This window comes from Paenibacillus taihuensis (assembly GCF_003386535.1).
Taxonomy (GTDB): Bacteria; Bacillota; Bacilli; order Paenibacillales; family Paenibacillaceae; genus Paenibacillus_Z; species Paenibacillus_Z taihuensis.
The window spans coordinates 57672-173014 of sequence record NZ_QTTN01000003.1 but is presented as its reverse complement, the minus strand read 5'-3'; the positions used below and the strand labels follow the sequence as shown (position 1 = coordinate 173014).

Below are 115343 nucleotides of genomic sequence, written 5' to 3'. Positions count from 1 at the left end.
TACCGTCATCGCCAACTACAAGGATAACCAGCTGCTCTTCCTCGTTATCGACGGGCGAGATGAAGCCGGCAGTTCAGGCGCTACGCTTACGGAGATGCAGTACTTGCTGGAGCGGTTTGGCGCAATGGACGGCTACAACCTCGACGGCGGCGGCTCATCGTCGCTCATCTTCAACGGCCGCGTCATCAACCATCCTTCGGACGGGACGCTGCGGCCGCTGCCGACGCATTTTTTGTTTTTTAAATGAGGATGTTGAGTGGACCGCCTTCTTCGGAAGGCGGATCTCTTTGCGCGAGAGATCCAAATCCGATCTCTCAGCTTTACGGATCGCCTTTTTTGCTGCTGAGAATGCTGATTTGGATCTCTCAGCAGAGCGGTCCGCTCTTATCGGGCGGTTCTCGGCGCGAGAGATCCAAATTCGGTCTCTCAGCTCGACGGATTGCCTTTTCCGCTGCTGAGAGTGCTGATTTGGATCTCTCAGCAGCGCGGCCCGCTCATATCCGCGATTTCTCGCCGCGAGAGATCCAAATCCGTCTCTCAGCTCGCGAAATCGCTTTTTTCATCCACTATTGCACTTATTAAAGCAACGATTGAATAATCGCCCCTAACTCCAGCGGATCCGTCGTTGTCTCGTAGCGCCCATACACCTGACCGTCTCGCGCGATTAGAAACTTGGTGAAATTCCACTTCACTCCGTCGCCAGCGTAATAATTCGAATACTTGTCACGCACGAAGCTGTCCATCTTCTGCCCTTCCGAAGTTTCAGTATCGAACCCGCGGAATGGAGCCTGCTCCGTCAAATAGACGAATAAGGGATGCGCCTCTCCACCTCTAACCTCCACCTTCTCAAACAGCGGAAACGTTACGCCAAAGTTCTGCTCGCAATATTCCCTCACTTCCAAGCTGTTCCCTGGCTCTTTGGCGTTGAATTGGTTGCACGGAAAACCAAGCACTTCCAATCCTTGCTCGCGGTAGCTTTCGTAGAGCTTCTGAAGACCTGGTAATTGACGTGAATAGCCGCACTTGCTGGCTGTGTTCACAATGAGAAGAACCTTGCCGCGGTATGCGGATAATGCAACTGGGCTGCCATTAATGTTATTCAGTTGAAAATCATAGATCGACGTCATATGCGTACTCCACCTCGATTGGGCTATTTTTAAGTAACGATAGCACAGCGAGCGCTATTGGAAAAATATATAAAACGAATAATCGCTATAGCATACAGCAATAACACTTCGGCGACAATAAAAAACTCCAGCTCCGCCTTATCCGGCAGAACTGGAGGTCTTATCTAGGTGCCCTATTACAGGCTGATTACTTTGCCAGTAGCTTGCGATTCGAACGCTGCAAGGATAACGGCCAGCGATTTGCGGCCTTCTTCGCCGGAGATGCTTGGCTTTGTTTTCGTAACGATGGAGTCGATGAACGCGTCAACAACGCCGCTCGTTTCTTGCTTGTCGTTCGTGCTGATGGCACCAACGTTGTAACGCTCAACTGTGCCGTTGCGCAGTTCAACGATGATTTGGTCTCTTGGATCCGTACCGATCTTCATAACGCCGTTCTCGCACCAGAACACTGTGCTGTTGTCTTCGCCTTTGTAGTACGTCCAGCTAGCAACAAGCGTACCGATTGCGCCGCTCTTCATGCGAAGAAGGCAAGTTGCGTTATCGTCTACGTCTGTACCTTCTTTGTCCAGCGTGCCGATGAAGCCCGTAACTTGAGCAACTTCATCGTCAAGCAGGTAGCGGATCAAGTCGGATTTATGCACGCCGAGGTCACCCATCGCGCCCATGATTGCTTCCGGCTTGCGGAAGAACCAGCTGCCTTTGCCGTCTACGCTCCAGCCTTCCGGACCTGGGTGGCCGAACGACGTACGGAATGTAAGAACGCGGCCAAGCGAACCGTTCTTAAGAATTTCTTTTGCCTTCACGTGAGGAGGCATCAGACGTTGGTTGTGGCCAACCATCAGGTATACACCGTTCTTGCTTGCAGCTTCGATCATTGCAGCTGCTTCTTCGTCTGTCGAAGCCATTGGCTTCTCAACCAGAACGTGTGCGCCCGCGTTCGCTGCAGCGATTGTTACTGGAGCATGAAGATAGTTCGGCGTGCATACGCTAACTGCGTCTGGCTTAATTTTGCTCAGCATTTCCTCATAGCTTGCAAAAGCTTCTGCGTCGTATTTCTCCGCCAGCTCTTGTGCGCGCTCGATTACTGGGTCAACGAAAGCGACGAACTGGACGTTTGGATTTACTGCATATTCAGGAATGTGACGGCGGATTGCGATCGCGCCGCAGCCTACAACGGCTACTCTTACTTTACTCATGATGGCGTATATCTCCCTTATTCAATAATAATGGTTATGCTTTGTGGCCGTTCTCACGGAGCCAGTTGATGCTTGTTTGTACCGATTCAAGCGGCGGGTTTGCACATCTGTCTTGCTCGACAACGATCCATTGCACGTTTGCTTTGTCAGCTGCAGCAATAATATCGTTCAGTGCAAGGTCGCCTTGGCCAAGCTCGACCGTGTCGATTTGCTCGCCTGGGTGGCCTTTGCGGAAGTCCTTCAAGTGAAGCAGCGGCAGACGGCCAGCATACTTCGCGATATATGCAAGTGGATCTACGCCGGAGTATTGAACCCAGCCGATATCCATTTCAACTTTGAGCAGATCAGCAGGTACTTTCGTGTACATGGCGTCAAATACGAACTCGCCATCGATCTTCAGTGCGAATTCGAAGTCGTGGTTATGATAGCAGAATTCGAGGCCTGCTTCATGGAATTTCTTGCCGAATTGCTCCAGCTTCGTGATCAGCTCACGCCAGAACGCTTCGCCGCCAGCAACCATCTCAGGGGAAACCCATGGAAGGATCGCATAAGTCGCGCCGATTGTTTTCAGATACGCGATTTCGCCTTCGATATTCGATTCAAGCTGCTGCAAGCCAATATGGCTGCCGAAAGCTTCGATACCAAGCTCATCGAGCAATGCCTTCATTTCTTCTGCAGGAATGTCGCCATAGCCAGCAAATTCAACGCCTTCATAGCCCATAGCCGCTACTTGACGAAGCGTGCCTTTGAAGTCTTTAGCCAAGTCATCACGTACTGTGAACAGTTGCAAACCGATTTTCACGTTTAATCTCTTCCTTTCGGGAGGTATGTAGCTTGCGCCCTAGTGAAACGCATAGCTTCTCAAGTTTACCAATATGACACTCATTATAGTAGAATTTGAGTGCTGACGAGATGTATTATATAACAATAACATGTACTATTTTGCTGCAAAATGAGGTGGACAGCGTGTTAACCGAAGTTATGAGCTGTAGCTACTCGTATCATACACAGCCATTCCAAATTACGAATCACGGCAGCCTGCGCGCCTATCTCTTCCGCTTGCAAACCGAGGGTACCTGCGAGGCGCTCGTGGACGGACGAATGCAGCGCATCGAAGCCGGGGACCTGCTGCTTTTCAGGCCTGGCGATGCCTATCATTTGAATGTAATCTCACCTCATAACGATGCCGATACCAATGAAGCTGAAAGCGGCGTTAAGAGCGGCGACTACTATGTCATCTGCCGCGGCAGCTGGCTCGATGAATGGTGGAGCCGTAAGGACCGTCCGCGCAAAGTAAAGGTCGTTCCCGATGAGCGCTGGCTGTCGATTTGGCAAGCTCTCATCCTGGAGAAGCGGCGCTTCGAAGCGGAAGATACGGAACTGGCCGACTATTTGCTCCGCGCGCTATGCCTCGGCCTTGACCGTGCAATATCGACGCAATCCGCCCTGCAGGGCAAGTCATTCATCGCAACCCGCATGAAGAATTTTATCGACGAACATGCCGCCGATCCCTTCACCGTCTCTGACATTGCGAATCACGTGGGCTTAAGCGTCTCGCGCACCGTCCACCTGTTCAAGGAATGCTATGCCATGACCATCATACAGTATACCCAAAATGTCCGGTTATCCATGGCCATCGAACGAATCAAGTACAGCACGATGACGCTCGAACAAATCGCCGAAACTTGCGGCTTCGGCAGCTACTCGTACTTTTACCGCGTCTTCCGGCAGAAGTATGGCGTATCCCCCGCTGTCTACCGCATCCAATAATGAGTTGAGGAACCAGGCTTGGGCAACACTATGACAAAATAGTCGGGAGGTCGGCGGAAGCGTGCGTTTTAAAGATGTGTTCTCCATCATTGGTCCATCGATGGTCGGGCCGTCCAGCTCGCATACGGCGGGAGCGGTTCGTATCGGTCTTGTAGCGCATCAGCTGCTCGGCGCTGTGCCGAAGCGGGCAGAAATCTTGTTCTACGGTTCTTTCGCGGCGACTTATCAAGGGCATGGCACGGATATCGCCATTGTGAGCGGCCTATTAGGATTCGCTACCGACGATATCCGGATCCCTAATGCACTCTCCGTCGCCGGGGAACAAGGGATGGATGTGATTTTCGGGCAAGGAAAAGGGCTGTTCTCGCACCCGAATACGGTGAAGCTGCTACTCGAGACGAGCGAGCCTGAGGCTAGAAAGCTATCGCTCGTCGGAACGTCTATCGGCGGCGGCAATATCGAAATTGTAAGCGTGAATGAGTTTAGGGTGAAGATTACCGGAGACTATCCAACTCTCGTCATACTGCACGAGGACAGGACCGGCATCATCGCGGATGTCACCTCTATGCTGAAGTCCGAGCGCGTCAACATCGGATATATGTCGGTCGACCGCAAAGGAAGAAGCGGTCAAGCGCTGACCGTGCTGGAGCTCGATGATATGCTGCCTGACTCGCTCATTCCCGCACTCCAAACGATCGATCATGTGCAGCATATATCCAAGATTGATCTATCTCAATTCTAATTAGAAGAGGAGGCGGATGCGATGAAATTTCGAACGCTGGCCGAGCTCGGCGTGCTTTGTGCGGAACGCGGCTTGTCCATCGGCAAGCTGATGCTTGAGGAGCAAAGCGCAGAATCCGGCAGATCGCAGCAGGACGAATTCAGCAAAATGGCCGCTTATTACGACGTTATGAAAGAGGCCGTGCAGCGCGGGCTGCATGAGAATACGACGTCGCGGAGCGGGTTGACCGGCCTTGATGCGCAGCGCGTCGTCGCCCACCGGCAGCAGCAGGAGGCATGCCTCGGCGAACACGCGAGCAACGCGATGGCGTATGCGCTTGCCGTCTCCGAGGTGAACGCCTCGATGGGCCGCATCATCGCGACGCCGACTGCCGGTTCCTGCGGCATCATCCCTGGCGTGTTCGTCAGCAGTCAGGAGCGATTCGGCTGGGATGACGAACACCTCGTCTACGGCTTGTTCGCAGCCGGGGCGATTGGCTTCGTCATCGCGAACAATTCCTTCGTCTCCGGCGCGGAAGGCGGCTGCCAAGCCGAAGTCGGCTCCGCCATCGGCATGGCGGCAGGCGCGCTCGTCGAGCTGCGCGGCGGTACGCCCGTCCAGGCGATTCACGCGGTAGGACTCGCGCTCAAGAACACGCTCGGCCTCATCTGCGATCCGGTCGGCGGACTCGTCGAGATTCCGTGCATCGTGCGCAATGGCTTCGGCGCAGTGTCCGCGCTGGCTGCCGCGGATATGGCACTCGCAGGGGTCCGCAGCGTCATCCCATCGGACGAAGTGATACAAGTGATGCTCGAGGTCGGCTCCGCGATGCCGGAGATCCATCGAGAAACGGCCGGTGGCGGCCTCGCAACGACGCCGACCGGACGCAAAATTATGAAGAAGCTTCGGGAGCAGAAGAAACCTCCACGAAGCTAGCTCAGCAGTTCAGGCCAGCTCATCGGAAACTTCAAGTAAGAGGGGTACGTAGTGCCCCTCTTTTGACGTTTTCGCCGAGTTTCTGAAGAAGAGAGGTAGTACGTACCTCTCTTCTGGCTTTTTTGCCAATTTTCTGCTGAAGAGAGGTAGTACGTACCTCTCTTCTGGCTTTTTTGCCAATTTTCTGCTGAAGAGGGGTACCACGTACCTTTCTTTCTTACTAACTAGTCCACCAAACCAGCTTCCTCCCCTCATCCCCCCGCTTGCCCACCAATGTAGTCCACCAAACCAACTTCTTCCCCTTTACCCGCCTTTTCACTATTACTCGACCAGTGTAGATACCTGGGGTACTCTCTTTTGCTCATTCCACCGGTTTTCCTCCAATGTAGATACCTGGGATACTCTCTTTTGCTCATTCCACCGATTTTCCGCCAATGTAGATACCTGGAGTACTCTTTTACTGTTACATCGGCATAGTCCATCACACCAGCCTCTCTGCCTAACCTCCCAGGTGCCGAAATCCCCAACCGCCACAAAAAATCCTCGAACCCGAGTTCGAGGATTTCTAGGATTTTCACACACTCACTCACTCCAGCTACTCTCTCGCCCAAGGAAACGACGCCGTCAGCCCGATACGGCTCATATCGATCGGCTCCCAGCCTAGCCCGAAAGCCGGCGATTCCGGCCGCAGCTCGATCTGGAGCGCGCCGTCGCTGTCTTTCTCGAACGAGAGCAGCGGATCCGCTTGCAGAGTATGGGAATCATAGCGCCCATCCAATTGCGCACGCCATTCCTCCCACGGGATCGGACGATGGCCACGCTTATCGTCATTATAGATGCCCGTCACAGTCGGCAAGCTCTCGCCGTTGCAGAACAGATTATAGTCCGCCTCCTGCAGCCTCCGGTCATCAAAGTTAACGAAGTGGTACAGCTGCTCCCCCGACTCGTAAGCGATATTGCGGACAAACGTAATATCGCGGTTCGCTTCGCCAGCCATCTCCTGCGTGCCGAACGCCGCATTCGCTCCATTGCGAACGAGCAAATTGTTCTCGATGCGATTGCCGATTCCTTTGGAGAATATAACGAACCACAGCGTCCCGCTCCCCGCGCTGAACAAGTCGTGAACCACGTTATGCGATACCACGTAATGATCAGAGGCATCGTCCAAATAGATACAGAAGCCGAAGGAGAAATAAATGCCGCTGTGATGGAACCGGTTATACGTAATTTGATTGCCGACGCCCGGCCCCCACGACTCGATCATGCCGCCATCCTGGCTGTCCTTCATCACATCCCACACGTTATTGCGTGTAATGACGTTGTTCCGCGTATGAGTAAAATCATAGTGATTGTCCAAAGTCACCTTCGTCCCATAATAGGACTCTTCCATTGCGCCATAACGGAGCCCTTTCAGCGAAATACCATAGCGCGGCATCCCGTGAATTTCATTATTGGAAACTTCGTTCGAGCCGCTCTGATAGAGCTGAAGCCCGCTACCGTGACCGATCAGCTCACCGCCGTAACGAATGAGATTATTCGTAATAAGATTAAACTTGCTCACATCCGCCTCAGCCGCACTTGCAAAATCACCTTCACCCGGAGCGAAGCCCAGCACATACACGCCGTTATAGCCCAGATGCTCAATCAGGTTATCCGCGATCGTATTATGCTGGCAGTATCCATTCAGCACGACTCCGCTGAAGCCGCTTTGCTGGATTCGGCAGCCGCGAACCGCATTCCCTACTGCATTCTCCATGTAGATCAGCCCGTCGCGACTCTCCTTCTGCTCACAGTTCTCGGAGGGCATGCGATACTGCTGCGCGCAGTCCGAATACGCGATGGTCAGCCCTTCCAGCCGGATGCCGCTTACCGGACGTTCCACCGATTCCCCGCATAGCTCGATCACCCGCCGGACCGTCGGCACGACAATCGACTGCTCGGCAATCGGCAGCTGCCTCGGATAATAATAGAGCATGCCCTCTGCTTCATCACAGTAGAATTCGCCTGGCTCGGTCAGCAGTTGCAGCGCTCCTTGAATCCGGTAGCGGGAGCCGCGGTCGATTCCCCACGGGGCAGGCTCAGCGAATGAGATTTCCTTCGCGTCCCTATCGATTTCCCCGATCGTCTTCGTCTCCGTGAACCAGATCCACTCACCCTCGCCGGGCCAAATATGGATCTGAGCACCGGCATCAAGCGCAAAATCAGGCAGGTCGCCTTCCCCGAACTTGAAGCCGCGCCTGTCATCGCGTTCCGCCTTTCCGGCAGCCGCATTGTATCCCACTTTCGGCCAGCGGGCTTTCACCGCGCGAACGCCATTCTCATAGAGCGTTTGAACCGCCGCCACTCCTGTATCCGCTCCGCTTCCTTCCAACCGAACCCGGTAATTCCCACCATGATACGGCTCCCACGACGCACCGTCCACCATCTTACCGCCAGCAATGCAAACCTCTTCCCCAGGTACGCTGCGATAAGTGACAGAACGTTCGACCGCTTCTGCGAACCCATCGCGCCCATCAAACCTCAGCGGCGCACTCAGCTCATATACGCCGCCGCCAATCCACACCGTGATGCTCTCCGCATATCCCTCAGCAAGCTTCGCGCGCACCAGCTCCTGCGCTCGGCCTATCGTACGCACCGCATTCGAGGCAGCAGCACCGTGATCCCCGTCGTTGCCACTTACACACGACACATAAAGCTCCATCCCTTCATTCCCTCCCCGAATGAAAAAAGAGACACAGGCGCGCTTTCCGCAACCTGTGCCTCCTTCGCATCATAAGCCTATCCCTAACTTATCACAAGCTTATTTCAGGCCTTGCTTCTTCAGCCACTCATCCCATTGCTTCTGAATCTCTTGGTCGATCTTGTCTTGGCCTGCAGCCTTCAGCTTCTCGATGTATTTCGGCATAATCTCAGCCGGATCAACCGCACCTGTCTCCAGTGCAGGACCATACTCGTTGTTGACCGCAGCCGTGTTCGCAAGCTCCGACTTGATCGGATCTTGGTTGATCGAGAAGCCGTACGAAGCGGCTACCATCGCATTGTTGTTCAGATCAATCGTCTTCTGCCATACGTCTGCCGTTTGCGGTGCTTTCAGGTAAGCGTTAAACTGGTCGCCGAATACCCAGTCCACGTTCGGTGCATAGCCGGAATCTTTGATCGGCTCGATGTAGTTCTCGTCCTTCTTCGTATAGTGCTTGCCTTCGATACCGTAGCAGATCAGGTTGTACAGATATTTATCTGTGCTCAGCAGGTTCATGAACATCAGCGCGCGCTCCGGATTTTTCGATGTTTTGCTGATGATCTGCATGGCGCTGGAGATACCTGTGAAATACGTGTCGGAGATTGGTGCGTATACAACTTCTTTGCCGCCGTTGTTGTTCATTTCGTCAAGCTCGCCGCCTGGCTTCGTCGTGAACTCGATGCCGACCGCCACATTGCCCTTCTTCTTCAGATCGCCGAAGTTTTTCAAGATCGGAGCATCTTCGTTGATGTAGCCCGCTTCGTACCATTTGTGCAGCGTATTGTAGTAGTCTTTCTTCTCGTTGATTTGCTGTTCAGCCGTCAGAATTGTATAGTTCGGATCGTCTTTCTTGTAGGAAACAGCGAGACCGTCTGTACCCACCCAGCTCGGATCTGTAAAGAATCCCCATGAGTTTTGGCCGAGACCGAACGGAACGACGCCTGGCTCATTGTCATGGATTTGTTTCAAGAACGGCTCGATGTCCTTGTACGTATGGATGGAGCTGATGTCGAGGTTGTATTTATCGGCAAAACGCTTCTGGATAACCAAGCTCTTCGTCTTCGCTGCAACTTGATACACAGGGAAGCCGTATACTTTGCCGTCGTTCGCTTTCATGTCCGGCCAGAACTTATCCGGCACATTGGCACGAGCTTCTTTGGCATACTTGTTGATCATATCGTCCGTCAGCTCAAGGAATGCGCCTTTATCGATATTCGCTTGATAGCTGAGGAGCCAGGATCTCGACGCCCATGCGATATCGAACTCTTCGCCGGAAGCCATGATCGTGTTCATTTTCGGATCGTATTCATCGAAGGAGAGCGGTTTCAAATCTACGGTTGCGTTGATTTTCTCTTTCAGATACTTGTTGACTTCATCGTTCACGGCCTGCTGATCCGGACCTGGCGGGTTGCTTGGATAGTAGAACGTCAGCTTCACTTCAGGAAGCTCTTCCTTGGCAGGCTCTGTCGTTGTGTCTGTAGCCGCATTATTGGTCGTATCTGCAGCTGCGTTCGTCGTATTCGACGTCGTGTCTGCTGTATTGTCGGCCTTATTGGCGTTGTTTGTGCCACTGTTGTTGTTGCTGGAGCAGGCTGCGATGATGCCGAAACATAACAGGACAAGACATAGTTTGTAGATAGCCCCGGATACTTTCAATTTCATGGACGACACACCTCTCATTTTAGTTAACCCCATACCTTTTATTTAATCAAGTACAAACAATCGCGGCTCGCACATCACCTCCTTTAATAATCCAGCCTGACGTCATTAGCCCTTCAGCGAACCAACCGTAATGCCCCGGACAAAATATTTCTGGAAGAACGGGAAGATGATCAGCATCGGCCCCCCGGCCAGAATCGCCATCGCCATCCGGACGGACAGCGTCGGGAAGTTCGCGTACTGCAGCTTATCTGCCGCTTCGGCTAGAGGCGAATTCGCCAGAAACTCGATTTGCGAGAGGATGCGTACGAGCAGCAGCTGCAGCGGCACATATTTGTCATTGTCGATGAACAGCAGCGCCGTGAACCAGTCATTCCAATAAGCGAAGGAGATGAACAGTCCGAGCGTGGCCAGCGCAGGCGTCGACAGCGGCAAAATCATTTGCAGGAAAATTCGTTTCTCGGTTGCTCCATCCATCTTGGCGGATTCGATGATTTCCATCGAGATTTTGTCAAGAAAGCCTTTCATGATGAGGATATTGTAAGGGCTGAGCAAGAGCGGAATGATGAGCGCGGCGAGCGTGTTCTTGAGGTGAAAATACTGGGTCATCATGATATAGAACGGGACCAGACCGCCGTTGAACAGCATCGTGAAGAACACATAGAACGTGATCGGACGCTGGTAGCGGAAGTCCCGCCGTGAAATCGGGTACGCGGTCAGCGCGGTCAGGAACATGGCAATAACCGTTCCGATCACCGTAATTAGAATGGTAACGCCATAGCCTTTAAGCATAATGCTCGGTTCTATGAATATGATCCGGAACGCCTCGAAGCTTATCGAATGGGGAATGAACCGGTATCCATATTGAACGAGGCTGTCCTCCGACGTAATCGATACGGCAATGACGAGCAAGAAAGGCAATGTGATGAGCGCGCATACGATGATGAAGAAGGCGTTAATGAAGTAGTTGGCGCTTCGATCCAGCTTAGTCAGCGGCATAGCTTGCATTCCTCCTAGAATAGAGAGCTTTCCTTATCGACTCTGCGCACCAGATAGTTCGCCGAGACGATCGTCACGAGGCCGACTACGGATTGCAGGAATCCGACAGCTGCGGCGGAGTTGATGTCGCCAAGCTTCGTCAGTGCACGGTAGACATAGGTGTCGATAATGTCTGTCGTCGCAAAGTTCATCCCTACATTGTTCGGCACAAAATAATGGAGACCGAAGTCGCCTCTGAAGATACCGCCAAGTCCCAGGATAAACAGGATAATGACGAGCGGCTTGAGCAGCGGCAGCGTGATTCGCATCATCATCTGCGGCCGGGACGCTCCGTCCAGCTTTGCAGCTTCGTAATACTCGCTGTTAATGCCAAGGATGCCGGCGTAGTAGACCAGTGTTGAGAAGCCGACGCCTTTCCATATCGAAACTAATGGCAAGATGAAGATCCAAGGCTTCGTCTCGAAATACCATTTATGCGGCTCGAAGCCGAAGTTTTGAAGAACATTGTTCAGATAACCGCTCTTATGCTCAAGGAAGGCGTACGTGATATACCCCACGAGCACGAGCGAGATGAAATACGGCAGAAACATCGTCGTCTGGTAGATCTTCACCATGCGGCCCGACAATTCATTAAGAAGCAGGGCGAAGACAAGCGCTACAACGGTGCCCAATGTGATGTAAGCGAAGTTGTAGAGCAGTGTGTTGCGTATGATGCGCAGCGCATCCTGAGATTTAAATAGAAACGTGAAATTGTCGAACCCCACCCAGCGGCTTCCGAAGATGCCTTGGTCGTACCTGAAAAACTTGAATGCGAGAATTAAGCCGACCATCGGGAAGTAGCTGATAACGAGCTTGTACAGAATTCCCGGGAGCGCCAGCACGAGCAGTTCTCGATTTTTGCGAAAATAGATCCATTCCCTCTTAAACCATCTCCCGGTCCGAGACCCTAATTTCATAACAGATGACCGCCTCCTTCTGATTCACATCTTGCCACGGCCTCGCCAAACCCGGCTACAATACGATTTTCGAAAAGCTGCAGCAATCGCATGTAAAATGTTCGAATTAGTGTATATAAATGCAAAAAAACCGCCGTCCCCACTGGATAATGTGAGAATCGGCGGCCCCTTAAACCTTTAAGTGCCCCGTTATGAGATGGATTTCTTCATCCGATATTCCTTCGGCGTGCTTCCGAACTTCCCTTTGAACAAGCGGAAGAAGTAGCTCGGATTCCCGTAGCCGCACTTCTCCATCACCTCGATGACGGTATAATCGTCATTCTCGAGCAGCTCTTGCGCATGCCGGAGGCGCACATCGTTCATATATTCCGTAATCGAGACGCCTGTGCTGTCCTTGAACAGCTTGCCAATATATGCGGAGGTGAGCTTGACCGTTGAAGCGATCGACTGCTGGCTCAAATTAATGTCTGCATACTTCTGTTCAATGAGCTCTTTGATCGTCTCCAGAATCATATCGTTGCGTTCCATGCTGGCTGGCCGCTGCCCTTCACAGATCTTCGCGCATAGCGAGAGCAGCGTAATATACATCTCTTCGAGCGACTCTTTCTCCTGCGTCATATGGGTCGCATATTCCAGATCGACATCGAGCTTAATGACGCGATTGTTCGCAATTTCGGCTGCCGCATTCTTCATCGCCCAAGCGAGGTTGGACACCGCACGAAGCATATCGTCATACTGAAAATTGGCTAGGACGCTGAACGCCTTCTCCAGCTCGCTGCCCGCCTCGGACATCTGGCCCTTCTTCAGCGCCTCGGTCAGCCTCCGCTCGATCAGATCGGGAATAGCCGTCTGCTTGTTCGTCAAGTTCGGCTGCACTTGATCCGAGGTGATGATCGCTTTGTTGCCGACGATGATTTTGTACATACAGAGCTGCAATGCCTGATTATATGCCGTCGAGATATACGGGAACTGCAGGAACGGATCGCTGACGCCACAGGAGAGCGACACGCTGTAGTAGTGCTCAATCGTCTGCTGAATTTCGCTAATAAGCGGCACGACCTGCTCGAAGATGACATGCTCATCTTCGGCGCCTCTCGAGACGATCAGAACGACATGATCGCCGCGCACCTCTACCACCTCGCAAGGATAGGCTCGCGACATAATCTCCTGAGCAATATTGACGATCGCGAAGCTGTACATCTTCTTCGCCGTGCCGGTCGTATTGCGGTCGAATGACGCGTAATTATCGATCCTCAGCACGCACACGACAATTTCATCCGACACGGATATATGCAGCCCATGCTTCTGAATAAGCTCCAACATATCATGATGCGTAAATAAGCTGCTATCCGTCAGAAACTTGCGCAAATAATACTTGTTCACGATCTGCTCCGAGCTAATCTCCTGCAGCTTATGGCTCAGACGCATATAGTTATCGCTCATGAGATGGAATTCATCGCCCTCATATGCCGCTTGGACCCCGCCCCCGCCTTGCTTATCAGGCTGCTGAAGCCGAATGCGCCGCAGCATCCGCTCGATGGGCGTATAGAGCTTGTAAGACAGCCAGATCGAGATGCCGATGGCGATCAGCAAGAAGACGACTGCGATGACGATCGACTTCATACGCGTCGCTCTGACATCCTTCATCATCTTGTCATACGACTGGACGTAGATGATTGTCCAGTTGCGGACGCCGTCATCCATATAGGACACGAGCTTCTTCTGGCCATCGATCTGTCCGACGGTGAAGCCGGATGTCTTGTTACTCGCGGTTTTATCTTCGGCGACAAGCTGCTTGATCTGCTCCTTCTCCGCCGCGTTCGCAGACGCTTGATTCAGATCCGAGGAATAGAGCTGGCCGTTTTGATCGGCAATATAGATCTCTCCGCCCTCCTTGCTGCTGACCGCATCCATCTTCTTCAAGCTGTTGAACACCCAGTCGGACTTGATGTAGAGAATGATGGCGGATTCCGACCTTGAGAACGGTTTCAAAGAATTCGTGACGAGGTAAGCAAAGACGTCGATCTGCCCGTCATCTCGTTCCAGACTGACAGGAATTAATCGTGATGTGGAGTGGGGCTCGTTCGGATCGAATAGCCAATTGCGGATTTTTGCTTTTGTTTTCCCGTCGTCGAGTAGAAATGCAGTCGATGTGGCGTAAATTTCATTTTGCGTGTGGTTGTATACAGCGATGGAATGCAGGAAGGATGAACTGTCCATGTAGCTCGACAGTCGATTGTAGCCGCGAATCCAGTCCATTTTCGGCAGCTTCTGGTCAAACAGCATGGCAGCGATCTGATTGTCCTTGTTCACATAGTTGGATAAATGGCTGATGATTTCGTTCATGTAAGAGAGATTATATTGAATTTGCGACAGCACCTTCAGGTTGGACTGCTCCTGATTGCGCCGGACCGATTGCTCCAGCACGTAGGTGTTGACGAGGGTAAGCGCGATGAGAACGATAACCATCGATAACATAATAGAGATGAGTACGCGCTGCAAGTACTTCTTTGACTTGTAAATGCCAAATCCTTTCATGCAAGCTCCCCTTTCCCAAAGCTCTAGCGGCATAGCTTTATTATGGCAAAAGTGAGACAAGACTTCTATATCCTAACCGTGCTCGTTTCTTTACGTAGCCCTTTTTTTTCTCTATAATGGACCATTAAAGAGGTGTAGTATGATTATTATCAAAACTAAAGAAGAAATCGAAAATATGCGCAAAGCAGGCGAGATTCTAGCCGCTTGCCACCGCGAAATCGCGGGCATGATCAAACCGGGCATTACAACGAATGAAATTGACCAATTCGTCGAGAAGTTTCTCGCCAAGCATGGCGCGACGCCTGAGCAGAAAGGCTACAAAGGCTACGCGTACGCAACATGCGCTTCCGTCAACGACGTGATCTGCCACGGCTTCCCGTCGGCGACGCCGCTGAAGGATGGCGACATTGTTACGATCGATATGGTCGTCAATTTGAACGGCTGGCTGGCTGACTCCGCATGGTCCTATCCGGTCGGCAACGTCTCCGAGCAAGCGAGCAAGCTGCTGAAGGTGACCGAGGAATCGATGTATAAAGGCATCGAGCAAGCCGTCGTCGGCAACCGGATGGGCGATGTGTCGAACGCGATTCAGAAGTATGCGGAAGCGCAAGGCTTCTCGGTCGTCCGCGAATTCATCGGCCACGGCATCGGTCGCGACATGCACGAAGAGCCGCAAGTGCCGCACTACGGCCCAGCTGGCCGCGGCATTCGTCTGAAGGCCGGCATGGTTATGACCATCGAGCCAATGCTGAACACCGGCGCATGGCAGAGCAAGATCGACAGCGACGGCTGGACCGCGCGCACGATCGACGGCGGGCTCTCCGCTCAGTATGAGCATACGATTGCGATTACGGAAGACGGCCCGATTGTACTGACGAAGCAATAAGAAAAAAAAAGCCTCAGGCTCTAACAACCAGCTAATGCCGGTTGGAAGCCTGAGGCTTTTTCATATCCACTTCTACGTGAAGCACTTCTCAATCAGCGCCATCCGAATATACAGCCCATTCACGGCTTGACGGAAATACGCCGCCCGCGGATCCTGGTCCACATCAGGGTGAATTTCGCCGGCACGCGGCAGCGGATGAAGAATCATCGCCTTGTCCTTCATCGCATCCAGCAGATTACGGTCAATAATATATTTGCCCTCTGCCTTCGCATACTCCTCTGGCGATGGGAAGCGCTCCTTCTGAATCCGCGTCTGGTAGAACACGTCAGCCGTCTTCGCAATACCCGCAAGATCCGTCGTCTCCTCGTATGAGACGCTTTTCTCATCCAAGTACTGCTTCACATATGTCGGTATCCGTACATTGTCCGGCGAGATGAAGGATATATGTACATTTCGGTAGTTCGCAAGCAGATAGCTTAACGAGTGTACCGTCCGGCCGTAGGTCAGGTCACCGATCATCGCGATGTGCGCACCGTCGATGCCGCCGAACTCCTTCTCGATCGTGTACAGATCGAGCAGCGCTTGCGTCGGATGCTCTCCGGAGCCGTCCCCTGCGTTAATGACAGGCACTGTTGATACCGCTGCCGCCCGTTTCGCTGCGCCGATATCCGTATGCCGCATAACGATCAGATCGCTATAACCGGAAATAATCCGGATCATGTCTTCAAGCGTCTCGCCTTTAATGGCAGACGAGAATTGGCTTGCATTCTCGGTGCCGATTACACGCCCGCCGAGCCGGTGCATCGCCGATTCGAATGAGAACCGCGTACGGGTGCTCGCTTCGAAGAACAGCGTGCTCATAATTTTGTTCGGGAAGCGCTGCGTTCCGCCCTCGCCTGCAACAACCTCCATCGCCTTCGCCGAACTGAACAGCTGCTCAAGCTCCTCCCGGTCAAACTGCTTCGCGCCAAGTACATGATACAATGATTTCACGCCAAGTCCATCCCTTCATGATAGTGACAACACATACTCTTAGCGTATTATAAGCGAGTTCCTTCGCCCTTACAAACTACATTCGACAAGCGTTTCAGCCAATGATGAGCTTCTCCTCCGGATAGCGGATATCCGGCTTCCTCTTGCCAGTGCTGAACAGCGAGATGAACAGAAACATGCCGATGCGGCCGATGAACATCAGGATGATCAGCGTGATTTTGCTGCCCAGATGGAGCGAGCCGGTAATGCCGGTCGACAGTCCGCATGTGCCGAAAGCCGACGTCACCTCGAACAGAACCGCCGTCAAATCAAACTGATGCGCCTCCGATAGGAACACGGCAAAAATACCGATGAGCACGAGCAGCACGGCAAGCGAGAAGAACACGAAGCTCTTGATCACATCCTCCATGCTGATGGAACGGTTATACGCCCGCGGCACCCGCTCGCCCCTGGCAAAAGCAATGATGACCAGCGCGATAATAGCGATCGTCGTTGTCCGAATCCCACCGCCCATGCTGGAAGGGCTCGCGCCGAGGAACATCAGACCCGAGATAAGCAGCAGCGAAGCATGATGGAGCGACGATACATCGACGATGGTCAGTCCTGCGCTGCGGGATGTGACGGATGTGAAGAGAGAACTCATCAACTGCCGATGGAATGACATATGAGCGAACGAATGCCCCGCTTCAGTTAGCCATATGATGATTGCGCCAAGGAGCAGCAGAATGCCGTGCGCAGACAGCGTTACCTTCGTAAAAAGCGAGAACCGGAACCGCTTGTTCTTCATCCGGCGGCTGCGTACGAATTCCCACAGTTCCGCCATGACCGGAAACCCAATCGCACCAAGAATAATTAACAGCATCGTGAAACTTTGGACAAAATAATCCTTCGAATAGCGCAGCAGCGAGTCGCCGAATAGATCGAAGCCCGCATTCGTGAACGCAGACACCGTGTGGAACATCCCATTGAACAGCGCATACGGCAGCGAATCCGTATATCCGATCGCGTAGAAATAGAAGCCGAATAGCAACGTGCCCATAAGCTCAATCGTTAGTGTCAGCACAAGGACCACCTTCATCAGACTTACAAGCCCGGCAAGCTGGTTCCGGTTCTGGTCGATCATGATCAGCTTTCGCTCGAGCAAGCCGATGTTCTGCCCCATCATTAACCAATAGAAGCTGCCTAGCGTCATAATGCCAACGCCGCCGAATTGGAAGGCGGCCATCAGCATGAAGATTCCGAATACGCTGAACGTATCGCTTGTCCCAATCGTCGTCAGCCCCGTGACGCTTACGGCGCTAGCGGCGGTGAACAGCGCATCAATTAGCGGAAGCTTCACGCCCGGCTTCAAACTGATGGGCAGCTTAAGCAGCAGCGTAAAGACGATAATCCCAAGCACATAAGCAAGAATAATGATTCTGCCCGGGGATAGCTTTCTAATGACATTTCTAAGCATCGCGAGTCGATAATTCCTTTCTGGATCAGGACGTATGGATGTTGTTTGCCCATATTTGACATAAAAAATCCTCTCTGCACTAGAGAGGATTTTCACTCACTTCTATTGCTTACTAATGATACGGGACAAAATGATACCGGTTCCCTTCGACCTCTAGATAAGCCTTCACGAATCGTTCGCGCATCAAGTCCATGAAGTAAAGCGGATCGGCGATATAGACCGCCCCAGGCGTTGCCGCTAGCGCATTGATCTGCGATTTAATATCCCGCATCGCCTGCTCCGGAATGTAATAGTCGCCATACTGATCGTCCAGCGCCCATTCCATCACTTCCTTGCAGCATCCCGACTGCTGCTTCGTTTGCTCCTGCAAACATTGAATCGCGTGAAAATTACGTTTCTCCAAATAGAAGTCAATCAGCGCATTGTTGAGTATCGTAGTTGCAACATCATCCAGCACCAGCATTCGACCATCCTTCTTCGAATCCTCTGGCATTTCGACAATCCCCCGATTAACATATGGAAGCTCTTCCAGATAGTACCTAAGGCTTATGTATTATATATATCACATACCGTGTCAACTTGCTACAAAATATTACTACGCTTTCAGTAGCTGCGCCACGAGGCAGATTGACGCCTTTACCAGCATCCGAAACTTCTGAACATAATAAAAAACCCGAAATCCCTTTACTAAGGAATTTCAGGTTCTTGACTTCAGGAATGCGGTCGGAGGGATTTGAACCCTCACGCCCATAAGGCGCCACCCCCTCAAGATGGTGTGTCTGCCGTTCCACCACGACCGCGAAGTGATATGTGATTGTCCATATCAAGAAGATGAAAGTGAGCCATGTAGGACTCGAACCTACGACACCCTGATTAAAAGTCAGGTGCTCTACCAACTGAGCTAATGGCTCATAATAATGAGGTAAATGGTGACCCGTAGGGGACTCGAACCCCTGTTACCTCCGTGAAAGGGAGGTGTCTTAACCACTTGACCAACGGGCCTAACTTCGACTTATTTCGACAGCTTGTTTGAAGCAACGAAAATTATTATATCCCGCCCAGAAACAAAATGCAAGCACTTTTTATAATTAAAATTAAATACGGATCAATCATGCGAAGTACAAGGAAAGCCGCGCGATATGCGCGGCCATAATGCTTCCCATACTAGTTATTCGCTCCGCCGAGATAAATCGGGTTCGTCAAGCAGGTCATGACGGAAACATTCACCCCATCCACATACCGGCGTGCCTCCAGCCGGTAAAACAACCGATCGGCCGATCCTTGGAACGAAATACGGACATGCCCGTTCTCCGCATCCACAGGCAGCGGAACCGGAACTGGAACCGCGTTACCCGCAATCGCACTAGCCGCAACCTCTTGCCCTCCGCATGCGCTTTGCTCCTCGGCTTCGATGGCGAGGAGAGCGGCGATTTCCCGCTGGATTGTCCATTCGCCATCTTCGCCCGCGAAACGCTCCCATTCCCGCTGTTCGCCAGACTCCGTTATGCCGATGCCGATATCCCAGACCGCTTCGATGCCGCGATCCGACCATAAAGCGACTCGATCGCCTCTTGCGCCGTAAATGTCTATCGTCAGAGGTACTCCTGAGACTGCTTCAAGCTCATCAGACGGAATGAAGTCGCCGATGCCATACTTGCCTGACGTCATATTCATGCATGTCTCATCAGGATCGAATGACAAGACGACACGGCCGAGGCGAATACCTTCCAAGAGTCCGGATACCGAGTCAGATTCCGTCCATACGGAAGCGGTCGGACGGCCGTGTTTGACAAAGCGGTCGATGCGGTGTGTATCGCTTCCGCCCAGCGCGACGATGCGACGGCCGTGCTCCAACTGCCCCTGCCACCAAGCAACGGCTTGTTCATTCAACGCGCGCCACGGACCATTCCACACTTCAATGGCGTCGTACTGCTCGCCGAAACCGAGCTCCCACGGACAAGCCGGACAGAACGGATGGTTCAAGGACACAAAGCCGCCACGCTCGCGTGTATCCGCAAGCACCTCAGCGGCCTGATCAGCCGATACAATACGGAAATCGCGCAGCGTCTCCGGTGCACCGAAAACGTTCGCGTGACCGTAATAGCTTGTCAGCTCAACGCCCGGAATAATGAGCAGCTGCTCGTCAGGCGCAAGCGCCGCCTGGTTCTGCGAAATCGTGTTATGATCGGTCAGCGCCATAAATTCAAGACCGCGCTCCCTGCATGATTGCTTAGCCTGTTCGATCGTGTAACTTCCGTCGCTGTGCACGCTGTGCATATGAAGGTCGCCTTTCATCCAGCGTCCTCTTCTTAGCGATAGCTCCACTTCAACGACAACCTCTAATCCACTCGAAGGGATTTTGTATGCTCCGAGCAGTACCGACCATTCGCCATTCACAATTGATCCGCACAGATAACCTGGAGTCGCCTTCTCCTTCCCGAGGAAGAAAGTATCGCGGGCACCTCCGCTCCAGCCGACGATCCGATCAGGCGATCGCAGGCCGATGTCAACAACAGCCGCTTCCTCGCCTCCTCTCTCATATCGGTACGAAATATCAATGCGCTCCACTTCGCCATCGATTAAGAAGGGAACCTCCAGATACGTACGCTCTTCTTCCTTGCCGATCCAGCGCCGCAGCACCAGTCTGTGCTTGCAACCTTCTTCGTGAGTTTCCGTTTCCATATTGTTTCCCCTCCTACTATTCTTTGCTTGCTCCAAGCAGGATGCCTTTCATAAAATACTTCTGGACAAACGGGTAAACCGCCATCAGCGGAATGATACTAATAATGATGCCTGCCATGCGCACATTCGTCGTAATCATGTACGTACCGGAATTGCTGTTCGTATCGATAATCATCGCTTTCAGCGCAACTTGAAGCGTATATTTCATGGTGTCGTTGATAAACATGACCGGCGCCGTGAACATATTCCATCGTCCGACGAATTCGAACAGGACAACGGTCGCCAAGCCCGCGGCAGCAAGCCGCATATACATCGTCAGAAAAATGCGAAATTCACCTGCACCGTCAATTTTGGCCGATTCCGCCATTTCATAAGGCACGTTCAAGAAGAAGCTGCGCATGAGCAATATCGAGAAGCCGGACACCAGACCGGACAGCACGAGCGCTGTCAGCGTGTTGATGAGATGCAGATCTTTATTGACCACATAGAGCGGAATCATGATCGCCTCCTGCGGCACCATCATCGTGATTAATACAAACGTCAGCATAATTTTTCTCCCCGGCAGTCGGGGATAGATAAACACGTAACCTGCAAGACTCGAAAGCATAACATGAAGCGCCGTGCCGATCACGGTCACAATAACGCTGTTCATGAGCGGCCGCCAAATATCGAGGCTTTTCCATACGATGGAATATCCCTCGGCACTGAATGCTTTCGGCCACAGCACGATGTCGGGCTGCATGGAAGCGACGCCGGATGAGAAGGAAAGCGCAAGCACATTAATAAATGGGATCAACATAGTCAGCATAAGCGCGAGCAAGAACAAGGCGTTCAGCGTGTCGAACGTTTTATTCTTCCAGCCGAGCCGTTCGAATCGATCGGACATATCGTTACACCTCGTCAAATCGCGTCACTCGCCGTACAACGAGCGTCAGCGCAAGAGTTAATAGCAGTACGAAGAAACTGGCCGCCGATGCCGGCCCAAGCTTAATGTCGAGAATGCCTTTCTGAAACGTGTACATCATGAGCACGTCCACCTTAGTGGCAATCGTCGGGTTGCGCAGCACGAATACTTCGTCGAATATCCGTAAAATTCCGAGCGTATTGAGCAGAAAGACGACTTTCATCGTGTTGCCGAGCTGCGGCAAGGTAACGCGAATCAGCTGCTGCCAGCGCGTCGCCCCGTCCATGCGCGCCGCTTCGTACAACGAAGGATTGATCGATACAATACCGGCAAGGAACAGAATGCAGGTGTAGCCCATCTCCTTCCACGTCGCGAGCAAAATCATAATCCATCGCGCCCAGGAGGCGTCCGCCAAGAAATTAAACGGTGTCCGATGGAAGACATGGACAAGCACCATATTTACAAGCCCGCTGTCCGGCGATAATAAGAAAATCCAGATGCCGCCGACGACTACCCAGGAGAGCAGATGCGGCACGTACAGAATCATCTGCGCGATCTTCTTATACCATGTCCTCAGCACTTCATTCAGCGATAAGGCGATCACGAGCGGTGCGGCAAAGCTGAACAAGAGAATGCCTCCGCCGATTACGAGCGTGTTGACCATGGCATCCCAGAACGTCGAATCATGCAGCACATCGCTGTAATTCGTAAAGCCGACATAAGGGCGGTCGCCCATCAGCCTGTAATTCTGAAAGCTGGTCTGCAATCCTTTCACGAGCGGGTAGTAAGCGAAAACTAGAAAATACGCAATGACCGGCGCCATCATAACGTAGAGCGCGCCATAACGTTTCAACACTTTCATGCCTGTTAACACGTCCTTCTATGTTAGAAATCGCTGCTTCTCGGTAAAAAAAGGGCAAGCAGGGGAAGTAAGCTCCCCTGCTTATCCGATTCCCCAGCCTGTTCTATTCGTCGATCAAATTTTTGCTCATCAGCTCGTCATGCATCTTCTTGACAGCTTCAGCGGCGTCCATTTGACCAGACATCGCTTTAAGCGCATAGTTCTTGACAATTTTCTCTGCATCTTCCCAGCCTGGCAGCGAAAGCTCGAGCGTTGCATTCTGCTTGACGATGTCCTGCGCAGCCTGAACGCCTGGCAGTTTGCCGAATGGCGCCTTCACATTCTCGTTGTACCAGAATGGCACGCCATGGTCGCTGTTGTGCTCCTTACCCATATCCGTCAGCATGTATGTGTCGCCGGATTTCGAGTAATCCACCTTCTCGATACCAAGGCTGCCAAGCGTGATGCCCGGCTCTGTATGCCAGAACTCGAGGAATTTCTTCGCGGCGTCCGGATGCTCGGCATTAGCTGGAATGATCCAGAAGTCTGGATCTCCGCGGCGAAGGAGCACCTTGCCGTCCGCACCTGCAATGCCATTCAATGCTTCCGCTTGGAATTTCGTATTCGGATCCTCTTGTGTGCGCATGTTATTGAACATGCCTACCCATGCATCCCAATAGGTCACCATGCCGACGCGGTCAGTAAGGAACAAATTGCGCATTTTTCCTGTATCGTTCGTGACAAAGTTCGGATCCATGATTCCTTCCTTCACCAGCTTCGCGAACCACTCGTACATCGGAACAGCCGCTTCAGTCGCGTATGGAATCGTGCGTTTGCCATCCTTCATGACGTAGCGGTATTTAAGGCCTGCCGAGCTCATGAAGCCCTGGATGTCATAAAGATCCGAGGTGCTAAGGCCGTACGTGTCATTCTTGCCGTTGCCGTCCGGATCCTTCTCCTTGAACGCCTTCAGCACGTTGTAATAGTCGTCGAGCGTCTTCGGCTCCTTAAGATTGAGCTTGTCTAGCCAGTCCTTGCGCACAATCGGCATTGTTCCGCCCTGGAATTTGCTGAACACCGCTACGATCTTGCCGTCCTTGTCCTTCAACTGATCCCATTCCTTCGTCGGGATGACTGTCGGATCGGAAAGTACGGATGATTTCGTCACGAAATCAGTCAGATCCGTCAACACGCCTTGATCCACGAACGTAGCCAGCGTGCCCAGATCACTGAGCTCAATCAGGTCGTATTTCTCGCCGGAGCTGAGCGCTGTCAGCACCTTCTGGTCATAATCGCTCGCTGGCTTCTCAAGCGTTGCTTCTATGCCTGTCAGACGCTTGATCTCCGCTTCGAATTGCGTATTCTCTTCCGGCGTCTTGCCGCCGACATTTGCATCGAGGATACGCAGCTTCATATCCCCTGCCGGTGCGTTCGCTGTCTCGTTCGAAGAGCTGCCTGTGCTTGTATTCGCTGCAGCATTGTTCGATTGCGTATTAGTCGGCGTATTCGCCGCATCATTGCCTTTGGTCTCCGAGCCGCAGCCCGTCAAAATCATTGTTCCTGCAACGGCAATTGTAGACATGGTTAGCAGAACTTTTTTCATGAATGAATACCCTCCTGAAATGAACATGAATTTGGCAAAGAATCAGTTAACTAAAACAATAAGGCTCATGAGAACAACTTGCTTTATTTATGCATAATCATCGGTACGGCGCAGGATCCGCGAATGACGAGCTCTGCCGGGATCAGCACTCGCTTGGCGCTTTTCTCAGAGGCGTTCATCTGCTCCAGCAGAAGCTGGATTGCTTCAGTTCCGAGCCGATCTGCGTTCAGCCTGACACCGCTCAGCGGCGGCGTAAATTCCGGGGAGAGCACCGAATTGTCGCTGAAGGCAATAACCGATAACTGCTCTGGTATGCTCAAACCGAGCTGCTCCGCCGCCTTGTAGACGCCGAGCGCCATCATGTCGGTATCGACGATAATGGCCGTTATCTGCGGTGATGCCGTCAGCATCTCCAGAGCCGATCGATAACCGAAGCTATGCGAAGGCGCTTCTTGCTGCGGCTTGCACACCAGCAGCTCCTTCTTCGGCACGAGCCCCGCTTTCTCGTACGGCTCCGGCGGCCGACCGATGATCACGATCGGTATGCCGCTTCGAAGCCGATCCTCTATGCGGGCATCCCCTTCCATAGGATCGAGAAGAATTTCACCGTCAATCGGATCCGATGCGATATTTTCGACTTGATTGAGATAAGAGGGAGACAGCGTATTGACGAGCAGCCTATAGCCATGCTCATAGCAAATACGCAGGACACCATTCAGCAGCGAAAGATGAAACTGACCAAACTTGAATGATTCGCCGCGAATATTCAAGCCTAGAATACGAGTAGAACGGTTAGCCAAGCTTCTCGCCCAGTAATTCGGCCTGTAATTCAACGAACGAGCCGCCGCGAGCACCCGCTCGGTGACCTCCTTGCTGATTGACCGCTTCTTGCTGAACACACTTGAAACCGTGCCTTTGGATACGCCAGATGCCTTCGCGACATCGTCGATGGTTGCCAAATTGCCATTGCCTCTCTTTCTGTTTGCGTTATTGGTTCAATGGAGAGCGAGCAATTGAAGCTTGTCCGATCCCAAAACAACAATAAACGGGTTATGTAAAAATGGTTTTATCGCGTTCCATAGAAATTGTAAATTTCGCAAAAAACGATGAAATCACGACATTTCTCACAGAGATTTGCCCGAATTTTCCCGGCATTTGGGTACATGGAATCATTAAACCGCTTTAACAAAAATAAAAGAAATGGTCTAAATACAAAAACGGCAGACCGACGCAGCCGTGCACGAAGCACAAACTACGGCGGTCCGCCGTTCATTCATTAAGAAGTAAATGAGATGAGATGATCACTAGCTGGAAACACAAATAAAAAACCCTTGCATTTGCAAGGATTGTCATTGATAAGTATGGTGCGGTCGGAGGGATTTGAACCCTCACGCCTTGTGGGCGCCACCCCCTCAAGATGGTGTGTCTGCCGTTCCACCACGACCGCGGAGTGATATGTGTATCCATATCAAGTCATTAAACTGGTGACCCGTAGGGGACTCGAACCCCTGTTACCTCCGTGAAAGGGAGGTGTCTTAACCACTTGACCAACGGGCCTTGCTGCCTCTTGCAATCTCGCAGCTTAGTCAAGATTGAAGAATAAATAATTGCTAAGTGCCACTTCATAAAAATGGCGGAGAAGGAGGGATTCGAACCCTCGCACCACTTACGCAGTCTAACCCCTTAGCAGAGGGTCCCCTTGAGCCACTTGGGTACTTCTCCAAGAGAATGGCTCCCCGAACAGGACTCGAACCTGTGACAACTCGATTAACAGTCGAGTGCTCTACCAACTGAGCTATCAGGGAATATTGTTACGTTTTGTTTGAGTGACAAGAAATAATTTATCACGTCTTAGATTTGAAGTCAAGCATATAAAGCAATAATTGTCCGCGGCATCTTCCGCACGCGTATCTTCTCGGATCCGTCTTCCGTTTGCGCAAGTATTCCATACCGCAGCTGCGGCAAACAAGCTTGAATCGATACGGCTCCGTCTTCCGTTTCTCCCCTTCAGGAAGCGACTTGCAATAGCGTGTTCCGCCTACCTTGGCGAGCAGCTGCTTGAAATCCGCATCGCGGTGCTGGTATCCCCGCTTCAATATATGCAAATGATAATGGCATAGCTCATGCTTGATGATTTTCTCCGTTTCCTCTTCCCCATAATTACGAAGCTGATGCGGACTAATCTCGATATTATGCGACTTTGTAAAATACCGGCCGCCGGTCGATTTCAATCTTCCGTTAAACGTAGCTTTGTGGCGAAAAGGTATGCCGAAGGATTGCAGCGATACCCGCTCTACCCATTCCTGCAACTGATGATCCTGCATTGGATGATTCTCCTTGATTAAAGTTACCGCGTAATACTTGAATTTTAAAGGACGAATACGCTACACTGTCAAGAGGTATTAGGAATTCATCGGTAACGCTAATTGGTTTGAGGAAACAATAGTTGACTCACCATTTAGCAATTGCAGATTATAGGGGGAAATAATCATATGCCAGCAATGCGTTATATCGTGATGAAGAATGGACAAGACGTCTCCTTCATTGAGATGCCTGCCTCGCACGCCTATCAACTAAGCGCGCTTAATTTGCGCCTTCATAAAGAGATCGACAAGCTGACAGCCGCTCATGTGCCTGTCCTTCCTTACGCAATCGCAGAATGCGCGGATGTAGAGCTGCACGACAAGTCGATCACGATTCATTCCGGGCTTGATTACATGAACGAGCTGGAGAAAGACTTCTCCTCCATCGAAGAGAAATCATACCCGCTTATCTCGCTGCTTACAGAAATTCGCGCGCTGCAAGCGCAATTAGAGCAATGGTACGAGGAAGAACTCGACAACTAATCGTCGCTTTTTGCAAGAAATGCATGTTTTTGTAATTGGGACCTGCACGGACATTCGCCCGCTCTCATAAGCTAGTTAACACAACGAGTGATAGCTGGAAGGAGGGCGAAGCTATGCCGCAATGGCTGTGCAACCAACTTATGCGCGCTTTTCTGAAGAAGGACCGCAGGCAAATTCGTCTCTTGAACGATTGCTGGTACTTCTACCGTACAAGTAATCGTCCTGATGATGACTCTGCAACTCTATAAGAATGCAATCGAAAAAAGGGTGCTATCTCTTTGCAGTGACTTTGCTTTACAAGTGACTGCTCGAAGATAACACCCTTTTTATATGCTTAATGCTCGGAAAGGCTATTCCGGCTTGCGCATCGTTAGGCTGACGCGTCCCTTCTTCAGATCAACGCTCAGCACCCATACGGTAACGGTATCGCCAACGGATACGACGTCCATCGGATGCTTCACGAATTTGTTGCTTAGCTGCGAGATATGGACAAGCCCATCGTTCTTGATGCCGATATCGACGAAAGCGCCGAAATCGATTACGTTGCGCACCGTTCCGTGCAGCTCCATGCCCGGCGTCAAATCCTCGATGCTCAGCACATCGGTATGGAAGATCGGAGCAGGCAGCTCTTCACGCGGGTCTCTGCCCGGGCGCAGCAGGCTATCGGTGATGTCGCGCAGCGTCGGGACGCCAACGCCAAGCTGAGCGGCGATCTGCTCGGTCTGGATCGACTCCAGCGCGGAGCGGAAGGCGTCCGTGCCGAGCGCTGTCAGCTTGAGGCCGATCAAGCTGCAGAGCTTGTCGACGACCGAATACGATTCCGGGTGAATCGGCGTCCGGTCAAGCGGGTTGCTGCTCTCCGGAATCCGGATGAAGCCGATGCACTGCTCATACGTCTTCGCGCCGAGACGGGGCACCTTCTGCAGCATCTTCCGATCGCTGAATTTGCCATTCTCGTCGCGGAATTTCACAATATTCTTCGCCGTCGTCGCGTTGATGCCAGCTACGTACGAGAGCAGTGACGGAGATGCCGTATTCACGTCCACGCCGACGTGGTTAACGGCGGACTCAACGACGCCCCCAAGCGTTTCCTCGAGCCGCTTCTGGCTGACGTCATGCTGGTACTGGCCGACGCCAATCGCCTTCGGCTCTATCTTCACGAGCTCGGCAAGCGGGTCCTGCAGCCGGCGGGCAATCGACACAGCGCTGCGCTCTGCAACGTCGAGCTTCGGAAACTCCTCGGCTGCAAGCTTGGAAGCCGAATACACGCTCGCTCCCGCTTCGTTGACGATAATATATTTCAGCTCAGCAGCGCCTTGTGCGCCTCTCGATTTGCGGCCCTTAATCAGCTCGGCGATGAATTGCTCCGTCTCGCGAGAAGCTGTGCCGTTACCAATGACGATCAGTTCAACTTTATAGCGATCGATAAGGCCGTTGATCAGCTTCTCCGCTTCCGCAACCTTATTGTTCGGCGGCGTCGGGTAGGATACAGCTACTTCGAGCAGTTTGCCCGTCTCATCGACGACTGCCAGCTTACAGCCTGTACGGAAGGCCGGGTCAACGCCTAGAACGACATTGCCGCGAACCGGCGGCTGCAGCAGCAGGTTGCGCAAATTCGCCGAGAAGATGCCGATCGCATGCTCCTCTGCCTTCTCCGTCAGCTCACCGCGCACCTCGCGGTCAATGGAAGGCGCGAGCAGTCTTTTATAAGCATCCTCGATCGTCTGCAGCAGCAGCGACTTAATTCCTTGCGCTGTCCCCGGACGGATCAATGAGCGATCCATGTAATCGTGGATCTTCTCAGATGCGATGTCTAGCGACACGCGCAGTACTTCCTCCCGCTCGCCGCGGTTGATCGCAAGCGTACGGTGCGGCGGCAGCTTCTTCAGCGGCTCTTGGTAGGAGTAGTACATCTCGTATACCGATTCCTGCGCCGCATCCTTCGCCTCCGTACGTACGAGCCCTTGGTCGAACGTATAACGGCGCACCCACGCGCGGATCTTCGCATCGTCCGCGAGCTGCTCCGCGATAATATCCATCGCGCCTTGCAGCGCTTCTTCCGCCGAGGCTACGCCCTTCTCGGCATCTATGTAACGTGCTGCTTCTATTGCAGGATCGCCTTGACGCGGCTGCGAGAGCAGCCACTGCGCAAGCGGCTCCAGCCCGCGTTCCTTGGCGACGCTGGCACGGGTCTTGCGCTTCTGGCGGTAAGGCCGATATAAATCTTCGACTTCCTGCAATTTCACCGACGCGATAATCGCTTGGCGCAGCTCTACTGTCAGCTTCCCCTGCTCATCAATAATACGAATAACTTCACGCTTGCGAGTTTCGAGATTGCGCATATAATTCAGCTTCTCTTCGATGTTCCGCAGCTCATTCTCATCCAGTTCCCCTGTCATTTCCTTCCGATAACGGGCAATGAACGGAATCGTATTGCCTTCGTCTAGCAGCGACACCGCAGCTTTCACTTTGCCAAGCGGCAGGCTCAGTTCCGTGGATACACGTTTTATGATGCGTTCCTGCTCAGCTGCTTGCTCCTCTGGAGTCAGCTCTGCTTTGGAACCGGGACCGGCTTCTAATTCCTCTACTTGAACTTTCGTCTTTGTATCTGACACGCGATTGATTCCTCCATCAGCTCATGGAATAAGTAAGGCCGGCTTATTAAGCCGGCACAAAAGGATTGTTTGCCATTTCATAACCGATTGTCGTCTGCGGACCATGTCCGGGATAGACACGAACGCCAGGGTCAAGCTTGTAAAGCTTCGTACGAATCGAATCGTACAGATCGCGTTCTTTGCCGCCTGGCAGGTCGGTACGCCCAACCGACTGACGGAACAGGACGTCACCGCTCAGCAGATGCTCTCCGCATAGCAAGCTCACGCTGCCCGGCGAATGTCCCGGCGTGTGCATAACGCGGAATGTATGGCCGATTAGCTGGAGCTGCTGACCTTCGGACAGCGCATATTCAGCTGGCTCCGTCGTCAGCGGCGGCGTTACATCCTCCCAGCGTGCAGAGCCGTTCTTGCGGGCATCCGTCAGCCAGTCCGCTTCCGCATCATGCAAATAGACGGGACAGCCGAAATTGCGACGAACCTCGTCGACGCCTGCCATATGGTCAAAATGCGCATGCGTCAGCACGATCGCCTCAATCGTCAAGCCGCGCTCTTTGATCCGCTCAACGAGACGCTTCGGTCCCATTCCCGGATCCACTATAAATGCACGCTGGCCGGTTTCCTCGGTGAGAAGGTAGCAGTTCGTTTGCAAGGGGCCGAGCGTGAACGATTCTATCTTGAACATGTCAGGATTAGACCGAAGCGATCAGCTTGCGCAGCTCTTCGATAATTACTTGCTGATACGCCGTACCTTCACCATAACGACGACCCATTTCTTGACGCGCAACAGTAATATTCTCTTGGTAATCCGCTGCTTCGCGGTCCGGATTCGCTTGTTTGAACGCGATCATAACCTCTTGTACATGTGCAGGACGCGGTCCCCACTGGCCAAGCACGTGACCGCCGGTGTCAGCGAGAATGACGACAGGAACAGAACGGCCGCCCATCGTTAGAAACTCGTCCATCGTATCCAAATGCTCTTCCATAATAAGAACATCAACAGGCATCTGAGTCAGCTCAAGCGCTTTGAACACGACCGGGATGTTGCGGACAACATCGCCGCACCAGTCTGCCATCAGAATCAGGCAGCGCAGGTCGTCGCGGTTAGCGATCGACTCGAAAAACTCGCGGTCATCTGCATTCGTCCACTCGAAACGGTTGCCCCAGTCGAGAAAATTTTCTTGATTCTTTGTCATCGTATCGATGAATTGCTGCGGGCTAATACCCTTACCCAATTTATTCGCCACATTCTTCGCCATCGTTATCCCCCTCTTTTCTAAATGGATGGATTGCTTATAATATCCAATTGTATCAAACGGCTTGCCCTCTGCACAAATACCGCCGATTCCCCGTTAGATCCCGTTAGATCGTCTTGCCCTTGCGTTTTATCACTTTGTACAGTACGTAAACGATCAGCAGTGCAATTGCGATCAAAATCGCAGGCTGAATGTACGGCGCCGCCTTCTCGTCGATATTCTCCCAGTTCTCGCCTGCTGTTTTGCCCAAGTATACGAAGAGCAGCACCCACGGAATTGACGCCAGCGTCGTCAGCAGCGTAAACAAGCTGAACGACATTTTGGCCATGCCTGCTGGTATCGAGATAACTTGACGCATAACCGGAACGAACCGCGCTGTAAACACGATGCCTGCTCCATAGCGGAGGAACCATTGCTCGGCGATGTCGAGATGCTTCGGTTTGATTTTGATAAACTTGCCGTATTTCTCGAAGAACGGACGGCCTGCGAAGCGGCCAATCGCGTACAAAATCCATTGCTGCGCCACCGCGCCAATCGTGCCGAATAGGAATGCGCCCAGATATGTAATTTTGCCCTCATACACCAAGTAGCCGGCGTACCCCAGCACAATCTCGCTCGGAATAACTTCAACCATGAGGCCGATCATAATGCCAAAATAGCCAAGTCCCTCAATCCAATGCAGCAGCTTGTCTACGATTTCATGAAATAAGCTCAGGCAATCCAACTCCAATCCAACTAAAAATTTGTAATGGCTTCTTACGGTATTCTAGCACACTTGCAAACCTGCTTTAAAGCAAAGTCATTGCTGCCTAAACCTATGCATAGACTAGCTATCATATTCTGTGAAAGCTGGTGGGCGGTTATGTCAAATATTTTTGTCATTAGCAGAAAACAGCTGTGGCTGTTTTTCCTCGTGGTGATGGTGATGATCACGGCCGCTTTTGCGCTGAGATGGAACCAATCGAGGGCCACGCTTGCAGATGCACAAGGGACAAGGGTCATTCAGCTTGTAACCGGCGAGTTCAAGACGAAGACCGACGATGGCAAAGAGCTTGAGGTGTACAGATTCGATCCGGGCACGATTGTCGTGAACAAAGGCGAGCATGTCGAGCTGCGGATTACGGGGGTGAACGGGAAATCGCATCCTTTTGTCATCCACGAGCTTGGGGTTAAAGGTGAGATCAATAAAGGCCAAACGACGACGGTGCACTTCACTGCGGAGCAAAAAGGGACATACCCTATCCTCTGTCTTACGCATACCTCCCTCGCTAACGGCGGTCCGATGATCGGGTATATCGTGGTGCAGTAGGGGGACTTGTGACCAGTCCGACTCGGGACGCATATATAGGGGTAAGAGAGGAGTCGGTGACGATGAAATCCGCTGCCCCGAAGCATAATTCGGCTTATCCGAGCGCACGCAAGGTTAGACGCGCCTGCCAGAATGAGCTGTACCGTACGGTGAAAAGACTCGGTGTCTATATCCCGAAAGAGAAGATTGAGCAAGCTGAGAAGCTGTACTTGGAGAAAGTGACGTTCAGTCTCCACTTCATTCATGAGAACGCCAGCAACCGGAAGCTGCTGTCCGACTGGTGGGACGAGAATGTGAGCGCCGAAATCGCCGCATTATGGGAAGTCGATCAAGCGAAGCTGTGCGCAGCGTTCCGCGATGCTTTTGGCGGATGAGGCTGCGGGATACGGTCATCGAAAAAAGGAACAGCAGCACAAGCTCTCCCAAAGAGCCGTGCTGCTGTTGTCATAAATGAGGGATATGCTGTCTGTTAGCCAATGATGGCATACGCTGCGACCCCGCGCGGGATCGTGCGAGTACGGAATAATACTCCGTTTGCATTGAAGGTACGGATAGTGTAGGAGACATTAGTCGGCGTTCCGATATTGTTGAAACGTACAACGCCGAAGCTGTCGAAGGAAGCTGTCGAGACCAACACGCCGTTCCGGAATAACCGTGCGAAGAAGCCCGTCGTATCGAACGGAACGCCGTTCCGGTTAACCCATACAACTGTAAGGCGGTTAAATGTTGGATTGGAGCTGGAGCCGCCGCTTGGAGTATTGCAGCAGCTTTTTTGTACCGACTTGCGAATGACTCGACCCGTACTTGCTGGATTGTAAAGTAATGGTTTTACGCGTTTAGTAGCCATAAATGATCACTCCTTTCGGGTTTTGCTATCATCATATGCTAGAGCCCCTTTAATAGAGTGGACAAACCATGGAGGTGATTAGCCTATTTTTGGTGTGGGGGGTGGTGGGAGATCCTTTAAGGGAACCCTTAAACCCAAGCCGTCTGCCTTTGCTGCGCTTCCAACACCATTCCTCTACTTTGCTACCTTCTAAGCTTTATTTCAAAACCACTCAACTGATTGGCCACCCAAAACCCGAAACTCCCAGACTCCCGGCCTTCTGAACCTCCCATCCCACCCTCCGGCCATCCAACCCTCTAAACCTCCCATCCCACCCTCCGGCCATCCAACCCTCTAAACCTCCCGCCTACCGAAGCTATAATGGATAAATCCACTCATTTCAGCCCAAAAACGAGAAAATGCGGGGCTATGTTGGATAAATCCACTCATTTTTCGGCAAACGTGCTGAAATGGGTGATCTTCAGACAAAATGAATGGAAATATCCAATATAGATCGCTGTTTTGCCCGAAAATGGCTTTCTATGGTGGAAAAATCCATTACACGTGAGAAGTGGGAGTCCCAGCTGGCTATTAGTTAGTCGACGATTTATCCAACGATATGCTCGAGCGCCCCTTGCTTCAGAGTAAATTTCCGTATCACGCGTCCTCGGGAGGCGGGTTCGAGAAACTGTTTCTCCATCAATGAGGCAAGATGCTTCCTTATTGTCCGGTAATCGAAGCCGAACTCATCTCGAACATCCTTCGGCCGAAGCGAACGGCCAAGCTTCCAAGCAAGGCGAAGGATATCTTTTTCTATTCGGGTTGTAGATTGAATGCTGTCACTTCTCAACAAATACGGACTAATCGCCAACTGCAGTAACGTTCGGCAAATCTCGGGGCGACTTTGGATGTCGTCGAAAGAGAAATGGAGCATTTTCCAGCCTAGTCCTGTGAGAAAGGTGTCGCGATTCAAGGCATAGCTGAATTTCTCTCTATCCATTTCTTTGACATGGCTTTGATAGCCATCGACTTCGATCCCGAATCGGCAGATTGATGTTACAAAAGCAAAATCAAGAAACATTGACTTGCGGTTCCAATCATACACCTCGAACTCCGGATGCAATTGCTCGAAGGAACCAAACACCGGCCACCATACATTTTGCAAAAATAACTTCTCTGCAAATTGATGTCCTCTCAGCAACCTGCCTTTTCTCTCACCGAAGCGGTCTGCTGCATGCTGTTCCATAAACAAGCTATGCCGCTGTTCAAATGTACTCATTGCTTCTCATCCTCCTTTTGAAAATAAAAAAAAGAACGTCCGACTGCCATCGCTGGCTTTCGGACGTTCTTCGTCTTAATTTCCACTTTATCACAAAGTGGATGAGTGAGCTATGGGGTGAAAATTGCTGCTTGCGTAGCACTCGAGTCAGCGATAGGCTCCTCGACCGGCGCTTTCCCCGCCGGAGAGCCGAATTGGAGCAGCAGCCGGCGGCTTTGCTCCGCTGCTGCTTGCGCTGCTGGCGTGACCGCAAATTTGCGGCTGTTCACGCCGAGCGCTTGTTGCTCTTGCGCCTCGTACGCTGCGAAGAAGGTGACGGCCGAATCCGCGGCCACCCTCGCGTCATCGAGGCGCCCCGCAGCTCGCATCCCGACGGCGAGCTGCGACATCGTCACGACCGCTTCAGTCTGATGCTCCAGACTGAAGCGGTCGTAGCGCAGTGCAAGGCACATATAGTGCGCTGCGCCTTGCACATCACTCCGCTCGGCCGCCAATTGGCCGAGCGCCCACAGCAGCGGCACGGACTGCGGCTCATACCGCAGCCCGGCCGCGAGCAGCACCGCCCGTTCCGGCGGCGGTGCCAGCTCTGCCAGCTCGATGCGAATCCGCGTCCAATACGGATTCGCATCGAGCCCCGCGCGTAGCGCGGCTAATGCTGCTTGCGCACTACCCGAGGCTGCAGAGGCGGCCTCGCGGTACTGCACGGCGCGATCGAACCGCACGCCGAGCACGGCGGCGGCGGCAAGCCAAGCCGCGGCGGCCAGCAAACCTAGCCGCCGCCACAATCTCGCTATCGCAACCCGCTCGCGCTCGCTCCCCATCCCATACACCACAAAACCAACCAGCAGCAGCCAATAATAGCCGAACGACATGTCGAAGTCGACCGCCGCATGAAGCAGCAGCACGCCAATCGGGACGAGCACGATTCGATCCGCCTGCCACACTCGCTTTAAGAGAACAATCCCAATCACGGCAAATACGATCAAACCAAGGATGCCTAGATCCAGCGCAAGCTCCAAGTACCCGCTATGCACCTCATTGCCGACATAAGGCTGCGACTGCACCTGAGTAAACAGCATGCGCCAGCTCTCTCCGCCTCTCCCCAGCAGCGGGGCACGCCGAATAAGTGTCCACGCATCGTGATAGAACAGCCCCCGCGCTCCAGCTGTCTCATACCCTCCGCTCAATCGGCCACGAAGCATAGAGGGCAGAAGCAGCGCCACACAAGACAGCCCTACCAACAAACCACCCCATGCGCCAGTTCTAAGGTACTTCGCCGGGGCATGCATCAATAATGATCGCCAGGCAACAAACCCGCCGACCGCAGCTGCGGAGATTACAACGAGCCACGCAATCTCCCCAATCCTAGCCGTCGCATGCTCACCGCGCATACCGCTCCCAACGATCAACCGATATGCAAACACCGCACAAACCAACATCCAACCGCTGCAGAGCAGCCAAGCCATCCGGTTAACAACAAGTCTCGATACGGTCCATGCAGTTATGTCCGCCGTACTCCCATTCTCTCCCGCTCCCATTGCCTGTGCTGTCTCCCTTACGTTCGCCCTTCCTATCTCTCCCCCTCCTCCAACCAACCACCATCCCACCAGCCACCCCGCCACCGTCACAAGCCAAGCCCCGCGGGACTCCGTGAGCAGCAGTACGAGTGCAGCGGGAACAATACCTGCCGAAGCGACGACCAACGTCATGACCCGGCGGGTCCGTACAGTGTGGATGAGGAACCATAACAAGTAGGCTCCCGCAACCGCTCCCAGAAAGTTCGGGTATTGCATGAAGCCCGCGAGCCTGCTGCCGACTGCAGATAGCCGTGAGTCGCTTGTAATCAGCACAATATCGGGAAATGTGACAAGTCCCATCCAGCCGGCCAGAGCGCCAATAATAACAAACAAACCAGAGGCATGTAAGGCCGCCGCCAGATAGACACGAAGCCGCTCACTACCGAACCAGCACAATAATGCACTCATGAAAGCTCCATATGCCGTCCAGCGAAGCGCTTGTTCCATACTGCTAAGAACGGAAGCGGGATGGTGCACCAACGCCAGCACATATAGAAGCGCGATGAACAGCAGCCCATATGCCGGAGTAAGCGTCCGTTCAGTCTTCGGCATCCATATCCAATGAACAACGACATCGAGAGAGCTGCCGGCAATAATAAGCCATTCCCAGCGGAAGAAATCCGTATCGAAAAACATTCCATATCGGTACGCGCAGCCAGACAGGACGCAGGCCGCAAGCAACGCCATTAGCACCGGTAAGCCAACATTTCTCATAGCCACACTCCCCCTGATTGGTCCGCCAATTTCTTCCTTTATTAACCAATTGTAGCACTTTCCTCGAGATAAAAAAAAAGACACCCCGGATGCCAAACATCCGACCTGCGTCTTCTCATTCATTCCATCTATCATTTAATCATTCATTGAATCATTCTTTCAATCATTCAATGATTCAATGCATCACCTAGGCATATCATCAACGCTTCTTGGAAGCCTTATCCGCCTTATCTTGCTTAAGCCTGAAATAAGCCTCGACCTGCGCTCGGAGCAAATAGGCTCTTAACGCCCGCCGCTGCTGCTCATTCAAAGCATGGAATCGTGCACCGTAGAATTTCCCGTCTCCCTGATCCTCTACCCGGATAATGTCCAGGCCGCATTCGAAGTTGAAGCCGAGCTGCAGGGATACTTTTAAAGCCTCGCCCCTCTTAAGATCCGCGCTGCCGCCCGAAAAAACAAAACCGATACCCGAGTCGCTAATATTGCGGACCGAAATATCGAGACGATCCTCAGCTTCCACCAACGCTTCGCCTTCACTCGTCTTTACCATTCTCGAGAGTGTCCGCACGATGTTCCCGTTCGCCATTACAGCGATACGGGGCGATTCGCGCTTCTCATCCAGCCCTTCAAGCGAACGTACGGGGAAAATAACTGCGAGCGAACCCTCTGCCTTCGCGATTACGGTCGACTGCAGCCGGTGAATGCCCACGGGAGAGTATATGGTCATGCTAACCGGATCGCCGAGTTCAAAGTTTTTGAACTCCGTCATTTCGATTTCCATCATGTCGCCTTCCGCATGAGCGAGTATGCCTGTCGATACATACCCTTCTTTCTCAACGACTGTACGACTATGAAGGAGCGCTTTGGTGGAAAAGGTTGGTTTACCCGTGTTGAAGTGATCTTTGGCTCGATGGTTTAAGCTTGCCATTATTGATGTTCCCCCTTCCCCGTTACAGCTCCTTTGTAATCATCAAATTCTGTTCGTTCTTCAAATCGATCTCATAAGCTTCAGCAGGCGCCGAGCCGTTCGCTTCCCGAATCACTCTTACGACCGGACGACTTACCGCGAGCTGATCATTGCGAACGACAACTGCAATTTGTCCTGTGCTGAGCATGACGGTTGTCGCTACCGGATAGATCGAAATATGTTTGCAGAACAGTTTAATCAGATCGATGTTGAAGTACGTATTGCCTGCTGCAAACAGAAACTCGATCGCCTCTGAGGGCGTATGGCGTTTCCGGTGTGGCCTTGGCGAAGTTAGCGCGTCGTATACGTCCGCAATCGCAACAATCTGAGCATATTCATGAATGCCGTCACCCTTCAGCTTGCGCGGATAACCGGAACCGTCATAACGCTCGTGATGCTGAAGTGCGCAGTGCGCTGACAGCAGAGAAATATCATGGTTGACACGAATCAGATTGAAGCCGTCTTCCGTATGCTTTTCCATGAGCAGACGTTCTTTGTCGGTAAGGGCACCCGACTTCATCACAATTTCTTTCGGCACTTGCGTCATCCCGATATCAAACAGCAGAGCGCCCATGCCAAGCTCTTCAAGCTGATTGCGATTGTAGCCTTTCGCAAGCCCCATGATGCCCGCCAGAATAGCTACGTTCAGCGAGTGCTGGAACAAGTAGCTGTCCGCCACATGGATGTTCGTTAAGCTGACCATTATATCTTCGCGGCGAACGAGGTCCTGCATGATGTCGCCGAAAACTTTGCGGAAATTCCGTCCAAGGTCCGGGGCAATCGCCCGGCCTTTTATAACTGGCTGGTCCATGAGTGAAGTCATCGTTTTGTAAATCGTATCCGATGCGGATTTCTGCGTTGCGTCTCGGATTGCCGTCGTTGGCTCTAATCCTTCTGTGAGCGGGTCATCGATAAAAAGCATGTCGATCCCAAGTCCAGCCAGCCGATCAATAAAGCGCTGACTTAGCTCTACCCCGACTCCAAGCAAAATGTTCCCGTTCTCTTGGTGAATTGGGCGGGCAAGCTTTTCCCCGGGTTTAACCGAGTTAATGTGAACTTTTCTCATCGTTGTTCCCGCCTTTTATCGCTTACTGCATATTACGCTTGCAACGCTGTCGGCTCGGTCGCTTGCTTCTTGCGCAAATATTTGTCGGCATACATCCGTTTATCTGCGCTTTGCGTAAGCTGGCATAGATCTGTGCCGTGTTCCGGATACGCAGCATGTCCGACTGAAACCGACAACCGTAGGCTAGTCTTGAGCGAAATGCTTTGAAGCTGTTCATGAATTTGATTCAATAGTCTTTCCACATGTTTCTCATCGGCATAAGGGCAAATCATAATAAATTCATCGCCGCCCCAACGTCCGGTAATCTCGCCTCGATCACCGCATTGCTTCAGCCCCTCTGCAATAGCAGCAAGAACCTTGTCACCTTGCATATGACCGTAGCGATCATTAACTTCCTTGAAATCATTCACATCGAGCATCATCACGGTCATTCTTTTCCGTTTGCGCTCGGCCTGCCGCAGCAGCATCTTGAAGTTGGCCTCTATAAAGCGACGATTATACACATCCGTCACACTATCCATTGTCGCCTCAAACTTGAGGCGGTCATACTTGGTTCCAAGAAACAATCCGAAAGAAAATATCGCCGTCGCAAAAGCAGAGACGCCAATAACGACAGGGAGCAGCATATGTGCATGACTTGCCAGTACACTTAAGCCGCCTGCTGCGGCAGTTAATCCTGTAGCAATGGCCAGCGCGGTATTCCGTCCATGATGCGACACTTGCTTGCCCCCTCGTTCGTTACAGATTGACAACCCGGTTACGTCCGTCATCCTTCGCGCGATATAGCGCTGAATCTGCTTTCAAGAACAATTCCTTCAAATATTCCTTAATGTCATCATACTGCTGATGGAACGGTTCTTCCACTGCTATCATACCCATACTGACCGTGACCGAAATAGGAGAACGGCCTCGTCCGAGCTGAATGAAATTCCCCTCTACCGCTTCACGGACGCGCTGCGCAAGCATCTCCGCATGTTCCCTTGTCGTGTGCGGCATGTAGAGCGTAAACTCTTCGCCGCCGTAACGTGCCAATATATCGGTTCGCCGCAGCGATGAACGAACCGCTTCAGCCGTGCGTCGAATGACTTCGTCGCCGACAATATGCCCATACGTATCATTCACTTGCTTGAATAAATCGATATCAAAGAGGATGAGTGCAAAAGGAATCTTGTATCTTAAATTCGTTAATACCTCATGTTCGAGCTGCTGCATGAGATATCTGCGGTTAAAACAGCCAGTTAAGCTGTCCGTAATCGCCATCTGCTCCAGCTTGCGATTCGCTTGGAACAGCTCGTCCTGCATGTAAATGAGGGCACGGTTCCGCTCCTGAAGCGAGGAATTATGCTCCTGCGATTTCAAGATAAGCGACTTCAGCTCCGTAATGTCCTGGAACGTTATCACTCTGCCGATTCGGCGCCCGCCCACGATAACCGGAGCAACATGCAGGGAGAAGAATTTCGTCTGCAGCTTGTCATGTTCGATGACAATTTCCGTCTGAATCCGTTTTGAAGGCTGATGCTGATACATGTGCAAGAACGATTCTTCACTTGCTGCGTCAGTCGAATAGCCTGCAAGCAGCTTCGCCATATTCAGCTTCTCGCCGACGCGAATACGAAAGAATGGACTCATAATCCGGTTCATCTCGATGACCTGATCGTGCTCGTCCAGTACAATGACGCCGACAGAGAGCGTATCGACAACGTCCTGGTGCGCGATTTTGACGAGGTCGAGCGTACGGTTCCGCTGCAGCGCAAATACAAAATAGAGATTCGACGTGACGATGCCAAGCGAAGTAAGTCCCGGTATAACCGGCAGCCATGGATCAAGCACGACATTCACGACCATGTCCAGCAAAGACAGCGATACGAGGATAATGATGCCGATCAGCGCGTTGACGATGCTGACCCGGTCTTCCTGCTGCGCTTTACGTAAACGGTAAGTTCCCAGCAGCATTCGGACAGAAATCACATAATAAGAGATTAGCAGCGCAGCGAGCACCCAAAAGATCGGGCCATAAATTCGCTCGGTGTAACTCCCGTCAACCGGCCGCATGAATAGCTCTGCCGGATTCCATACGACAAAAACCGACATGATCAAAGAAGGCAAAACCATGTACGCTAAAAACTTACGGCTTGGCCGATAGGCAGCGTTCACTAAAAACTTAGTAAACAGAAGCCACCCAAAGCCAAGCATCGATAAACAGACAAAGGAAGTATTAATGAATATAATCTGGAGGTTTGGATTATCTGTTGTGTGGACACCGACTTGGCAAATCGGCCAGAACATCATGAAGAAGTGGAACAGCAAATAAACCTTATGCTGCGTCGTTATGACGTTGAATGTAAAGACATAGATGAAAGTTACCAACAAAAATATGAATAGGCTAATATCAAACCCGGTCATCAGTCCCATATTCTCCACCCAAATCAGAAAAAAAATGTTTTCTATGTAAAAAGGCTCGGGACAAATAGCATAGATGCAGATTTATTCTATCATACCCATTATTTGTTCGACAATAACTTCATTACTGCGGCAAGCGCTCACCTAGCGCCCGCTCTAAATATGGCGATACTCTCAGCATATCCCGGAACACGACATATTCCTGCCATTTACGGGTTTGATCGGCTGTCGCAATCCCCCCCCTTGTCCGAACAGCTCGAATGAGCATATTTTTCGGCGTATGCTCCGGATCGATAAATTCAAGCAGCTGTGTTCGGTATCCGAGCACTTCGAGCAGCTGTGAGCGGATTGCATCCGTTGCAAGCGCGGAGAAACGCTCCTTCAGCAAGCCGTGCGACAGGAGCGGCGACATCGCTTCATTCTCGATTTGGCGGAACAGCTCATGCTGGCAGCAAGGGACCGACAGGATGACGGAAGCACCCCACTCCACTGCTTTCACAAGCGCTGCGTCCGTAGCCGTATCGCAAGCATGGAGCGTCACGACCATATCGACTTCCGACTGATCCTTATACTGCGCGATATCGCCCACCTGGAAGCGAAGACGGTCATAGCCGAGCTTGTTCGCAAGCTCCTGGCAGAAGGCAATTACGTCCGCTTTCAGATCAAGCCCAACGACGGAGATTTTCCGCTGCTGTTTCACCGCAAGCAAATGATAGAGGGCAAACGTCAAATACGATTTGCCGCAGCCAAAATCGACGATCGTAATTTCACGGTCCTCCGGCAAATAGGGCAGCACATCGGTCACCATTTCGAGGAAGCGATTGATTTGGCGGAATTTATCCTGCTTCTTCGCTGCTACATTGCCATCCTTCGTCATAATGCCAAGCTCAACAAGGAACGGGGCTGCTTCGCCTTCTTGTACGACGCGCTGCTTCTGCCGGTTATGAGCAAGCGATTCCGGCTCCGCCTTCACGGTTGAAGGCTTCGTCAGCACAGTTGCTTTGCCCTTCTTGGAGAACAGCAGCTGCACATCCGCCGCATTCGTCTTAATGAGCGCTTGACGGTAATTCTGCTCAAGCCACGTAATCATACGGTCAGCCGCATCCGTCTGCGGCACATTCTCATGCGTCACTTTATTGCCGACATAATATTGAAACTGATAGTGCAGCTCGCCTCTCAGCTCAATCGGCCTGATCACAGTCTTGGCAGGGACATCCCCGTCCTTGCGCCGCTGCTGGCTGAAAGTCGCCTGTCGCAGCTGCCGTTCGCGCACCCATTCCGTTACATCCTGCTGCCATTGTTCCATTTGATCCATCTTCCTATGTTCAGCTCCTAGTTCACTTCGGTCTTTCTTGCAGCTTGCTCCAAGCCTTCGGCCACTTCATCGCGCGGCAGCCCGCCGGCGATTAACGATTCATCCGGCAGCAGCAGCAATCTGCGATAGAAATCAACGGCGTCCTCCGGAATCAACACACCGTCTTCAAGCAGCTCATACAGCACATTCTCGGCTTCATCATAACGCCCGTCGCCTTCATGCCACTCGTACATAAGCAGCCTCGTCGCTTCCGGAAGCTCATAAACATCGAGCTTCGCGGCCATTTCCGCCGCTTCCTCGGAAGGCGTCCGCAGCATGGCCGGCGCGTCCAGCAGCGAAAGACGCATGAACAGATGGAACGCCTTCAGCTGCAATGCAAAAACTTGATCCGTCCGGCCAAGCTCGTTCAATATTTCCGATTCTTCCTTTATTAGCAGCGCAATGGCGTGCAAATTCGCCGTTTCGACGACACCGTGCAAGGTCATAATCCGCACCAGATCGGCGTCCGACAGCTGCTTAATGACTTTGCTGTTCATCCGAAACTTGCGGTCGAGCAGCTCATCGATGACGAGAAGCGCTTCCTCCTGCTTGCGCTGCTGACGCAGACCCATCACTTGACCGGCGACTTCGCTCATTTGCTCAATCATGCGCATGAAATAATCTCTTTGAAACAACAGGACCCTCTCCTCTCCGTGGAGCTAAATCTCGTTTATAAAAGCAATCAGCGCTTCAGCCAGCTCGGCCGGCGATTCTGCCATACTCATATGGCCCGAACCTTCCAACAGTACCTGCGTTACAAGCGGGCCATCAATGGTAAACGTATTCGCTGGCGCGATGACTGCATCCTCGGAGCCTGCAACGAGCAGAATCGGCATGTCCAGCTGCTCGAGAACCGCCGTACGATCTGGCCGGGCCTTCATCCCAAGCGCAGTCGCTGCAGCTGCGGAAGCTGAAGCCTCGTAGCCAATCTCCGTGATGTGAGTCACGGCTTGCTTCATGGAATCCCGATGCGCAGGCGAGAACAGCTTCGGCACAAGTCCTTCGACGAAAGGACGAATGCCATTCTCCTGCAGCGCTCCCGCCGCCTTATCCCGATTGCCCTTCGCTTCCTCGCTGTCCGGCTTCGCTGTCGAGTGGACCAGACTGAACGATGCCAGCTTCTCAGCATGCTGCTCGGCGAACGCGAGCGAAATATAACCGCCAAGCGAATGGCCAAACAAACGGATGCGCTCGATGTTCAGTTTCTCCAGCAGTGCATGCAGATCCGCAGCAAACTCATCCATCGCATATGGCGATTCATCCGGAGCTGAGCTTCGGCCATGGCCGCGAAGATCCGGAACGAGTACACGACCGTGCTTCTCAAGCGCCGGTACGACTTCCTCCCAATATGCAGAGCTTCCGCAGAAGCCGTGCAGCAGAACGATGACTGGCTTCGCTTGCTCCCCAGCACCGGAATCATAGTAAGCTAGCTGCTGCCCATTCGGTAATTGAACCTGCTCATTCGCCAAAGAAAGCTGTTTCGTTGTCATCTGAAGACACATCCTTTTTATCATAAAATCGAACGATTACGATTCCTGCCAAGCCTCAATAATCCTATCTGCAACGGCACGTGCCATACCCATCACTTCATATAAGGATGCGTGCTGGATCGCCCAATAAGGCTTCACACTGCTCGGAGCAACAATGCCTGCAATGCTATAGTCCCCGATTGGCTGAAGCCGCTTCCCGACAGCCTGGGCTGGATAGAGCGGCCCCCTTGCAATGATGTAGCTCGGCGTCTCATCCTTCTTCCCTAAGCTCGCGTCAACCGCAACGATTGTACGTTCACGCGGGATCGCTGCCGTAAGCGCCTCATAGCGGTCTGAGTCGCACGGATGCGCCAGCGTACCGATTACATGCGGGAATCCCGCTTCCGCAAGCATCGTGCCGACCCAAGGGCCGAACGAGTCTCCTGTCGAGCAGTCCGTCCCAATGCAGACGAATGCGACGTTCTCCCGATTCGGGAACTGCGCGGCCGCTTCGCGAAGCAGACCACATACACCTTCAATCGTTACACGTTCCCGGCTGACCGGATCCGAATGCCGATATTTTCGCAGCTTAGCCCCATTGCCCATCTGTACAAAATCTCCTCTACCTGCTCTCGTTCCTCATTGTACCCGAAATCATCCGGAAGCTTCAAATAACCTTGTATGATATGCCATAGCAAACGCAGCAGCAGGCATGATACAATACGTTCAAGCTATCTAAGATACGTAAGGAGGAATACCCGAATGAGAAACTTGGCAGAACCGAATCAAGCCAACATCGAATTCATGATCGATACGATCAAGAACAAGCTGCGCATGGCATCAGGCGCTGCAATGCAAGCATCCAACTTCAGCCTGGACAGCTATGAGGATCTGAAGGATGTATACGAGATCGTAGCGAGCAAAGATAAATTCAGCATCAGCGAAGTAGAAGCCATCGTCTCCGAGCTTGGACAGCTGCGGGAGAAGTAATCATCCACGTCTATGATCATCCGTACATAAATAAAACCGAGCGCTGCTGGCGCTCGGTTTTATTTATTATGGCTATTGCTCTTCGATATCCGATTCGGAGGACGCCGCCGGCACCGCACGGGATGCGGAGATCGACATCTTAATTGTAACCGCTTTATGTTCACCTTTTAGAAAGTGAGCCAGTCGCTCCAGTTTATCTGCAAGCTCTGGTCCGTTCAGCGTTACATTCAACTCATAGCCGAATTGATCTGCAGGAACCGAACGCTCATGTAAGGCATAGCCGGCAGATGTATAGGCATCTGCGCCTAATCTTGCCGACATCAGCTGCTCCGGCGAAAATTTATCCGATTTATTCACGACACGCTCATAAATCCGAAGTTTCTTCAGCAGCATGTAATATTGAGCGGAGTGCTTAAAACCCCAAGCATCTCGGATATCTTTCAGCGTGTAATCCATCTTCCACTGCTTCAGCTTTTCAACTTGCTCATCACTCGACAGCGCTAAGAAGGCATCGATTGGAATAATAGGAATCGGCATGTGAATGTCCCCCCAGTTATCGTTATTTTGCTTTACATAATTATTTTCGACGTAACTTCTAAAGTTCCTTTTTTTTATATTAAATTATACCAATAAAAATGTGATGTATTTGTGAAATATCACGAAATGGACAAAAAAGAAGCCTTTCTCCCTATTGTTTAATTTTACTTAACAGGAGAAAAGCTTCTTATTTTACGATTATTACGCCTTTGTTAATCCGATCGATTTCAAGAATCTGAAGAAGGCTTCCTGACCTTCCGCCGTACGCTTATAGACGCCCGCGTCCTTCAGCACTTCAAGAAACTTGCCGCCGACTTCACCCGTCAACAGCGCTTCGGCTTGCTCCTTCTTCAGCGTTCCGCCATGCTCCGCAACCAACGACTCGATCCAATCCGCATGCTTGCCAAGCACGCCGCTTCGCACCGCAGTACTGTCGTACGCAGCTTCACCAGTCAGCAGTGCCGCAATCTGTTCCAGTTCGGATTTGAGCCTGCCTGGCAGCACCGCAAGACCCATCACCTCAATGAGGCCGATGTTCTCTTTCTTGATATGGTGCAGATGCGGATGCGGGTGGAAAATGCCATCCGGGAATTCATCGTTGGTACGGTTGTTGCGCAGCACCAGATCCATCTCATACTGCCCGTCGTCACGCAGACGCGCGATCGGCGTGATCGTATTGTGCGGAATACGCTCTCCGTCCTTCTCGGTGAATGCCCCAATGTTAGCATCCGCGTCGCTGTATTCGCGCCATGAGTCAAGGATATGGCCTGCTGCCTTAAGAACAGCCGCTTTGTCAGACCCGCTGAGCCGAACAACGGACATTGGCCAAGCTACCGTACTGAACGTTAAGCCTGGTACGGATGGATCAACGAACGTCTGCTCAGTTGGCGCCAGCTCCATCGGGAATACATGGCGGCCTGCCTGAAAATGATCATGGTTCAGAATCGAGCCGCCGACTATCGGCAAATCCGCATTCGAACCGATAAAATAGTGCGGGAATGCATCGACGAAATCGAGCAGACGCGCGAATGAATCCCGTGAAATCCGCATCGGCACATGCTTGCTGTGGAACACAATGCTGTGCTCGTTATAGTACACATACGGCGAGTACTGGAAATACCAAGCATCTCCTTGCAGCTCCAGCGGAACGATACGCAAGTTTTGGCGGCCGGGATGATCCGCGCGACCGGCATAACCGACGTTGTCCGGGCAAAGCAGACATTTGGGATAATGGCTCGGCGCCATCGTCTTCAGCAGCGCGATTTCCTTCGGATCCTTCTCCGGCTTGGAGAGATTGATCGTAATCTCCAGCTTGCCATAATCGGTCTCATGCTGCCAATATTGGTTCTTGGCAATCCGGTCCATCCGAATGTAGTTCGAATCAATGTTAAGCCGGTAGAAATCATCCGTCGCCTTCTTGACGCCCTCTTGCTCGGCCGTGCGCTTGAACTGTGCAGCCGTCTCGGACGGACGTGGCATGAGCAGTCCCATAATGCGCGAATCAAGCAGATCGCGGAAGGTAAGCGTATTGTCTTGGATTAATCCAATCGATGAGCCGTAATCGAGCAGCGGCTCAAGCAAGGTTCCGGCACTCTCCAGACGCTCCTCCGGTACCGGACCGCCGTACGCTTCCGTCAAACGGAATAGATCAAGCAGCGCATTGCGTGCGCCGTATTCATCAAGCGTTGAAGCGAGCATGCCGCGCTGCGCTGCAAATTGCACGAGCCGTTCGATTAGAATGAGCACATCCTCCGTGCTCGGTACTTTATTCTGTTCAGTCATCTGAAATGCTCCTCTCTTTGCAGCTTCACGCTCTATTGCTTGTTGTAGCCCGTCGGATTCGCTTGATGCCATGCCCACGCGCTGCCAATGATATCTTCAAGTTTGTTGCGGGAAGGGCTCCAGCCAAGCTCGGTACGCGCGCGATCCGAAGAAGCGACCAGCACCGCAGGGTCGCCTGCGCGGCGCGCTTCAATAGCAGCCGGGATCTCGCGGCCGGTAACCTGACGAGCAATGTCGATCACTTGCTTCACGGAGAAGCCCGTACCGTTGCCCAGATTGTAGATCGCACTGTCTCCGCCACTGCGGAGGCGATCAACCGCCAGCACGTGCGCGTCTGCCAAATCGCTGACGTGAATATAGTCGCGGACGCAAGTGCCGTCCTCCGTCGGATAATCATCCCCGAAGACGGAGATGTGGCTGCGCTGACCCAGTGCAGTTTGCAGAATAAGCGGCACAAGATGCGTCTCCGGATTGTGATCCTCGCCGATTTTGCCGCTCGCATGCGCGCCTGCCGCATTGAAATAACGGAGCGATACATACTTGATGCCGGATGCGGCGTCGAACCATTTCATCATTTTTTCCATCGCGAGCTTCGTTTCGCCATACGTGTTCGTCGGCAATGTCCGGTCATTCTCGTGAATCGGCACATTCTCCGGTTCGCCGTACGTAGCTGCCGTGGACGAGAACACAATCCTCTTCACTTCGTACTGGTTCATTTTCTCCAGCAAGCACAGCGTGCCGTACACGTTGTTGTGATAATATTTGCCCGGGTCCTTCATGCTCTCGCCAACAAGCGAATTCGCCGCAAAATGGATGACCGCGTCGATGCTGTTCTCGCCAAAAACCGTGTCCAGAAACTCGCCGTCACGCAAATCCCCGACGTACAGCTTGCCGCCAAGCACCGCATCTCTATGTCCCTGCTGCAGGTTGTCGACGATAACGATTTCTTCGCCGCGCTCCAGCAATGCCGCTACTGCATGCGAGCCGATATAGCCCGCGCCCCCTGTTACTAGAACTGCCATAGTTTCTCTCCCTCTCTATTGTTTAATTTGTATCATTAAGACAGTCGCTCTACGCCATTGCCGATCGTGCAAACGTAGAAGTCTGCTGTCAGTCCTGTTGCTGCTGTATATTGACGTCCAACTTCTGCCTTGAATGTCTCGATGCTGTCCTTGTGTACAAGCGATACTGTACAACCGCCGAAGCCTGCGCCTGTCATGCGGGAGCCGAGTACGCCTGGCACTGTGCGCGCTGCCGCTACCATCGCGTCAAGCTCGTCGCCCGTTACTTCGTACAGGTCGCGCAGCGAGTCGTGGGAAGCGTTCATGAGCTGGCCGAATGCGTCCAGATCATTCTCCTTCAGCACCTTGATCGATTGCAGAACGCGGTCGATCTCTTCAATAACGTGCTTCGCGCGCTTCAGTACCACTTCGTCCTGAATAAGATGCTGGTTTGCGTTGAACTGCTCTACAGACAGCTGACCGAGCAGCGTCACTTCAGGGAAAGCAGCCTGCAAATCTTGAACAGCCTGCTCGCATTGGCTGCGGCGTTCATTGTACTTCGAATCCACCAGTCCGCGGCGCTTGTTCGTGTTGCCGATAACGAGCTGGTAGTCACCGGACTTGAATGGAACGAGGTCGTATTCGAGCGTGTCGCACATCAGCAGAATCGCGTGATCCTTCTTGCCGTTCGCCACCGCGAACTGGTCCATGATGCCGCATTTGACGCCGTTGAACTCATTCTCCGACTTCTGCGACAGAAGCGCGATTTGAACAGTGTCTGTTGCAAGACCTGACACCGTAAGCAGCGCGTAAGCTGTTACGACTTCGATGGAAGCCGAGGACGACAATCCCGCGCCATTCGGAATTTCACCGTGATACAGCAGGTCGAAGCCGCTCGCGAACGTTACGCCGCGCTGCTGAAGCTCATTCACAATCCCTTTCGGATAGTTCATCCAATCATCCGCTTCATCATAAACAATCGGCGAAATCGGCAAATGCTTGCTCGTTGCTTCGAAGTTCGTCGATGCGAGGCCGAGTTGATTGTCTTCACGCTTGCGGATCAAGAGAGTCGTGCCGAAAGTGAGTGCAGCCGGGAAAACGTAACCGCCGTTGTAATCCGTATGCTCGCCGATCAGATTAACGCGACCCGGCGCATGGAATACAGCGATTGGCTCCGCTGACTCCCCGTATATGTTCAGAAACTGATTCGTCAATTGTTCGATGTTAGCCATGAATTCATACCACTCTCTTTCGTATTGTAGTTGAATGATTCTAGGTTCAGTATAGCGGATGAAACGGTTTTGCAAAATGGCATGATGTGCAGTAAGCATGGAATTTTGTGACTTCATGAAGCGCTAGCGCTGCGTTTTATGCTACAATTACCAGTAACATTCAGATGTCGTAAACGAAGGAGTTCAGCCTTATGGAGCTTATTCCGACCTACTCCGTGCTGTCCAATCCCGTGCCGGATGAACATGGTGATATATATGTGTTGTTCTCTGGCGAGAGCCAGACGAAGCCGAGTCACGTCATCGGACCGAAAGTATATGACTTCTATCTCATGCACCATATCTTATCCGGTACGGGGACGTTCACGTACGCCGGAGCCGTGCATGAGCTGCAGGCAGGGCAAACCTTCCTCATTCATCCCGACCAGCTGATCAGCTACGCCTCGAGCGAAGACAATCCTTGGCGATACCGCTGGATTGCGTTCGAGGGCGCGCGCGCGGCTGGACTCGTCGCCGGTGCGGGGCTGGATACCGTGGTCCCGATCATCGACACCGGGAAGAATCCGCGCATCGGCGTGCTGTTTCACAGCATCCAGCGTTCCTTCCGGATCGGCGGGCCTGCGACAAGCTTGCGCGCGACCGGCTACTTGCACCTGCTGTTCGCCGAATTCGGCTCCGCGCAGCATGGCGAGGACGCCGCGTCGCAGCAGCGCGGCTCGGACAGCGAAATGCTGACGAGCCAGGTCATCCGCTACTTGTCGACGCAGTACGCCGAGCCCATCTCGATCGAGAACATGGCGGAGACGCTTGGCTATAACCGCGCCTATCTGTCGCGCATATTCAAGCAGCAGACCGGCATTACGCCGGTGACGTTCCTGCTCAAGCTGCGCATCGACAAGGCGCATCTGCTGCTGCGCGAACGGCTGGAGCTGACGATCGAGCAGATCGCGGCGTCCGTCGGCTTCCAGGACCCGCTCTACTTCTCCAAGCAATTCCGACGCCTCTACGGGCAGTCGCCTACAGCCTATCGCGAGGCAATGAAGCTGCTGTGAATGGACACATGTAGATATGGAGATATAGAGATATAGAGATATGGCGATATGGCGAGTCCACTAGACCATCAGCTTCGCGAACCGCTCCGATATTTCGATGCCTTCCTGCCAGTTGTCCCCGCCGTCTTCAATCGTCCAGCATGCTTCGAGCACGCCGCGGGCGATGCCCCACCGCGCAATGCGGCGCGGGTCAAGACCGAGCCGCTCTGTCATGATCGCGACGCGTCGGCGCAAGACGGCGTCCGGGTCGCCGCCACGTTCTTTATGATTAAGCAAGTATTGCAGCGTCTCGAAATGAACGTCGCCAACGATCCCTTTCGGATCGATAACAGCCCACTCGTCCTCCCCTTGCCTTAAAATATTTTCATGATGCAGGTCTCCGTGAATCAGCACCGTTTCCGTAGTGGATGCGAGAAGCTCCTCCAATGTTTGTTCAGCTCCTGTAAGCCAATGCTCAGGCAACGGCCCTCCTTCGCCAGCTTGGCTGAAGCGGCTGCGATAGCGGGCTATGGCTTCGAACCATCTCCGCATCGTCATGAAATGGCTCGCTTCTCCTTCAAACGGACAACGAAGCCGCTCCGATACTTGGCAGAAAATCTCAGTCGCTTTCTTGTCGTCCTCTATTGTGGACAACCGCGTGCCGGGAATCGCACGTTCGAGCACTGCAGCGCCAAGCTCGTCCTCCCACTCGAGCACCTGGACGGCTCCTCTGCCGGCAAAAGCTTTCATCGCACGTATTTCCTGTGCGAGCTCGTCCTTCAAGAAAGCAATCTTGAGCACGATCGGCTTGCCCTCCTGAGTCGTGCCATGCGCAATATAGTTGTAAGACAAATTATCGAACGGCGCTTCCAAAGTAATGCCGAACTGCTCCTCGCAGCGGGCAATCAGATCGGAAAGCGACTGCACCCATGCTTCTACCCGCAAGCCGTACAAATCCACCATACTCGAGTTGAAATGATCCGGAACCAATGTCCTCATGCTTTTGATCGATCTCCTCTCCATAAAAGAAGCGCCAAGCTGCGGGCTATGCTATGCCTCCACTTGGCGCTTCATAATTAATCCCGCTCCAGCGTCACGCACGCTTCGCGGCAGCCGACCAGCTGCCCGGCATCGTTGCGCAGCTCCGGCGAGATCTCGCTGCGGATGCGGCTGGCGAGCTCGCCGCCGAGCTTCAGCTGCTCGAGCACGGCGCACACCGCCTCCGGCCAAGCCGCTTCGCTGCCGTCGGCGAGCTTGATGCAAGCCGCGAGGCGCTCCTTGCGCAGGGCGAAGACGAAGACGCCCTGCGCCCCGCTCTTCGCGACGACGTTCCCGTCGCCGCGGCCGAGCATGACGCTCGCCAGCCGGTCCGGCCCCTCCACGAGGGCCGGATGGCTGGCCATCGCAGCGGCGATCCGCCTGGCCGCTGCGCCGATTGCGGCGAGTTCCCCCGCCGCCTCTTCACCGCTGCCCCAGGCAGCGAAGCGCGCATAGATGAGCGCGAGGCGCCACAGCGGCAGCGCGAACACCGGCAAGCCGCAGCCGTCGATCGCCGTCTCGACGGCTTCCGGCTGCACGTCCGCGATCGCTGCGACGATGCGCAGCAGTTCCTGCTGCAGCGGATGCTCCGGCTGCGTATACGTCTCCATCGGCCAGCCGCGCAGCTTGCACAGCGCGAGCATGCCGATATGCTTGCCTGCGCACACATGGTACAGCTTGCGCGGGCTTCCTCCGCGCGCGAGCAGCGCATCGCGCGCCTGCGCATTCGCCGGCAGCGCGGCGCCGAACGCAAGCTGCTCCTCCAGCACGCCGGTTAGCGCCAGCATCCGCTCGAGCACCGCGATATGTTCAGGCGTGCCTTGATGCGAGGCACACATTAATGCGATCGCGTCATCGCAAAGTCCATAAGCTTCGAGCACGCCGCCTAATAGGCTCGGCAATGCTTGAATCGGCTTCGCCGTGGACCGCAGGAAATTAAGAATATTCGCGTCCCCGGCATGCGCGAGCAGCTTCCCGTCAGCGGAAACGACGGCTGCATGGCCGCTGTGAACATTTTCAACGAATGCGCCTCTAGTCGTCAGGACGAGCGGGACGCCCAGTACGTCGATTACCGCCGGATTTTTGTCTGTCACCGTATTACTTTTTGCAGTATTCAATCATCATCCGACCTTTTCCATCATGTATGTGCTTCGGCTATGTTACAGCCTATTCTTGCTGCTTGTCACCTGTCCATCGTTTCAATGCGGGATAAAAATGGTTATATACTTGCAAGCCGATCAAGTATGTAACAAGAAGCTTGTCTCCTCTCATACCCTAGTATACCAAGGAGTTGATGATCATGGAAAATCCGATCCCAGGCGGTGCTGGACGCAGAACGAAAGCAATAAAGGAAGTGCTGAACGGCTCAATGGTTCACGACTTCCAAGACATGCAGCAACTTGGCGCAGACATGCAAGCCATGAAGACGAACAGCCAGCTGCTGGAGGAAGGGCTTGTGCCCGATCCGATTCAAGATTAGATACATGTTAGCGGAGGAGATCCTTACGATCTCCTCTTTTTTTGTGTCAAATTGGGGCATAGTAGGCAGGAGGAGGCATGATTGTCATCATGAAACATCTGCACGAAGGGCATCTCTATTGGCCCGAAACGATGAAGCCGCAGCAGCCAGCAGTCTACCCTCAGCTAGCTGAGGCGATTACGACGGATGTTGCCATTATCGGCGGTGGTATGTCGGGGGCCATATGCGGCTACATTCTGTCCCGCAGCGGACTTACGACGGCACTGTTCGAACGAGGTCAAATTGGCTCAGGCAGCTCACTCGCGAACACGGGCTTGCTCCAATATTGCAACGATATTATGCTGTGCGACTTGGCGGATCAGATAGGCGAAGGAGCCGCGGTCCAATTCTACAAAGGCTGCAAACAAGCGGTCGAGCAGCTCGGCGAGCTGGCAGCCGAGCTAGGGACAAGCTCCGAATTCGCAAGCAGGAGCAGCCTGTACTTCGCGAGTACAGAGCAGGACGTACCTAGACTGAAGCGTGAGTATAAGCTGTTAAAACAGCATCAGTTCGAGGTCGAATACTTGGAGCCGGAAGAAATCGCTGCCCGGTTCTCGTTCCGTAAGCCCGGTGCAATTGTGACGCATGGCGATGCGTCTGTTAATCCATCTCGGTTCGTGCACAGCCTGATCGATTCAGCTGCCAAACGGTTCGGGCTAGCCGTCTTCGAGCAGACGGAGCTAAGCACCGCCAAACGTTCTAATCCAGGAAACAGAGACAGCAGCAGAGGCTGGCATATACTTAAAAGTTCGACAGGGTACGAGGTTCGGGCGAAGCATGTCATCTATGCCGTTGGTTACGAGCCGGAAGAACTGCGCGGCAAGCTCGTGAAGTCAGTGATGAATCGCACCTATGCGATTGTGACAAGCCCTCAGCCGGAGCTGTACGAGATGTTCAGTCGATACTTGTTCTGGGAAACGGCACGGCCCTATTCCTACATGCGTTTTCTGGAAGACAAGCGGATGATTGCAGGTGGAGGGGATGATGAATCGAAGGTGCTGCTGACCAGCGAGAGCGCGCTTCGAAAGGAATCCGAGAAGGTGCTCGGCTTCATTGAAGGACTATTCCCTACTATCCAAGCGTCGATCGACTACGAGTGGAATGCCACCTTCGCCTTATCGCGCGACGAGCTGCCTTTCATCGGGGCAGATCCCCATACTCCTGGCATCTACTACTGCCTCGGCTACGGAGGCAACGGTACTGTCTACAGCATGATGGGCTCGCATATTCTGCATCATCTTATAACAGGCCGCGACCATCCGCTCGCATCCATCGTTGCTCTGGATCGCGCGTCGCTGCTGAAGGTGTGAGCTTTCCGTATTGAATTGCTAAATTGCTGAATTGCTGAGAGATCCTTTCCGATCTCTCAGCCCCCCTCGTTACAACAACGGCGACAACATCCGTGCCGCAGCCTCTCCTACCTTCTGCTTCATCGGTCGTTTGCGGAACTCCGAAAGACTAACCTCAACGCAATTGGACAAATCGTCCATAAAGTCCGCCGTTAACCGCTCGATCGCCGCCTCATCAAACAGCAGCGCATTAATTTCGAAGTTACTGTAGAAGCTCCGCATATCCATGTTAGCTGTGCCGACCGAAGCGAGCAGCTTGTCGACGATCACCACCTTCGCATGCACGAATCCAGCCCTATACCGATAGATCCGTACACCTACGGCAAGCATCTCTTCCACATAGGATAGGGACGCCATCAGCACGAACTTCGTATCGGGCACATACGGAATAATGACCCGGACATCCACGCCGCCGAGCGCCGCAGTCCTTAAAGCCATCAGGATGCTCGCATCCGGTATGAAATACGGCGTTGTAATATAGATCCGCGACTTCCCGGCAGACACCGCCGCAAACACATATTCCAGAATCGCATCGTCCCGCATATTGGGACCGCTCTGCACGATTTGCACCTGCTCCATGCTCTCGCACGAATGCTCGGGCAAGTACGCAGCGCCCGTCAGCTTCTTCTTCGACGTATACCACCAATCGTACATGAACACTTCCTGCAGAAAATAAACGGCATCGCCCCGAAGCCGCAGATGCGTATCCCGCCAGAAGCCCAGCTTCGGATTGCCGCCGACATATTCCTCGCCGAAGTTGATCCCTCCGACAAAGCCGACGAGACCGTCAACGACGATGATTTTGCGATGATTGCGGAAGTTCATCCGTTTCTCGAAGAAGGCAATGCGCGGCGACAGGAAGCATTGCATCTCTACGCCTGCCCGAAGGAGCTCCTCCACATAGTTGTCGTTTAACTCCACACTGCCGATCCCGTCATAGATAACGCGCACTTCTACGCCGGCTCTTGCCCGCTCTATCAGCAGCTCCTTCAGCTGCCGTCCAATCCGGTCGTCCCTGATCGTATACGACTCGACATGCACATGATGCTTCGCCTCCGCAATCGCTTCGAACATCGCTGAATATGTCGCTTCCCCGTTCGCCAGTACGGTCGATTCGTTGCAGCCGGTAATCGGGGAAACCGAAAGATTTTGCAAAATGTGATAGAGCCTCTCTTGCTGTTCGAAGCGGTTGCCCTGCATATCGCTTTGCCGGTGAATAAGCTTGCAGCGAAGCAGCGCTCTGCGGAGCGTATCCGACATATAGATGCCTCGCTTTCGAATCCTTCTTCGCCGCTGATACTCTTGCGCGAGGAAGTAGTACATCACGAAGCCGATAATCGGCAGTACGAACAGTATGAGCAGCCAAGCAAGCGATTTTGCCGGATGGCGGTATTCCAGAATGAGTATCGTCGCGATTTGAAAAATAAAGATGAGAAGTGCGGCAAGCAGCCAAATCATTGTAGAATTCCCCCATTTCCTCCCCGATAACGTACCACTAGCTTTCACAACCCCTAAGAGGGGTATACATCTTTAGCAGGGTTAGTTGGCATGTTTCTAAGCTTCTAAGAATAAATAGCATTATGCACGTAACCGTGAGAGAAGGCGGGTGAAAAGCTGCAATGTTCAGAGAAGCAAAGCGGAGCGCATCGGCTGAAACCCTTATCGGACACGGCACTCATGTCGAAGGGAAGCTGATTTGCGAGCACAGCATAAGGATTGAAGGCGAATATCGGGGCGATATCGAATGCAAGGGCGAGGTCATTATCGGCGAATATGGCGTGGCGCGTTCGAGCATTACGGCCCAAGATCTCACAATTGCCGGCAGGGTTCATGGCGATATCGTCGTGAAGGGCCGGCTTACGATTACAGCATCCGGACAGCTGTTCGGCAATGTGCTGGCGCATACGATGCTGATCCAGGACGGCGGCATCTACAACGGCAATTGCCGGATGGAGCGCCAGACCGAGCCGCGTACGAGGCAACTGCCGGAGAACGAAGCGTCAACCGGGCAGCAGGCGCAGCAGCAAGCGAAGGAGAAAGCCCGGCAAGCGGGGTAAGCAGCACAAAAGGAGCCTCGAACCGGCTTTCCCAAATCCGGCAAGGCTCCTTTCTTATGTGCTAGGTCGCTACGTCCCGCTTATTGAAGATCAGCCACGTAACGCCAATGAAGATGATATAGTAGCCGGCTAATACAGCGAGCGAGAAACCGAGCGTCATATGGTGCGCGATTTCCGAGCTCTGCAAATATTGCTTCAAATTCAGGTGCAGGAACAGCAGGTATTCGACCCACTTATACTTGAGCGACATGAGGATGCCGCTGGCGATAAGCCCGAAGAAGTAGATGAACATGGACAGACCGATCGCAAGTCCCCCGCTGCGGAAGATCGTCGACAGCATGAAGCTGAATGTCACGATCATAATAAGTCCAATGTAATCGAGCACATACGCTTGAATCATATAGAAGAACGGATGCGCACTGTTCAACACGCCGAGCGCCTCGTTAGCTGTTGCGCTGTCGTTGTAGCCGAACAAGATGAGGTTCAGCACAAATGACGAGACGAACATCAGCAAGGTTTGCACGAGAGCAAACAGGAGCAGTGAAATGTACTTCGACAGCAGAATCTTGCTCCGACTCCACGGCCGGATGAGCAGCAGCTTAATCGTGCCGGACGAGAACTCCCCAGCCACGCTCTCCGCTGATATGACGACGGTAAAGATCGTAATCAAATAGTACATCAGCTGGTCGATGCCATTCATGACGGTCCACATCGTTTCCTTCTCGGACAGCCACCTCGTCAATGAGCTGGACACGATGACGAGCAACAGAATAATACCGAGCATAATCCAAGTGCCGATTCGGCGGTAAATCTTCATATTCTCATTACGGACAAGCTGCAAAAAATCAAACAACCTGCTCACCTCCCGTCATCTCCAGGAATTGATCCTCCAGAGATTTGTTCAGGACGCGAATGCCGTATACTTTAATGCCCGCTGCAACAAGCGATGCATTAATTTGCGCAATTGTCTCGCGGTCAGCCCGCACCAGCGCAGCGTCCTCTTCCCTCTCAGCGCCATGCTCTGCGAGCAGCAGCACCGCTTTGTCCGGCTGATCGACCTCGAACAGCACCTGGCTCGATTCTTCGCCGAGCGGCTTATCCGAACGGATGCTGCGCACGTCGATAAGCTTGCCGGCTTGAATAATGGCAACACGGTCGCACATGAGCTCCATCTCGCTCAGCAGATGGCTCGATACGAATACCGTTATGCCCTCTTCCTTCGCCAGCTTCCTCAGGTAATCTCGGAGCTCGCGAATGCCCGCAGGATCAAGCCCGTTCGTAGGCTCGTCCAGAATGAGCAGCGTCGGCTTATGCATAATCGCTTGCGCCACGCCAAGCCGCTGGCGCATGCCGAGCGAGTACGTCTTCACTTTGTCGTTGATGCGGCTCTTCAGGCCAACGAGCTCGACGACTTCATCGATGCGCTGTCTCGTAATGCCGGGCACCATCCGCGAGAAGTGAAGCAGGTTCTGGAAGCCCGTCAAATATTTGTACATTTCCGGGTTTTCTACGATGGCGCCAACGTGGCGAATCGCTTGCTCATAATCGGTCCGAATGCTATGACCTTCAATAAGAACGTCGCCCTTGGTCAGCGACATAAGTCCGACCATCATACGAATGGTGGTCGTCTTGCCCGAACCGTTGGGACCGAGGAAGCCGAACACTTCCGCACGAGGCAAATCAAGCGTTAAGCCGTCGATAATTGTACGCCTGCCAATCGTCTTCGTCACTTGCTGCAGTCTGACGATCGGCTGCTCGATCGAGTCGAATGAACTGTGCACTTCTAATACCCCCTGTTTGGCAAAGCGCTGCATGCGGGAACGGTAAACCATAGATGCCCCGCACCAACACCAGTATACCGAAGTCAGGAAGCGATTGGAAGTTTTTGCTTAGTGCTTTAGCAGATGTTTAGACATACTGCAGCAGCTGTTCATTCGACTCCAGCATTGATAGTGCGACAGTGTCCATGCGCATATTCCGCTGCTCCGGCGGCCTGCAGCAGGATTTGCACCAGCCAAGCGGGTAAATGACCCGGTAGAACCCGGTCAGAAACACTCTCTCGGCTTCATATCTTGGCAGCATGCAGCCGCAAGCTACGCAATGAAACTGATCTTTATTTAGCAAGCTTATCACTCCTCTTCTATCCTTTAACATCCAGCCGGCTGATTTCCGCTTCTTTCTTATAGGTCATCTTGCGATACAGCTCATGTATACGCACCTGTCTTGGACTCATTGTCTGAAGCTTAGCCAGTAAGGCGCACACAATCGCTTTGCGAATGCCGTCATCCGGGATGAAAGAGCAGCCATATACGTAGAAATTGTCTTCCTTCCGGCGCCATACCACATGTCCGAGCAGACAGAACTGCCATTCGTCCAGCGTAATCGAGAATTGCAGCAGATAGCTCTTGCTGACGGGAAAACGCAGATGGCTCTGGAAACGCAGCCCGGTAGGGCTCATATTGTGAAGCAGCACCACGGACGCGCCGGAATCCGCTCCCTCGCCATCCACATTACATATGGACACTTCCGCATGCGCGCCATCTCGTAGCCGAATTCGAATATGCTCGCGCGGCTGCTTCTCGCTCGACTTTTCCACGTCAATGCCTCATTTCAACTGGAATCGAATCGATCACTTGCATCCATAGCATTAATGCGTATTCTGAGAACTTCCTGCATGTGTTTGCTCATAGGACCAGAGCACCTTCCACTTGCCGGATTCATATGCCGCAAAGCAAGGCTGGTTGATAGTGAAGTTGCCATACTCGCTGTGGAAGGATTCCTCCACATGGAACTCGTAGACGAGCGGAATCGGTGCGGCATCCGCGCTCATTTTCCAATCGGCAATGCGCGTGGGGCTGCCAATATGTACATCGAACGTATTCACGCCGAAGTCCTGCATCAAGATATGAGCACGATTCTGTATGTACTCCGCCTTATTGAAGCGCTGCTGCATCTCGGGATGGAACAGCTCCCAAGCGCTGCCGTAATCCCCCTGCTGCTCATATTCATAGAACTGTTCCACCGCCGCTTGCGCCTGCTCGTCATCTCCTGACCCAAACAGCCCGGAAAAGTTCCGCCAGCTGAGCCACACGACTAGCACGATGACTGCGCCAAGCAGCAGCTTCATCCCCGGTAAACCGCCTCTTCGCTGTCTGCTCATTTATGAACCACCCCTGTCCAAAAAAGCTATTTCACTTTATGAACGGGGGGCTTGTTTTATACCTTTAATTCCTTCGATCTCACTTCCATCAGCTGCTGCCACTGCGCATGATTATGTTCAAACCAGGCAACCGTTTCTACGATCCCTAGCTCGAACGTATACTTAGGTCTCCAGCCTAGCGCGGCGAGTTTGGAAGGATCCATCGTGTTGATTCGATATGTTTGCTGTGTTTGATGTATTTGTTGTGTAGCTTCTACACTTGTCTTATTTGGTAAGCGAACTGCCGGCTTTTCGAGCAGTCCGAGGATTAGCTCAGCTACATCCGATTGGCGGCGTTCATTATAGCTTCCGATGTTATACACCTCTCCGGCCTTGCCATCATGCAGCACCAGGTCGATCGCTGACGCATGGTCCATCACATGCAGCCAATCATGGGCATGGCGGCCATCGCGAGTATCCGGAAGTGACTCATTATATATTGCGCTTGTAATGAGTCGCGGAATAAACGAATGTTCTTGATAGTGAAACGGACCATAGCAGCATGCCGAGCGTGCAACGTTTACATGGAGTCCGTGAGTAATATCACCCGCAGCTAGGACGAGCAGATCTGCCTCCGCCTTGCTCGAAGCATACAAATTGGTCGGAGCAAGCTTGCTTGCTTCTGTAAAATAGCCAGGTCCGTCAAGCGAGCCGTACACCTCGCCTGTTGAGATTTGCACGAATCGTTTTACCTGCTGCATACGGCAGGCATCAAGCAGAACTTGCGTGCCGAATACGTTTGTTCGTGCTAGAAGCTCGGTATCCTCCGCGGTTGAAGCTGCATTCGTCTCAGCAGCGAAGTTAATGACAGCGTCTATTCCGAACCACTTAATCGTCTCGCACACAAGCGCGCTATCGCATATATCACCTTGTACGAATTTATGACGGTCATGGCTGAACAGATCTGATAAGTGAATGAGCTTGTCCACGCAAGTAAGCTGGTCGTAATTCACGATCGTATAGTCTGGATAGCGATCAAGCATATACCGAATGAAGTTGCTTCCAACAAACCCTGCTCCGCCAGTCACCATCAGCCTCATGACCAATCTACTCCTATACAGTAAAATTATTTTGGACCGGTTTCAGACATTCCAATTTGGGGTAAAATTAGAAACAGTTGTATTAAACGATTCAATTCGTTTCGTATCAAATGATACAATTTGTAACTGATACACTTTATACATTAAGATACATTATGTAACATGTCAATTCTTTTATTTTTCGACTCGTGACATTTTGTATCTTTGCATGCATTTGTTTACAATTCGTATTATTATTGTTGTATATCTCGAATCAGGAGGAGAAATATGGGCATTGGTAATCGGATTTCCAAACTGAGAGACGATCGGGGCTGGACGCAGGAACAGACAGCGGGGCTGCTCGGTATATCACGCGCGGCACTATCCCATTACGAGAAAAACCGACGTGAGCCGGATACGGAAACGTTATCAAAGTTTGCCGACTTGTTTAAAGTAACTGTCGATTTCTTGGTCGGCCGGACGAACTCTCCTCATGTAACTGTCGACACGCCAGTACGTGATTTTGTGGATCAACTGGAGCTTTCCGAAGAAGATCTGCTAAGCCGCTTCGCTCTAACAATCGATGGCCAGAAGCTCTCGCCTGAAGAGGCTCGCCGCTTCATTGCCTTCGTGCGTGCGGAACGGAATATGAAATAATGGATTTGAAATAATTAAAACCATAGTCGTTAACCGACTATGGTTTTCGTTTCGTATATTTATTTTTGTAATGGCGGCAAGTCTGCAGGCCAATTCGCAAGATCGATACCAAGCTGCTCCAAAATGGTGCGTACGTCCAATTCTATGGCTGCCTGCGAGGTGTTATGTACCTCTTGTTTCTGATCTTCTATTTTTCTCATCCCGCGGTTCCTACTCCCTCTAATTATAGTGAACCTTTTGCCGAACGTCTTCCCCTAGCTTTCCCGACCACCACTCCAATCGATTGACCGAATCCTTTATTTTTTCTCTCTTCTGTACTTGTCTGTTCTCATTATATCCATTCCATTCCAAAAAGGGTGTCGAAGGATGTGCGACTAATCTCACATGGCGCTTCTATTATTGTCGATTATTGGTAAATTATAATACCGTTTCGTAAACTTTATGACACAAAAAGAAGCCGGCAGCGAAATGACTCGCTGCACGGCTTCTTTTGTCATACTAACGTATTCAGTTCCCGCCTACACGCGCGAGTTCTTTCATATTCGCTTCGAAAGCTGCGAGAAGCGCTTCATCTCCAGCCAGGCCGGATTGCTCCATCTTCTCGATTTGCTGCAGCATCCGCTTGTAGTCTTTCGGGATGACTTTGACGAATTTCTCTTTGGACGCTTCCCAATCGGACAGCAGTCGTTTGCCGATTTCACTGCCCGTGTAATCCACATGGCGCTGAATCATGGACTGTAATTCATCCGAATCACGCTGTTCCTCTACGCGCTCCAGAAGCACCATCTCGATGTTGCAATGCTTGTAGAAATCGCCTGCTTCATCAAGCACGTACGCGACGCCGCCGGACATACCTGCCGCGAAGTTACGGCCAGTGCCGCCAAGGATAGCAACGCGTCCGCCTGTCATATACTCACAGCCGTGGTCGCCAACGCCTTCGACAACGACATTCACGCCGGAGTTACGTACTGCAAAGCGCTCACCTGCGATACCGCTGATGTACGCGTCGCCGCCCGTTGCACCGTAGAATGCGGTGTTACCGATAATGACGTTCTCTTCTGGCTTGAAAGTCGCCTTCGGAGACGGAGCAACAATGATTTTACCGCCGGAGAGACCTTTACCGACATAGTCATTGGAGTCGCCTTCAAGCGAGAGCGTAATGCCCTTCGGTACGAATGCGCCGAAGCTTTGGCCGGCAGAGCCGACAAAGTGGAACGAAATCGTATCTTCAGGCAAGCCCTTCGCACCGTAAGCGCGAGTCACTTCACTGCCGACGATTGTACCGACAACGCGGTTCACATTCGTAATCGGCAATGTTGCGCGGACTTTCTCGCCGGATTCGATCGCAGGCTGTGCAAGCGGCAGCAGCTTCTGCATATCAAGCGTTTCTTCCAGCTTATGATCCTGCTCTTGCGTGCAGAAGCGCGCAGAGCCTTCCGGCAATTCCACTTGATGCAGCAATGGCGTCAGATCAACGCCTTTGAGCTTGTAATGCTCGATCAGCGATTTGGTCTTCAGGCGGTCAACGCGGCCGACCATCTCCCCAATCGTACGGAAACCAAGCTCAGCCATAATTTCACGCAGCTCTTGCGCTACGAACAGCATGTAGTTGGCTACGTGGCTTGGATCGCCCATGAACTTCTTGCGAAGATCCGGGTTCTGTGTCGCCACGCCTACCGGACAAGTATCCAATTGGCAGACACGCATCATGATACAGCCAAGCACGACAAGCGGAGCTGTCGAGAAGCCATATTCTTCTGCGCCTAGCAATGCTGCGATCGCAAGGTCGCGGCCGTTCATGATCTTGCCGTCTGTTTCAACAACGACGCGGTCACGGAGGTTGTTGAGCATCAGCGTTTGATGCGTTTCAACGAGGCCCAGCTCCCACGGCATACCCGCATGGCGGATCGATGCAAGCGGAGAAGCACCGGTACCGCCGTCATAACCGCTGACGAGGATAACGTCTGCGCGGCCCTTCGCTACACCGGCAGCGATTGTTCCGACACCGACTTCGGATACGAGCTTCACGTTGATACGAGCGCGACGGTTCGCGTTCTTGAGATCATAAATGAGCTCAGCCAAATCTTCGATCGAATAAATATCGTGATGCGGTGGAGGCGAGATGAGACCTACGCCTGGCGTCGAACCGCGAACTTCGGCAACCCAAGGGTATACTTTACGTCCTGGCAGCTGGCCGCCTTCGCCTGGCTTCGCGCCTTGCGCCATCTTGATTTGAATTTCATCGGCATTGACCAGGTAGTTGCTCGTTACGCCGAAACGGCCGGAAGCAACTTGCTTGATCGCGCTGCGGCGGGAATCGCCGTTCGCATCCGGGATGTAACGGGCCGGATCTTCGCCGCCCTCGCCTGTATTGGATCTGCCGCCGATGCGGTTCATCGCAATTGCGAGCGACTCATGCGCTTCTTTACTGATCGAGCCGTACGACATCGCGCCAGTTTTGAAGCGTTTCACGATCGATTCAACCGACTCCACTTCATCCAGTGGCACTGGCTGAGCGTCGTAGTTGAACTCGAGCAGCGAGCGAAGCGTCAGATGCTTCTTATCTTCACCCTGCACGAGTGCAGAGAATTTCTTATACAGCTTGTAGTCGTTGTTACGGGAAGCCATTTGCAGCGTATGAATCGTCTGCGGGCTGAACAAGTGATCTTCGCCGTCTTTACGCCATTGGTATTCACCGCCGGAATCAAGCTCTCTCTCGCGGCCCTCTTGCTCGGAGAATGCACGGTTGTGATGCTTGAGCGTCTCTTCGGTAATCACGTCAAGGCCGATACCGCCGATACGAGTCGCTGTCCAAGTGAAGTATTGATCAACAACCTCTTCCTTCAGACCAACCGCCTCGAAAATTTGTGCGCCGCGGTACGATTGGATCGTGGAGATACCCATCTTGGACAGGATCTTAACGACGCCCTTCGTAGCTGCTTTAATGAAGTTCTTCACCGCTTTATCATGCTTCACGCCGCGCAGCATGCCTTGGCGGATCATGTCATCAAGCGTTTCGAACGCCAAGTACGGGTTCACTGCGCTTACGCCGTAACCGAGCAATAGTGCAAAGTGATGCACTTCACGCGGCTCGCCGGATTCGAGCAGGATGCTTACTTTCGTCCGTGTGCCTTCGCGGATCAGATGGTGATGCAGGGCAGATACGGCGAGCAGCGACGGGATTGCCGCGTTCTCACGGTCTACGCCGCGGTCAGAAAGAATAAGGATATTATGACCTTTCGCAATAACGCGGTCTGCCGCTTCGCACATTTGCTTCAGGGCAAAACGCAAGCCTTCTTCGCCTTTGTCCGCTGCGAACAGCGTTGGAAGCGTGATGGACTTGTAGCCCGGACGGCGAATGTGGCGCAGCTTCGCGAACTCTTCGTTCGACAATACCGGCGTTGCCAGCTTGATATGGCGGCAGCTCTCTGGCTCTGGGTTCAGCAGGTTGCGCTCAGGTCCAAGCGTCGTGCCAGTCGCCGTAATGATCTCTTCACGAATCGCGTCAATCGGCGGGTTCGTTACTTGTGCGAACATTTGCTTAAAGTAGTTGAACAGACGCTGCGGGCGCTCCGATAGAATCGCAAGCGGCGCGTCATAACCCATGGAAGCGATCGGCTCAACGCCGCTGCCTGCCATTGGCTCAAGCACTTTGCGCAGATCCTCGAACGTATAGCCGAACGCCTGCTGGCGCTGTTCTACCGTTTCGTGGCTCGGCTCTGGCAATTCCGGTGCATCCGGAAGCTCATCCAAACCTACGAGATGCTCATCAAGCCACTCTTGGTAGGGGTGCTCCGAAGCGATTTGCGCTTTCACCTCTTCATCCGAAACGATGCGGCCAGCTTGCGTATCAACAAGCAGCATACGGCCTGGACGAAGGCGGTCTTTATATAGGATGTTCTCTGGGTCAACGTGAACGGTACCTGCTTCGGAACCGAGAATGATCACATCGTCCTTCGTTACATAGTAACGAGCTGGGCGAAGGCCGTTCCGGTCAAGAATCGCACCGATTTGAGTACCATCGGTGAACGCCATAGCGGCTGGTCCGTCCCACGGCTCCATCAAACAGCTGTGGTATTCATAGAATGCACGCTTCTCATCGCTCATGCCTTCGTGGTTAGACCAAGGCTCAGGCACCATCATCATTGCCACATGCGGCAACGAACGGCCGGAGAGATAGAGAAATTCCAGCGTGTTGTCAAACATCGCCGTGTCAGAGCCGTCTGGATTGATGATTGGCTTGATCTTCGCCAAATCTTCACCGAACAATTCCGATGCGAACAGCGTTTGACGAGCATGCATCCAGTTCACGTTACCGCGAAGCGTGTTGATCTCACCGTTGTGAATGAGATAACGGTATGGATGCGCGCGCTCCCAGCTTGGGAACGTGTTCGTGGAGAAACGGGAGTGAACGAGCGCGAGCGCCGTTTCCATCGTCTCGTCATTGAGCTCGACGTAGAAGGAACGGACTTGCTCTGTTGTAAGCATCCCTTTATACACGATTTTTTTGCTGGACATACTGGAGAAATAGAAGCTATCGGCGCCTTCAGCGCCGGAATAGCGAATCGCAATCTCCGCACGTTTACGAATGACGTAGATTTTACGTTCGAAGGAGAGCTCATCTTTCAGCTCTGCACTCTTCCCGATGAACACTTGGCGAACGAACGGTTTAACCGACTTCGCAGAATGTCCAAGCTTCTCGTCGTTCGTTGGAACGGTACGCCAGCCGAGCAATGTTTGACCTTCCTCACGGATGATCGCCTCCAGCTCGCGCTCATGCTTGCTGCGAATGCTCTCGTCCTGGGACAAGAAAAGCATACCAACTGCATAGTCGCCGTTTGCTGGCAATTCTACACCGAGCTCTTTCATTTCACGGGCAAAGAAAGCATGCGGAATTTGCAATAAGATCCCGGCTCCATCCCCTGTGTTAGGCTCGCTGCCTTGGCCACCGCGATGCTCCATGTTCTCAAGCACCGTGAGTGCCTGTTGGATGATCGTGTGTGATTTAATTCCCTTGATGTTAGCCACAAAGCCCATTCCGCAAGCGTCTTTCTCAAATTGCGGATCGTATAGACCTTGCTTCGGCGGCAATCCTAACTGGTTCTCTTTCACTTGGATGCAACCTTTCTATGAGAAATTTTTAAATAAACGGAGGAATGGATTCTTATTCATGGAATCCGGCTTCAATTCCAGCGCGCTATCGCGTAGAATGAAGGTGTACACGCGGTTACCGCATAAGGCCAAAACAAGCGTGTCTGTCGAGCAAAAACGACCTTGCCTATCTGCATAGGCAGAAGCGTTTTGTGCGCAGATCATTCAGAGATGGATAATTATGAAACTATACATTCTGATATGATTCGAAAAAAAGACGCTGAGGCGGCTGTACAGCATGCCGTGCTCTTCAGCATCCTTCTGGTGAAACAGCGGGTGTACGAATTTTGTTATTATTTGATTGTACCATCACACCATAATGAATATCAATTTAATATTTTTATGGATTCGATAAGAGTTCTTTAGCACATCACAGCAGCAATCTGAAAAATTCTCAGAAAATTGTACATCTATTCTAACGCATAAATAATCAAAAGGATGTGTTTTTATTGTTTAGTAATTATAGGAAAGTTCCGAAGTGGGCGGTCTCGATAACCGCAGCAGCTGTTCTTCTAGGTTCAGCCGGGGTCTATGGATCATATGCAGATGCGCCTGCATCCGCACCTGTACAGGCAGTTGGACCAGTAAAAGCCTCGCCGGTTCTGTACGCAGCGCCAGCGTCACCGCAAGCGAAACTCAATCAGCCGCTGCATATTGTGGCCGTTGGCGACTCGCTCACAGCAGGCTACGAGCTTGGCATGACGGTCAATTCGATCCCGTATGGCTATGTGGATCGCATCTACGAGCAAGCCCTCTATCACACTGACGCTGACCTAAATAATTATGGCATTATAGCTCTGAAATCTTCCGGGTTAAAAGAACTTCTCGATTCCGTGACAGCAGGCAAAACAGTGACGGCGGAGCAAATCCAGCCAGGCTTATCGAAGTACCCGACTACAGAAGACATCGTTGCCAAGTCTTCGACGCAACTAAGCAATGACCTGAAGAAAGCCGATCTTGTTGTCATGACGATTGGCGGCAATGACTTCCTGTCCTTATTCGATGAAATAAAAGAAGAGTCGCTGAGCGCGGATCAACTGCGGACACGACTGGACAGCCATTTGGACAGTTATATTCCTACGCTAGAGTCTTCGCTGCGTTCGATTCTGAACCTGAATCCGAAAGCGACGATTGTGTTCGCGGATCAGTATTTGCCTGTGCCAGCGCCTTCAATACTGAACAAGGCCGTTACGGAAGATCAGTATAAGGTATTGACGGACGGCGTCGACAAGCTGAAGTCAATGGACGAAGAGCTTGCAGCGAAGCTGCAGAAGGAAGGCTCCGATGTACGTCTGGTTGACGTATCTAAGCCTTTCCTTGGCAATGAATTTGCATATACCTACATACTCCGAAGAGACATTCATCCGAAGCAGTCCGGTTATGACGTGATGGGCCGCCAGTTCGCTGACGGCATCTGGGGCGAGTACCGCGATCCGGCACCGCTTCAGACTGGCGCACCGCTTCGTGTTGTGGTGAATGGCACGGATCTAGCGGGTATAAATAAGCCTGTTCTTAAGAACAACACGACGTTCCTGCCCATGCGGGACATCGCGAATGCACTCCACGCGAACCTTGCTTGGGATAACAAGACGCGCACCGCAACCGTAACGTCCGGCAGCAACAAAGTCTCCTTCACAATTGGCGCAACGACGATGAAAGTGAACGGCCAATCGATGCCGCTCGAAACACCTGCTTACTTGCAGCAGGTCGGCAGCAACTCCGTCACTTATTTGCCGCTCGCAGCGCTATCGAAGGGACTCGGGTATAAGGTCGTGTACCGGAAGCCGATCGCGACGGTGTTTATTCGGGGATAATCGTTGGCGGCAGAGAGGCAACCAATCCGCCAAACCGATTAACGGGCTAGCTGACTGGCAGGTACAGTAAACCGGACAGACAGGCCAAGGTTTCGGCTTCCCTCCACGGGCTATATTGGATAAATCCATTCATTTTTCGAGAATACGGTGATCTGACGGGGCTATATTGGATAAATCTATTCATTCTTGGCAATTTAGGCCGAATTTGCTTGTTCTACGTGAAAATGATGGGATAAATCCAACATAGGAAGCAGGAATGCGGTTTTGACCTCTCCTGTGCTGGATTTATCCCATATAGAGCTAGAGGCAAAAAATAAAGGGCAAGGCTTCGCGCAGTTTGGTTGAACTGCTTGAAAGCCTTGCCCTTATTTGTTATGCGGTCAGCTCGACTGGCGATGCTGCTTGGCGTTTCTCTTTGCGGTGCATCATGGTGAACACGAGCAGCGTGAGTGCGGCAGAGATGACTCCGAACAGCGCCACGTGGAGCGCCATATTGCCGGTGATCACAAGCTCGTTGCCTGTGACGATCTCGCGGAACGCTTTGATCGTGTAAGTCATTGGCAGCCATGCACTGACGTGCTGCAGCCACGAAGGTACAAGCTCGGACGGATACGTGCCGGCGCTGCCTGTCAGCTGCAGGATGAGCAGCATAACGGAGACGAAGCGGCCCGGATTATCCAGCAATGTAACAAGGAACTGGATAATCATCATGAATGTGAAGCTTGCGAGCAGCGACATCCCGATGAATGCGCCCATGTGGTTCACATGCAAGCCGATGCCGTAAATCAAGATGAGATCGGCAATTGTCGCTTGAACGAGGCCGACGATGGCGAAGAGTGACAGCTTGCTGACGAACCAGCTCCAGCCGGAGCTTGGCCGCGATCCTGTCTCGCGCATCGGCATTACCGTCGTAGAGAGCAATGCGCCGACGAACAGACCGAGCGACAGGAAGTACGGGGTGAAGCCGGTGCCATAGTTCGGCACTTCGGTCAGTTTCACTTCCTCGACTTGTACAGGCTTCGCGAACATGTCGTACAGGGCATCGGTTCCGATGATGCCCCCGGTTTCGCCTGCGGCGTCGCTGAGCTTCGTCGACAGCTCGGCGGAGCCGCTAGCTAGCTTCGCTGTGCCGCTCGCGAGCTCGGCGGAGCCGCTTGCCAGCTTGCCGGCTCCGCCCGACAGCTGCGCCGCACCGCGGCCTGCGGCGGCTGTGCCGTCCGCCAGCTTCGCGGCGCCTGCCGCGGCACTATGCGCGCCAGCTGCGAGCTTGGCGCCGCTGTCGCTTGCTGCAGCGAGTCCCTGCTGCAGCTGCGCAAGACCTTGCTGCAGCTGGCTCTGCCCGCGCTGCAGCTCCGTGCCGCCGGCGGCCAGCTGCGCGCTGCCGCCGGAGAGCCCGGCCGCGCCCGCGGATACCTCGCGGGCTGCGCCGACAAGTCCTTGCAGCGCCGCATCCTGCGCTGCATCGGGGTGCGCGGCGGCGTACGCTTCGAGCGCCGCCGACAGCTTCGCGGCTGCGCCGGCCAGCTGCGCGCTGCCCTGCTTCGCCGAAGCGAGCCCCTCGGCCAGCTTCGCCCCGGCCGAGGCTGCCGCATCAGCGCCGCCGCTGAGCTTCGCGCCAGCGGCGTCAAGCTTGCCAAGGCCGGCGGACAATGCCGCCGTGCCATCGCTCACCTGCGCGGTGCCCTTCGCAAGCTGCTCCGCGCCTTGGTCAAGCGTCGCTACGCCGCCTGCCAGCTGCTGCGTGCTGCTCGCCAGCTTCGCGACGTTATCGCGCAGCTGCGCAGCGCCCGAGTTCGCATCCGCAGCGCCGCTGCTCAGCTGGCTCGCGCCGCCGCTTGCTTTGGCGATGCCAGCTGTCGCATCGCCGATGTTCGCGAAGACCGCCTCCGCGTAAGCCTTCGTGACTTGCTGCGAAATTTCCGTCTGCAGCTTCGCAATCGCGCTCTGTCCAATCTTCGCAGCCAAGTAGTTCCCGCTGTCGTTGGACATGTACGTGAGCGCCGCCGGCTGCGGTTTCTCATCCAGCAGCGTCGTGGCCTGCTTCGAGAAATTATCCGGAATTTCAACGGCATAATAGTACTTGCCGTCTTGAAGCCCTTGCTTTGCATCGGTTCGATTCACAAACTCCCACTTGAACTCCTTGTTCTCCTTCAATTCCTTCACGAGGTCGCTGCCGACTGCGAGATCCTTGCCTTTGAACTGCGCGCCTGCATCCTCGTTCACGACGGCGACCGGCAGCTCGTTCAGCTTGCCGTATGGATCCCAGAACGATCCGATCAGCATGCCGCTATACATGATCGGTATGAACATGACGCCGATGATCGAAATAATCAGCTTCCGGTTGCGCATGATGCGCACAAATTCTTTGCCCGTAAACGATAAAGCCTTCACTTTCCTCACACCTTTCAATTTTATAATTTTGAACAACTGACCGAATTGGACAATTGGTCATTCAATCTCAAAAAAAGAAGCAGCAATCGCCGCTTTCTTTATTGAACATCTTGGTTTTCATGAAATTGTACTTAGACTTTTCTCGAAATTGAACTTCATGGTTTTCTTGAATGACTACCCCGCCGCAATCCCATCACGCAAAAGCGAAGTAAAATAAGCAGCGATCTGCTCGCGTGTCAGCGGCTCCCGGTGTTTGTTCCACTCCGCGCTAAGCGCAACATACATGCGGAGCATGATGAATGCAGTCAACGCAGGGTCTATTGCCCGGAGCTCGCCTTTCTTAACTGCAAGCTCGACTTCATTCTGGATGAACCCGTGAATAGCCGTTTCCATCTTCGCAATACCGTCCTTCGCCATCGGCGTGCCGATGTCGCGAACCTCCTGCGAAAGCTTCACAATCAACTCATGCTTCTCGCGGAATAACAGCAGTTCATGCAGCACGGAGGCCAGGTTGTCGAAGAAATTTCGCTCCCGGTCAATGACGCGTTCTGCAAGCACCCGAAGCTCTGCGCAAAGATGACCGATGATTTCGCTGAACAAGTCTTCCTTCGTGGCGAAAAACGTATAGATGGTGCCTTTGCCGACTGCAGCGATTTTGGATACCAGCTCCATCGTCGTCGCTTTGTAACCGAACATTGCGAACGATTTCGCCGCCGCTTCAACAATCTGCAGCCTGCGATCGACCGGCTTCTTCTGTTCCATAAATGCCCCAGCCTCCTTCATGAACTCCGATGACACTTATATTATCAAAAACTGACTAAAAATACAATATGGTCACTCGGTCAGTTTCGCAACTTATTCTGTTCCTCGTACCATTCATTTACTCGCATTCACAAGCTCATCCATTGTAAGCAGTGCATAAAGCTTCAGACCAGCAGCCTCCAGGTTAGCTCGTCCATCTGGATGACGTTCAATGACGCAAACAACATCCTGCACAATCGCCCCGGCTTCCCGCAGCTCTTTTACACTTTGGAGAATCTGGCCGCCAGTTGTTACGACGTCTTCAATGACACATACCTTCTGACCGCGCACTTCTGCGCCTTCAGCGATCTTGCGCGTTCCGTAGGCCTTCGCTTGCTTCCGGACAAAAGCAGCCGAAATGCCCGTGTGCAGTGACAGCGCCGTCGCAATCGCAATCCCGCCCATTTCAAGCCCTGCCAGCACATCGGTGCCGACCGGAATCCGCGAGGACAGCTCCGCTGCAATCGCGCTCAGCAGACGAGGATTCGCTTCAAACCTGTACTTGTCAAAATAAGTATCCGACTGCTGGCCGGACCGCAGTGTGAACTCGCCCGACAACTTCGATGCTGCGTATATCTCCCGCGCGAGTATTTGCTTATTCATGAATGGCAGCCTCCTTGGCTCATTCTACTTATAGTCCTTCGCCAGCTGCTCCAGCTGTGCAAGACTGCGTTCTGCCCAGCGCTTCAGTCGGTCAATGGCCTCGATCTCGGCTTGAACCGCTGCCTGGAGCGATTCTTTGTAGTCAGGCACTTCTCCGCGGAATGGTCTGATATCGCTGTATGGTACATTCGTTTTCTCCGTATAGCTTAGCGCTCTGCGCTCGTGGAACATTGGCACGTCCGGATTGTACGGATTGTGCAGATCGCCCTGTTCTGGATGCTTCAAGACGGCCAGCACCTTCAGAAGCGCGCGAGGACCGTTCGTTTCCATGACTTCCCCTGCATATTGACCTGTTTTATTGGTAAACGCTACAACTGTACCCAACTCCGGGATCCATTTTTCTTGCTGCTGCATGTTTCAACCACTCCTATCTCATTTCGTTTGCTTCAAGGCGCATTTCTTCTATTTTTTAGGATAGTTTAAGGCGCTGGGCAACTGCAAGTGCTAATTCCAATCTTGTGTTGTGTTCTGATGCATCGTAATATTGAGTAGGAGCCATTATTTTAGGTTGTTGATCCGGTTAGAGAAGCAGGTGAAGAAATGCGTAAAAAACGAGTGTTGCTCCTTTCCGAAGGGTTCGGATCCGGACATACCCAAGCTGCATATGCACTAGCAGTCGGGCTGCGTTCGCTTGATCCCCATATTCAAACCCGAGTGTTCGAGCTGGGCAATTTTCTCAATCCGGTTATTGGGCCATTAATTGTATCCGCCTATCGCAAAACCGTTACCAAGCAGCCGAAACTTCTCGGCACGCTTTATCGCAGACAATATAAGAAATCATTAAACCGTTTTACGCAGCTTGCACTGCACCGTTTGTTCTATAAACATACAGCCCAAGTGATTGCACAGCTGAAGCCTGACCTTATCGTCTGTACGCATCCCGTTCCGAACGCCGTTGTGGCGCGCTTGAAGCGGCTCGGTCTTAATGTTCCGCTCTATACGCTCATTACGGACTACGACGCGCACGGCACTTGGACGAGCTCTGAAGTGACCAAATACTTAGTGTCGACTGCAGACGTGAAGAAGAAGTTGACCGATCGCGGCATTCCGGCGAGCCGAATCCAGGTGACCGGCATTCCGGTGCATCCGAACTTCTGGCAAACGCATGACCGCTCGGAGCTGCAAGCGCAGTTCGATCTGAAAGCACTGCCAACCGTCCTTATTATGGGCGGCGGCTGGGGGATTATGTACAGCGACGATCTGCTCTCGTATATGACGCGCTACCGTGATTCCGTCCAGCTTATCTACTGCGTCGGCAACAACGATAAGGCGCGGGAGCGAATGCTCGCGGATCCGAACTTCCAGCACCGGAACATTAAAGTGCTCGGCTTTACGAAAGAGATTAACAAGCTGATGGATCTCTCCGATCTGCTTATTACGAAGCCTGGCGGCATGACTTGCACGGAAGGTCTGAGCAAAGGCATTCCGATGCTGTTCTACGAGCCGATTCCGGGACAAGAAGAAGTGAACTGCGAATATTTCGTCGCGAGCGGCTTCGGCGAAATGCTTGAATCCACCGAGACGATCGACAAGTGGTTTACGATCATCCAGGAGCCGTACACATCTGTGCAGCACCGGATGGACCTGATGAATAAACGCAATCAACAATACAACCCGATGGAATGTTCGCGTGCCGTCCTGCAGCTGATGCAGTGACGGCTTTTTTTTAATGTCGATGATGGAAAGTCTGTAAACTGAAACTACAAAGTCGGTTATGAAATTACTTAAAACATGAGTTTTTGTCGACGTCATTGGGGTATCAAGTGTGCGTGGACATTTTAGTCCGCCGCCGGAGCATGGCTGGCCGACGCTATACTTGCTTCACGGATACAGCGAAGGAAACAGCTTGTTCATGCGGTACACGATCATTGAGCATTTATTAAAGTGGGATGTGCCTACCCCTCTCGCCGTCGTTATGCCTGCTGCGAGCAACAGCTTTTGTACCGATTCGCTTTAAGGAAACTACTGGACCTACGTGGCTCACGAACTGCCGCAGCGCGTCGAGTCGATGTTCCGTCTATCCTCGAGACGTGAAGATCGCTTCATCGCCGGCTTCTCGATGGGCGGCTTCGGCGTTTTGAAGACTGCGCTCAATCCGCCGGACCGCTATGCCGCTGCTTTCTCCATCTCAGGCACGCTGCTCAATTTCTTCGACATGCCGCAGCAGACTCCGGACAACGATGTGCTCATCCGTATGCGAACGAGAGTTCCTGGATATTCTGCGTAGGATTAAGAGCCGGATTAGGGAGCTTCATGCTGTGAAATAGCCGTCGCCGTCACCGCCGCACGATTCTATCGGACTCAGACGCTCTTACTCACCGCATAATAGCCCTAACCAGACTCTAACGGACTCTTTGCGTCCGAAGCGTCTCTGTAGTCCGTTATGCTGCCGTTGTCCCCACAAAGACAGAAACCCATGTCTTTTACGCAGACATGGGTTTCTTTTCCTGTTCTTACCCTCAATATAAGCGAGGTCGAGGGGCTTAAGCCTCTTGTTCCGTCGCATTCCACAGCCCCCGCAAACGGTAATAGCGAAACCCGTGGAGCTCTCTAGCATCCGCGAAGCTTCGCTCAATCGTCTCTTGTCGTTTCCTCTTCTTCTCTTTGCTGCTTTCGAGCGGAATTCGCCGAATGTAGGGTACTGGGTGCTCCTCTTTGCTGTTTTCGAGCGGAATTCGCCGAATGTAGGGTACTGGGTGCTCCTCTTTGCTGTTTTCGGGCGGAATTCGCCGAATGTAGGGTACTGGGTGCTTCTCTTTGCTGTTTTCGGGCGGAATTCGCCGAATGTAGGGTACTGGGTGCTTCTCTTTCCTGTTTTCGAGCGGAATTCGGCTTATGTAGGGTATTGGGTACCATCCAGCTTGTCGAGAAAGAGGGCGATGATGGATAAATCCAACAAGGAGTACGGTTTAGGCGGAAACAGTCAAGCTATAATGGAAAAATCCAACACCCCCCCAGAAATGACCTAATACCTAGATATTTGAGTGGAGAAATCCAACATAGCACCGGTGCCCTATGCGAGTCACATGAGTGAACCACTCCGCCGCGAATCGTTGAACCAACTCACTGAGACTTTCTCGACAGCCTGAAACCCGACACCATGTCGGGTTTCTTTCTCTTACTCTCGCGCTTCTACATGCTTCTACTCTCGCGCACGTTAGTCGACTTTAACGATCCTCACCACGATATACTCGCGACCAGGAAGCTCGATCCGGAAGCTGCCTTCGAACGTTCCTTCGGCAGGCTCAATCGTCATATTCCACGTATCAATCACATCGACGGTGTAACGGACGCCAGGCTGCATGTGGAACACGCGGAAACCAGGACGGTTGAAGCCAAAGTAATAGAGCATGTATTCGCCGGCAACGCCGCCGATCGGCACATCCCAATCCATCGGACCTTTCGGCAGCGGATTGATGCCTTGCTTCGGACCTTCCTCCATGATTCGCCGCAAAAAGGCGATTCTAGCAGGGCTCGTGCCGTGAAGCTCGCCGCCTTTTGCCCACCACAAAATATCGTCCGGATGCAGGTACGTCTCGCCATGACCCACATAGCCTCCGCGAACCGCGCCTTCCCAGAAGCGTCTCGTCATTTCCTCGCCGCTAATGTTGCCCCAGCCCGTCTCTACGTTGCCCTCGTATGCGCACTCGTCGATAACGACGGGTTTGTTCCATTTCTGTCGCCATTCGTCCGTATACTCGGCCGTCCGGTAGACGTCCTGACGTTGAATGCTGCAGTGGGTAATCCAAGGCCGGGAGTAGTCGTAGAACGGATTGCAGTTATGGATGGAGATTAGATGTCCGTGCGGATCGTTCTCTGTCACGATGCTTGCGAACCTCTCCCAATCCTCCGTCTCTTTCTCCCACATCAAATCGTACTCGTTGGCGAGCGACCACCAGATATGGCGATATGCAGACAGCCTTGCCGTGATGTAGCGCAAGTAACGATCATCTGCTTCCCGTCCCATCTCCGAGAATCCCCAGCGGTCATAGGCGTGGAACAGAATGAGATCCGCTTCGATACCTAAGCTGCCGAGCTCTGCGATCCGCTTCTCAAGATGCTGGAAGAAAGCCGGATTAAACCTGGTATAGTCCCAGCCTCCCTCTTGCAAACCTTCGAACGGATAACGCTCCGGCTCATTCTGGTTATACAGATAAGCTTTCGGAAAAACGCACATCCGAATCTTGTTAAATGGCGAAGCGGCCAGCGTCTTCATAGTCAGCTCTTCCAGCTCGTCACCTTGATGCGTCCATACATAACAAGTCGTTCCAACCGGAATGTATGGCGTACCGTCCGCGTAACTGAAGTGGAAAGTATTCGTTACGGAAACTGGGCCGCGATTGCCTGCCGCTGGCGCAGTTGCCGAGAACGTCCCTTCGATGCCATCAAGGGAACGGGCATTGCTGCTCGTACGGAAGCTCCACTCCCCCTCCGTATCCGGTATGAATCGGCTCAGGTACTTACCCTCACCATCATAGAATCCAAGCGCTTCGTGTGTCCTGCCATCACAAGTGAACTGCGCGCTCAGCCTGACTTCTACGAACGGATTGCCATGGCTCGGTCCTTTCAGCGCCAGTTCAAACACGCCCCAGCGCTCGACCGTCGCCGGGGAGGAGATCGCTGCCGAACCCGTGCCAACCGTCTCGCTCTCGTAAGTCGATTGTGGTACTGGCTCAGGAGATTCAGCTATGGGCTCGATATTCTCCAGCTCGCGAAGGATCGTCTCTCTCACTTCCGCTGAGAGGGAATCGAGATAGGACCCGAACGTTCCAAGCTTGCGGAACTGAAGGAAGAAGTCTGAACCCGCAAGTGTTGGATCTAGACGAAATAACAGCGCTCGCGCTTCCGGGTGCTTCAACACATGCCCGAATTTTGATGCTGCGTCGAATATCACTTGTTCCGTTCCTCCTTAAGAAAGTGTTTGATAGACGAACCGATAGTCGCCTGATGCTGCAAGCAACTTAAGGCCTGCCGTTGTTAGTTCGATATTCTGAATGCCCTCAGCGTCAGCCAGAGCAATGCCGCTTTCTGTTATGTCCTCTATGGACGCCGATCCGGGCAACACAATTTCCGCCCGTGTGTTCGGCGGGATGACGACGGTAACTTCCATACCACCACCGCTGCCAAACTGCTCCCTGCTCCATCGTGAGATAAGCGTGCCGTACATCGTCTCGAGCTTACCTTCCGCCCATGTCAGGCCAGGTCCCGGCTGGGGCTGGATACGAATTTGCTTGTACCCTGGCTGATCTTCAACCATGTGAATACCTGCTACGTTCCGATACAGCCAATCGCCGATCGCACCATAGGCATAATGATTGAACGAGTTCATCGAATCGCTCCAGAAGCTGCCGTCTTGCTTAATGCCGTCCCAATGCTCCCAGATCGTCGTTGCGCCTTTGGTCACCTGATACAGCCATGAAGGATAATCCTGCTGAAGCAGCAGCTTGTAAGCTTCGTCATTCTGCCCATTCTCGCTTAGCGCGAAATTCAAGTAAGGCGTGCCGACGAAGCCGGTTTTCAGATGGTGGTCGCTCTCTTCGAGCAGCTCCATCAGCTTGCTTATCGCCTTCTCTCTGGCATCGCCATGCAGCAGGCCGAAATACAACCCGATCACCTGAGCGGTCTGCGTTGGTATAGTCATCTCTCCGGATGGCTGCACATATTTGGCCTCGAAGCTGCTGCGAATCGCGTCGTACAAGCTGGCGTAATCGCGAGCGTCATCCCATCGGCCAAGCAGATCTGCCGTTTTCTGTACAATTGACGTCGAGTACGAGAAGTACGCTGTCGCGACATAATGCATGTCCGTTCCGCCGATGGGACTATTCGGATCAGGACCGTCCAGAGCAAGCCAATCGGCAAAATGAAACCCCGTATCCCATAGCGACTCGGTACCGCCTTGCCCCCGTATATATTCGACCCATGCGCGCATGCTCTCATATTGATCCTCAAGAATCCGCTTATCGCCATAGCATTGATAAACCGTCCACGGGACGATGACCGCCGCATCTCCCCAAGCTGCCGAATTCACCGGCCTGCCGAAATTTTGCAAGCTCGGCTTCTTCTCCAGCATGTTCGGCACGACGAACGGCACGCCGCCATCCGGGTCCTGATCCGCGCTTAAATCACCGAGCCACTTGCCGAAGAATGGCGCCACATTCGCCAAGTATCCGGCTGTGCGCGCGAATACTTGCGCGTCTCCTGTCCAGCCAAGCCGTTCATCCCGCTGCGGGCAGTCGGTGGGAACGTCTAGGAAGTTCCCCTTCAGCCCCCATGTAATGTTGTGCTGAAGCTGGTTCACAAGCGGCTCCGAGCAGGCAAAGCTGCCAGTCATCTGCATGTCGGAATGGAGTACCACGCCGATGAAATCGTCCGGCCGGACCGATTCACCGAACCCGCTCAGCTGAACATAGCGGAAGCCTTGGAACGTGAATCGCGGCTCGAACGTCTCGGGTTCATTGCTTTTCTTCGTATACGTGATAAGCTGTTTCGCTGCACGAATGTTGCCGTTATAGAAATTGCCTTCCTTATCCAGCACTTCAGCATGGCGCAGCATAACGGTCTGTCCCTCGTCTCCGCGCACGGTGAAGCGCACCCAGCCGACCATGTTCTGTCCCATGTCGAGGACGGTATCGCCGCTTGGCGTGTGCAAAATCGCAATCGGAGCAAGCTCCTCAATCTTGCGCACAGGTACGTTCTCTTGCGGAATGAGAATCGACTTCGAGTGCTCTATGAGCTTAACAGGCAGCCAATCAGAGCCGTCAAAGCCAGCCTGGCTCCAGCCTTCCTTCTCCAAATTCGCATCGTAGGTCTCGCCATGATACAGCTCGGACATGAGGATCGGACCTGTCGCCGCCCGCCAGCTGTCATCCGAAGCAATGACGATGCTTCGTCCGTCAGCCAGCTCGATATGAAGCTGAAGCAGCAGCGCGGTCTGGCTGCCGTACAGCTCGCGATGGCCATCCCAGCCTAGGTAGCCTCTGTACCAACCGTTCGCGAGCTGTGCGCCGATCGCATTGTCGCCGCTCTGCAGCAGCTCCGTCACCTCGTAGGTTTGAACCTGCAGCCGATGATCGTAGCTCGTCCAGCCAGGCGAGAAATAACTATCGCCTACCCTTTGCCCATTCAGCTCCAACTCATAGATACCAAGTGCCGTCGCGTAGATTCGAGCTGACGTCACGATGCCGTCTATCGCGAAGTCTCTGCGAAGCATCGGCACTGCCTCAGGAAACACATCGCCGCCGATTTTCTCTGGAGCGGCGATCCAATCCGCATCCCATTTGCCCGCATCCGTCAGCCCTGTCTCCCAGAACGCCGTCTCGGACCAACCAGATCCTTCGCCCGCTTCGTTCCATGCTTCGACGCGATAGTAGTAGCGGGTGCGCGGAAGAATCGCCAGCTCCTGCGGCTCAACGTGAACCGATTGCTCGCTGCGCACGACCTCCGAATCCCACACAATGGAGTCGAACTGCTCGCCGAGCGAAACCTGAAGCCGGTATGCCGACTGTACCGTTCCTCTCCGATCCGATTGCAGCTTCCAGCTTAGCCGCGGAATTCGTGCGCCGAGCCCGATCGGATTGATCCGGTAATCGCAGCGCAATTCATAAATGCCGAACATAGCCGTCTCCCCCTCGCTTCATTAGCCTTTGACTGCACCAATCGTCAAGCCCTTAACGAAGTAGCGCTGGAAGAATGGATAGATGCAGATGATTGGCAGAATGCCGATGACCGCCATCGCCATGCGGACAGAGTTCATTGGGAGCGTAGCTGTCGCTTCGGATGCTTTGCCGCCCAGATTGTTCTGCTGCAGGAATTGGATATTGCTGAGCATCCGGTTCAGCAGGTTCTGAATGCTGTAGAGCTTCGGCTCCGTAATGTAGATCAGACCGTTGAACCAGTCGTTCCAGTACGAGATCGCGAGCATCAGACCGATCGTTGCGAGTATCGGCAGCGAGAGCGAGAGCACGATCCGATAGAAGATCTTGAACTCGCCGGCGCCGTCAATGTAAGCGGATTCGATAATCGGCACCGGAATCGAAGTCATGAAGAACGAGCGGATTAGCATGATATAGAAACCGTTCGTAAGCAATCCGGGCACGATGAGCGCCAGCAGGATGTTCTTCATGTGGAAGAGCTCTGTATAGACAAGGTATGAAGGAACCAAACCGCCGTTGAACAGCAGCGTGAAGAATACGATGAATGCGATGATGCCTCCGAGCGGCATATCTCTGCGGGACAGCGGATACGCCAGCAGCGAAGAGATCAAGAGGCCTGAGAACGTGCCGACCACGGTAATCATGATCGTGATGCCGTATGCGTGAGTCATGGCCGCTGCCTGATCCCACAAGTACGTGTAAGCAGCCATGCTGAATTGGGGAGGAATCAGATTATAGCCGTCTTTTACGATGGACGCCTCGTCCGTGAAGGAAGCTGCGACGAGCAGCAGGAACGGGAACAGACACGCAGCCGATAAAAGGATAAGCAGAATATGAACAACCGATTGGTTCATTTGATTCGTTTTCACGGATGTCGTCACTCCTTTACGTTTAGAACAATGCCTGATCGCGGTTCCGGCGTCTGACGATGTAGTTCGAGAAGATTACCAATATAAAGCCGACAATCGACTGATAGACGCCTGCTGCGGATGACATTCCGATGTCACCGAGCGTCATGAGTCCGCGGTAAACGTACGTATCGATAACGTCCGTCGTCGGCTGCAGCGGTCCGGAGTTCAGCGGTACTTGGTAGAACAAGCCGAAGTCGGAGTAGAAAATGCGGCCGATTGCCAGCAGCGTCATGACCGTAATCGTCGGAGCGATCAGCGGAATCGTGATTTGCTTGATCTGCTGCCATTTGCTCGCTCCGTCAATCGTTGCAGCTTCGTAGTACTCATGATCAATGCCAATAATCGAAGCCAGGAAGATGATGCAGAAGTAACCGATGTTCTTCCACAGGTTAACGATCGTTAGGATGTAAGGCCAATACTTCGACTCGCTATACCATTCGAGCGGATGCATGCCGAAGAACGGGAGAACATGTTTGTTCACGAAGCCATTCTCTACGTTTAGAAGCGAGAGCACGAGATAGCCGACGATAACCATGGAGATCAAGTATGGCAAGAGCACAAGGCTCTGATAGAAACGCGAAGCAAGCTTGTTGCGCACTTCGTTCAGCAGTATGGCAAGCGTGATTGCAACCGCCGTATTGATAAGAATGAAGCCCCCGTTGTACAGCAGCGTATTTCTGGTTATAACGAATGCATCATTCGTTTGGAACAAATACTTGAAGTTCTGCAGCCCGATCCAATCGCTGTAGTAGATGAGGCCGAACAACCCCTTGTGCGAGTAATCGATGTTCTTGAACGCGATTACGACCCCAACCATCGGCAAGTAGTTGTTGATGACGAGATAGGCAAGTCCAGGCAATACCATCAGAAACAGCGCACGGTACCGCATCATTCTCTTGAGCGCGACGCTCCAACCTTTCTGTGTCATGGCTAAACCTCATTTCTTATGTTGTATACCCTCATTGTAAAACGAGCGGACTTGGCCCACTCACCAAAATCACGACCTGGCAGTTTAGATATTCCGACCTCATTTGCGAGATTGCTAGAAGGCTCGGAGGGTAAAGCAAAGGCACCCCATCGGGTGCCTTCGCCATCCATAAACTGCTGCCAAGAGGCATTCGGATGTTCGGTTTATTTGCCAGCTCCAGCCGCGATGAACGCGTCCAGCTGCTTCTGTTTCTCCGCGATAATTTTGTCGAGACCAGCCGCTTTAAGCTTATCATTGAAGTCTGCAACCATAGCTGGATCAATGCTGCCGGAATCAAGACCAGCGCGGTATTGGTTAATCACGTTCGTTGCCGCAGCGATTTCCGTCTTCACGGCAGAGCTGTCGAAGGAGAAGCCAAGCGCAGGCGAAACGATGGACGATTCGTTAAACTTCTTCATTTGCTCCCAAACATCCGGAGCTGTGCCTTCCCATACTTTCGCAAGGGCGTTATTGCCCACTTCCCATTGGTTGAACACCCAGCCGCTATCAGCGCCAACCGATCTAATTTGGCCATTAGCGCCGGCAACATAATGTTTGCCTTCAACGCCGTTGTCCAGCAAGTTGACAATATCAGCGTTCGTATACATCAGATTCATCAGCTGCATCGCACGGTTCTCATCCTGCGTATTGCGCGGAATCGAAATCATGAAGATGTTCGCAGATGCAGAGCCGGATACCGGCTTCGTCAAACGGACAGCTGCCATTTCATGGCCGTCAATGCCGGACTCTTGCGCTTCAAAGCCTGGCTTCATATTGGAGAAGTAGCCGAAGCCCTTGCCTGCTTTAATAAGCGCGTTGTTGCCTTCTTGCGTCGTTGCTGCATCCTTCATGATATAGCCGGCTTGGTACCATTTTCTCGTCAATGCCAGTGAATCCTTGTACTCTTGCGTATCGAACAGATTGACCACTTTCGTGTCATTGTTGTTCAGGTTAAGCACGCCAAGGCTGTCGCCGAGGACGTCGAATTGGCTTGTAATCATTTCAGTCGCAATGCCCAGCGTGGACGAACGCTGCACGATCGGGCTTACGCCTGGCTCGCTGTCTTTAATCGTTTTGAGAATGGGCTCAAGATCCGCATACGACTTTACTGTGCTGAGGTCGATGCTGTACTTGTCCAGCAAATCTTTGCGGGCGATGAAGCCATAGTCCGCTGCCGTGTCGCGTACGCTTGGAACGCCGTAGATTTTGCCGTTGATCTTCGTACCGTTGAAGATCGCTTCAGGCATCGTATCTTTGATGCCTTGTCCATATTTCTCAAGCAAATCGTCGAGCACAACGAGCTGATTCTTCGCTGCTTGCGTGCTGTAGTTGAAAGCAGACGAAGTTACGAGCAAATCAAGCGGTTCGTTGCCCGCGAGCTGCAGGTTGATTTGCTGCTGCCATGCTGCCGGATCGATCGGCACAAGCTTTACGGTTGCATTGAGCTTCTCTTTCGTAATCTTGCTGATTGCATCTTGAACGTCCGCTACATCCTTGAATGTTCCAATACCGAGAAATGCGACTTTAAGCTCGAGTGTCTTTTCATTACCGGAGTTCGCGGAACCGGCAGCGTTATTGCTAGCAGCTGCATTGCTGCCAGACGCTGCGTTGTCCTTGTTGCTTGAACCGCCGCAAGCGCTCAATAGCAACGAGAGCACCAGAATAATGGATAAGGCAAGCATTGATGTTTGAAACCTCTTTTGCATGTCATTCCCTCCACATTCGTATTGATTACAACAGACCCCCGGTTGAATCAACTTCTACCATGTAACCGCATTCAATCCGGTAAACCTATTGTAAGAGCTATACGACCGAGCAACTCACCAAAAAACCGACTTCCTTTTTATACTTTTCCGACTTCCATTTGCGTATCTCTAGCAAGTTTTATAAAGCTTCCTATAATCGGACGGCGAACAGCCGGTTTCTTTCTTGAAAATCGTCGAGAAATACGACAAATTCGAATAACCCGCAGCCACCGCAATGTCGCTGACCGACTGCTCCGATCGCTCCAGCAGCCCTTTGGCATACTCGATACGCTGCAGCTGAAGATAGTCCGATATCGACATCTTCGTCTCCTTCTTGAACAACCGGCTTAAGTAATCCGGATTCAAGTAAACGTAGCTCGCAATGTCTTCTCGGGACAGATCCTGCTCGCCCAGCTTCTCTGCGACGAATTGCTTGACGCATTCGACGACCGTTAAGCTCCGATGCGCGGAGTGCAGCCGGCTGATCGCAACCTCAATAAAGTAAAGCGCCCACTCCGTGAATGATTCAACCGAATCGAGCACTTCCTCCGGCTTGTCCGTCAACATCTTTTCCGCGAAAACATCCTTCGCCTGCAGCCCTTTGTATTGCAGCACATAAAAAAGCATTTGCAGAAAATCTTGATAAATAAGGCGCAGGCTCGCAGCATCCAGCTGGAGCTTATTCGCCCTCAAGTCGCTCATGTAGCGCTGGAAATCAGCCGTTAGCCGATCCTTCGAGCCATTCATCAGCCATTCCCCCCATTCCTTGAGCGGCAATGGAGGGAGCGTCTGCACTTCCTTCGGAACGTCGCGGAGCACGAGCACTTCGTTGGAAATCGTAACGTTGTCCGTATCCGCCTTCCTCAGCTGAGCAAGCGAGCCAACGACTTCGTGTGTATAGGACAGATCGCCAATATAAACGCAGAGATTGCAATTGAAGTAACGGTTACAGCTTTCAATATATTCTTGACAAACGTTCTTCAGCGCCAGGAGTTGATCACGCGTCGGATCGGGCAGCAGGACGAGCAGCGCTCCGAAATCGACAGGCAGCACGCCACCCTCCGAGCTCATGCCCGCAACCTTCTCTTCCGCGGCATTACGAAGCGCATACGTCATAATTCGCTGCTCTCGCTGGGAGAGCTGCTTATGCCATTTGCGGACACGGATAAAGATCGGACAGAACTTCATCGTCTCCGTATAAGGTACATTGAGCTCTGCCGAAAGCTCATTAATCTTAGCCGGAATGGAAGGAACCGTCTGTTCAACCAATTCTCTCCAGAATCGCTCGATACGCAGCGGGCGATGCGACTCGAATTTTCGAACAACGCCTTTCAGCATCTCCTCCGAAATTTGCCGATCCTTCGAATCTTTGATTTTGCCAAGCGCCTTGACGATAACGTTCTCCATATCCTCATAATCCACCGGCTTGAGCAAATAATCGAAGCTGCTTAACTGAATCGCTCTCTTCGTATAGTAGAATTCCGAATGACAAGTGAGGAAGATCGTCTCCGTCTGCGGCCGATGCTCCCGAACCCATTCAAGCAGCTCCAGACCTGAGCCCTGCGGCATCTCAATATCGCAAACCATGAGGTCGATCGTTTCCGTTTCAAAAATATCTACCGCCTGTCGAAGGCTATGCGCCGTACGCACGTCGACGATGTCCAGCCTATCCCACCGAACGCCTGCTACTAACCCTCTCACCGCATGCGCCTCATCATCTACGATTAATGCTCGATACATCGTCCTACAACTCCTTCTCGTCTATCGGGATCTGAATGCGAACAGCGGCTCCTTGCCCCGGCTCGTTCCAGAACGAAATTTGTGATTTGCCCGGATACAGCAGCTTCAGTCTGCGTTTAATATTCCAGATGCCGATATTCTCGCCTGCATCGCTGATCATCTCTTCGTTGTTCTGCAGCTTCTGCAGCACGTCCTCGGGATAGCCGGGGCCAGAGTCCATAATGAGGATATGGAGCTGCATCGGGGATGAAGCTCTGTCCGCGGTTACCCGAACGTGAATTTCCATGACTTCTTCCATGTTAAAAGCATGCTTAATGGAGTTCTCCACAATCGTCTGAATGACCAGCGGCGGAATGCTTAGACCAAGCAACTCCTCCTCAGCTTCGACGTTGTACGTGAGGTGATCCGGAAACCGGAGCTGTTGAATGCGCAAATAGCTGCGTGTATGAGCCAATTCTTCCTGCAGCGTGACCACATACGAGTTGCTGCGGAACATGAACCGGAAGTACGCGACCAAGTTCTTGGTCATTTCCTGGATGACGGCAAAATCCTTCACCGTAGCCAGGTTATATATGATATTGAGCGTATTGAGGAAGAAATGGGGATTGATCTGCAGCTGCAGATGCATCAGCTCCGCCCGCTGGTGATTCAGCTTCTCCTCGTACACGTTGATTTTCAGATCGCGAATCTCGGTAATCATGCCATTGAACGTTTCGTTCAGGATTTGAAACTCCGATGATGTGGAATACGGCTTCAGGGAGGACTGCCAATTGCCGTCCTTCAGCTTGCGCATCGCCGAGATAATACGCCCGATCGGCTGCAAAAACACCCTTCGCATAATGAACATGAACAAGAGCAAGAAGATACAAGCCAGCGTCGTAATGACCGATGAGATTCGCTGCAAATACGGAAGCTTCTCCAAGACTTCGCTCTCCGGCAGCACGGCGATGAGATTGAAATCTCCTTGTGCCGACGGCTCTCCCATGACGAGAAACGGCTTGGAGGTGCCTGATCTGACAAAGGTGCTGTCGGTATAGCGGAGGTCTATTCCTTCGCTCGCCACCTTCTCCTCTAACTGCATCGGCGCAAGCTTGTTCGTCGCCAGAAGCGCAAACCCGTCTTTGCCAAAGTTCATGAAGTTGAACGGAATCATCAGCCTGTCCACCCGAACCCAAGCGCCGAGATAGACGGTGCCGGTCTTGATCAGATGATACAAATAATAGCCGTTCTTCGACTCCCACACATGCCACCGCTCAAAATTGACTCCGCTCAAATCGGATTTCAGAAATTGCCCAATATCGACCTGAATCGCGCTGCGATCTTCAAATGTAGCACCGTAATTGTTGCGGCCAACTGTAAGCAGGTCATCGTTGACGGTGGAGTAGATAAAGAAGACATCCGCGCTCTTGTAGTACTCGATTTCGCTAGACAGTTCGTTGTACAGTCGTATCTTCGCTAGCGAGTAGATCGAATCGTTGACTTCTTTCGGCGCTTCCAGCTGCAGCAGGTCGGTGTTCCGCTCCGACAGGTTGAACAGATAATTGTCCACATCGCTCATGCTGGAGTCGATCTGGTTCATGTACAGATTAAGCAGATTCTTGTTCGACTGCGCCACCTGATTGCGAACCACCTGCGCGGAATAGTAATCGTTAATCGTAATGATGACAATAAGCGGAACCATGAACAGCAGAATGGTCGCAAACAGCTTGACGCGCAAGGAGTTCAGCCACGTATACACCGTTCTCATGCTGCTTTCCCTCCTTGTTGAACGATTGGATTGATAAACTATAGGCGCCCCTAGCAACCGCTGCGCGTGCGGATCATTGTTCCGATCGCTGTTGTAGTTTCGATATCCTGGATTCACTCTCCGCTATACATGGGCTTTTAGTTCAGCCATTAATCCTTCTATACTACCAATTCTGTTGCAAAAAGGCACTCCGGTCAGGGAATGACCGAGTGCCTGTGCAGTTGCCAAGTGTTGGTTGTTATCCGTGAACGCGTTTGTACCGTTCCGTCCGTTCGTCGGCAATGATGCCCGACCAGTTCAAGCCGAATGCGAAGTCGTAGCCGTTGCCTTCGGAATCGACGTGCACTTCCATGTCATGCGGCACATCTTCGAGCTGTTCTTCAACGGTACGCATATTCGCCGGAAGCTGCATCGGCAGCAGACCGGAAGGCTCGGCAGCGCCAGTCAACACATCGAGCAGCGCTTGGTCGGATACGCCGAAGTTGACCACGATCGCATCTGCTAACGGCTCGAATTCGCGGCAGACAGTCGGCTTCGTCAGGCTCAGCGTGACGATGACAGGCTTGTCTCCCATTGCTGCGCGCGTATCGAGCACGAGCTGGAGATCGCCTGCGTTGTGCGCGGTTACGGTCTTGCCTTTGTAAGAGCGGTTCAGCGTATCTGTTTCCCGCGAGTCTCCGGCAAGGCTTTCCGCTCGCGCATACTCAGCCGTGTACGCGTTATATTGCAGGCTGATCGGCACGTAACCGGTGCCTCCCGCCTTCTTGTCTTCCGGATCGTAGCCGCTGCCGGAATCCGCGCCGCGAATGGCGACGATTGCGAAGTCCGCTTCCGAAGGATCATGCGTGACCTCGAAGAACTTGCCCGCTATGTCCAGATTGATCGGATATTCCGTCTTCTCCGGGAACGGGAACCCGAACCAGCTGATGCCTGCCGGCGTATGCCGCTGCGGGATATAGACCTTCTTCTGCTTCGGAAGCGGAAGCACATTGCTCTTGTTCTTAAGCATAACGAGAGATTTGACCTGAGCCTCATAGCCTGCAGTGACGAACTCAGGGCTGCCGACGATGCGCTCGCTCTCTTCAGGCTGCAAGTACGGATTCTCGAACAAACCTACCCGGAACAGGTTGCTGAGCAGCCGGACCGCCGACTGTTCGAAACGTGCCCGCATATACGATTCGCCATGCTCCGAAGCACCGATCCGGTACGCTTCCAGAATAGGAGCGATTTCGCTGTTGCCGCCGAACTGATCGACACCTGCCATGATGATTCTGTAGTGGCGCTCTGCTACTGTGAAGCCTGTCTCCATTCCCCAGCTGCGTCCGCCCGGGAAGAGGCGCTCGATCGGGTTCGGCTCGTCATCCGTAATGCCCCAGTCGGTGCAGACGACGCCTTCGTAACCATACTTTCCGCGAAGCAGGTCTGTGATCAAATAATCGCTGTATGAATTCGCGACCTCTTGTCCGTCATGCTTCGAGATCGTGTAATACGGCATCACCGCGGAAGCTTTCCCTGTTCCGCCTTTTAAGTTGAACGCACCGTGCGTGAACGGAATCAAGTGATCCTTGAAGTTGTCGCCTGGATAGACGGCATACTTCCCGTACCCGAAGTGAGCGTCGCGTCCGCCCTCGCCCGAACCGCCGCCCGGCCAGTGCTTGACCATCGCATTGACGCTGTCTGTTCCCCAGCCGTCCTCCGCCTTGTCTCCTTCCGTCGTTTGGAAGCCGTCGATATACCCTTTCGCCATATCGGCCGACAGCCACGGGTCTTCGCCGAATGTGCCGTTGAACCGGCTCCACCGCGGATCTGTCGCGATATCCACCTGCGGCGACAACGCTGTGGCGATGCCAAGTGCGCGGTATTCCTTCGCGGCAACTTCGCCGAAGCTCCCAGCAACGGCAGGGTCGAACGTCGCAGCCAGCCCAAGCGCTTCCGGCCACATCGAGATGGTACCGCCGGAGCCTGCGTTATATTCTGTGCTCGCATCCGCGCTATGGCGCGGATCGGTGCTGATATTGACCGGAATGCCCAGCGCCGATGCTTCCGCCACCGCTTGCAAATTATTGTTCCACCGCGCAGAGTCTGCCGGGCTCGATACGGCAGTAACGAGAATGTGACGGAGATGCCCTTCCGTCAGGAAAGCATGCTGCTGATCCGTCAGCTCCGCAGCGTCAGCGCCGCTTTCCGCATACGGCTTGCCGTCATACGTCGCGGGAGTGAAGCCGAATGTTCCCGGAACCGCTTGGTGCGGGCTGTACAGCATGAGGCCGGCGATTTGCTCGATGGACATTCGCGCTGCCAGATCCTTCGCCCGCTGCTCGGCTGGAAGCCGCCAATCCACATATGGATGCAGCTTGCCGTCTTTGCTCAGGTCTTTAAATTTCAAGCCATCCTCTTCAATAATCCGAACCCCGGATGCAGCCGAGAAGCCCAAAGTCGGACCATTGCCGTTCGTTACATACTGGATGTCTGCAGATGCATTTGTTTTCACAGAGTCGCTCATCGTCGGTTCACCTTCCTACGTCTATTCGATTACACGGCGGAATGCCGCGCCGATTTCTTTCATGCAATCTTCCGCTTGCGGGTAGAGCCCTGACTTGTCCATGAACGCATGGTCCACGCCATTATATTGAATGAGCGTCGTCTTCACGCCGCTTCGAGCGAGCTTTCTTGCGTACGCCTCGTCCTCCAGCCGCAGGAAGTCGTATTCCGCCGTAATGATCAGCGCTTCCGGCAAGCCGGTTACGTCGCCAAGCAGCGGTGCCAAGTATGGATTGGACGGTTCAGCCTTGCCCTGCAAGTACATGTTCAAGATAGGACTTGAAGCGTCGCCTTTCATCGCCATAAGACCTGGCATTATGAACTCATGATGCTTGCGGATATCGTAAGCTTCAACCGTCCAAGGCGGGTCTCCGCTATCCAGCGCCCCCATGTTAACGGTCGGATAGATCAGCGCTTGGAACCGGATGAATCCCGTTCCTTGATCCCGGTCCATCAATGAACAGACAGCCGCCATATTGCCACCTGCACTGTCCCCTGCCACTGCAATTTGCTCTGGATTGACGCCCAGCGCCTCTGCATTCTCGTGCACCCAGCGTACAGCTGCGAAGCAATCATTCAGCCCGGCTGGGAAAGGATGCTCAGGAGCTAATCGGTAATCAACGGAAACTACCACGGCATCTGCATAAGCGGAGAGACATTTGCATGGATTCTCGACGACATCGAGCGTACCGCCGATGAAGCCGCCGCCATGAAAGAACACAATCGCCGGCCGCTTCGCTTCCCCTTGCGGAGTATAGATGCGGATTGGAATTTGCACGCCATCCTCGCCGGATTCAATCGATCGCTGAACGGTTGCAATGGTGCCATCCGTCACATCGTCGTTGTCCCAGCCCATGAATGAGCGCATCGCGGCTGCGAAACCCAGCATATCCGTAGGATCGATCTGAAACGGAGAGCCGCCAGCGAACTTCTCCGCCGTCTTCACTTGAACCTCGTACACGCGCGGATCAAGCTCTCCGCGCGCCTCAGAGTCCGGAATCGGTTTGACGACGAAGCTGTAGCCGTCTCGCTCGCTTATCACAGCTTTCGTGCTCAGCGCTTCTACTAGTGAAAGGTACTTTTCATCCATGCCCAATGCCTCCCAGTTCTTTAACTTTGCCTTCGCCAACAAACAGCATGCATAGAGGTGCTAAAGCGTTTGCAATCTATCTTTATTGTAGTAATAGCCGCCTCGCCCAGCATACTAAAATGACGACTTTCTGCTTGCGATATTCCGACTTTACGGAAAGAAACACCAGATTCGAACGCCAACAACCTTAGACATTACATGCGACAAGTAGCAACACCGATCAGTTAAATGATATAATATAGTCAGAATAATGTTATGCAAGGAGCTGAGACGAATGAATATTAAGCCTTCCACTTCAATTCGCCAGGACTATAATGGATTTTCTAAATATTGCCATGAAATTGATGAACCTGTGGTTATAACTCGGAACGGGGAAGCTGATTTAGTCGTAATGAGTCACGAAGCCTATAGACGAATGGAGGCTCGAATAAAGCTTCAATCTAAGCTTTTAGTAGCAGAAAAGCAGATCGCAGAGGGAGAACCATTACTTGACCATGAACAGGTAATGGCGAGAGTGCGGAGGAAGATAGATGCCGCCAAAGAATAAGATTAAGTATTCACCAGCAGCAGTTGATGATATGGATGAAATATTCTCCTATATCTCTAACGATGATGTACCTGCTGCAGAAAATTTATTGCGGAACCTTGATGAGAAAATATCTGCTCTGGCAGACTTCCCTGAAATGGGAGCTGTGCTTTCTGAAGATGATTACTCCCTTGTACAACGAGGTTATCGTTTTATTGTGGTACATCCATATTTGGTTTACTACCGAATCTTTCAAGGGACTGTCTTTATTCACCGCATACTGCATGGGCGTAGAGATTACCTGCGTGAACTATTTGGAACCTTGGAATAAGACTCAAACTTTATAAAAAAAATGAACCCTGTCTCCAACTTGATATCCGTGGAGACGGGGTTCATTTTTTTCCTAGACCTTAATTCATATGACTTACAGTGCGCTGCCGCCAAACAGGAAGCGGTAATCCCACTGTGTATTTGCGATGTCGCTTGTGCGCACGCCGCCGGACTCCGTGGAGTACGTGTGCAAGATTTGGCCGTTGCCGAGGTAGATCCCAACGTGCGTGATCGTCTCCGTCGATTTGTTCACGCCGTCATACGACGAAGCTTTGGAGCCTTTGTATTCCATGAAGAACATCAGATCGCCACGCTTCAGCTGGTGCCAGTCTGTCTTCACAGGACCGTTCGCCTTTACGTAGTCGCCTTGCTTGCGGGAATCCGCTGGCAGTGTAATGCCCGCGCCCTCGCGGAATGCTTGACGAACGAAGTCCGAGCAGTCGAACGTTGCTGTTGTGTTGCGGTCGGAGCCGAACTCGTACGGTGTGCCCCAGTACTTCATGCCTGTAGCGATAATGTTCTCGATCGTCACGGATTCAGACGGTGTCGCAGGTGTCGACGGTGTCGATGGCGCGGCTGCACCTTCTGGCATCGAGAATGCCGGACCCGTCGTTATGTATTGTTCTTGCGAGCTCACGTAGCCCTTCTTGCCATTCGAATCTGTCACTGCGAACCATGCCCTGTTCGGTTGGCCCGTGATGAGCACCGACTCGCCTTTGCTCAGAAGACGGATCTTCGAACCATCAGTCGATGGCGCCGTGCGGAAGTTTACCGATGCTGCGATTGTAGCGTTATAGATAATATCGATATATTTTTCAGAGGAGGATACATAACCGATCGAGCCGTACATGTCCTGTACTTTGTACCAGTATGCGTTCACTTCTTCGAGAATGACGACGTTGTCGCCTGACTTCAGATACTTATAGACGGTGGACGATGTGGACGGCTGGCTGCGGAAGCTTACACTGGACTGGATCTCGCCGACGACCGGCGATGTTCCTACTGCGGCCATTGCGGCAGGGATGACGAGCAGAGCGGCTAAAATGAAGACAAGTAACGCTGCTGTAATCTTTTTCATGATGGTTGACTTCCTCCTCAAGTAATGGGTGCTTTTCTGTACTGTAGGCTCTTTGGCCCTGTAACAATTGTACGTACACACCCACACCTGACATATCGTCCGCTTGTCTCATTTGTCGGATGCCGCCCTAGACCGGAAGCCCCATCGTCATGCGCCAGCATAGCAAAAAAGACGCTCCCCAATCGGGACGTCTTTATACGTAAAAACGCTCATATCCTCAGGCTAAACCGTACCGTTTCATCATTTACATGCCATTTACATCCGGTCCTACAATAATGCCAAAAGTACTATTTTATGACCAAAGTATCCTCATCATGTAAATGTTTCCAATTACCTGCAAACGACAATCTTCCTGCTTAAGCTCCTGGAAGCCCGAATCCATTCACGGAATCGGTATGGCTCTTCTTCATGATCATCATTAGCGTATCGTATCGGTTCGGGGAATCAATGATAGATTGATAGTCACTCTTGCCAATCGATGAGAAAATGGCGACATCTCCAGTGTGGTAATACAAATACAGTGACGACTCGCCCTCATCATACGAACAGAACGCAATTTGCTTCGATTCCACCGGTACGAGCATTGCCATACGCCTCCCAAGTGAGCATTTTCGCTTTACAAAAAGCCATTACTATATATATCCATTTGTCAACGAATAAAGCACTTGGGAAGTGAACACTTTTTGAACGCTTACATCGTCTTAATGGCGAGCAGCGCATCGACAGGCTCGTGATCCGCGCCGAACGCGCGGACAAAAGCCGGATTGAGCCGATTATGCTGTCCCTTTAATATAATTACCTCATAGCCCAGAGCTTGAAACTCCTCCACTTCCCAGCCGCTGTGATGTGCCTGATACTGCTCACCATTAAGCCCGGAATGGTCGATACCTTCCTGGGGAAAATACCCGCGCGGGGTATAAATGATGATATGCTTTCGCGCGATATACTCTGCTTCTCTGAGCACCTTAATCCCATCGAGCTTCGAGAAATGCTCCAGCGAATCGAAGAAAGATACCGCCGAGAACGACTTCGGAACGAATAGCTGGCCAATGGAAAGCGCATTGGAAATAATCGGTATACTATGCGGCGACTTCGTCACCCGATTGAGAAGGTACGGTCTATGAATATCCAATGCGATGATCGAATTGAAAAAAATCCAGATTATCGAGCATGACGCACGGACCGCTCCCAATATCGAGCAAGCTGTCTGTTTCCTTCATATGATCCTTAATGATCTTTAAGATGCGAAAATCAAATGTTTCGTGGGCCACTCCCGATCCTCCTTCTACTCCCGATTATGCTAGTTATAGTATGAGAGGTGATTGTATTCGGTAGCGGCAGTTGTCCGCCAATAAAAAAGCAGCCCCGGGTAACGGCCGCTAACGGCTGCCCAAGACTGCTTCATGTGTAAAATGTTATTCGAACGTATTGCCCGCAGCGGATAGGCCGTTGCCGCAAGAAATACAGAACTTCGAATTGAGCTCGTTCTCCGTCTTGCAGTGGCTGCAGATGACGACGATCTCGCCGACAGTTGTCTCCGCCTTCGGAGGTTCCTCTGCAAGCGAGCTGCCGCAATCCGGACAGAATTTCGCATCAAGCGCAACAACTTTGCCGCATGTGCATGTTTTCTCGAAACGGATCGCCTTGATGCGCTCTTCGAGGACGCCGATCTCTTCATTCAGCTCGTCGACCTGATGGCAGGCATTCGCTACCTCCTGCTCCGTAATGGCAAAATCCTTCTCTTGATGGCCGCGGTATACCGCTGCACCGATAGCGGTGTACACCTTCTCAATCTCTTTCTCTTTGCCGCTGATTTGAGCTTTAAGCTTCGTAATTTCTACCGTCTGCTGCGCCTTCTTCGCCGCATCGGAAGCCCCTTGCTTCACTTTATCGAAAAATGACATCTATGATCGACTCCTTCAAAGATTTCGTCTAATTGTGTCGTTACTACCATTTTAACATAAACGGATGTGCCTGGTCACGAACCACGCGGACCACGCGATATGGCTAGCAGGCCTGCATCTTCCTGTTCTAGTTTATGAGGCCGATAGGGGCGAAAGAACCAGGGGAAACGCAAAAAAGGACCGCACTCCGTGGAGTGCAGCCCTTCATGATAAACGTGCTATGCCGATTATTCCGCTGGATACATACGCTCGCGAAGTGCTTTGACTTCAGCATTCTCAAGGTATTCATCGTACGTCATAATGCGGTCGATAACGCCGTTTGGCGTAATTTCGATAATACGGTTGGCGATCGTTTGAACGAATTGATGGTCATGCGATGTGAAGATCATCGTGCCGTCGAAGTCGATCAAGCCGTTGTTGAGCGCCGTGATGGACTCGAGGTCCAAGTGGTTCGTCGGTTCGTCCATGAGGAGAACGTTCGAGCCGGACAGCATCATCTTGGAGAGCATGCAGCGCACTTTCTCGCCACCGGACAATACGCTAGCTTTCTTCAGCGCTTCGTCGCCCGAGAACAGCATGCGGCCAAGGAAGCCGCGAATAAAGCTCTCGTCTTGATCCTTGGAGTATTGGCGCAGCCAGTCGACAAGGTTTAGCTCAACGCCATCGAAGTATTGGGCGTTGTCCTTAGGGAAGTAAGCTTGCGTCGTTGTTACGCCCCATGAGAACGTACCCGCATCCGGCTCAATCTCACCCATAAGAAGCTGCATGAAGATTGTCTTCGGCAATGTGTTTGGACCGACAAGAGCGATCTTGTCGCCTTTGTTAATGGCAAGCGTCCAGTTATCGATCAGGTTTACGCCGTCAACCGCCTTCGTCAGACCTTCCATCAGCAGCAATTGCTTGCCCGCTTCACGCTCAGGCTTGAAGTTGATGAACGGGTATTTCCGGTTGGATGGGCGAATGTCGTCCAGCGAGATCTTGTCAAGAAGCTTCTTACGGGAAGTCGCTTGCTTGGACTTGGATTTGTTGGCGCTGAAACGTTGGATGAACGCTTGCAATTCCTTGATCTTGTCTTCCTTCTTCTTGTTGGCGTCACGCATGAGCGTAAGCGCCAATTGGCTCGACTCGTACCAGAAGTCGTAGTTACCGACATACATCTGGATCTTGCCGAAGTCGATGTCCGCGATATGCGTACAAACTTGGTTCAAGAAGTGACGATCGTGAGATACGACGATAACGGTACCTTCGTAGCCGCCAAGGAAGTTCTCCAGCCACTCGATCGATTGCATGTCAAGATGGTTGGTAGGCTCATCGAGCAGAAGAATCTGCGGGTTGCCGAACAAGGCTTGCGCGAGCAACACGCGAACTTTCTCGTTACCGGACAGCTCCGACATTTGCTTGTCGTGCAGCTCCGGCGGAATGCCAAGACCGTTCAGCATGCCAGCTGCTTCGGATTCCGCTTCCCAGCCGTTCATATCTGCGAATTCCGCTTCCAGCTCGCCTGCGCGCATGCCGTCTTCGTCGGTAAATTCCGCTTTGGCATAGATCGCGTCTTTCTCTTTCATGACTTCGTAAAGCTTCTTATGGCCCATAATAACCGTCTCGAGCACGAGGAAATTATCGTATTCGTAATGGTTCTGCTTCAGGACCGCGAGACGCTCGCCCGGCGTGATGTGAACTTCGCCGTGCGATTGCTCCACTTCGCCGGAGAGGATCTTCAGAAATGTCGATTTGCCGGCGCCGTTCGCGCCGATGAGGCCGTAGCAGTTGCCTGGCGTAAACTTAATATTAACGTCTTCAAATAGCGCACGCTTACCATATCGAAGCGTGATGCCGCTTGTACTTATCATTAGACTTAATCCCGTCCTTCACTAATCATTCTTAATCATCACTCCATTATAGCATAATTCCGGGAGCGGTTGCTTAGTAGTTATTATTAAAAACGCCTAGTTTCACCATGGGGCAGGACCATCAGCGACTCGTTCGGGAGCTTCAGTCTGCGTTGTTCTGCATGAAGGCGGTCGAGTGCTTCTTGAGGCGTATCGTCAGCTAGCCGGTATGATCCGTAGTGCATCGGCACGAACAATCGTGCGCGCACATCGAGAAAAGCTTGCAACGCCTCCTCCGGCGTCACATGCTGCGGACCCATGAACCATTCCGGTTCATAAGCACCGATTGGCATGAGCGCGATATCGATCTGGAAGCGGCGGCCGATCTCCTTGAACCCTTCGAAATAACCGCTGTCTCCTGCAAAATAAAACGTTGGCTCATCCTCACGCTCGACGACGAAACCTCCCCAGTGGGACGTGTTCATATCTGTTAGCGTACGGCGCGTCCAATGCTGCGAAGGTACAAACGTAAACGTAACGCCGCCGATCGTTGCCTGTTCCCACCAATCGAGCTCGATGATGGACGAGAAGCCTTTGCGCCGCAGTTTATCTGCGAGACCGACAGGCACGATTAAGGTTTTGTTGTCGGACAGCTGCTTGAGTGATTTGATATTCAAATGATCATAATGAGAATGTGAAATAAGAACGATGTCAATTGGCGGCACATCCGTTATCGCGATGCCCGGCTTCACCATTCGCCGCTGGTATGCGAGCTGTTCGGCCCAGATCGGGTCCGTTATAATATTAAGGCCCGAGTGTTGGATCAAGAACGTCGAATGACCGATCCAGGTCAAGGACGGGACCGTTCTGTTCGCATGCAGGAACTGAAGGTCCGGCTCCACGACGGGAACGGTGTAGGAATAGTCTTTCTGTTTCATTTTGCCAGAGCGCTCGCGGCGCCATTGCCGCACTTCCTTAAACGTACGTGGCACTGCAGTTGTATCCAGGTTCTCATACCGCATCGCTATCATCTCCCAAGTGGCATAGCTGCTGATCATGAAGTTTTTTAGTTGATAATGAGCTTAATGGACCAGCAGTATCGTTCGACATTCTCTCTATGTAATGTCTCTCTATCAAAGATACCAAGCTTAATTCGTGAAAGCAAACGAGGATCAACGGTGATTCAGGCGATTTGTGGAGTGGCTGGTAGATCGTTTACACTTATACATATGAGGTACGTCAATTGGGGACAAATAGGGGGAATGCAAAATGAAACTGACAGGAATTGAGCCGACGCCAAGCCCGAACTCGATGAAGCTCAATGTCGATGTGAAGCTTCCCGCAGGCCAGCGGTTCAGCTTCGCGGTTGCGGATGCGGCTGGCGCGCCGGAACCGCTGCGCAGCCTGCTTGGCATTGATGGCGTGCGGGGTTTGTTCCGCACGGCGGATTTTATCGCGCTTGACCGGAAGCCGGGGGCGGACTGGGCGGCGATTTTGGACGCGGCTCGACGGGTGCTTGGCGAAGATGGCAGCGGCGGAGTAAGTGATTCGCTAGGCGCGGGCGAAGCGTTCGGCGAGGCGCATACGTTCGTGCAGCTGTATCGGGGGATCCCGATGCAGCTGCGCGTGCGCACGCCGGGCGGCGAATCGCGCGCCGCGATGCCCGCGGCTTTCACGGAGGCGGTGACGAAGGCCGCCGCCGCTTCGATGATCCGCGAGCGGAAGCTGGAGGAGCTCGGCGTCCGTTACGGCGAGCCCGACGAGATTGCCGCGGAGCTCGTGCGGGAATTGACAGCCGCGTATCCGCAGGAGCGGCTGGATGCCCTTGTCGCGGCAGCGCTCGCGCTTGGCGCGGAGGGCGCCGGGGAGGGCGGCGCCGCGGGAGCGGCCGCGGCGGCTGTGCGGCCGGCGCCGCTGTCCGCGGCGCAGCTCGCGGAGCGGCTTGCATCGCCGAAGTGGAGCGTGCGTTACGAGGCGCTCTCGCGCACAGCGCCGGAGCCGGCGATGCTGCCGCTGCTCGCCAAAGCACTTGAAGACGACAACGTCTCCATCCGGAGACTGGCCGTCGTCTATCTTGGCGAGCTGCGGCTGCCGGAGGCGATGCCGCTGCTGTTCGCGGCGCTCCGCGACGCGTCGGCTTCCGTGCGCCGCACCGCCGGCGACACGCTGTCCGATCTGGGCGATCCGGCAGCGATCGCGCCCATGATCGAAGCGCTAGGCGACCGCAACAAACTGGTGCGGTGGCGCGCAGCGCGCTTCTTGTACGAAGCCGGCGACGAGTCCGCCGTCGAGGCGCTTCGCGCGGCAGCGGCTGACCCGGAATTCGAGGTCAGCCTGCAAGCGCGCATCGCGCTCGAGCGCATCGAGCGCGGCGAAGAAGCTGCCGGCTCCGTCTGGCAGCAGATTACCTCGCGTAACCGCGACGGGAAAGAAGGCAACTAACATGAAGGGCAGCGAGTCCGTGACTCCGCTGCCCTTATTTGTGTCTACCAGTTTGTAGTCGATTTAATGTGTATCCCTAGGGTACACTCTTTCGCTCATTTCGCCGTTTTTTCATCAATGTGTATCCCTACAGTACTCTCTTTCTCTCATTTCACCGTTTTTCCGCCAATGTGTATCCCTACAGTACTCTCTTTCTCTCAAACCGCCACTATTCGACAGATGTAGTCCACTAAACCAGCTACCTTTCAGCGTTTCTACGGATTTTCTCCCTATGTAGTCCACCAAACCAGCTTCATTGGAGCTTTCACCGTATTTTCATTGAATGTAGTCCACTAGACCATTATTCATGACTCTCCCAGAACCCTCCGCACCTCCGCCAACAATGCCTGCCTCCCCGCTCCTGCACCCATCTCACTAACCCGCACCGCCAAAGTCGGAGCCAGCCAAGCCTCCACATCCTGCATCCCCATCACTCCGGAGCGCTCGAAGTACGCATTCGCATACGCCTCAGCAAATATCCCTCGGTGTCCTCGCGAGCTCACCCAATCCGGTGCTCCTTCGGGAACGTCGCTGCCCGCGAGCAGCATGTAAGTTCGCGCCACATCTGCCGCCGGATGCCCGACGAGAGCGTTGATCCAGTCGATAATCATTGGTCCGTCCGCCGTCAGAATGATGTTGCCAGGATGAAAATCATAGTGGCACAGCGCCGCGCCTTCTGGTAGCCTAGTCAGTCTCGAAGCCAGCTTCTCCTTCTCCGCATCACTCAGCTCACCAACCCGCCGAATGCTGTTCTCCATTTCCCGCTTCATGTTCGGAGCAGCGTCCAGCTTAACCGTATGCAGCTCAACCTGAAGGTCCGCCAGCAGCTTCGCATAGTGCTCAACACTGCTCTCGTTCGCCTCGATCTGACTCAGCATCGTCGGTCCTTCCGCCTTCTCGTAGATGAGGCACGTACTCCCCTCGTACACCGTCAAGCCCTTGAACTTAGGCGCCCGAACACCAGTCAGCCGATCTATCGCCACAGCGTTCCGAGCCTCTTTCTCCGCCTCGTAATGCGCGACACTAGCATCATGAAAAATCTTAATCACATCCGATTGTCCCCACTCATACACACTCGCCGTATTCCCCACGCCAAGCAATTGACCGCGCACAAGCATCCCCCCAATACATTCCCTATTCCATAACATACCAAAAAAACCTCCAGTCCCGCATGACAAAAACGGAAGCTAGAGGTTTTGGGTAGCCGGATACGCCGAAGCATCCCACTGGTGATCCACACGCATCTGTGCGTTACTCTTCAAATAATACGAATTACTCACCTGTCCCGCACGATCCGGCACCGGGTCGTCCCAAGTGACGTCGAGGTGGTACCATTCTGAGCCGAGCCGCACCATGTTCCAAACATGGCTGCCAGAGGAGACGGTTCCTTCGACGATGCGCACATCGATGCCGGCGTCCTCCAGCATCCGATAGGCTAGAAGCGCGTAGCCTTGGCACACTGCTGTTCCATCCTCCAGCGCTTCATACGCGGTATAGTGCTGCAGCGATTCGTCATAGCGCACGTGGGTGACGATCCAGTCGTGGATGGCACGGATCTTTTGCTCCGGCGTCATGCCTGCACTCACAATTGCAGGCAGCAGCTCTGCCACTCGCCGCTCGACTTCTTCCGTCTGAGCCGCAGATTCGCGATATTGGATATTGACGCTAATCTTCGCGGCAGCGCCCCAGCTGCGCACCCTATAGATGTAAGAGTCCACGATGTATTTCATATAGTCATCCGATGCCATGACATCGCGAGTAAGCTGATCGATCCCGCTGCTCAACTGATCACGGTCACCGGAGTAGTCCGCAGATAGCTTAGCCGAGTGCGCCTGCAGCTGTACTTCAAGCTCGCTCTGCAGCGCCGCAAATGAAGCAGGAGCCGCAGATACCGATGTGTAGCGAAAATCCGAGCCAAGCCCAACAGCCAGCAACAGCGCGACCAACCCTAATCGAGACAACAGCTGCTTTGCTCTTCCTTTTGTCTTTGCCCTAACCGCTGCCCTTGTCTCCGCCACCACTCTTCCCTTCATCCCGCGACTCCCCCTTCCCTTTTCCTCATTTTACCTATTATACCCAGTTCCATCGATCTAAAAAAGCGCCCCCAGCCGCAATTGCCTGCAGCTTAGGAGCGCCTTCCGAACTAGAGAATCAACTTGCGCATGTAGTCAATCGTGAATTGAACGCCGCGGTCGCCAAGCTCGCCCTGCCACACATGGGAGTGCGGCTCGATCGAGAGTCCGCCTTCATAGCCTTTGCCGTACAGCACAGCCATGAAAGTGCCCCAATCCGTCTGGTCCATGCCAGCCGGCGGATCGTCGAAGCGCTCGCCGTCGATGATGACCGAGCCTTTGATATGAACATGGCGGAACTTACCGCCCCAATCACGCGCTTCCTTCAAATAATCGCGGCCCGCGTAACGGGAGTGCGACGGATCGTACTTGATGCCGAGCTGCGGCAGATGGCCGTGAATGATCCGCCAAGCGCCATCGTTATCGACGAAGTTGTTCCAGCTGCAGTTGTATGTAGAGACGGCTACGCCTTTGGACGCGCCGTACTCAAGCACTGCACTCAAGAATTCGATCGCCAGCTTCACATTGTCGAAGTAGGACAGCTCTTCTACGTAGTTAATGCCGCACACGAAGTTCGGGCAGCCAAGCTCGGCAGCCGCGTCGATCAGCTTGCGCGATTTCTCCAATTCTTCCGCGTTCACGCCTTGCGCGTTGATGCGCTCGGAGCCCCAGCGGCCGATGGAAGCGACGCCCACGCCGGACTTCTCGCTTGCTTGCTTCAGTTCGGGAACGCTCGCCGCGAATGCTTCGACGTCCTTCTCCACATTGATGCAGAACTCGAGAAACTGTAACCCTTTCGCCTGCGCTTCATAGAAACGCTCCGCTAACGCGTCAGCAATAATTCCTAATTTCATTACCAAGACCTCCATCTGAATAGTAGTCTACGAGAGCATCTTCAACCTTATAAGTGCAGAGTCTTCCACATCTAAGCTATCAAAAATAATGCCGTCTTTCAATAAGACACTGCCAGCAATCTCCACTACTTTCTGCTCGTCGCCAGACAGCCATGTCAGCTCATACACTGCCTCTGCATCCAGTGCCTGCAGCCTAATCGCACGCGACGCTTCGCCGCCAGGTAAGCGAAAGACAAAGACCAAATCCGCATCCCCGCTTGGCATGCTGTACTGGAAAGCCGACCAACGGTCGCCTGTGCCGCCGCGCCCTGGCTGCCCGGTCAAACGGTACAGATCCGCCTCCAGCACAAAAGGCTTCACATCCGACTTATAAACATCTACGTGATGGGCAAGCCGCGCCTTCATCCATTCCGGCATTTCCGGCAGCTTCTGCGAAATGCCGAAGCCGCGCAGCATCGCGATGCGCGTATAGTAGTCGAACTGATGCGGCTTCACGCTGCTGTCGGCCGCCTTAAACTGCTGAAACGGATTGTCTCCGCACCACTCCGAATAGCTCCAATGCAAGCAGACGTCCGGCGCCAGCATCGTCGTCGCGCCCCAGAACGCCTGCAAGCTGTGTTCCGGATAGTCCGGATCGCTGAGGAACGTCGTATGCGTCTTCTGCATGATACCGAGGTCGATACGCAGACCGCCCGAAGAACAGTTCTCGAGAATAACTTCCGGATGCTTCTCGCGAATGTCCCGCAGCACACGGTAATAGCCGTTATAGTGCTCGAACAGTCCGTCGCCAGCGCCATGCCCGTGATCGGTGCAATTGCAGCCTGCCTGCGGATCGAGGTTGAAGTCGAGCTTAATCCACTGGCTGTTGTAGCCCGTTATCAGCCCATCCAGCATATCGAACGCCCACTGACGTACCTCGGGATTGCCAAAACAAAGATATCCGAGTGATTCACCATCTCTGCGCGCTACGTAAGTGGGGTTCTTCTCCGACAAAGCCGCGGATTTGCCTACCGCCTCGATTTCGCACCATAATCCGAACTTCAAGCCGAGGCCGTGCACATGGTCCGACACGGCGCGAATGCCGCTCGGGAACCGCTTCTCGTTCACCATCGCCCAATCGCCGCGCATCTCATACCACTCCGACGCTTCCTCAGAAGGTCCGAACCAGCCGGCATCGAGCGTGCAGATATCGAGTCCGAGCTTGGCTGCCTCATCCGCATTCGCTCGGAATACGTCTTCATTAATCGCTTTATCCTCGTAGCTCCACCAATGATTCCATTCCATCGGCATCGAGCGGGAGAACTCATTATGCGGATACCAATATTTCCTGCCGACTCTGGCAAAAGCAATCGACGTGCTGTTCAAATCCCCGCCGCTGCCTGAAGCGATGGCAACATGAACGCTCTCCATCGCCTCTCCCGGAGCGAGCGTCTTCGAAAACTCCCAATCGCTTAATCCGCCGTTCACCTCATAACCGCCATCACCATCGTTGTACTCGCAGCGCAGCTGCCAGTTCCCCGACCACATCGGCGACATCGTCAGCACTTCGCCAGCCTGTCCGAAGAGTGACATCCACGGGTGCATTCCTTTGGACGAACGGCCGAAACGCGTTTCCAGTAGGACAGATTCTCCGGCAAGAGGCTCAACGACCGGCTCAAACTCCGTGCCCCAATCGCTCGTATAATGCATTAGTTTCCATTCGCCAGTCGGGAGTTTCAGCGAGAACGAATCAATGCGTCCGATTGTTACCGGCTCAGCACCATCATTTCGAATCGTCACCCAACGCTCTACAAGTGTCGTGTCTGTATAGCGAACCTGATGGCTCTCAATGACAATCGATGCCGGCACGTAGTGGAAAGTAGCTGTCGAATGCTTCATCCCAGCATCAATCGTACGCTCCTCTGTCCGATCAAGGGCGATCCCTTGTGATGTGTTGTCCACGCCAACACCATTGATACATACAGCGAAATTATAGCTCTCGATCAAGCTGAGCAAATCCACTTCCATTCCTCCTCTGCAAACCTAACCTAGCATTCATTCGCTAGAAGCAAGGGCCGCGCTTTAAAGCAGAAATCCCACTTTACCGCGCAGCCCTTAAATGCTATTTCTTCGAAATGATCTCGTTTACCTGCTCATCCATTTTCTTCAGCGCGTCGTCCACCGAAATTTTGTTGGCGAAGATTTGGTCTGTAATCGGCGAGATCGCTTTATCTTGCGCTTCACGCCATTTCAGGTGGTACAGGTCGCCGATATTCCCGTATTTCATCCAATCGAAGCGAGCCGTTTGGTAGCCGGCCGGAGCCCATGCAGGCGTCTCCACCTTCGCGAGTGCGCTCTTATTCACCGGAATCCACGATTGCTGCTTCGCGAGCGTTTCCTGGTTATCGGTCATCGTCCACTTTATGAATTCCCATGCTTGATCCGGGTGCTTCGACTTCTCCGTCATCGCATAACCGCCAACCCAGTATGGAACGACTCGCTTATCATCCCACTTCGGCATTGGGGCTAGATCCCACTTCAGATCCTTCTTGTCCTTCAGGTTGCCGAGATCCCAGTCGCCGCCGACGTACATCGCGATCTTGCCTGTCAGGAAGTCGCCGCCGAGCGCGCTGGATTGCGCTGCATCCGGAGCTACGTGATACTTGTAGATCAAGTCTTGCAAGTATTGAAGGGCGTTCTTCGTTTCAGGCGTGTTGAACGTCAGCTTCTCCGGATCGTGAATGTTCGGAGCGAGCGCGCCGCCCTGCTCTTGGCTCAGCGCCATCCAGCCCCACCATGCGCCAAGCGACATCGTCGTGCCGAACTGCGTTGTTTTGCCGTCCTTCGTAATCGTCAGCTTCTTCGCTGCTTCCAGGTAGTCGTTCCAGTTCCAATTCTCGCTTGGATACGCGACGCCTGCTTTGTCGAACAAATCTTTATTATAGTAGAGCACGAGCGTTTGATAGTTTTCAGGCGCGACGTACATGTTGCTGCCGTCAAACTTGAACGGCTCGAACAGTTTCTCGTCGTAGTCGCTCATCTTCAGATCGCGGTCGAAGTAAGGCTGCAGGTTCTTCATAAGCCCCTTCTTGTACCATGCATACGCCGGCACGTCCCAGTAGAACAGGTCTACAGGGGAATTCGACGCCAGAGACATCTCGATCTTCTTGAACGTTTCGTCCCATGGGAGCAGCGTCATTTTGACCTGAATGTTCGGGTGTGAATCGTTAAATCGTTTCACTTTATCTTTCTCTTCATTATCGAGCGCAGGGCCGTTCGACCAGCGGATGAAGTTAAGCTCCACCTTCTCGTCCTTGCTCGCGCTGCCGCCATTATCTGAAGAACTGCTGCCGCATCCATACAATATAGAGGATAATGCCATGGTCGAAGCTAACGCCAATGCTGCTTTGCCCTTTTTAAACATACCCAATCCCTCTTTTCTGTATATTACGTTTTATGGTGGTTAACCTTTAACGCCGGTGAAAACCATTCCCTTGACGAAGATGCGCTGGCAAAGGAAGTACAGAGTTACGCATGGTGCGATCGCATACAGCGAAGCGGCCATGAGCAGGTGAAGATCCGGTGCGCTGCGTGCAGAGCCTTGGAAGTAAGAGAGCGCTAGAGCCAGCGTGCGCTTATCCTCGTCCGTCAAATAAATAAGCGGTGTCATAAAATCATTCCAAGTGCCCATGAAGGTGAACACGCCGACCGTTACGAGCACAGGCTTGCTGAGCGGAACCATGATTTTAGCCCAGATGCCGTACGTGGTACAGCCGTCGATCCGCGCGGAATCTTCAAGCTCGTACGGGATGCCCATGAAGAACTGGCGCATCATGAAGATGTAGAACGCCGTACCGAACCAGGCCGGAATGATGAGCGGTTTGAACGTGTTGACCCAGCCGAGCTTGTTGAAGAACAGGTAGATCGGCACCATCGTAACGGCGCTTGGCAGCATCATCGTTGCGAGCAGCACCATGAATATCAGGTTGCGACCCGGCGCTTGCAGCCTTGAGAAGCCGTAAGCGGAGAAGGAGCACGAGAAGAGCGTCCCTGCCATAACGAGTACGACGATGATGATCGAGTTCCACGTATAATGCGCGAATGGGAAGGTCGTGAATGCTTCCTTGTAGTTGTGCCATTGCGGCGGCGATGGAATCCACTGCGGCGGGAAGACGTACACGTCCGCCTTCTTCTTGAGCGAAGTGGAGATCATCCATGCAAAAGGAACGAGGATAACGATGGAGCCCAGGACTAGCAGTACATAGCTGAACACTTTGGACAGCAGCTCCGACTGGCTCCTCGACATCTGTCTGCGAACAGGCGCTTCGCTTCTTGTAGCCGTACTCGTATTCATTTTGCGCTCCTCCTATTCCCTTCGTAGAAGACCCACATCGGTGATGATTTAAAGACGATCAGCGTAAACGCGAGAATGATGAGGAACAGCACCCAAGCGAGTGCGGACGCGTAGCCCATGTTCAGGTAGTCGAAGGCGTTGCGGTACAGGTACAGCACGCTGAACAATGTCGCGTTGTTCGGGCCGCCTGCCGTCATGATGAAGCCTTCCGTAAACACCTGCAGCGCGCCGATAATGCCCGTGATGAGGTTGAAGAATATAACTGGCGACAGCATCGGAATCGTAATATGGCGGAACTGCTTGCGCTTGTTCGCACCGTCTATCTCTGCCGCTTCGTATAGATCCGTCGGGATTCCTTGCAAACCGGCGAGGTAGACAAGCATGCTGCCACCTACGCCCCATAGCCCCATGATGATGATTGGCGGGAGAGCCCAGTTCTCTTCGATGAACCATTTTGGCCCTTCGAAGCCGATCAGGCCGATCGCCCAGTTGATGAGACCGAAATCCGGGTTGAAAATCCACTTCCACAGCAGCGCTACCGCTACCCCCGACATAACGGCCGGCAAGTAGAAAATCGTGCGGAAGACGAAAATCCCTTTAATATTCTTGTTCAACAGTAAGGCGAGCAGCAAGGAAACGACTAAGTTGAGCGGAACACTGACGACGGAATACGTGAGCGTCACCTTCAGCGATTGCCAGAACAGCGAATCGTGGAACAGCTCGATGTAGTTGTCCAGACCGACCCATTTCGGCGAGCTCAAGATGTCATACTCCGTAAAGCTGAAGTAAGCGGATGCTGCGATGGGACCGAGCATAAAGAACAAGAGGCCGAGAATCGCAGGGCTCATAAAGACGTAACCGTCCAAAGCTTCGCGTCTAGACCTCGTCCACCACTTTTTCTTCGTATTCATACGCTTTTCACCCCCAGGTAAGATACAAGCTGACTGCTAACTTGATGCTTCCAAAACGTTTCGGATAATACATATAACAGGCTCCTCTTCGGACGGCTTCGCAGCCTAGGAAGAAAGTTCGGATTGCAGGATGATGGATGAATTGATTGGTTCCGCAGCAGTTGGCTGCTTGCTCTGCGAATGATAGCTGATGCGATGATCGCGTTGATAGCCGAAAATTGAGAGCGTTTGCGAAACTGTGCGAGAGAGACTCTCGAGTGTTGCTTGACCGCTGTTTGAGTGCTGTTTGAGCGCTGGCAGAACGTCTCTAGATCACGGATCGCGCATCGTTTCACCGATTCGCCTAAGAGGTTAAGTAACCTCACGATACAGTAATTCGGTTGTTTCGGGTCATTCCGGGTCATTTCGGGTCATTTCGGGTCTTTCCGGGTCTTTCCGGGTCATTCCGGGCCGCTTCGGGAAGGCCGCTAGACGAAGTAATCGCTGCGGAATCACCTTTAGTCGAAACGTTTCGGCGGCTTTATGAACCTCAGTATAGGCGATCATGAATGCGTTTGCAATAGAATATTGTAAAAAATATATTGTTAACAATATAAAAGTGTGGATTGACTTGGGTTGGAAAATCAGCTTGTTATGGTCTTGCGTTGGGCAAGCGGCGTTGAGTGGTCTATAGTGGATTTCTCCACTATAGACGGGGCTTTTTCGCTGATTTGGCTGGCTATATGGGATAAATCCACTGATTTTTCCGTGAAAAGGCTCATTGAAACATTTTCTCGCCAAAATGAGTGGATATTTCCACTATAGCGTCTCAAAACCGCCGAAATCCCGCTAAATGAGTGGATTTTTCCACTATAGGCAAATGGGCCACGTCTATGAAGGGTACTGGCTACCCCTCAAACTTATGCCCCATGTTGCCGCTATAGCTCCCAGAGTAGCTCCCCCTTCCCTCCCCAAGATACAGATCCCCCACGTTTAAGAATGCGTGTATACTTTTAGTACAGCATTACTAGATTGGAAATTAGGAGGGGAGCAACTTGAGCGAGCTTGAACCGATTTATGTAGATGCGTCGGAGTGTACGCTCTGCCAGCAAGCGAACCGGTGCGAAGGGAATGCATCATGCTGGTGCTACAAGGAAAAGTTTCCGAAGGAGCTCATCGATCTCGTGCCGAAGGATTTGAAGGGGAAGGCGTGCATTTGCCAGAAGTGCTTGCATGCTTTTAACAAATAAAAAAAGGCTCTACCATTCGGTAAAGCCTCCTGTCTGTCTCAACTTAGGATTCGATAACAGGAACGCCGATTCGCTCATTGCGAACGAGACGTTTCGTCCGTTCCGTGAACGCGTCGTAGGTTTCCTGCGGAATTTGGATGTCGCCCGGCCGGTGAATGGCCGCTGCGAGCGAGTAAATCATCGCAATATTCGTTCTCGGCTGATCGGAGCCGTTCGGCGTACCTCGGTGCCACATCCGATCGTCGCGGATCATGATGGAGCCTGCTGGCATGACCGCTTTGAACGAGTGCATATGCTCTGCTAAGACGGATTTGTCGTGCGCGTTCGAGCTGTACCATTTGTCCGGATGTAAATGCGTGCCGCCTGGCCATACTTCCATCGGACCGTTCTCAAGCGTGACATCGACGAGCGGATAGTTGACAATCAAGTTCGTAATCGGCAAATTCGCTTCGCACTGGTCGCCGAATCTTGCGCCCATATCGGCGTGAACCTTTTGCGGCTTCGTGCCTTTCGGCATCGAGGTGTTAGAAGCAAAATATGTAAGCAGGCAATCAGAGCCCAGAATCTGCTCGACAATTGGAAGCACGAACGGATTCGCGATAATCGATTCCTCGCAGAACGGTTTCTCGAACGGCAAATAGAGACCGATGTGGTTCGTTCCGTCATGGAAGCCTTCTTCAAGAGTGAAGTTATTCTTGGTCATAAAGTTCGCCAGCTTGTCGCTCATATGGCAGTTCAGCTGATCCACTTGCGTTCTCGGCAATACTTCTTCGAACAGCACATACCCATTAATGCGAATGAGCTGCACAGCCAGCTCGGTGGTTTCCGGCTTCAGCTTGCCGGATGCCAACTCTTCTGCACTTAATCTCACGAGATCCCATCCCATCCAATTTCAGTCATTAGTTTGCCAGACTTTTAAAATATCAAATAACGATAGATGTGAAAAGAGGTGCGAGAGAAAATTATGCCGGCAGATTATGTCAACTTACCTCCTCCTCACACAGCCTAAGACAAGTCTTCTCGCATCGATCCACGACCAGCACGCCTACACTAACCGCCCCCTCCACCTTCCACTCTCAACTCGGCTAGGCCCGTTAGCCGTGTAAGCTGGCGAGGCGAGACGGTTGTGAGAGAAGCCAAGGTGCCGAGCGAACGCAATAGTAACCAGCTGCAGTTTCTTAGCATTACCGCACAGCGCTGCACAAAAAAACCACATGCCGGTGAAAATCCCCCGGCATGTGGCCCAATTCCCTACTGCTTCACAGCAGCCGCGCCATACTTCGCTCTCGCTTGCACCGTCGCTTCGATCATGTTGCGCAGCGCGGCAATCGTTTCTTCCGCCTTGCGCGTCTTGAGGCCGCAGTCGGGGTTGATCCAGAACTGCTCCGGCGCAAGCACGCGCAGCGCCCGGTCGATCATGCCGCTCATCTCGTCCACCGTTGGCACGCGCGGACTGTGGATGTCGTACACGCCAAGGCCGATGCCTTTGTCGTACGTGCGTTCCTCGAAGCTCGAGATCAGTTCGCCGTGGCTGCGCGACGTCTCGATCGAGATAACGTCGGCGTCGAGCGCATGAATCGCCTCCATAATTTCGCCGAACTCGCTGTAGCACATATGCGTGTGAATCTGCGTCACGTCTTGCACCGTCGACGTTGCGAGACGGAATGCGCGCACAGCCCAGTTCAAGTACACCGGCCAGTTCTCGCGTTTCAAAGGCAGCCCCTCACGAATCGCCGGCTCATCGACTTGGATCATGCCGATGCCAGCCGCTTCGAGCGCTTCGACTTCCTTGCGAATCGCCAGCGCGATCTGGTACGCGACTTCCTCACGGGACAGGTCATCCCGCACGAACGACCAGTTCAGAATCGTAATCGGCCCCGTCAGCATCCCTTTCACAGGCTTCCCGGTCAACGACTGCGCATACACCGTCTCCTGCACCGTCATCTGCGCCGTGAACGCCACATCGCCGTAGATAATCGGCGGCTTCACGCAGCGCGAGCCATACGATTGCACCCATCCTCCTGCCGTGAAAGCGAACCCTGCCAGCTTCTCGCCGAAGAATTCCACCATGTCCGTACGCTCGAACTCGCCATGCACGAATACATCTAGCCCCAGCTTCGTCTGGATCTCGATCCACGACTGAATCTCAGCCTGAATGAACTGCTCGTACCGCTCGGCGCTCCATTCGCCTTTGCGCCACTTGAACCTCGCGCTGCGCACCTCCGGCGTCTGCGGGAAGCTGCCGATCGTCGTCGTCGGCAAGAGCGGCAGCTGCCAGCGCTGCTGCTGCTTCGCCAGCCGCTCCGCGAACGCGCTCGGCCTTGCGAACTGTTCCGGCCCCAAAGCTGAAACGCCCGCAGCCCCACTAGCCGCGCCGCCGCGAATGCGGCCAAGCTCTTCCCGATTCCACACCGAGGCGACGCACTCTTCGGTAATCGACTCGATGCCGTGCTTCGCCCCTCGCACGAGCAGCGCCAGCTCCTCGAGTTTCTCATTCGCGAACGCGAGCGCGCCGCGCAGCGCCGGGTCAAGCGCCGCTTCCCGCTCCGCGCTGACGGGCACATGCAGCAAGCTGTTCGACGGCTGAACGATCAGCCGCTCATCCGAGACAACCTGACGCAGACGTCCCAGCAGATCGAATCGCTCATGCAGATCCACCCGCCAAATGCCGCGCCCGTCAATAATCCCCGCACCCAGCACCTTGTCTGCAGGGAAGCCATGCGCCTCCAAAGCCTGCAAATTCCGACCGCCGCCATCGTGAACGAAGTCCAGCCCAATGCCGTCGACCGGCAGCTTCACAACCTCCGCATAATGATCGACCGCCTCAAAATACGTCTGCACCAAGATCCGAATCCCCGGCGCCAATCTTCCCAGCTCCGCGTAAATGCGTGCAATATGCACAAGGTCATCCGCCTCAAGCGTCGTCGATAGAATCGGTTCATCGATCTGCACCCAAGCCGCGCCTTCCTCGGCAAGCTCGCGAAGCACCTGCCCGTACAACGGGAGCAGCGCGTCGATCCAACCTGGCAGCTCCTCTGGCGTGTAGCCTTTGGACAGCTTCAAGAACGTATACAAACCAACGAGTACCGGCCGGCCCTTAATGCCGAGCTCCTGATTGCCTTCACGGTAGGCATCGACGAGGCGATTCCGCGTCAGCTTCGGCGTAAGTCCTTTGAGCTCAGGCACGATGTAGTGGTAGTTGGTGTTGAACCATTTGGTCATCTCGCATGCAGCAGCACCCTTGTTCCCGCGCGCCATCGCGAAGTAGAGCGGCAGATCCACATTAACTCCATCCCAGCCGAACCGCTGAGGAACGAGTCCGAACATAACCGCTGTATCAAGGATGTGATCGTAGTACGTGAAATCACCGACCGGTATCACATCAATGCCATAGGACTGCTGCACCTTCAAGTTGCCCAGTCGAATCTCGCGCAGTTCTGCGTGAAGCTCACTTTCGGTAATGCCGCCTGCCCAATATTTCTCCAATGCTTTCTTCCATTCCCGGTTCGCACCGATGCGGGGATATCCCAAACTTGCGCTTAACATGCCGCTCTCTCTCCTCTCAAACTCTCGTAACAAGTTGATAAGGAAAAGATACCACGCCGCACCAGCTATCAAGTAACGCCTAAAACCTATCCTCTGATATAGCCAAAAACTATAACCATGTCAGCACCGGTCCTGCCATATCGCGCCAGCACCCACTCACCTCGCATCAGCTACCGCAGCCTTCAATGCCTCCACGTACTCCAGCGCCAGCTTCGACAAAGCCGCATTGCGATGGCAAATCCAGCCGACCTGCAGCGTCTCTTCGCTCTCCAGCGGAACCGGAATAATCTCATTCCCGTTCAAGTCCGCGCTCAGCACGCCCGTCGAAATCGTGTACCCGTTCAAGCCGATCAACAGGTTGAACAACGTCGCGCGATCGTTGACACGAATGCTCTTCGGATGCTCGCGCGTGCTCAAGATTTCTTCCGCAAAATGGAACGAGTTATACTCCCCCTGCTCAAAGTGCAAATACGGGTAGTCCTTCAACTGCTCCAGCGACACCGACTTCTGCTTCGCCAGCGGGTTGTAGATGCTCACGAACACATGCGCCTTCGCAGTAAACAAGCTCGTAAATATCAGATTCGCATCCCGCAGCAATCGGCTCATAACCGCCCGGTTGAACTCATTTACGTACAAGATGCCAATCTCGCTGCGCTGTGTGCGGACATCCTCAATAATCTCATGCGTCTTCGTCTCTCGCAGCGCGAACTCGTACTCCGCTTGGCCGTATTCCTTTACAAGGTTTACGAACGCGTTCACTGCGAATGCATAGTGCTGTGTCGATACGGCAAAATGCTGCGGCGCCGGCTTCGCGTTCTTATACCGACTCTCCAGTAAATCCGCCTGCTCCACCACTTGGCGGGCGTAGCCGAGGAAGTCCGCGCCTGCTTTGGAGAGCGAGATGCCTTTGTTCGTCCGCTCGAATATCGTAATCTGGATCTCGGCCTCGAGCTCCTTGATCGCGTTCGATAGACTCGGCTGCGAGATAAACAGCCGCTTCGCCGCCTCATTAATCGAGCCGCGATTCGCGACTTCAATGATGTATCTCAGTTGCTGCAACGTCACAAGATCATCCTCCTGCCGCCGAATATTTTGCTACAAGTGTACACCTGATCGCGCGCGCTCAGCAACATGGCAAAGCCCCTGCACGTCACCATCATGTGCAAGGGCTCCAGTTATCCTATCCTGTTCTATTTATTTCGCCACTGCCGCCCGAATTTGCTCATTTACCCACTCGCGCTTCGCGAGCAGCCACTCTGCCTCACGCGGATATTGGCTGAACGTAATTGGTTGATCGAGCCCATCCTCCAAGCCAGCCAGTACATATTCTCTGCCATACAACTGCTCCATCAGCTGCAGCGCACGCAGATCTTGAAGCGCCTCATAGAACACCTCAAGCCGGATCGACTCCACAGGCGCATCCTCGCCCGGGTAGACCAAGAACGCATCGCCGGAGACAAAAGCATAATTCGCATCCGTGTTCCGATACGGATCAATGGGTCTGGTCGAATATTGCGCATACCAGAAATTATAGCCCCAGTGGAGAAAACCCTCGATTTGGAACTTGTAGAGCTGGATGCCGAGTATCCGGTTGCGCGCGGAAGGCATGGCGAAGAACCGGTTCGACACTTCTTTGTACTGGCCGCAGCAGTAGTACGTCCACAGCCCCTCGACCCCATTTTCAAGAAACGGCTCAATGTGATTGTTCGCCGGAATCGGCTTCTTCACGAGCCCCTTCTCATAGAACGCATAGTCCGAGAGCGCATCAATAACCGGGAACTCTTGCAAAATCTCGCTCACCATGCCGCTCGCGCTGCTATACGATTCCATATGATCAAGCGACGGTTCGTCGGAGACGTGGAAGTAGCAGCTTTGCTGCAGGTTGTTCTGCTTGATCCACGCCACGAGCTCAGACAGGAACTGTGCGATGAACGCGCGGTACGCCTCGCCTGACGCATCCGTATCCCAGCCGAAAATCTGCTTCTCTTGCCCATCTGCCGTGGTCGCGATAATCTTCGGCGCATGCTTCGCTCCCCACTGCGTGAACAGATGCGAGATTTCGAAGTACTCGACGCCTTGCCTTTTGCACAATTCCACCCAACGTCCAAGCTTATCGAACCCGAATTTGTACGTGCCGTCTCCGAGCACTTCGACCTCAACCAGCTGTACCGTCGGACGTTCGCCCCCTACCGCCGTATCGAGCGGAGGCGTAAATACAGGAGTCAGTATCATATTGATGCCATGCTTCGTCGCGGTCTGAATAAACTTCTCGATAAGCTCCCAATGCTTTTCGCTGAAAGCCGGAATTCCGTAATGTGTCGATATACAGTCGGTGTGGAACCATTCCGTATGCACCAGCGTCTGCTTCGGCAGCGACGCAGGCAGTACATCCAGCGCGAACGAAGCTGATCCCAACTGTTCTCCCCGTCCTGTCTCGAATGTCAGTTCAATGGAATGGCTGCCGATCACTTGCTCCTGCAGCTGCTTCAAATCCACAGTCACCCAGATTGCACGCCACTGATTCGGGAATGCTGTAAGGCCTTCATTGGCATCGATCTCGAAGAGAGGGTCCGGGAACAGCCCTGGCGTCGCGCGCAAAACATGCTCATCATGATCCCCGTAGACAGGCAGCTCCGAAGGAACGAGGCCTACTGATCGTATGGAGACTGCTTCATCACTCAGCTCGGATTTAACGCTGACATGAATGCCTTTCATCAGATGCTTCGAACGATATGCAACCTGGAAGGCAAACGTTTCATTCGCAAGTGCAGTCGCTCGCTCATGCGCCTGTGCGCCGAGCTCCTCATCGGAGAACACTTTGGCTAATGAGCTGATCATGCGGAGTTCAAATGCTGGATTAGAAGCTGTCATATTCGTTCAGGCTGCCCCTTTCATCAATCGAAATATAGTTTGGGGAAATGGCGTCCGCGAGCCAGATGTTATGATTGCCATGATAGAATGGAACACCTTCCGCGCTTGCTCGTGCTGCATCAATCTTGAGAAGAACCGGCTTCGCATCTCTGCGTTTGCCTACCGTTAACGCTGTTTCTTGGTCCTCAGAGCAATGGACGTATTGTCTGTTCATCGGCTTCAAGCCTTGCTTCACAATGTGTTCAAGCGTATGTCTCGCCGTCCCATGATACAGGGTTGCAGGGGGATTGCCGGCTGTCTTGTTGATTTTGTCAGGCACGGAATGGCCATAGAACGCGCGGATGCGTCCGTTTGAAATTTCAAACCGCTTCTTCTCCGCTGCCGCCAGCATACGCTCAAAATCCTGCCCCAGTAGCGACTCCCACTTGGAATCTGCCCGCAGTGCATGAAGCAGCTGATCGACGCTTACCCAGCCCTCATCGTCCATCTCCAGCTCATACTCCCACGGAGCATGCCGAAGCGCGTAAGAAACTTCCTTGCTTAATTTTGCATAATCCATATGAATCTAGAAACTCCTTTTGACGAAAATCCACGGATAGAAATCGCTTCCAAATTCATCATAGCACTCCAATCTCTGGTTGTGTATAACAAAAAAGACTGTCCGAAAGGACAGTCTCCCTGGCTCCAAGCTGCTCGCGAAACGATTAGCGCAGCGCTTCTCTAATGAATGCAACGTCTTCCTGCGTGAGCGGCTTGCCCGCTCCGGCTGCATTTGATTCCACTTGGCGTGCGTTCTTGAATCCCGGAATGACGCATGCGTTCGGGGATTGCGCCAGTGCGAACTGGAGCATGATGCGGATCAAATCTTGCGTATCTGCGCCGAAACGCGCTTTGATCGGCTGGAGTTTGCTGCGCAGCTGCAGCAGGCCTTCTCTCGTGAAGCCGCTGTTCTCCGCGCGAATGTCGCCTTCGCCGAATTGCGGCGGATTCTCCGGGTCGAACTTATCGAGCAGCAGCCCTTGCGCGAGCGGCCCGAACAGCACCATGCCGACGTTGTTCTCGTCCGCCCACTGGAA

The 115343-nt window shown here is 53.0% G+C and carries 105 protein-coding genes, 7 tRNA genes and 1 pseudogene (2 of these 113 cut by a window edge); 24 read left to right on the top strand and 89 right to left on the bottom strand.

Features of this window, described 5'->3' with window-relative positions; genetic code table 11:
- Positions 1 to 247, top strand: the 3' end of a protein-coding gene (locus tag A8990_RS04190; RefSeq protein WP_116187766.1) for a phosphodiester glycosidase family protein. Its footprint begins 821 nt before the window's first position; only the last 247 of its 1068 coding nucleotides appear in the window; its start codon lies off the left edge, out of view; the stop codon is at positions 245 to 247.
- A gap of 331 nt (positions 248 to 578) precedes the next feature.
- Here A8990_RS04190 and A8990_RS04185 read toward each other — a convergent pair whose 3' ends face one another.
- The 3 genes from A8990_RS04185 to A8990_RS04175 form a co-directional block, all read right to left on the bottom strand.
- Positions 579 to 1127 carry a glutathione peroxidase gene (locus tag A8990_RS04185; protein ID WP_116187765.1) on the bottom strand — a complete coding sequence of 183 codons (549 nt, stop codon included), beginning with the start codon at positions 1125 to 1127 and terminating at the stop codon, positions 579 to 581.
- A gap of 176 nt (positions 1128 to 1303) precedes the next feature.
- Positions 1304 to 2323 carry a Gfo/Idh/MocA family protein gene (locus A8990_RS04180; protein WP_116187764.1) on the bottom strand — a complete coding sequence of 340 codons (1020 nt, stop codon included), beginning with the start codon at positions 2321 to 2323 and terminating at the stop codon, positions 1304 to 1306.
- A gap of 34 nt (positions 2324 to 2357) precedes the next feature.
- Positions 2358 to 3125: a sugar phosphate isomerase/epimerase family protein gene (locus A8990_RS04175; protein WP_245995833.1), complete on the bottom strand. Its 768-nt coding sequence runs from the start codon at positions 3123 to 3125 to the stop codon at positions 2358 to 2360.
- A 164-nt stretch (positions 3126 to 3289) separates the two neighbouring features.
- Between A8990_RS04175 and A8990_RS04170 the strand changes: the two genes are divergently transcribed.
- From A8990_RS04170 to sdaAA, 3 genes are all read left to right on the top strand, one after another.
- Positions 3290 to 4093: an AraC family transcriptional regulator gene (locus A8990_RS04170; protein ID WP_116187762.1), complete on the top strand. Its 804-nt coding sequence runs from the start codon at positions 3290 to 3292 to the stop codon at positions 4091 to 4093.
- Between the two features lie 61 nt (positions 4094 to 4154).
- Positions 4155 to 4835: an L-serine ammonia-lyase, iron-sulfur-dependent subunit beta gene (sdaAB, locus tag A8990_RS04165; protein ID WP_116187761.1), complete on the top strand. Its 681-nt coding sequence runs from the start codon at positions 4155 to 4157 to the stop codon at positions 4833 to 4835.
- Between the two features lie 21 nt (positions 4836 to 4856).
- Positions 4857 to 5750 carry an L-serine ammonia-lyase, iron-sulfur-dependent, subunit alpha gene (sdaAA, locus tag A8990_RS04160; RefSeq protein WP_116187760.1) on the top strand — a complete coding sequence of 298 codons (894 nt, stop codon included), beginning with the start codon at positions 4857 to 4859 and terminating at the stop codon, positions 5748 to 5750.
- Positions 5751 to 5759: 9 nt separating this feature from the next.
- Here the strand turns inward: sdaAA and A8990_RS04155 are convergent, their stop codons facing one another.
- The 7 genes from A8990_RS04155 to A8990_RS04125 form a co-directional block, all read right to left on the bottom strand.
- Positions 5760 to 6005 (bottom strand): hypothetical protein, encoded by a 246-nt coding sequence (locus A8990_RS04155; protein ID WP_116187759.1) that lies wholly within the window; start codon positions 6003 to 6005, stop codon positions 5760 to 5762.
- Positions 6002 to 6328 carry a hypothetical protein gene (locus tag A8990_RS04150; RefSeq protein ID WP_116187758.1) on the bottom strand — a complete coding sequence of 109 codons (327 nt, stop codon included), beginning with the start codon at positions 6326 to 6328 and terminating at the stop codon, positions 6002 to 6004. Before A8990_RS04150 ends, A8990_RS04155 begins: the two co-directional genes overlap by 4 nt.
- Before the next feature lie 17 nt (positions 6329 to 6345).
- Positions 6346 to 8451: a right-handed parallel beta-helix repeat-containing protein gene (locus A8990_RS04145; protein WP_116187757.1), complete on the bottom strand. Its 2106-nt coding sequence runs from the start codon at positions 8449 to 8451 to the stop codon at positions 6346 to 6348.
- A 99-nt stretch (positions 8452 to 8550) separates the two neighbouring features.
- Positions 8551 to 10152: an ABC transporter substrate-binding protein gene (locus A8990_RS04140; protein WP_181909386.1), complete on the bottom strand. Its 1602-nt coding sequence runs from the start codon at positions 10150 to 10152 to the stop codon at positions 8551 to 8553.
- Positions 10153 to 10257: 105 nt separating this feature from the next.
- The gene (locus A8990_RS04135) at positions 10258 to 11148 is read right to left on the bottom strand and encodes a carbohydrate ABC transporter permease (protein ID WP_116187755.1); all 891 of its coding nucleotides are present in this window, start codon (positions 11146 to 11148) and stop codon (positions 10258 to 10260) included.
- A gap of 14 nt (positions 11149 to 11162) precedes the next feature.
- Positions 11163 to 12104, bottom strand: a complete 942-nt coding sequence (locus tag A8990_RS04130) for an ABC transporter permease (RefSeq protein WP_116187754.1) — start codon at positions 12102 to 12104, stop codon at positions 11163 to 11165.
- Positions 12105 to 12293: 189 nt separating this feature from the next.
- The gene (locus tag A8990_RS04125) at positions 12294 to 14642 is read right to left on the bottom strand and encodes an AraC family transcriptional regulator (RefSeq protein ID WP_181909385.1); all 2349 of its coding nucleotides are present in this window, start codon (positions 14640 to 14642) and stop codon (positions 12294 to 12296) included.
- A gap of 139 nt (positions 14643 to 14781) precedes the next feature.
- On the opposite strand from A8990_RS04125, the gene map reads away from it, so the two are divergent.
- Positions 14782 to 15528, top strand: a complete 747-nt coding sequence (gene map, locus A8990_RS04120) for a type I methionyl aminopeptidase (protein WP_116187752.1) — start codon at positions 14782 to 14784, stop codon at positions 15526 to 15528.
- Between the two features lie 72 nt (positions 15529 to 15600).
- On the opposite strand, the gene pyrB is transcribed toward map, so the two are convergent.
- The 16 genes from pyrB to A8990_RS04040 form a co-directional block, all read right to left on the bottom strand.
- On the bottom strand, positions 15601 to 16521 hold the full coding sequence (gene pyrB, locus A8990_RS04115; RefSeq protein ID WP_116187751.1) for an aspartate carbamoyltransferase: 921 nt from the start codon (positions 16519 to 16521) through the stop codon (positions 15601 to 15603).
- A gap of 94 nt (positions 16522 to 16615) precedes the next feature.
- Positions 16616 to 17977 (bottom strand): TrkH family potassium uptake protein, encoded by a 1362-nt coding sequence (locus tag A8990_RS04110; protein WP_116187750.1) that lies wholly within the window; start codon positions 17975 to 17977, stop codon positions 16616 to 16618.
- 112 nt (positions 17978 to 18089) lie between these two features.
- Positions 18090 to 18470, bottom strand: coding sequence for a hypothetical protein (locus tag A8990_RS04105; protein ID WP_116187749.1), 381 nt, complete (start codon positions 18468 to 18470; stop codon positions 18090 to 18092).
- Between the two features lie 225 nt (positions 18471 to 18695).
- Positions 18696 to 18777 (bottom strand) — tRNA-Leu (locus A8990_RS04100).
- 38 nt (positions 18778 to 18815) lie between these two features.
- A tRNA-Lys gene (locus tag A8990_RS04095) sits at positions 18816 to 18888 on the bottom strand.
- Positions 18889 to 18904: 16 nt separating this feature from the next.
- Positions 18905 to 18979, bottom strand: a tRNA-Glu gene (locus A8990_RS04090).
- 162 nt (positions 18980 to 19141) lie between these two features.
- Complete coding sequence (locus A8990_RS04085) at positions 19142 to 20659, bottom strand: CehA/McbA family metallohydrolase (RefSeq protein ID WP_116187748.1); 1518 nt, start codon at positions 20657 to 20659, stop codon at positions 19142 to 19144.
- 16 nt (positions 20660 to 20675) lie between these two features.
- Entirely contained in the window at positions 20676 to 21545 is an 870-nt protein-coding gene (locus tag A8990_RS04080; RefSeq protein ID WP_116187747.1) for a carbohydrate ABC transporter permease, read from the bottom strand.
- A gap of 4 nt (positions 21546 to 21549) precedes the next feature.
- Entirely contained in the window at positions 21550 to 22425 is an 876-nt protein-coding gene (locus A8990_RS04075) for a carbohydrate ABC transporter permease (protein WP_116187746.1), read from the bottom strand.
- Positions 22426 to 22528: 103 nt separating this feature from the next.
- Positions 22529 to 24007, bottom strand: coding sequence for an extracellular solute-binding protein (locus A8990_RS04070; protein ID WP_116187745.1), 1479 nt, complete (start codon positions 24005 to 24007; stop codon positions 22529 to 22531).
- Positions 24008 to 24090: 83 nt separating this feature from the next.
- The gene (locus tag A8990_RS04065) at positions 24091 to 24966 is read right to left on the bottom strand and encodes a LacI family DNA-binding transcriptional regulator (RefSeq protein ID WP_116187744.1); all 876 of its coding nucleotides are present in this window, start codon (positions 24964 to 24966) and stop codon (positions 24091 to 24093) included.
- A 403-nt stretch (positions 24967 to 25369) separates the two neighbouring features.
- Positions 25370 to 25454: transfer RNA gene (locus A8990_RS04060), tRNA-Leu, on the bottom strand.
- Positions 25455 to 25489: 35 nt separating this feature from the next.
- Positions 25490 to 25564: transfer RNA gene (locus tag A8990_RS04055), tRNA-Glu, on the bottom strand.
- A 74-nt stretch (positions 25565 to 25638) separates the two neighbouring features.
- Positions 25639 to 25729, bottom strand: a tRNA-Ser gene (locus tag A8990_RS04050).
- Positions 25730 to 25736: 7 nt separating this feature from the next.
- A tRNA-Asn gene (locus A8990_RS04045) sits at positions 25737 to 25812 on the bottom strand.
- A gap of 39 nt (positions 25813 to 25851) precedes the next feature.
- Positions 25852 to 26331 (bottom strand): SprT family protein, encoded by a 480-nt coding sequence (locus A8990_RS04040; RefSeq protein ID WP_116187743.1) that lies wholly within the window; start codon positions 26329 to 26331, stop codon positions 25852 to 25854.
- Positions 26332 to 26499: 168 nt separating this feature from the next.
- On the opposite strand from A8990_RS04040, the gene A8990_RS04035 reads away from it, so the two are divergent.
- Positions 26500 to 26853 (top strand): hydrolase/acyltransferase, encoded by a 354-nt coding sequence (locus tag A8990_RS04035; RefSeq protein ID WP_116187742.1) that lies wholly within the window; start codon positions 26500 to 26502, stop codon positions 26851 to 26853.
- A gap of 113 nt (positions 26854 to 26966) precedes the next feature.
- On the top strand, positions 26967 to 27101 hold the full coding sequence (cmpA, locus tag A8990_RS04030) for a cortex morphogenetic protein CmpA (RefSeq protein ID WP_116187741.1): 135 nt from the start codon (positions 26967 to 26969) through the stop codon (positions 27099 to 27101).
- Between the two features lie 102 nt (positions 27102 to 27203).
- Here the strand turns inward: cmpA and A8990_RS04025 are convergent, their stop codons facing one another.
- From A8990_RS04025 to uptA, 4 genes are all read right to left on the bottom strand, one after another.
- Positions 27204 to 29402 carry a Tex family protein gene (locus tag A8990_RS04025; RefSeq protein WP_281272478.1) on the bottom strand — a complete coding sequence of 733 codons (2199 nt, stop codon included), beginning with the start codon at positions 29400 to 29402 and terminating at the stop codon, positions 27204 to 27206.
- 112 nt (positions 29403 to 29514) lie between these two features.
- Positions 29515 to 30150, bottom strand: a complete 636-nt coding sequence (locus A8990_RS04020; RefSeq protein ID WP_116187739.1) for an MBL fold metallo-hydrolase — start codon at positions 30148 to 30150, stop codon at positions 29515 to 29517.
- 7 nt (positions 30151 to 30157) lie between these two features.
- Entirely contained in the window at positions 30158 to 30724 is a 567-nt protein-coding gene (locus tag A8990_RS04015; protein ID WP_116187738.1) for a thioredoxin family protein, read from the bottom strand.
- A gap of 103 nt (positions 30725 to 30827) precedes the next feature.
- A complete protein-coding gene (gene uptA, locus A8990_RS04010) occupies positions 30828 to 31436 on the bottom strand; it encodes an undecaprenyl phosphate transporter UptA (protein ID WP_116187838.1) in 609 nt (202 codons plus the stop codon).
- A 147-nt stretch (positions 31437 to 31583) separates the two neighbouring features.
- On the opposite strand from uptA, the gene A8990_RS04005 reads away from it, so the two are divergent.
- A complete protein-coding gene (locus A8990_RS04005) occupies positions 31584 to 32030 on the top strand; it encodes a cupredoxin domain-containing protein (RefSeq protein ID WP_116187737.1) in 447 nt (148 codons plus the stop codon).
- A 62-nt stretch (positions 32031 to 32092) separates the two neighbouring features.
- Positions 32093 to 32404 (top strand): dehydrogenase, encoded by a 312-nt coding sequence (locus A8990_RS04000; RefSeq protein WP_116187736.1) that lies wholly within the window; start codon positions 32093 to 32095, stop codon positions 32402 to 32404.
- A gap of 95 nt (positions 32405 to 32499) precedes the next feature.
- Here A8990_RS04000 and A8990_RS03995 read toward each other — a convergent pair whose 3' ends face one another.
- The 11 genes from A8990_RS03995 to yyaC form a co-directional block, all read right to left on the bottom strand.
- Positions 32500 to 32877: a hypothetical protein gene (locus A8990_RS03995; RefSeq protein ID WP_116187735.1), complete on the bottom strand. Its 378-nt coding sequence runs from the start codon at positions 32875 to 32877 to the stop codon at positions 32500 to 32502.
- A gap of 586 nt (positions 32878 to 33463) precedes the next feature.
- A complete protein-coding gene (locus tag A8990_RS03990; RefSeq protein ID WP_245995832.1) occupies positions 33464 to 34102 on the bottom strand; it encodes an endonuclease domain-containing protein in 639 nt (212 codons plus the stop codon).
- Between the two features lie 143 nt (positions 34103 to 34245).
- Entirely contained in the window at positions 34246 to 36426 is a 2181-nt protein-coding gene (locus A8990_RS03985; protein WP_181909384.1) for an O-antigen ligase family protein, read from the bottom strand.
- Positions 36427 to 36625: 199 nt separating this feature from the next.
- Positions 36626 to 37354: a PilZ domain-containing protein gene (locus A8990_RS03980; protein ID WP_116187732.1), complete on the bottom strand. Its 729-nt coding sequence runs from the start codon at positions 37352 to 37354 to the stop codon at positions 36626 to 36628.
- Between the two features lie 22 nt (positions 37355 to 37376).
- Positions 37377 to 38459, bottom strand: coding sequence for an HD-GYP domain-containing protein (locus A8990_RS03975; RefSeq protein WP_116187731.1), 1083 nt, complete (start codon positions 38457 to 38459; stop codon positions 37377 to 37379).
- Positions 38460 to 38491: 32 nt separating this feature from the next.
- Entirely contained in the window at positions 38492 to 39178 is a 687-nt protein-coding gene (locus tag A8990_RS03970) for a GGDEF domain-containing protein (protein ID WP_181909383.1), read from the bottom strand.
- Positions 39179 to 39197: 19 nt separating this feature from the next.
- Positions 39198 to 40862: a histidine kinase N-terminal 7TM domain-containing diguanylate cyclase gene (locus tag A8990_RS03965; protein WP_116187729.1), complete on the bottom strand. Its 1665-nt coding sequence runs from the start codon at positions 40860 to 40862 to the stop codon at positions 39198 to 39200.
- Between the two features lie 121 nt (positions 40863 to 40983).
- Positions 40984 to 42174, bottom strand: a complete 1191-nt coding sequence (locus tag A8990_RS03960; protein WP_116187728.1) for a class I SAM-dependent methyltransferase — start codon at positions 42172 to 42174, stop codon at positions 40984 to 40986.
- Positions 42175 to 42191: 17 nt separating this feature from the next.
- Entirely contained in the window at positions 42192 to 42848 is a 657-nt protein-coding gene (locus A8990_RS03955) for a DUF6483 family protein (RefSeq protein ID WP_116187727.1), read from the bottom strand.
- A gap of 24 nt (positions 42849 to 42872) precedes the next feature.
- Positions 42873 to 43703: an alpha/beta fold hydrolase gene (locus A8990_RS03950; protein WP_116187726.1), complete on the bottom strand. Its 831-nt coding sequence runs from the start codon at positions 43701 to 43703 to the stop codon at positions 42873 to 42875.
- 36 nt (positions 43704 to 43739) lie between these two features.
- A complete protein-coding gene (gene yyaC, locus A8990_RS03945; RefSeq protein ID WP_116187725.1) occupies positions 43740 to 44288 on the bottom strand; it encodes a spore protease YyaC in 549 nt (182 codons plus the stop codon).
- A gap of 156 nt (positions 44289 to 44444) precedes the next feature.
- On the opposite strand from yyaC, the gene A8990_RS03940 reads away from it, so the two are divergent.
- Positions 44445 to 44672: a DUF1128 domain-containing protein gene (locus tag A8990_RS03940; RefSeq protein WP_116187724.1), complete on the top strand. Its 228-nt coding sequence runs from the start codon at positions 44445 to 44447 to the stop codon at positions 44670 to 44672.
- Positions 44673 to 44744: 72 nt separating this feature from the next.
- Here A8990_RS03940 and A8990_RS03935 read toward each other — a convergent pair whose 3' ends face one another.
- The 4 genes from A8990_RS03935 to A8990_RS03920 all read right to left on the bottom strand — a co-directional run bounded on the left by A8990_RS03935 (position 44745) and on the right by A8990_RS03920 (position 49224).
- The gene (locus A8990_RS03935) at positions 44745 to 45209 is read right to left on the bottom strand and encodes a hypothetical protein (RefSeq protein WP_116187723.1); all 465 of its coding nucleotides are present in this window, start codon (positions 45207 to 45209) and stop codon (positions 44745 to 44747) included.
- 201 nt (positions 45210 to 45410) lie between these two features.
- Positions 45411 to 46991 carry a UDP-glucose--hexose-1-phosphate uridylyltransferase gene (locus tag A8990_RS03930; RefSeq protein WP_116187722.1) on the bottom strand — a complete coding sequence of 527 codons (1581 nt, stop codon included), beginning with the start codon at positions 46989 to 46991 and terminating at the stop codon, positions 45411 to 45413.
- Between the two features lie 32 nt (positions 46992 to 47023).
- Positions 47024 to 48013: a UDP-glucose 4-epimerase GalE gene (galE, locus tag A8990_RS03925; RefSeq protein WP_116187721.1), complete on the bottom strand. Its 990-nt coding sequence runs from the start codon at positions 48011 to 48013 to the stop codon at positions 47024 to 47026.
- A gap of 35 nt (positions 48014 to 48048) precedes the next feature.
- Positions 48049 to 49224 carry a galactokinase gene (locus A8990_RS03920; protein WP_116187720.1) on the bottom strand — a complete coding sequence of 392 codons (1176 nt, stop codon included), beginning with the start codon at positions 49222 to 49224 and terminating at the stop codon, positions 48049 to 48051.
- Between the two features lie 191 nt (positions 49225 to 49415).
- Here A8990_RS03920 and A8990_RS03915 point away from each other — a divergent pair, with 191 nt between their 5' ends.
- Positions 49416 to 50273: an AraC family transcriptional regulator gene (locus A8990_RS03915; protein WP_116187719.1), complete on the top strand. Its 858-nt coding sequence runs from the start codon at positions 49416 to 49418 to the stop codon at positions 50271 to 50273.
- Positions 50274 to 50333: 60 nt separating this feature from the next.
- Here A8990_RS03915 and A8990_RS03910 read toward each other — a convergent pair whose 3' ends face one another.
- Both A8990_RS03910 and A8990_RS03905 read right to left on the bottom strand, forming a co-directional pair.
- The gene (locus A8990_RS03910; protein WP_181909382.1) at positions 50334 to 51251 is read right to left on the bottom strand and encodes an aminoglycoside phosphotransferase family protein; all 918 of its coding nucleotides are present in this window, start codon (positions 51249 to 51251) and stop codon (positions 50334 to 50336) included.
- A 77-nt stretch (positions 51252 to 51328) separates the two neighbouring features.
- Positions 51329 to 52408, bottom strand: coding sequence for an asparaginase (locus tag A8990_RS03905; protein WP_116187717.1), 1080 nt, complete (start codon positions 52406 to 52408; stop codon positions 51329 to 51331).
- A 182-nt stretch (positions 52409 to 52590) separates the two neighbouring features.
- On the opposite strand from A8990_RS03905, the gene A8990_RS03900 reads away from it, so the two are divergent.
- Together A8990_RS03900 and A8990_RS03895 are read left to right on the top strand one after the other, a co-directional pair.
- A complete protein-coding gene (locus A8990_RS03900; protein WP_116187716.1) occupies positions 52591 to 52770 on the top strand; it encodes a hypothetical protein in 180 nt (59 codons plus the stop codon).
- Positions 52771 to 52859: 89 nt separating this feature from the next.
- A complete protein-coding gene (locus A8990_RS03895; RefSeq protein WP_116187837.1) occupies positions 52860 to 54119 on the top strand; it encodes an NAD(P)/FAD-dependent oxidoreductase in 1260 nt (419 codons plus the stop codon).
- A gap of 69 nt (positions 54120 to 54188) precedes the next feature.
- Here the strand turns inward: A8990_RS03895 and cls are convergent, their stop codons facing one another.
- Positions 54189 to 55616: a cardiolipin synthase gene (gene cls, locus A8990_RS03890; protein WP_116187715.1), complete on the bottom strand. Its 1428-nt coding sequence runs from the start codon at positions 55614 to 55616 to the stop codon at positions 54189 to 54191.
- Between the two features lie 161 nt (positions 55617 to 55777).
- Between cls and A8990_RS03885 the strand changes: the two genes are divergently transcribed.
- A complete protein-coding gene (locus tag A8990_RS03885; protein WP_116187714.1) occupies positions 55778 to 56215 on the top strand; it encodes a bactofilin family protein in 438 nt (145 codons plus the stop codon).
- Between the two features lie 61 nt (positions 56216 to 56276).
- Here A8990_RS03885 and A8990_RS03880 read toward each other — a convergent pair whose 3' ends face one another.
- The 6 genes from A8990_RS03880 to A8990_RS03855 form a co-directional block, all read right to left on the bottom strand.
- Entirely contained in the window at positions 56277 to 57077 is an 801-nt protein-coding gene (locus A8990_RS03880) for an ABC transporter permease (protein WP_245995831.1), read from the bottom strand.
- On the bottom strand, positions 57061 to 57996 hold the full coding sequence (locus tag A8990_RS03875) for an ABC transporter ATP-binding protein (protein ID WP_245995830.1): 936 nt from the start codon (positions 57994 to 57996) through the stop codon (positions 57061 to 57063). The genes A8990_RS03880 and A8990_RS03875 overlap by 17 nt, the downstream gene beginning before the upstream one ends.
- 127 nt (positions 57997 to 58123) lie before the next feature.
- Positions 58124 to 58339: a hypothetical protein gene (locus A8990_RS03870; RefSeq protein ID WP_116187712.1), complete on the bottom strand. Its 216-nt coding sequence runs from the start codon at positions 58337 to 58339 to the stop codon at positions 58124 to 58126.
- A gap of 16 nt (positions 58340 to 58355) precedes the next feature.
- Positions 58356 to 58811 carry a PilZ domain-containing protein gene (locus tag A8990_RS03865; RefSeq protein WP_116187711.1) on the bottom strand — a complete coding sequence of 152 codons (456 nt, stop codon included), beginning with the start codon at positions 58809 to 58811 and terminating at the stop codon, positions 58356 to 58358.
- Between the two features lie 51 nt (positions 58812 to 58862).
- Positions 58863 to 59375: a hypothetical protein gene (locus A8990_RS03860; RefSeq protein WP_147306765.1), complete on the bottom strand. Its 513-nt coding sequence runs from the start codon at positions 59373 to 59375 to the stop codon at positions 58863 to 58865.
- A 56-nt stretch (positions 59376 to 59431) separates the two neighbouring features.
- Positions 59432 to 60454 carry a dTDP-glucose 4,6-dehydratase gene (locus A8990_RS03855; RefSeq protein WP_116187709.1) on the bottom strand — a complete coding sequence of 341 codons (1023 nt, stop codon included), beginning with the start codon at positions 60452 to 60454 and terminating at the stop codon, positions 59432 to 59434.
- A gap of 267 nt (positions 60455 to 60721) precedes the next feature.
- On the opposite strand from A8990_RS03855, the gene A8990_RS03850 reads away from it, so the two are divergent.
- Positions 60722 to 61090: a helix-turn-helix domain-containing protein gene (locus tag A8990_RS03850; RefSeq protein WP_116187708.1), complete on the top strand. Its 369-nt coding sequence runs from the start codon at positions 60722 to 60724 to the stop codon at positions 61088 to 61090.
- A gap of 59 nt (positions 61091 to 61149) precedes the next feature.
- On the opposite strand, the gene A8990_RS31375 is transcribed toward A8990_RS03850, so the two are convergent.
- Both A8990_RS31375 and gltB read right to left on the bottom strand, forming a co-directional pair.
- Positions 61150 to 61290 carry a hypothetical protein gene (locus tag A8990_RS31375; RefSeq protein ID WP_181909381.1) on the bottom strand — a complete coding sequence of 47 codons (141 nt, stop codon included), beginning with the start codon at positions 61288 to 61290 and terminating at the stop codon, positions 61150 to 61152.
- A 307-nt stretch (positions 61291 to 61597) separates the two neighbouring features.
- A complete protein-coding gene (gene gltB / locus A8990_RS03845) occupies positions 61598 to 66202 on the bottom strand; it encodes a glutamate synthase large subunit (RefSeq protein WP_116187707.1) in 4605 nt (1534 codons plus the stop codon).
- Between the two features lie 488 nt (positions 66203 to 66690).
- Between gltB and A8990_RS03840 the strand changes: the two genes are divergently transcribed.
- Positions 66691 to 68055, top strand: a complete 1365-nt coding sequence (locus A8990_RS03840; protein ID WP_116187706.1) for an SGNH/GDSL hydrolase family protein — start codon at positions 66691 to 66693, stop codon at positions 68053 to 68055.
- Between the two features lie 372 nt (positions 68056 to 68427).
- Here A8990_RS03840 and A8990_RS03835 read toward each other — a convergent pair whose 3' ends face one another.
- The 4 genes from A8990_RS03835 to kapB form a co-directional block, all read right to left on the bottom strand.
- Positions 68428 to 70446, bottom strand: coding sequence for a YhgE/Pip domain-containing protein (locus A8990_RS03835; protein WP_116187705.1), 2019 nt, complete (start codon positions 70444 to 70446; stop codon positions 68428 to 68430).
- A 174-nt stretch (positions 70447 to 70620) separates the two neighbouring features.
- The gene (locus tag A8990_RS03830) at positions 70621 to 71208 is read right to left on the bottom strand and encodes a TetR/AcrR family transcriptional regulator (protein WP_116187704.1); all 588 of its coding nucleotides are present in this window, start codon (positions 71206 to 71208) and stop codon (positions 70621 to 70623) included.
- Positions 71209 to 71322: 114 nt separating this feature from the next.
- On the bottom strand, positions 71323 to 71850 hold the full coding sequence (gene pyrE, locus A8990_RS03825; protein WP_116187703.1) for an orotate phosphoribosyltransferase: 528 nt from the start codon (positions 71848 to 71850) through the stop codon (positions 71323 to 71325).
- Positions 71851 to 71874: 24 nt separating this feature from the next.
- Entirely contained in the window at positions 71875 to 72264 is a 390-nt protein-coding gene (kapB, locus tag A8990_RS03820) for a kinase-associated lipoprotein KapB (protein ID WP_116187702.1), read from the bottom strand.
- A gap of 186 nt (positions 72265 to 72450) precedes the next feature.
- On the opposite strand from kapB, the gene A8990_RS03815 reads away from it, so the two are divergent.
- The 4 genes and pseudogenes from A8990_RS03815 (at position 72451) to A8990_RS03805 (ending at position 74879) form a co-directional block, all read left to right on the top strand.
- Positions 72451 to 73566 carry an MGDG synthase family glycosyltransferase gene (locus tag A8990_RS03815; protein WP_116187701.1) on the top strand — a complete coding sequence of 372 codons (1116 nt, stop codon included), beginning with the start codon at positions 72451 to 72453 and terminating at the stop codon, positions 73564 to 73566.
- A gap of 109 nt (positions 73567 to 73675) precedes the next feature.
- Complete coding sequence (locus A8990_RS31225; protein ID WP_147306764.1) at positions 73676 to 73867, top strand: hypothetical protein; 192 nt, start codon at positions 73676 to 73678, stop codon at positions 73865 to 73867.
- 15 nt (positions 73868 to 73882) lie between these two features.
- Positions 73883 to 74137, top strand: a pseudogene (locus tag A8990_RS03810) (alpha/beta hydrolase-fold protein); the annotation flags it as partial.
- A gap of 265 nt (positions 74138 to 74402) precedes the next feature.
- Complete coding sequence (locus A8990_RS03805) at positions 74403 to 74879, top strand: hypothetical protein (protein WP_116187699.1); 477 nt, start codon at positions 74403 to 74405, stop codon at positions 74877 to 74879.
- Between the two features lie 188 nt (positions 74880 to 75067).
- On the opposite strand, the gene A8990_RS03800 is transcribed toward A8990_RS03805, so the two are convergent.
- From A8990_RS03800 to A8990_RS03760, 9 genes are all read right to left on the bottom strand, one after another.
- Positions 75068 to 76804, bottom strand: coding sequence for a DUF5605 domain-containing protein (locus A8990_RS03800; RefSeq protein WP_116187698.1), 1737 nt, complete (start codon positions 76802 to 76804; stop codon positions 75068 to 75070).
- A 15-nt stretch (positions 76805 to 76819) separates the two neighbouring features.
- Positions 76820 to 79525 carry a glycoside hydrolase family 78 protein gene (locus A8990_RS03795; protein WP_116187697.1) on the bottom strand — a complete coding sequence of 902 codons (2706 nt, stop codon included), beginning with the start codon at positions 79523 to 79525 and terminating at the stop codon, positions 76820 to 76822.
- Positions 79526 to 79546: 21 nt separating this feature from the next.
- Positions 79547 to 80416, bottom strand: coding sequence for a carbohydrate ABC transporter permease (locus tag A8990_RS03790; RefSeq protein WP_116187835.1), 870 nt, complete (start codon positions 80414 to 80416; stop codon positions 79547 to 79549).
- Positions 80417 to 80453: 37 nt separating this feature from the next.
- Entirely contained in the window at positions 80454 to 81401 is a 948-nt protein-coding gene (locus A8990_RS03785; RefSeq protein WP_116187696.1) for an ABC transporter permease, read from the bottom strand.
- Positions 81402 to 81604: 203 nt separating this feature from the next.
- Positions 81605 to 83146 carry an ABC transporter substrate-binding protein gene (locus A8990_RS03780; protein WP_116187695.1) on the bottom strand — a complete coding sequence of 514 codons (1542 nt, stop codon included), beginning with the start codon at positions 83144 to 83146 and terminating at the stop codon, positions 81605 to 81607.
- Between the two features lie 168 nt (positions 83147 to 83314).
- Positions 83315 to 84925, bottom strand: a complete 1611-nt coding sequence (locus tag A8990_RS03775; protein WP_116187694.1) for a response regulator transcription factor — start codon at positions 84923 to 84925, stop codon at positions 83315 to 83317.
- Between the two features lie 4 nt (positions 84926 to 84929).
- On the bottom strand, positions 84930 to 86672 hold the full coding sequence (locus A8990_RS03770; protein ID WP_116187693.1) for a sensor histidine kinase: 1743 nt from the start codon (positions 86670 to 86672) through the stop codon (positions 84930 to 84932).
- 238 nt (positions 86673 to 86910) lie between these two features.
- Entirely contained in the window at positions 86911 to 89175 is a 2265-nt protein-coding gene (locus A8990_RS03765; protein ID WP_116187692.1) for a glycoside hydrolase family 3 protein, read from the bottom strand.
- A 21-nt stretch (positions 89176 to 89196) separates the two neighbouring features.
- Complete coding sequence (locus A8990_RS03760) at positions 89197 to 90303, bottom strand: alpha/beta hydrolase (RefSeq protein ID WP_116187691.1); 1107 nt, start codon at positions 90301 to 90303, stop codon at positions 89197 to 89199.
- 274 nt (positions 90304 to 90577) lie between these two features.
- Between A8990_RS03760 and A8990_RS03755 the strand changes: the two genes are divergently transcribed.
- Together A8990_RS03755 and A8990_RS03750 are read left to right on the top strand one after the other, a co-directional pair.
- A complete protein-coding gene (locus A8990_RS03755; RefSeq protein WP_116187690.1) occupies positions 90578 to 90850 on the top strand; it encodes a type II toxin-antitoxin system prevent-host-death family antitoxin in 273 nt (90 codons plus the stop codon).
- A complete protein-coding gene (locus tag A8990_RS03750; protein ID WP_116187689.1) occupies positions 90834 to 91160 on the top strand; it encodes a type II toxin-antitoxin system RelE/ParE family toxin in 327 nt (108 codons plus the stop codon). The genes A8990_RS03755 and A8990_RS03750 overlap by 17 nt, the downstream gene beginning before the upstream one ends.
- A 93-nt stretch (positions 91161 to 91253) precedes the next feature.
- Here the strand turns inward: A8990_RS03750 and A8990_RS03745 are convergent, their stop codons facing one another.
- From A8990_RS03745 to A8990_RS03720, 7 genes are all read right to left on the bottom strand, one after another.
- A complete protein-coding gene (locus A8990_RS03745; protein ID WP_116187688.1) occupies positions 91254 to 92237 on the bottom strand; it encodes a C40 family peptidase in 984 nt (327 codons plus the stop codon).
- Positions 92238 to 92593: 356 nt separating this feature from the next.
- Positions 92594 to 92821 (bottom strand): hypothetical protein, encoded by a 228-nt coding sequence (locus A8990_RS03740; RefSeq protein WP_116187687.1) that lies wholly within the window; start codon positions 92819 to 92821, stop codon positions 92594 to 92596.
- Between the two features lie 107 nt (positions 92822 to 92928).
- On the bottom strand, positions 92929 to 93369 hold the full coding sequence (locus A8990_RS03735) for a class I SAM-dependent methyltransferase (RefSeq protein ID WP_147306763.1): 441 nt from the start codon (positions 93367 to 93369) through the stop codon (positions 92929 to 92931).
- Entirely contained in the window at positions 93356 to 93508 is a 153-nt protein-coding gene (locus A8990_RS31370; protein WP_181909380.1) for a hypothetical protein, read from the bottom strand. The genes A8990_RS03735 and A8990_RS31370 overlap by 14 nt, the downstream gene beginning before the upstream one ends.
- A gap of 144 nt (positions 93509 to 93652) precedes the next feature.
- Positions 93653 to 94141 carry a zinc ribbon domain-containing protein gene (locus tag A8990_RS03730; protein ID WP_116187685.1) on the bottom strand — a complete coding sequence of 163 codons (489 nt, stop codon included), beginning with the start codon at positions 94139 to 94141 and terminating at the stop codon, positions 93653 to 93655.
- 227 nt (positions 94142 to 94368) lie between these two features.
- The gene (locus A8990_RS03725) at positions 94369 to 95991 is read right to left on the bottom strand and encodes an ABC-F family ATP-binding cassette domain-containing protein (RefSeq protein WP_116187684.1); all 1623 of its coding nucleotides are present in this window, start codon (positions 95989 to 95991) and stop codon (positions 94369 to 94371) included.
- A gap of 86 nt (positions 95992 to 96077) precedes the next feature.
- Entirely contained in the window at positions 96078 to 97001 is a 924-nt protein-coding gene (locus tag A8990_RS03720; RefSeq protein WP_116187834.1) for an MBL fold metallo-hydrolase, read from the bottom strand.
- A 238-nt stretch (positions 97002 to 97239) separates the two neighbouring features.
- Here A8990_RS03720 and A8990_RS03715 point away from each other — a divergent pair, with 238 nt between their 5' ends.
- Positions 97240 to 98412 (top strand): conserved virulence factor C family protein, encoded by a 1173-nt coding sequence (locus A8990_RS03715; protein WP_116187683.1) that lies wholly within the window; start codon positions 97240 to 97242, stop codon positions 98410 to 98412.
- A 344-nt stretch (positions 98413 to 98756) separates the two neighbouring features.
- Here the strand turns inward: A8990_RS03715 and A8990_RS03710 are convergent, their stop codons facing one another.
- From A8990_RS03710 to A8990_RS03680, 7 genes are all read right to left on the bottom strand, one after another.
- Positions 98757 to 99599 carry a phosphotransferase family protein gene (locus tag A8990_RS03710; protein ID WP_116187682.1) on the bottom strand — a complete coding sequence of 281 codons (843 nt, stop codon included), beginning with the start codon at positions 99597 to 99599 and terminating at the stop codon, positions 98757 to 98759.
- A 39-nt stretch (positions 99600 to 99638) separates the two neighbouring features.
- Positions 99639 to 100484: a transglutaminase domain-containing protein gene (locus A8990_RS03705; protein WP_116187681.1), complete on the bottom strand. Its 846-nt coding sequence runs from the start codon at positions 100482 to 100484 to the stop codon at positions 99639 to 99641.
- 110 nt (positions 100485 to 100594) lie between these two features.
- The gene (locus A8990_RS03700) at positions 100595 to 101377 is read right to left on the bottom strand and encodes a sugar phosphate isomerase/epimerase family protein (RefSeq protein WP_181909379.1); all 783 of its coding nucleotides are present in this window, start codon (positions 101375 to 101377) and stop codon (positions 100595 to 100597) included.
- Between the two features lie 27 nt (positions 101378 to 101404).
- A complete protein-coding gene (locus A8990_RS03695) occupies positions 101405 to 103384 on the bottom strand; it encodes an alpha-galactosidase (RefSeq protein ID WP_116187679.1) in 1980 nt (659 codons plus the stop codon).
- Positions 103385 to 103478: 94 nt separating this feature from the next.
- Positions 103479 to 104780, bottom strand: a complete 1302-nt coding sequence (locus A8990_RS03690) for an ABC transporter substrate-binding protein (protein WP_116187678.1) — start codon at positions 104778 to 104780, stop codon at positions 103479 to 103481.
- A 39-nt stretch (positions 104781 to 104819) separates the two neighbouring features.
- Positions 104820 to 105710, bottom strand: coding sequence for a carbohydrate ABC transporter permease (locus tag A8990_RS03685; protein ID WP_245995829.1), 891 nt, complete (start codon positions 105708 to 105710; stop codon positions 104820 to 104822).
- Positions 105707 to 106621 carry a carbohydrate ABC transporter permease gene (locus tag A8990_RS03680; RefSeq protein ID WP_116187677.1) on the bottom strand — a complete coding sequence of 305 codons (915 nt, stop codon included), beginning with the start codon at positions 106619 to 106621 and terminating at the stop codon, positions 105707 to 105709. The genes A8990_RS03685 and A8990_RS03680 overlap by 4 nt, the downstream gene beginning before the upstream one ends.
- 1034 nt (positions 106622 to 107655) lie before the next feature.
- Between A8990_RS03680 and A8990_RS03675 the strand changes: the two genes are divergently transcribed.
- Positions 107656 to 107850: a cysteine-rich CWC family protein gene (locus A8990_RS03675; RefSeq protein WP_245995828.1), complete on the top strand. Its 195-nt coding sequence runs from the start codon at positions 107656 to 107658 to the stop codon at positions 107848 to 107850.
- Positions 107851 to 107893: 43 nt separating this feature from the next.
- Here A8990_RS03675 and A8990_RS03670 read toward each other — a convergent pair whose 3' ends face one another.
- The 6 genes from A8990_RS03670 to A8990_RS03645 all read right to left on the bottom strand — a co-directional run.
- The gene (locus tag A8990_RS03670) at positions 107894 to 108721 is read right to left on the bottom strand and encodes a phytanoyl-CoA dioxygenase family protein (protein ID WP_181909378.1); all 828 of its coding nucleotides are present in this window, start codon (positions 108719 to 108721) and stop codon (positions 107894 to 107896) included.
- Between the two features lie 380 nt (positions 108722 to 109101).
- Positions 109102 to 111396, bottom strand: coding sequence for a 5-methyltetrahydropteroyltriglutamate--homocysteine S-methyltransferase (metE, locus tag A8990_RS03665; RefSeq protein WP_116187675.1), 2295 nt, complete (start codon positions 111394 to 111396; stop codon positions 109102 to 109104).
- Positions 111397 to 111552: 156 nt separating this feature from the next.
- Complete coding sequence (locus A8990_RS03660) at positions 111553 to 112461, bottom strand: LysR family transcriptional regulator (RefSeq protein WP_116187674.1); 909 nt, start codon at positions 112459 to 112461, stop codon at positions 111553 to 111555.
- A gap of 129 nt (positions 112462 to 112590) precedes the next feature.
- Complete coding sequence (locus tag A8990_RS03655; RefSeq protein WP_116187673.1) at positions 112591 to 114267, bottom strand: DUF4091 domain-containing protein; 1677 nt, start codon at positions 114265 to 114267, stop codon at positions 112591 to 112593.
- Positions 114254 to 114826, bottom strand: coding sequence for an RNA 2'-phosphotransferase (locus tag A8990_RS03650; protein WP_116187672.1), 573 nt, complete (start codon positions 114824 to 114826; stop codon positions 114254 to 114256). Before A8990_RS03650 ends, A8990_RS03655 begins: the two co-directional genes overlap by 14 nt.
- 145 nt (positions 114827 to 114971) lie before the next feature.
- Positions 114972 to 115343, bottom strand: partial view of an aldo/keto reductase gene (locus tag A8990_RS03645; RefSeq protein ID WP_116187671.1) — the 3' end only. The gene runs 600 nt beyond the window's last position; 372 of the gene's 972 nt are visible here — the last part of the coding sequence; its start codon lies beyond the right edge, outside the window — the gene reads right to left on this strand; the stop codon is at positions 114972 to 114974.

Bases quoted from the DNA above. Each gene is read 5' to 3' on its own strand.
- A8990_RS03900 (WP_116187716.1), top strand. From the start codon at position 52,591: ATGGAAAATCCGATCCCAGGCGGTGCTGGACGCAGAACGAAAGCAATA.
- A8990_RS03760 (WP_116187691.1), bottom strand. From the start codon at position 90,303: ATGGATGAAAAGTACCTTTCACTAGTAGAAGCGCTGAGCACGAAAGCT.
- A8990_RS04185 (WP_116187765.1), bottom strand. From the start codon at position 1,127: ATGACGTCGATCTATGATTTTCAACTGAATAACATTAATGGCAGCCCA.
- A8990_RS03895 (WP_116187837.1), top strand. From the start codon at position 52,860: ATGAAACATCTGCACGAAGGGCATCTCTATTGGCCCGAAACGATGAAG.
- A8990_RS04000 (WP_116187736.1), top strand. From the start codon at position 32,093: ATGAAATCCGCTGCCCCGAAGCATAATTCGGCTTATCCGAGCGCACGC.
- A8990_RS03685 (WP_245995829.1), bottom strand. From the start codon at position 105,710: ATGAATACGAGTACGGCTACAAGAAGCGAAGCGCCTGTTCGCAGACAG.
- A8990_RS03965 (WP_116187729.1), bottom strand. From the start codon at position 40,862: ATGACCGGGTTTGATATTAGCCTATTCATATTTTTGTTGGTAACTTTC.
- A8990_RS03770 (WP_116187693.1), bottom strand. From the start codon at position 86,672: ATGAGAACGGTGTATACGTGGCTGAACTCCTTGCGCGTCAAGCTGTTT.
- A8990_RS03700 (WP_181909379.1), bottom strand. From the start codon at position 101,377: ATGAAATTAGGAATTATTGCTGACGCGTTAGCGGAGCGTTTCTATGAA.
- A8990_RS03850 (WP_116187708.1), top strand. From the start codon at position 60,722: ATGGGCATTGGTAATCGGATTTCCAAACTGAGAGACGATCGGGGCTGG.
- A8990_RS04070 (WP_116187745.1), bottom strand. From the start codon at position 24,007: ATGAAAAAAGTTCTGCTAACCATGTCTACAATTGCCGTTGCAGGAACA.
- A8990_RS03720 (WP_116187834.1), bottom strand. From the start codon at position 97,001: ATGATAGCGATGCGGTATGAGAACCTGGATACAACTGCAGTGCCACGT.
- A8990_RS03990 (WP_245995832.1), bottom strand. From the start codon at position 34,102: ATGGAACAGCATGCAGCAGACCGCTTCGGTGAGAGAAAAGGCAGGTTG.
- A8990_RS03910 (WP_181909382.1), bottom strand. From the start codon at position 51,251: ATGAGGACATTGGTTCCGGATCATTTCAACTCGAGTATGGTGGATTTG.
- A8990_RS03655 (WP_116187673.1), bottom strand. From the start codon at position 114,267: ATGACAGCTTCTAATCCAGCATTTGAACTCCGCATGATCAGCTCATTA.
- A8990_RS04110 (WP_116187750.1), bottom strand. From the start codon at position 17,977: ATGCTTAGAAATGTCATTAGAAAGCTATCCCCGGGCAGAATCATTATT.
- A8990_RS03715 (WP_116187683.1), top strand. From the start codon at position 97,240: ATGAAACTGACAGGAATTGAGCCGACGCCAAGCCCGAACTCGATGAAG.
- A8990_RS03830 (WP_116187704.1), bottom strand. From the start codon at position 71,208: ATGGAACAGAAGAAGCCGGTCGATCGCAGGCTGCAGATTGTTGAAGCG.
- sdaAA (WP_116187760.1), top strand. From the start codon at position 4,857: ATGAAATTTCGAACGCTGGCCGAGCTCGGCGTGCTTTGTGCGGAACGC.
- A8990_RS04015 (WP_116187738.1), bottom strand. From the start codon at position 30,724: ATGGCGAAGAATGTGGCGAATAAATTGGGTAAGGGTATTAGCCCGCAG.
- A8990_RS04180 (WP_116187764.1), bottom strand. From the start codon at position 2,323: ATGAGTAAAGTAAGAGTAGCCGTTGTAGGCTGCGGCGCGATCGCAATC.
- A8990_RS03680 (WP_116187677.1), bottom strand. From the start codon at position 106,621: ATGAATACGAAGAAAAAGTGGTGGACGAGGTCTAGACGCGAAGCTTTG.
- A8990_RS03995 (WP_116187735.1), bottom strand. From the start codon at position 32,877: ATGGCTACTAAACGCGTAAAACCATTACTTTACAATCCAGCAAGTACG.
- galE (WP_116187721.1), bottom strand. From the start codon at position 48,013: ATGGCAGTTCTAGTAACAGGGGGCGCGGGCTATATCGGCTCGCATGCA.
- A8990_RS04040 (WP_116187743.1), bottom strand. From the start codon at position 26,331: ATGCAGGATCATCAGTTGCAGGAATGGGTAGAGCGGGTATCGCTGCAA.
- A8990_RS03750 (WP_116187689.1), top strand. From the start codon at position 90,834: ATGCCGCCAAAGAATAAGATTAAGTATTCACCAGCAGCAGTTGATGAT.
- A8990_RS03730 (WP_116187685.1), bottom strand. From the start codon at position 94,141: ATGTCATTTTTCGATAAAGTGAAGCAAGGGGCTTCCGATGCGGCGAAG.
- A8990_RS04155 (WP_116187759.1), bottom strand. From the start codon at position 6,005: ATGAGGGGAGGAAGCTGGTTTGGTGGACTAGTTAGTAAGAAAGAAAGG.
- A8990_RS03855 (WP_116187709.1), bottom strand. From the start codon at position 60,454: ATGAGGCTGATGGTGACTGGCGGAGCAGGGTTTGTTGGAAGCAACTTC.
- A8990_RS03885 (WP_116187714.1), top strand. From the start codon at position 55,778: ATGTTCAGAGAAGCAAAGCGGAGCGCATCGGCTGAAACCCTTATCGGA.
- pyrE (WP_116187703.1), bottom strand. From the start codon at position 71,850: ATGAATAAGCAAATACTCGCGCGGGAGATATACGCAGCATCGAAGTTG.
- A8990_RS04080 (WP_116187747.1), bottom strand. From the start codon at position 21,545: ATGTCCGATCGATTCGAACGGCTCGGCTGGAAGAATAAAACGTTCGAC.
- A8990_RS03795 (WP_116187697.1), bottom strand. From the start codon at position 79,525: ATGTTCGGCATTTATGAATTGCGCTGCGATTACCGGATCAATCCGATC.
- A8990_RS03745 (WP_116187688.1), bottom strand. From the start codon at position 92,237: ATGAAAAAGATTACAGCAGCGTTACTTGTCTTCATTTTAGCCGCTCTG.
- A8990_RS04105 (WP_116187749.1), bottom strand. From the start codon at position 18,470: ATGCCAGAGGATTCGAAGAAGGATGGTCGAATGCTGGTGCTGGATGAT.
- A8990_RS03775 (WP_116187694.1), bottom strand. From the start codon at position 84,925: ATGTATCGAGCATTAATCGTAGATGATGAGGCGCATGCGGTGAGAGGG.
- A8990_RS03740 (WP_116187687.1), bottom strand. From the start codon at position 92,821: ATGCTCGTACCGGTGGAATCGAAGCAAATTGCGTTCTGTTCGTATGAT.
- A8990_RS03755 (WP_116187690.1), top strand. From the start codon at position 90,578: ATGAATATTAAGCCTTCCACTTCAATTCGCCAGGACTATAATGGATTT.
- A8990_RS04140 (WP_181909386.1), bottom strand. From the start codon at position 10,152: ATGAAATTGAAAGTATCCGGGGCTATCTACAAACTATGTCTTGTCCTG.
- A8990_RS04125 (WP_181909385.1), bottom strand. From the start codon at position 14,642: ATGAAAGGATTTGGCATTTACAAGTCAAAGAAGTACTTGCAGCGCGTA.
- A8990_RS03710 (WP_116187682.1), bottom strand. From the start codon at position 99,599: ATGTTATGGAATAGGGAATGTATTGGGGGGATGCTTGTGCGCGGTCAA.
- cls (WP_116187715.1), bottom strand. From the start codon at position 55,616: ATGATTTGGCTGCTTGCCGCACTTCTCATCTTTATTTTTCAAATCGCG.
- A8990_RS03765 (WP_116187692.1), bottom strand. From the start codon at position 89,175: ATGAGCGACTCTGTGAAAACAAATGCATCTGCAGACATCCAGTATGTA.
- A8990_RS31375 (WP_181909381.1), bottom strand. From the start codon at position 61,290: ATGAGAAAAATAGAAGATCAGAAACAAGAGGTACATAACACCTCGCAG.
- metE (WP_116187675.1), bottom strand. From the start codon at position 111,396: ATGTTAAGCGCAAGTTTGGGATATCCCCGCATCGGTGCGAACCGGGAA.
- A8990_RS03790 (WP_116187835.1), bottom strand. From the start codon at position 80,416: ATGAACCAATCGGTTGTTCATATTCTGCTTATCCTTTTATCGGCTGCG.
- A8990_RS03780 (WP_116187695.1), bottom strand. From the start codon at position 83,146: ATGCAAAAGAGGTTTCAAACATCAATGCTTGCCTTATCCATTATTCTG.
- A8990_RS04005 (WP_116187737.1), top strand. From the start codon at position 31,584: ATGTCAAATATTTTTGTCATTAGCAGAAAACAGCTGTGGCTGTTTTTC.
- A8990_RS03725 (WP_116187684.1), bottom strand. From the start codon at position 95,991: ATGATAAGTACAAGCGGCATCACGCTTCGATATGGTAAGCGTGCGCTA.
- A8990_RS03960 (WP_116187728.1), bottom strand. From the start codon at position 42,174: ATGGATCAAATGGAACAATGGCAGCAGGATGTAACGGAATGGGTGCGC.
- cmpA (WP_116187741.1), top strand. From the start codon at position 26,967: ATGCCGCAATGGCTGTGCAACCAACTTATGCGCGCTTTTCTGAAGAAG.
- A8990_RS03940 (WP_116187724.1), top strand. From the start codon at position 44,445: ATGAGAAACTTGGCAGAACCGAATCAAGCCAACATCGAATTCATGATC.
- map (WP_116187752.1), top strand. From the start codon at position 14,782: ATGATTATTATCAAAACTAAAGAAGAAATCGAAAATATGCGCAAAGCA.
- A8990_RS03650 (WP_116187672.1), bottom strand. From the start codon at position 114,826: ATGGATTATGCAAAATTAAGCAAGGAAGTTTCTTACGCGCTTCGGCAT.
- yyaC (WP_116187725.1), bottom strand. From the start codon at position 44,288: ATGGGCAATGGGGCTAAGCTGCGAAAATATCGGCATTCGGATCCGGTC.
- A8990_RS04130 (WP_116187754.1), bottom strand. From the start codon at position 12,104: ATGAAATTAGGGTCTCGGACCGGGAGATGGTTTAAGAGGGAATGGATC.
- A8990_RS03915 (WP_116187719.1), top strand. From the start codon at position 49,416: ATGGAGCTTATTCCGACCTACTCCGTGCTGTCCAATCCCGTGCCGGAT.
- A8990_RS03815 (WP_116187701.1), top strand. From the start codon at position 72,451: ATGCGTAAAAAACGAGTGTTGCTCCTTTCCGAAGGGTTCGGATCCGGA.
- A8990_RS04135 (WP_116187755.1), bottom strand. From the start codon at position 11,148: ATGCCGCTGACTAAGCTGGATCGAAGCGCCAACTACTTCATTAACGCC.
- A8990_RS03980 (WP_116187732.1), bottom strand. From the start codon at position 37,354: ATGGCAAGCTTAAACCATCGAGCCAAAGATCACTTCAACACGGGTAAA.
- A8990_RS04145 (WP_116187757.1), bottom strand. From the start codon at position 8,451: ATGGAGCTTTATGTGTCGTGTGTAAGTGGCAACGACGGGGATCACGGT.
- A8990_RS03785 (WP_116187696.1), bottom strand. From the start codon at position 81,401: ATGACACAGAAAGGTTGGAGCGTCGCGCTCAAGAGAATGATGCGGTAC.
- A8990_RS04085 (WP_116187748.1), bottom strand. From the start codon at position 20,659: ATGGAAACGGAAACTCACGAAGAAGGTTGCAAGCACAGACTGGTGCTG.
- A8990_RS03985 (WP_181909384.1), bottom strand. From the start codon at position 36,426: ATGAGAAATGTTGGCTTACCGGTGCTAATGGCGTTGCTTGCGGCCTGC.
- A8990_RS03935 (WP_116187723.1), bottom strand. From the start codon at position 45,209: ATGCCGATTCCTATTATTCCAATCGATGCCTTCTTAGCGCTGTCGAGT.
- A8990_RS03705 (WP_116187681.1), bottom strand. From the start codon at position 100,484: ATGAAGGGAAGAGTGGTGGCGGAGACAAGGGCAGCGGTTAGGGCAAAG.
- A8990_RS03860 (WP_147306765.1), bottom strand. From the start codon at position 59,375: ATGAGCAGACAGCGAAGAGGCGGTTTACCGGGGATGAAGCTGCTGCTT.
- kapB (WP_116187702.1), bottom strand. From the start codon at position 72,264: ATGCAGCAGCAAGAAAAATGGATCCCGGAGTTGGGTACAGTTGTAGCG.
- A8990_RS03920 (WP_116187720.1), bottom strand. From the start codon at position 49,224: ATGGCTAACATCGAACAATTGACGAATCAGTTTCTGAACATATACGGG.
- A8990_RS04035 (WP_116187742.1), top strand. From the start codon at position 26,500: ATGCCAGCAATGCGTTATATCGTGATGAAGAATGGACAAGACGTCTCC.
- A8990_RS03950 (WP_116187726.1), bottom strand. From the start codon at position 43,703: ATGACAACGAAACAGCTTTCTTTGGCGAATGAGCAGGTTCAATTACCG.
- A8990_RS04075 (WP_116187746.1), bottom strand. From the start codon at position 22,425: ATGAAAGTGTTGAAACGTTATGGCGCGCTCTACGTTATGATGGCGCCG.
- A8990_RS03975 (WP_116187731.1), bottom strand. From the start codon at position 38,459: ATGAGAAAAGTTCACATTAACTCGGTTAAACCCGGGGAAAAGCTTGCC.
- A8990_RS03930 (WP_116187722.1), bottom strand. From the start codon at position 46,991: ATGACTGAACAGAATAAAGTACCGAGCACGGAGGATGTGCTCATTCTA.
- A8990_RS03695 (WP_116187679.1), bottom strand. From the start codon at position 103,384: ATGGAAGTGGATTTGCTCAGCTTGATCGAGAGCTATAATTTCGCTGTA.
- A8990_RS03690 (WP_116187678.1), bottom strand. From the start codon at position 104,780: ATGTTTAAAAAGGGCAAAGCAGCATTGGCGTTAGCTTCGACCATGGCA.
- A8990_RS04020 (WP_116187739.1), bottom strand. From the start codon at position 30,150: ATGTTCAAGATAGAATCGTTCACGCTCGGCCCCTTGCAAACGAACTGC.